This window comes from Pseudomonas sp. A (assembly GCF_056270345.1).
The window spans coordinates 1639659-1750101 of sequence record NZ_CM149873.1 but is presented as its reverse complement, the minus strand read 5'-3'; the positions used below and the strand labels follow the sequence as shown (position 1 = coordinate 1750101).

General features: G+C 63.6%; 114 protein-coding genes, 2 tRNA genes and 1 riboswitch (2 of these 117 only partly in view). Of the genes, 72 read left to right on the top strand and 44 right to left on the bottom strand.

Annotated features, from left to right (window positions below; genetic code table 11):
- Positions 1-986, top strand: partial view of a methyltransferase gene (locus tag AC0MAZ_RS08010; protein WP_475860837.1) — the 3' portion only. The gene continues 13 nt to the left of window position 1, outside the view; the window shows 986 of its 999 coding nt (coding positions 14-999); the start codon falls outside the window, past its left edge; its stop codon occupies positions 984-986.
- A gap of 38 nt (positions 987-1024) precedes the next feature.
- A riboswitch (yybP-ykoY riboswitch) is annotated at positions 1025-1146 on the top strand.
- 90 nt (positions 1147-1236) lie between these two features.
- Positions 1237-1821, top strand: coding sequence for a TMEM165/GDT1 family protein (locus AC0MAZ_RS08005; protein ID WP_203652706.1), 585 nt, complete (start codon positions 1237-1239; stop codon positions 1819-1821).
- Between the two features lie 73 nt (positions 1822-1894).
- Here AC0MAZ_RS08005 and AC0MAZ_RS08000 read toward each other — a convergent pair whose 3' ends face one another.
- Positions 1895-2710, bottom strand: a complete 816-nt coding sequence (locus AC0MAZ_RS08000; RefSeq protein ID WP_110735860.1) for a M48 family metallopeptidase — start codon at positions 2708-2710, stop codon at positions 1895-1897.
- 152 nt (positions 2711-2862) lie between these two features.
- Here AC0MAZ_RS08000 and AC0MAZ_RS07995 point away from each other — a divergent pair, with 152 nt between their 5' ends.
- The gene (locus tag AC0MAZ_RS07995) at positions 2863-5004 is read left to right on the top strand and encodes a methyl-accepting chemotaxis protein (protein ID WP_203647977.1); all 2142 of its coding nucleotides are present in this window, start codon (positions 2863-2865) and stop codon (positions 5002-5004) included.
- A gap of 153 nt (positions 5005-5157) precedes the next feature.
- Here the strand turns inward: AC0MAZ_RS07995 and AC0MAZ_RS07990 are convergent, their stop codons facing one another.
- From AC0MAZ_RS07990 to AC0MAZ_RS07980, 3 genes are read right to left on the bottom strand one after another with little or no spacing between them, the layout of a single operon-like run.
- A complete protein-coding gene (locus tag AC0MAZ_RS07990; protein WP_475860836.1) occupies positions 5158-5778 on the bottom strand; it encodes an SOS response-associated peptidase in 621 nt (206 codons plus the stop codon).
- A 15-nt stretch (positions 5779-5793) separates the two neighbouring features.
- Complete coding sequence (locus tag AC0MAZ_RS07985; RefSeq protein ID WP_203647979.1) at positions 5794-6054, bottom strand: putative signal transducing protein; 261 nt, start codon at positions 6052-6054, stop codon at positions 5794-5796.
- Positions 6054-6236, bottom strand: coding sequence for a CPXCG motif-containing cysteine-rich protein (locus AC0MAZ_RS07980; RefSeq protein ID WP_010225771.1), 183 nt, complete (start codon positions 6234-6236; stop codon positions 6054-6056). Before AC0MAZ_RS07980 ends, AC0MAZ_RS07985 begins: the two co-directional genes overlap by 1 nt.
- A gap of 125 nt (positions 6237-6361) precedes the next feature.
- Between AC0MAZ_RS07980 and AC0MAZ_RS07975 the strand changes: the two genes are divergently transcribed.
- Positions 6362-7528: a 1-acyl-sn-glycerol-3-phosphate acyltransferase gene (locus tag AC0MAZ_RS07975; RefSeq protein ID WP_232854720.1), complete on the top strand. Its 1167-nt coding sequence runs from the start codon at positions 6362-6364 to the stop codon at positions 7526-7528.
- 224 nt (positions 7529-7752) lie between these two features.
- Here the strand turns inward: AC0MAZ_RS07975 and AC0MAZ_RS07970 are convergent, their stop codons facing one another.
- Entirely contained in the window at positions 7753-8013 is a 261-nt protein-coding gene (locus AC0MAZ_RS07970) for a hypothetical protein (protein WP_475860835.1), read from the bottom strand.
- A 159-nt stretch (positions 8014-8172) separates the two neighbouring features.
- Between AC0MAZ_RS07970 and AC0MAZ_RS07965 the strand changes: the two genes are divergently transcribed.
- Entirely contained in the window at positions 8173-8379 is a 207-nt protein-coding gene (locus AC0MAZ_RS07965) for a hypothetical protein (RefSeq protein WP_203647981.1), read from the top strand.
- Between the two features lie 134 nt (positions 8380-8513).
- Here AC0MAZ_RS07965 and AC0MAZ_RS07960 read toward each other — a convergent pair whose 3' ends face one another.
- A complete protein-coding gene (locus AC0MAZ_RS07960; RefSeq protein WP_011532230.1) occupies positions 8514-9098 on the bottom strand; it encodes a YajG family lipoprotein in 585 nt (194 codons plus the stop codon).
- A gap of 195 nt (positions 9099-9293) precedes the next feature.
- Between AC0MAZ_RS07960 and AC0MAZ_RS07955 the strand changes: the two genes are divergently transcribed.
- Both AC0MAZ_RS07955 and mqo read left to right on the top strand, forming a co-directional pair.
- Complete coding sequence (locus tag AC0MAZ_RS07955) at positions 9294-9527, top strand: hypothetical protein (protein ID WP_203647982.1); 234 nt, start codon at positions 9294-9296, stop codon at positions 9525-9527.
- Positions 9528-10132: 605 nt separating this feature from the next.
- A complete protein-coding gene (mqo, locus tag AC0MAZ_RS07950; RefSeq protein WP_475860834.1) occupies positions 10133-11638 on the top strand; it encodes a malate dehydrogenase (quinone) in 1506 nt (501 codons plus the stop codon).
- A 220-nt stretch (positions 11639-11858) separates the two neighbouring features.
- Here mqo and AC0MAZ_RS07945 read toward each other — a convergent pair whose 3' ends face one another.
- The 4 genes from AC0MAZ_RS07945 to AC0MAZ_RS07930 form a co-directional block, all read right to left on the bottom strand.
- Positions 11859-12149: a PA4642 family protein gene (locus tag AC0MAZ_RS07945; protein WP_102685300.1), complete on the bottom strand. Its 291-nt coding sequence runs from the start codon at positions 12147-12149 to the stop codon at positions 11859-11861.
- 70 nt (positions 12150-12219) lie between these two features.
- The gene (locus AC0MAZ_RS07940) at positions 12220-12690 is read right to left on the bottom strand and encodes a hypothetical protein (RefSeq protein WP_475860833.1); all 471 of its coding nucleotides are present in this window, start codon (positions 12688-12690) and stop codon (positions 12220-12222) included.
- Positions 12691-12772: 82 nt separating this feature from the next.
- On the bottom strand, positions 12773-13246 hold the full coding sequence (locus AC0MAZ_RS07935) for a WbuC family cupin fold metalloprotein (protein ID WP_475860832.1): 474 nt from the start codon (positions 13244-13246) through the stop codon (positions 12773-12775).
- 2 nt (positions 13247-13248) lie between these two features.
- A complete protein-coding gene (locus AC0MAZ_RS07930) occupies positions 13249-13806 on the bottom strand; it encodes a hypoxanthine-guanine phosphoribosyltransferase (protein WP_110735869.1) in 558 nt (185 codons plus the stop codon).
- 165 nt (positions 13807-13971) lie between these two features.
- On the opposite strand from AC0MAZ_RS07930, the gene upp reads away from it, so the two are divergent.
- A complete protein-coding gene (gene upp, locus AC0MAZ_RS07925; protein ID WP_028691132.1) occupies positions 13972-14610 on the top strand; it encodes a uracil phosphoribosyltransferase in 639 nt (212 codons plus the stop codon).
- A gap of 2 nt (positions 14611-14612) precedes the next feature.
- Complete coding sequence (locus AC0MAZ_RS07920; RefSeq protein ID WP_203647986.1) at positions 14613-15887, top strand: uracil-xanthine permease family protein; 1275 nt, start codon at positions 14613-14615, stop codon at positions 15885-15887.
- 114 nt (positions 15888-16001) lie between these two features.
- Here AC0MAZ_RS07920 and hemH read toward each other — a convergent pair whose 3' ends face one another.
- Both hemH and AC0MAZ_RS07910 read right to left on the bottom strand, forming a co-directional pair.
- Positions 16002-17015: a ferrochelatase gene (gene hemH / locus AC0MAZ_RS07915; protein ID WP_475860831.1), complete on the bottom strand. Its 1014-nt coding sequence runs from the start codon at positions 17013-17015 to the stop codon at positions 16002-16004.
- Between the two features lie 13 nt (positions 17016-17028).
- A complete protein-coding gene (locus AC0MAZ_RS07910; RefSeq protein WP_203647988.1) occupies positions 17029-17934 on the bottom strand; it encodes a TIGR01777 family oxidoreductase in 906 nt (301 codons plus the stop codon).
- Positions 17935-18120: 186 nt separating this feature from the next.
- Between AC0MAZ_RS07910 and AC0MAZ_RS07905 the strand changes: the two genes are divergently transcribed.
- The 5 genes from AC0MAZ_RS07905 (at position 18121) to AC0MAZ_RS07885 (ending at position 23180) form a co-directional block, all read left to right on the top strand.
- Positions 18121-19107 (top strand): NAD(P)/FAD-dependent oxidoreductase, encoded by a 987-nt coding sequence (locus AC0MAZ_RS07905; RefSeq protein ID WP_232854723.1) that lies wholly within the window; start codon positions 18121-18123, stop codon positions 19105-19107.
- Between the two features lie 107 nt (positions 19108-19214).
- Positions 19215-20183, top strand: a complete 969-nt coding sequence (locus AC0MAZ_RS07900) for a DUF523 and DUF1722 domain-containing protein (RefSeq protein WP_475860830.1) — start codon at positions 19215-19217, stop codon at positions 20181-20183.
- Positions 20173-21048 (top strand): MerR family transcriptional regulator, encoded by an 876-nt coding sequence (locus AC0MAZ_RS07895; RefSeq protein WP_232854725.1) that lies wholly within the window; start codon positions 20173-20175, stop codon positions 21046-21048. The genes AC0MAZ_RS07900 and AC0MAZ_RS07895 overlap by 11 nt, the downstream gene beginning before the upstream one ends.
- Before the next feature lie 11 nt (positions 21049-21059).
- The gene (gene phrB / locus AC0MAZ_RS07890; RefSeq protein WP_475860829.1) at positions 21060-22496 is read left to right on the top strand and encodes a deoxyribodipyrimidine photo-lyase; all 1437 of its coding nucleotides are present in this window, start codon (positions 21060-21062) and stop codon (positions 22494-22496) included.
- Positions 22497-22499: 3 nt separating this feature from the next.
- The gene (locus AC0MAZ_RS07885; RefSeq protein ID WP_475860828.1) at positions 22500-23180 is read left to right on the top strand and encodes an SDR family NAD(P)-dependent oxidoreductase; all 681 of its coding nucleotides are present in this window, start codon (positions 22500-22502) and stop codon (positions 23178-23180) included.
- A 9-nt stretch (positions 23181-23189) separates the two neighbouring features.
- Here AC0MAZ_RS07885 and murI read toward each other — a convergent pair whose 3' ends face one another.
- Genes murI through hemA form a run of 5 tightly spaced genes read right to left on the bottom strand, consistent with a single transcriptional unit; the run spans position 23190 to position 27916 of the window.
- Positions 23190-23987, bottom strand: coding sequence for a glutamate racemase (gene murI / locus AC0MAZ_RS07880; protein ID WP_234560443.1), 798 nt, complete (start codon positions 23985-23987; stop codon positions 23190-23192).
- Positions 23980-24735 carry a molybdopterin-synthase adenylyltransferase MoeB gene (locus tag AC0MAZ_RS07875; protein WP_203647992.1) on the bottom strand — a complete coding sequence of 252 codons (756 nt, stop codon included), beginning with the start codon at positions 24733-24735 and terminating at the stop codon, positions 23980-23982. The genes murI and AC0MAZ_RS07875 overlap by 8 nt, the downstream gene beginning before the upstream one ends.
- The gene (prmC, locus tag AC0MAZ_RS07870) at positions 24729-25559 is read right to left on the bottom strand and encodes a peptide chain release factor N(5)-glutamine methyltransferase (RefSeq protein ID WP_475860827.1); all 831 of its coding nucleotides are present in this window, start codon (positions 25557-25559) and stop codon (positions 24729-24731) included. Before prmC ends, AC0MAZ_RS07875 begins: the two co-directional genes overlap by 7 nt.
- Positions 25560-26642, bottom strand: coding sequence for a peptide chain release factor 1 (prfA, locus tag AC0MAZ_RS07865; RefSeq protein WP_203647994.1), 1083 nt, complete (start codon positions 26640-26642; stop codon positions 25560-25562).
- Entirely contained in the window at positions 26639-27916 is a 1278-nt protein-coding gene (gene hemA / locus AC0MAZ_RS07860; RefSeq protein ID WP_203647995.1) for a glutamyl-tRNA reductase, read from the bottom strand. Before hemA ends, prfA begins: the two co-directional genes overlap by 4 nt.
- A 1075-nt stretch (positions 27917-28991) precedes the next feature.
- On the opposite strand from hemA, the gene AC0MAZ_RS07855 reads away from it, so the two are divergent.
- From AC0MAZ_RS07855 to AC0MAZ_RS07735, 25 genes are all read left to right on the top strand, one after another.
- Positions 28992-30713, top strand: coding sequence for a tetratricopeptide repeat protein (locus tag AC0MAZ_RS07855; protein ID WP_475860826.1), 1722 nt, complete (start codon positions 28992-28994; stop codon positions 30711-30713).
- A 3-nt stretch (positions 30714-30716) separates the two neighbouring features.
- Entirely contained in the window at positions 30717-31334 is a 618-nt protein-coding gene (gene lolB / locus AC0MAZ_RS07850) for a lipoprotein insertase outer membrane protein LolB (RefSeq protein ID WP_028691147.1), read from the top strand.
- A gap of 4 nt (positions 31335-31338) precedes the next feature.
- Positions 31339-32199, top strand: coding sequence for a 4-(cytidine 5'-diphospho)-2-C-methyl-D-erythritol kinase (gene ispE, locus AC0MAZ_RS07845; protein ID WP_203647998.1), 861 nt, complete (start codon positions 31339-31341; stop codon positions 32197-32199).
- Positions 32200-32219: 20 nt separating this feature from the next.
- A tRNA-Gln gene (locus tag AC0MAZ_RS07840) sits at positions 32220-32294 on the top strand.
- 45 nt (positions 32295-32339) lie between these two features.
- Positions 32340-33281, top strand: coding sequence for a ribose-phosphate pyrophosphokinase (locus tag AC0MAZ_RS07835; RefSeq protein WP_016391678.1), 942 nt, complete (start codon positions 32340-32342; stop codon positions 33279-33281).
- Between the two features lie 119 nt (positions 33282-33400).
- On the top strand, positions 33401-33997 hold the full coding sequence (locus tag AC0MAZ_RS07830; protein WP_203647999.1) for a 50S ribosomal protein L25/general stress protein Ctc: 597 nt from the start codon (positions 33401-33403) through the stop codon (positions 33995-33997).
- Positions 33998-34076: 79 nt separating this feature from the next.
- Positions 34077-34661 (top strand): aminoacyl-tRNA hydrolase, encoded by a 585-nt coding sequence (gene pth / locus AC0MAZ_RS07825; protein WP_023629555.1) that lies wholly within the window; start codon positions 34077-34079, stop codon positions 34659-34661.
- Between the two features lie 23 nt (positions 34662-34684).
- Positions 34685-35785 carry a redox-regulated ATPase YchF gene (gene ychF, locus AC0MAZ_RS07820; protein ID WP_203648000.1) on the top strand — a complete coding sequence of 367 codons (1101 nt, stop codon included), beginning with the start codon at positions 34685-34687 and terminating at the stop codon, positions 35783-35785.
- Between the two features lie 664 nt (positions 35786-36449).
- Positions 36450-36914 (top strand): phage tail protein, encoded by a 465-nt coding sequence (locus AC0MAZ_RS07815; RefSeq protein ID WP_475860825.1) that lies wholly within the window; start codon positions 36450-36452, stop codon positions 36912-36914.
- Between the two features lie 92 nt (positions 36915-37006).
- Complete coding sequence (locus AC0MAZ_RS07810; RefSeq protein WP_475860824.1) at positions 37007-38122, top strand: DUF2586 domain-containing protein; 1116 nt, start codon at positions 37007-37009, stop codon at positions 38120-38122.
- A gap of 3 nt (positions 38123-38125) precedes the next feature.
- The gene (locus AC0MAZ_RS07805) at positions 38126-38575 is read left to right on the top strand and encodes a phage protein (protein ID WP_475860823.1); all 450 of its coding nucleotides are present in this window, start codon (positions 38126-38128) and stop codon (positions 38573-38575) included.
- On the top strand, positions 38575-38781 hold the full coding sequence (locus AC0MAZ_RS07800) for a TraR/DksA family transcriptional regulator (RefSeq protein ID WP_475860822.1): 207 nt from the start codon (positions 38575-38577) through the stop codon (positions 38779-38781). Before AC0MAZ_RS07805 ends, AC0MAZ_RS07800 begins: the two co-directional genes overlap by 1 nt.
- Before the next feature lie 55 nt (positions 38782-38836).
- Positions 38837-39124 (top strand): putative phage tail assembly chaperone, encoded by a 288-nt coding sequence (locus tag AC0MAZ_RS07795; RefSeq protein ID WP_050703720.1) that lies wholly within the window; start codon positions 38837-38839, stop codon positions 39122-39124.
- Between the two features lie 20 nt (positions 39125-39144).
- On the top strand, positions 39145-39291 hold the full coding sequence (locus AC0MAZ_RS07790; protein WP_408005667.1) for a DUF6890 family protein: 147 nt from the start codon (positions 39145-39147) through the stop codon (positions 39289-39291).
- 6 nt (positions 39292-39297) lie between these two features.
- Positions 39298-41412: a phage tail tape measure protein gene (locus tag AC0MAZ_RS07785; protein WP_475860821.1), complete on the top strand. Its 2115-nt coding sequence runs from the start codon at positions 39298-39300 to the stop codon at positions 41410-41412.
- Positions 41412-41729 (top strand): DUF2590 family protein, encoded by a 318-nt coding sequence (locus tag AC0MAZ_RS07780; RefSeq protein WP_232854736.1) that lies wholly within the window; start codon positions 41412-41414, stop codon positions 41727-41729. The genes AC0MAZ_RS07785 and AC0MAZ_RS07780 overlap by 1 nt, the downstream gene beginning before the upstream one ends.
- Complete coding sequence (locus AC0MAZ_RS07775; protein ID WP_475860820.1) at positions 41726-42898, top strand: baseplate J/gp47 family protein; 1173 nt, start codon at positions 41726-41728, stop codon at positions 42896-42898. Before AC0MAZ_RS07780 ends, AC0MAZ_RS07775 begins: the two co-directional genes overlap by 4 nt.
- Positions 42895-43419: a phage tail protein gene (locus AC0MAZ_RS07770; protein WP_475860819.1), complete on the top strand. Its 525-nt coding sequence runs from the start codon at positions 42895-42897 to the stop codon at positions 43417-43419. The genes AC0MAZ_RS07775 and AC0MAZ_RS07770 overlap by 4 nt, the downstream gene beginning before the upstream one ends.
- Positions 43420-43428: 9 nt before the next feature.
- Positions 43429-45477 carry a phage tail-collar fiber domain-containing protein gene (locus AC0MAZ_RS07765; RefSeq protein ID WP_475860818.1) on the top strand — a complete coding sequence of 683 codons (2049 nt, stop codon included), beginning with the start codon at positions 43429-43431 and terminating at the stop codon, positions 45475-45477.
- A gap of 8 nt (positions 45478-45485) precedes the next feature.
- On the top strand, positions 45486-46196 hold the full coding sequence (locus AC0MAZ_RS07760; RefSeq protein ID WP_475860817.1) for a DUF4376 domain-containing protein: 711 nt from the start codon (positions 45486-45488) through the stop codon (positions 46194-46196).
- On the top strand, positions 46193-47116 hold the full coding sequence (locus AC0MAZ_RS07755) for a hypothetical protein (protein WP_475860816.1): 924 nt from the start codon (positions 46193-46195) through the stop codon (positions 47114-47116). Before AC0MAZ_RS07760 ends, AC0MAZ_RS07755 begins: the two co-directional genes overlap by 4 nt.
- Positions 47113-47652, top strand: coding sequence for a baseplate complex protein (locus tag AC0MAZ_RS07750; RefSeq protein ID WP_232854742.1), 540 nt, complete (start codon positions 47113-47115; stop codon positions 47650-47652). Before AC0MAZ_RS07755 ends, AC0MAZ_RS07750 begins: the two co-directional genes overlap by 4 nt.
- Positions 47649-48353, top strand: a complete 705-nt coding sequence (locus tag AC0MAZ_RS07745; protein WP_475860815.1) for a hypothetical protein — start codon at positions 47649-47651, stop codon at positions 48351-48353. The genes AC0MAZ_RS07750 and AC0MAZ_RS07745 overlap by 4 nt, the downstream gene beginning before the upstream one ends.
- Positions 48326-49297: a hypothetical protein gene (locus tag AC0MAZ_RS07740; RefSeq protein ID WP_475860814.1), complete on the top strand. Its 972-nt coding sequence runs from the start codon at positions 48326-48328 to the stop codon at positions 49295-49297. Before AC0MAZ_RS07745 ends, AC0MAZ_RS07740 begins: the two co-directional genes overlap by 28 nt.
- Before the next feature lie 474 nt (positions 49298-49771).
- Positions 49772-50941: an MFS transporter gene (locus tag AC0MAZ_RS07735; protein ID WP_203648001.1), complete on the top strand. Its 1170-nt coding sequence runs from the start codon at positions 49772-49774 to the stop codon at positions 50939-50941.
- Here the strand turns inward: AC0MAZ_RS07735 and AC0MAZ_RS07730 are convergent.
- The 7 genes from AC0MAZ_RS07730 to AC0MAZ_RS07700 all read right to left on the bottom strand — a co-directional run bounded on the left by AC0MAZ_RS07730 (position 50919) and on the right by AC0MAZ_RS07700 (position 57847).
- Entirely contained in the window at positions 50919-51845 is a 927-nt protein-coding gene (locus tag AC0MAZ_RS07730; protein ID WP_267813901.1) for a LysR substrate-binding domain-containing protein, read from the bottom strand. The genes AC0MAZ_RS07735 and AC0MAZ_RS07730 overlap by 23 nt on opposite strands.
- A 38-nt stretch (positions 51846-51883) precedes the next feature.
- Positions 51884-52828 carry an HlyD family secretion protein gene (locus tag AC0MAZ_RS07725; protein WP_254464411.1) on the bottom strand — a complete coding sequence of 315 codons (945 nt, stop codon included), beginning with the start codon at positions 52826-52828 and terminating at the stop codon, positions 51884-51886.
- A 9-nt stretch (positions 52829-52837) separates the two neighbouring features.
- The gene (locus AC0MAZ_RS07720; protein ID WP_110735900.1) at positions 52838-53044 is read right to left on the bottom strand and encodes a DUF1656 domain-containing protein; all 207 of its coding nucleotides are present in this window, start codon (positions 53042-53044) and stop codon (positions 52838-52840) included.
- Entirely contained in the window at positions 53034-55190 is a 2157-nt protein-coding gene (locus AC0MAZ_RS07715) for an FUSC family protein (protein ID WP_475860813.1), read from the bottom strand. Before AC0MAZ_RS07715 ends, AC0MAZ_RS07720 begins: the two co-directional genes overlap by 11 nt.
- 60 nt (positions 55191-55250) lie before the next feature.
- Positions 55251-55871 carry an isochorismate family cysteine hydrolase YcaC gene (ycaC, locus tag AC0MAZ_RS07710; RefSeq protein ID WP_475860812.1) on the bottom strand — a complete coding sequence of 207 codons (621 nt, stop codon included), beginning with the start codon at positions 55869-55871 and terminating at the stop codon, positions 55251-55253.
- 36 nt (positions 55872-55907) lie between these two features.
- Positions 55908-56597, bottom strand: a complete 690-nt coding sequence (locus tag AC0MAZ_RS07705) for a hydrolase (RefSeq protein ID WP_110735903.1) — start codon at positions 56595-56597, stop codon at positions 55908-55910.
- 260 nt (positions 56598-56857) lie between these two features.
- Positions 56858-57847 (bottom strand): Fic family protein, encoded by a 990-nt coding sequence (locus AC0MAZ_RS07700; protein ID WP_110735904.1) that lies wholly within the window; start codon positions 57845-57847, stop codon positions 56858-56860.
- A 220-nt stretch (positions 57848-58067) separates the two neighbouring features.
- Between AC0MAZ_RS07700 and AC0MAZ_RS07695 the strand changes: the two genes are divergently transcribed.
- The 5 genes from AC0MAZ_RS07695 to AC0MAZ_RS07675 all read left to right on the top strand — a co-directional run bounded on the left by AC0MAZ_RS07695 (position 58068) and on the right by AC0MAZ_RS07675 (position 63969).
- A complete protein-coding gene (locus AC0MAZ_RS07695; RefSeq protein WP_203648005.1) occupies positions 58068-58457 on the top strand; it encodes a YybH family protein in 390 nt (129 codons plus the stop codon).
- Positions 58458-58542: 85 nt separating this feature from the next.
- A complete protein-coding gene (locus AC0MAZ_RS07690) occupies positions 58543-60042 on the top strand; it encodes a purine-cytosine permease family protein (protein WP_110735906.1) in 1500 nt (499 codons plus the stop codon).
- Positions 60043-60055: 13 nt separating this feature from the next.
- Entirely contained in the window at positions 60056-61486 is a 1431-nt protein-coding gene (locus AC0MAZ_RS07685) for an aldehyde dehydrogenase family protein (RefSeq protein WP_475860811.1), read from the top strand.
- A 737-nt stretch (positions 61487-62223) separates the two neighbouring features.
- On the top strand, positions 62224-62481 hold the full coding sequence (locus AC0MAZ_RS07680; RefSeq protein WP_084943163.1) for a hypothetical protein: 258 nt from the start codon (positions 62224-62226) through the stop codon (positions 62479-62481).
- A gap of 270 nt (positions 62482-62751) precedes the next feature.
- A complete protein-coding gene (locus AC0MAZ_RS07675) occupies positions 62752-63969 on the top strand; it encodes a DUF3422 domain-containing protein (RefSeq protein ID WP_254464376.1) in 1218 nt (405 codons plus the stop codon).
- A 175-nt stretch (positions 63970-64144) separates the two neighbouring features.
- On the opposite strand, the gene AC0MAZ_RS07670 is transcribed toward AC0MAZ_RS07675, so the two are convergent.
- The 3 genes from AC0MAZ_RS07670 to AC0MAZ_RS07660 all read right to left on the bottom strand — a co-directional run bounded on the left by AC0MAZ_RS07670 (position 64145) and on the right by AC0MAZ_RS07660 (position 68400).
- Positions 64145-66547 carry a DUF3772 domain-containing protein gene (locus AC0MAZ_RS07670; protein WP_475860810.1) on the bottom strand — a complete coding sequence of 801 codons (2403 nt, stop codon included), beginning with the start codon at positions 66545-66547 and terminating at the stop codon, positions 64145-64147.
- A 54-nt stretch (positions 66548-66601) separates the two neighbouring features.
- The gene (ada, locus tag AC0MAZ_RS07665; protein ID WP_475860809.1) at positions 66602-67660 is read right to left on the bottom strand and encodes a bifunctional DNA-binding transcriptional regulator/O6-methylguanine-DNA methyltransferase Ada; all 1059 of its coding nucleotides are present in this window, start codon (positions 67658-67660) and stop codon (positions 66602-66604) included.
- Positions 67661-67773: 113 nt separating this feature from the next.
- Positions 67774-68400 carry a DNA-3-methyladenine glycosylase family protein gene (locus AC0MAZ_RS07660; RefSeq protein WP_475860808.1) on the bottom strand — a complete coding sequence of 209 codons (627 nt, stop codon included), beginning with the start codon at positions 68398-68400 and terminating at the stop codon, positions 67774-67776.
- A gap of 168 nt (positions 68401-68568) precedes the next feature.
- Between AC0MAZ_RS07660 and AC0MAZ_RS07655 the strand changes: the two genes are divergently transcribed.
- The 3 genes from AC0MAZ_RS07655 to AC0MAZ_RS07645 all read left to right on the top strand — a co-directional run bounded on the left by AC0MAZ_RS07655 (position 68569) and on the right by AC0MAZ_RS07645 (position 72597).
- On the top strand, positions 68569-69084 hold the full coding sequence (locus AC0MAZ_RS07655; protein ID WP_475860807.1) for a sigma-70 family RNA polymerase sigma factor: 516 nt from the start codon (positions 68569-68571) through the stop codon (positions 69082-69084).
- Entirely contained in the window at positions 69077-70027 is a 951-nt protein-coding gene (locus AC0MAZ_RS07650) for a FecR domain-containing protein (protein WP_232854753.1), read from the top strand. The genes AC0MAZ_RS07655 and AC0MAZ_RS07650 overlap by 8 nt, the downstream gene beginning before the upstream one ends.
- Before the next feature lie 95 nt (positions 70028-70122).
- The gene (locus tag AC0MAZ_RS07645; protein WP_475860806.1) at positions 70123-72597 is read left to right on the top strand and encodes a TonB-dependent siderophore receptor; all 2475 of its coding nucleotides are present in this window, start codon (positions 70123-70125) and stop codon (positions 72595-72597) included.
- 37 nt (positions 72598-72634) lie between these two features.
- Here the strand turns inward: AC0MAZ_RS07645 and metE are convergent, their stop codons facing one another.
- On the bottom strand, positions 72635-74923 hold the full coding sequence (gene metE / locus AC0MAZ_RS07640; RefSeq protein WP_475860805.1) for a 5-methyltetrahydropteroyltriglutamate--homocysteine S-methyltransferase: 2289 nt from the start codon (positions 74921-74923) through the stop codon (positions 72635-72637).
- A 351-nt stretch (positions 74924-75274) separates the two neighbouring features.
- Between metE and AC0MAZ_RS07635 the strand changes: the two genes are divergently transcribed.
- From AC0MAZ_RS07635 to AC0MAZ_RS07625, 3 genes are all read left to right on the top strand, one after another.
- The gene (locus AC0MAZ_RS07635; protein ID WP_475860804.1) at positions 75275-76762 is read left to right on the top strand and encodes a methylenetetrahydrofolate reductase C-terminal domain-containing protein; all 1488 of its coding nucleotides are present in this window, start codon (positions 75275-75277) and stop codon (positions 76760-76762) included.
- 82 nt (positions 76763-76844) lie between these two features.
- On the top strand, positions 76845-77276 hold the full coding sequence (locus tag AC0MAZ_RS07630; RefSeq protein ID WP_475860803.1) for a DUF2846 domain-containing protein: 432 nt from the start codon (positions 76845-76847) through the stop codon (positions 77274-77276).
- 101 nt (positions 77277-77377) lie between these two features.
- The gene (locus tag AC0MAZ_RS07625) at positions 77378-77617 is read left to right on the top strand and encodes a type II toxin-antitoxin system RelB/DinJ family antitoxin (RefSeq protein ID WP_475860802.1); all 240 of its coding nucleotides are present in this window, start codon (positions 77378-77380) and stop codon (positions 77615-77617) included.
- Here AC0MAZ_RS07625 and AC0MAZ_RS07620 read toward each other — a convergent pair.
- A complete protein-coding gene (locus tag AC0MAZ_RS07620; protein ID WP_475860801.1) occupies positions 77612-78388 on the bottom strand; it encodes a carbon-nitrogen hydrolase family protein in 777 nt (258 codons plus the stop codon). The genes AC0MAZ_RS07625 and AC0MAZ_RS07620 overlap by 6 nt on opposite strands.
- Before the next feature lie 200 nt (positions 78389-78588).
- On the opposite strand from AC0MAZ_RS07620, the gene AC0MAZ_RS07615 reads away from it, so the two are divergent.
- From AC0MAZ_RS07615 to AC0MAZ_RS07600, 4 genes are all read left to right on the top strand, one after another.
- Positions 78589-79629: a DMT family transporter gene (locus tag AC0MAZ_RS07615; protein ID WP_475860800.1), complete on the top strand. Its 1041-nt coding sequence runs from the start codon at positions 78589-78591 to the stop codon at positions 79627-79629.
- 159 nt (positions 79630-79788) lie between these two features.
- Positions 79789-80808, top strand: coding sequence for a hypothetical protein (locus AC0MAZ_RS07610; protein ID WP_475860799.1), 1020 nt, complete (start codon positions 79789-79791; stop codon positions 80806-80808).
- A gap of 333 nt (positions 80809-81141) precedes the next feature.
- Positions 81142-81924, top strand: a complete 783-nt coding sequence (locus AC0MAZ_RS07605) for a hypothetical protein (RefSeq protein WP_475860798.1) — start codon at positions 81142-81144, stop codon at positions 81922-81924.
- 183 nt (positions 81925-82107) lie between these two features.
- Entirely contained in the window at positions 82108-82704 is a 597-nt protein-coding gene (locus AC0MAZ_RS07600; RefSeq protein WP_011535688.1) for a transglycosylase SLT domain-containing protein, read from the top strand.
- An 852-nt stretch (positions 82705-83556) separates the two neighbouring features.
- Here the strand turns inward: AC0MAZ_RS07600 and AC0MAZ_RS07595 are convergent.
- The 4 genes from AC0MAZ_RS07595 to AC0MAZ_RS07580 all read right to left on the bottom strand — a co-directional run bounded on the left by AC0MAZ_RS07595 (position 83557) and on the right by AC0MAZ_RS07580 (position 86412).
- Positions 83557-84570: an alpha/beta hydrolase gene (locus AC0MAZ_RS07595; protein WP_475860797.1), complete on the bottom strand. Its 1014-nt coding sequence runs from the start codon at positions 84568-84570 to the stop codon at positions 83557-83559.
- A 32-nt stretch (positions 84571-84602) separates the two neighbouring features.
- Entirely contained in the window at positions 84603-85022 is a 420-nt protein-coding gene (locus tag AC0MAZ_RS07590; protein WP_475860796.1) for an organic hydroperoxide resistance protein, read from the bottom strand.
- Between the two features lie 159 nt (positions 85023-85181).
- Positions 85182-85565, bottom strand: a complete 384-nt coding sequence (locus tag AC0MAZ_RS07585; RefSeq protein WP_475860795.1) for a helix-turn-helix domain-containing protein — start codon at positions 85563-85565, stop codon at positions 85182-85184.
- A gap of 163 nt (positions 85566-85728) precedes the next feature.
- Positions 85729-86412, bottom strand: coding sequence for a hydrolase (locus AC0MAZ_RS07580; protein ID WP_186714192.1), 684 nt, complete (start codon positions 86410-86412; stop codon positions 85729-85731).
- A gap of 259 nt (positions 86413-86671) precedes the next feature.
- Here AC0MAZ_RS07580 and AC0MAZ_RS07575 point away from each other — a divergent pair, with 259 nt between their 5' ends.
- Positions 86672-87133: a Rid family hydrolase gene (locus tag AC0MAZ_RS07575; protein ID WP_110736956.1), complete on the top strand. Its 462-nt coding sequence runs from the start codon at positions 86672-86674 to the stop codon at positions 87131-87133.
- 19 nt (positions 87134-87152) lie between these two features.
- On the opposite strand, the gene AC0MAZ_RS07570 is transcribed toward AC0MAZ_RS07575, so the two are convergent.
- Together AC0MAZ_RS07570 and AC0MAZ_RS07565 are read right to left on the bottom strand one after the other, a co-directional pair.
- Positions 87153-88121, bottom strand: a complete 969-nt coding sequence (locus AC0MAZ_RS07570) for a LysR family transcriptional regulator (RefSeq protein WP_475860794.1) — start codon at positions 88119-88121, stop codon at positions 87153-87155.
- A 161-nt stretch (positions 88122-88282) separates the two neighbouring features.
- Positions 88283-88513, bottom strand: a complete 231-nt coding sequence (locus AC0MAZ_RS07565; RefSeq protein WP_331832131.1) for a hypothetical protein — start codon at positions 88511-88513, stop codon at positions 88283-88285.
- Between the two features lie 1341 nt (positions 88514-89854).
- On the opposite strand from AC0MAZ_RS07565, the gene AC0MAZ_RS07560 reads away from it, so the two are divergent.
- Positions 89855-90397: a helix-turn-helix domain-containing protein gene (locus AC0MAZ_RS07560; protein ID WP_475860793.1), complete on the top strand. Its 543-nt coding sequence runs from the start codon at positions 89855-89857 to the stop codon at positions 90395-90397.
- A gap of 269 nt (positions 90398-90666) precedes the next feature.
- On the opposite strand, the gene AC0MAZ_RS07555 is transcribed toward AC0MAZ_RS07560, so the two are convergent.
- Entirely contained in the window at positions 90667-90897 is a 231-nt protein-coding gene (locus AC0MAZ_RS07555) for a hypothetical protein (protein WP_182322032.1), read from the bottom strand.
- A gap of 711 nt (positions 90898-91608) precedes the next feature.
- On the opposite strand from AC0MAZ_RS07555, the gene tnpB (AC0MAZ_RS07550) reads away from it, so the two are divergent.
- The 5 genes from tnpB (AC0MAZ_RS07550) (at position 91609) to AC0MAZ_RS07530 (ending at position 94908) form a co-directional block, all read left to right on the top strand.
- Positions 91609-91968 carry an IS66 family insertion sequence element accessory protein TnpB gene (gene tnpB, locus AC0MAZ_RS07550; RefSeq protein WP_252090641.1) on the top strand — a complete coding sequence of 120 codons (360 nt, stop codon included), beginning with the start codon at positions 91609-91611 and terminating at the stop codon, positions 91966-91968.
- An 18-nt stretch (positions 91969-91986) separates the two neighbouring features.
- Positions 91987-93519, top strand: a complete 1533-nt coding sequence (gene tnpC / locus AC0MAZ_RS07545) for an IS66 family transposase (RefSeq protein WP_475860792.1) — start codon at positions 91987-91989, stop codon at positions 93517-93519.
- 334 nt (positions 93520-93853) lie between these two features.
- Positions 93854-94030 carry a YHYH domain-containing protein gene (locus AC0MAZ_RS07540; RefSeq protein WP_475860791.1) on the top strand — a complete coding sequence of 59 codons (177 nt, stop codon included), beginning with the start codon at positions 93854-93856 and terminating at the stop codon, positions 94028-94030.
- Positions 94031-94249: 219 nt separating this feature from the next.
- Entirely contained in the window at positions 94250-94537 is a 288-nt protein-coding gene (locus AC0MAZ_RS07535) for a hypothetical protein (RefSeq protein WP_475860790.1), read from the top strand.
- A gap of 59 nt (positions 94538-94596) precedes the next feature.
- Positions 94597-94908 (top strand): hypothetical protein, encoded by a 312-nt coding sequence (locus AC0MAZ_RS07530; protein WP_475860789.1) that lies wholly within the window; start codon positions 94597-94599, stop codon positions 94906-94908.
- A 265-nt stretch (positions 94909-95173) separates the two neighbouring features.
- On the opposite strand, the gene AC0MAZ_RS07525 is transcribed toward AC0MAZ_RS07530, so the two are convergent.
- From AC0MAZ_RS07525 to AC0MAZ_RS07515, 3 genes are all read right to left on the bottom strand, one after another.
- Positions 95174-95980, bottom strand: a complete 807-nt coding sequence (locus AC0MAZ_RS07525; protein ID WP_475860788.1) for a hypothetical protein — start codon at positions 95978-95980, stop codon at positions 95174-95176.
- A 97-nt stretch (positions 95981-96077) separates the two neighbouring features.
- On the bottom strand, positions 96078-96560 hold the full coding sequence (locus AC0MAZ_RS07520; protein WP_475860787.1) for a hypothetical protein: 483 nt from the start codon (positions 96558-96560) through the stop codon (positions 96078-96080).
- Between the two features lie 245 nt (positions 96561-96805).
- The gene (locus AC0MAZ_RS07515; protein WP_475860786.1) at positions 96806-97036 is read right to left on the bottom strand and encodes a hypothetical protein; all 231 of its coding nucleotides are present in this window, start codon (positions 97034-97036) and stop codon (positions 96806-96808) included.
- 132 nt (positions 97037-97168) lie between these two features.
- Between AC0MAZ_RS07515 and tnpB (AC0MAZ_RS07510) the strand changes: the two genes are divergently transcribed.
- Together tnpB (AC0MAZ_RS07510) and tnpC (AC0MAZ_RS07505) are read left to right on the top strand one after the other, a co-directional pair.
- On the top strand, positions 97169-97528 hold the full coding sequence (tnpB, locus tag AC0MAZ_RS07510) for an IS66 family insertion sequence element accessory protein TnpB (protein WP_009687920.1): 360 nt from the start codon (positions 97169-97171) through the stop codon (positions 97526-97528).
- A gap of 18 nt (positions 97529-97546) precedes the next feature.
- Positions 97547-99079 (top strand): IS66 family transposase, encoded by a 1533-nt coding sequence (tnpC, locus tag AC0MAZ_RS07505; protein ID WP_475858570.1) that lies wholly within the window; start codon positions 97547-97549, stop codon positions 99077-99079.
- A gap of 575 nt (positions 99080-99654) precedes the next feature.
- On the opposite strand, the gene AC0MAZ_RS07500 is transcribed toward tnpC (AC0MAZ_RS07505), so the two are convergent.
- The 3 genes from AC0MAZ_RS07500 to AC0MAZ_RS07490 form a co-directional block, all read right to left on the bottom strand.
- Positions 99655-101340 carry a class I SAM-dependent methyltransferase gene (locus AC0MAZ_RS07500; RefSeq protein ID WP_475860785.1) on the bottom strand — a complete coding sequence of 562 codons (1686 nt, stop codon included), beginning with the start codon at positions 101338-101340 and terminating at the stop codon, positions 99655-99657.
- 763 nt (positions 101341-102103) lie between these two features.
- A tRNA-Thr gene (locus AC0MAZ_RS07495) sits at positions 102104-102179 on the bottom strand.
- 58 nt (positions 102180-102237) lie between these two features.
- Positions 102238-102648, bottom strand: a complete 411-nt coding sequence (locus tag AC0MAZ_RS07490; protein ID WP_062575174.1) for a pilin — start codon at positions 102646-102648, stop codon at positions 102238-102240.
- A 227-nt stretch (positions 102649-102875) separates the two neighbouring features.
- On the opposite strand from AC0MAZ_RS07490, the gene AC0MAZ_RS07485 reads away from it, so the two are divergent.
- The 5 genes from AC0MAZ_RS07485 to AC0MAZ_RS07465 all read left to right on the top strand — a co-directional run bounded on the left by AC0MAZ_RS07485 (position 102876) and on the right by AC0MAZ_RS07465 (position 106233).
- Positions 102876-104084, top strand: coding sequence for a type II secretion system F family protein (locus tag AC0MAZ_RS07485; RefSeq protein ID WP_475860784.1), 1209 nt, complete (start codon positions 102876-102878; stop codon positions 104082-104084).
- A 2-nt stretch (positions 104085-104086) separates the two neighbouring features.
- Entirely contained in the window at positions 104087-104953 is an 867-nt protein-coding gene (locus tag AC0MAZ_RS07480) for a prepilin peptidase (RefSeq protein ID WP_475860783.1), read from the top strand.
- Positions 104953-105576, top strand: a complete 624-nt coding sequence (gene coaE / locus AC0MAZ_RS07475; RefSeq protein ID WP_011535704.1) for a dephospho-CoA kinase — start codon at positions 104953-104955, stop codon at positions 105574-105576. Before AC0MAZ_RS07480 ends, coaE begins: the two co-directional genes overlap by 1 nt.
- On the top strand, positions 105573-105773 hold the full coding sequence (gene yacG, locus AC0MAZ_RS07470; protein WP_011535705.1) for a DNA gyrase inhibitor YacG: 201 nt from the start codon (positions 105573-105575) through the stop codon (positions 105771-105773). Before coaE ends, yacG begins: the two co-directional genes overlap by 4 nt.
- A gap of 211 nt (positions 105774-105984) precedes the next feature.
- Entirely contained in the window at positions 105985-106233 is a 249-nt protein-coding gene (locus AC0MAZ_RS07465; RefSeq protein WP_050703676.1) for a hypothetical protein, read from the top strand.
- A gap of 249 nt (positions 106234-106482) precedes the next feature.
- On the opposite strand, the gene AC0MAZ_RS07460 is transcribed toward AC0MAZ_RS07465, so the two are convergent.
- Entirely contained in the window at positions 106483-107190 is a 708-nt protein-coding gene (locus AC0MAZ_RS07460) for an energy-coupling factor ABC transporter permease (RefSeq protein WP_247284005.1), read from the bottom strand.
- An 86-nt stretch (positions 107191-107276) separates the two neighbouring features.
- Here AC0MAZ_RS07460 and AC0MAZ_RS07455 point away from each other — a divergent pair, with 86 nt between their 5' ends.
- The 4 genes from AC0MAZ_RS07455 (at position 107277) to AC0MAZ_RS07440 (ending at position 110079) form a co-directional block, all read left to right on the top strand.
- Positions 107277-107708, top strand: a complete 432-nt coding sequence (locus AC0MAZ_RS07455) for a hypothetical protein (protein ID WP_203648037.1) — start codon at positions 107277-107279, stop codon at positions 107706-107708.
- A gap of 55 nt (positions 107709-107763) precedes the next feature.
- Positions 107764-108393 carry a DUF1780 domain-containing protein gene (locus AC0MAZ_RS07450; protein WP_110739751.1) on the top strand — a complete coding sequence of 210 codons (630 nt, stop codon included), beginning with the start codon at positions 107764-107766 and terminating at the stop codon, positions 108391-108393.
- Between the two features lie 132 nt (positions 108394-108525).
- A complete protein-coding gene (locus AC0MAZ_RS07445) occupies positions 108526-108699 on the top strand; it encodes a DUF3094 family protein (RefSeq protein WP_050703672.1) in 174 nt (57 codons plus the stop codon).
- An 84-nt stretch (positions 108700-108783) separates the two neighbouring features.
- Entirely contained in the window at positions 108784-110079 is a 1296-nt protein-coding gene (locus AC0MAZ_RS07440; RefSeq protein ID WP_110739752.1) for an NAD(P)/FAD-dependent oxidoreductase, read from the top strand.
- Positions 110080-110203: 124 nt separating this feature from the next.
- Here the strand turns inward: AC0MAZ_RS07440 and AC0MAZ_RS07435 are convergent, their stop codons facing one another.
- Positions 110204-110443, bottom strand: partial view of a dihydrofolate reductase family protein gene (locus tag AC0MAZ_RS07435; RefSeq protein WP_203648038.1) — the final stretch only. Its footprint extends 297 nt past the window's final position; 240 of the gene's 537 nt are visible here — the last part of the coding sequence; its start codon lies beyond the right edge, outside the window — the gene reads right to left on this strand; its stop codon occupies positions 110204-110206.

Here is a 110443-nt window from a genome sequence, read left to right as displayed (position 1 = left end):
GTGAAGTGTTGCTCCGCCAGGCAGAGCTGTTCCAAGGCCCGCTGCTGATCGCCGGCGCCCAGGCCGATGGCCTGCTCGGCCAGCTGCCCGGCGCCCATGGCTGGACCTGGCATGCCGGCGACCAGGCGCTGCTCGAGAGCCGTTTCGCCGGGCGCAGCCACTACGGCGTCGAGGTGCCCGAGGTGGCCTTCGACGCCGCCGTGCTGTTCCTGCCCAAGTCCCGCGAGCTGGCCGCCTACCTGCTCAACGCCCTGGCCTCGCACCTGGGCGGTCGCGAGCTGTACCTGGTGGGGGAAAAGCGCGGCGGCATCGAAGGCGCGGCCAAGCTTCTGCAGGCGTTCGGCAAACCACGCAAGCTCGACAGCGCCAGGCACTGCCAGCTGTGGCAAGTAACCGTGGACAGCGCCCCTGAGGCCAAGCCGCTGGAAAGCCTGGCCGAACGCTTCGAACTGCCGCTGGAAGATGGTCCGCTGCAAGTCATCAGCCTGCCCGGGGTGTTCAGCCATGGGCGCCTGGACAAGGGCACCGCGCTACTGCTGGAGCACCTTGACGGCCTGCCCGGCGGCCATGTCCTGGACTTCGGCTGCGGCGCCGGCGTGCTCGGCGCCACGATCAAGCGCCGTTATCCGCAGAGCCGGGTCACCTTGCTCGATGTCGATGCCTTCGCGGTCGCGGCCAGCCGCCTGACCCTGGCGGCCAACGGTCTGGAAGGCCAGGTGATCAGCGGCGACGGCATCGATGCCGCGCCGGCCGATCTTGACCTGATCCTGAGCAATCCGCCATTCCACACCGGCGTGCACACCGACTACCAGGCATCGGAAAACCTGCTGAAAAAATCAGGCGAACATCTGCGAAAAGGCGGCGAAATGCGGCTGGTCGCCAACAGCTTCCTGCGCTACCAGCCGTTGATCGAAGGCGCCCTGGGCAACTGTGAAATCCGTGCCGAGGCACAAGGCTTTCGCATCTACCGAGCGACCCGCGGCTAAAAACAGGGCTTGCCGAAAGCGTTTCGCCTAGGCAGAATCCGCTCCGTCCTAGGGGAGTAGTCTCCCGCGAGCGCCCTGCTCGCCCGGCACGCGTCAACACACTTGGCCCACAGGCCATGGCGCGTGCGACCCACGATCTGCGCAGACAGGTCCAGGGTTTGACAAGACCTATGACACGCACACCTTACCCGGGGCGGGAAGGCTGTACGTGTCATAGCCGTGTCGACCCGCCCCCGTAGGAATCCTGATGCTGGAATCGTTGCTCGTCCCCACCGCCATCGTTGCCCTCGCCGAAATCGGCGACAAGACGCAATTGCTTGCGCTCATCCTCGCCGCACGCTTTCGCAAGCCTTGGCCGATCATTGCCGGGATCATCGCCGCGACCCTGGCCAACCATGCCGCCGCAGGTGCCGTGGGCGCCTGGGTCAGCGGTTTCTTCAGCGAGTCGGTGCTGCACTGGATTCTTGCCGCGAGCTTCACCGCCACCGCGCTGTGGACCCTGGTACCGGACAAGATGGACGATGACGAAACCAGCAACGCGCGCCGCTTCGGGCCGTTCGTCACCACGCTGATCGCGTTCTTCCTCGCCGAGATCGGCGACAAGACCCAGGTGGCCACGGTGATGCTGGCCGCCCAGTATCCGCACCTGATCATGGTCATCATCGGCACCACCTTGGGCATGCTGATCGCCAACGTGCCGGTGGTCCTGGCGGGCAACTTCGCGGCGGAGAAACTGCCGCTGACGCTGATCCGTCGCCTGGCGGCGACCGCGTTCATCGTGCTGGCCATCGTCGCGGTGTATTCGGCGATGAAGACCAGCGGCTGGATAGGGTGAAGCAGCGACAAGTGGCAAGCTACAAGCGGCAAGAAAGAGCAGATGCGTCCTTACTTGCCGCTTGAAGCTGCTTTTACTTCTTGGCCGCTTGATACAACGGCATCACCTTCGGAATCGCTGCCTGCAGCGAGGCGATCCGGCTGCTCGACGCCGGGTGGGTGCTCATGAACTCAGGCGGCGCGCCTTCGGACGCCTTGCTCATCTTGTTCCACAAGGTGATCGCGGCGTTCGGGTCGTAGCCGGCGCGGGCCGACAGCTCGAGGCCGATCAGGTCGGCTTCGTTCTCGTTGGCCCGGCTGTTGGGCAGGGTCATGGCGTAGTTCACCACGGTGTCGGCCATAGCCATGCTGTCCTGGCCCAGGCCGAAGATCGCGCCGGCACCCTGGCGGGCCATTTCCACGCCATAGGCCTTGGACATCGCTTCACGGCTGTGCTCGCGCAGGGCGTGGGCGATCTCGTGGCCCACCACCGCGGCGATCTCGGCGTCGGTCAGCTTGAGCTGATCGATCAGGCCGGTGTAGACGATGATCTTGCCGCCCGGACCGCAGTTGGCGTTGAGCTCGTCGCTCTTGATCACGTTGACTTCCCAATTCCACTGCGCGGCATCCGGCCGGAACTGTGGTGCCTGGGCAATCAGGCGCTTGGCGATGGCCTGTACGCGCTTGGCATCATTGCTGCTCTTGTCCAGCACGCCCTTGCTCGACGCCTCGCCGAGGGTCTGCTGGTAGGACTGGGCGTACATCTGGTTGACCTCATCGGTCGAGAGCATGCTGAACATGTACTGCTGGCGCTGGACGCCCACGGCACCGCCACTGGTGGTATTGACCGCCTGGCAGCCGCCGAGCAGGACGCTGGCCGTCAGCATGCTGACAACGAATGACTTACGCATGAAAACACTCCCTATTTACGTGCCGCGTATCCTAGGCCCTGACGCCCGTGCCTGCCAGAGCCACAGGTAAGATTTCTGGCAAGCCCCTCATGCTTTGGTATTAGCCCGCCGATAACCCTCGGTAACGACCTCCTTGCGCGCGGAGCTTTGCCATGAAGTTCAAGTCGATCCAGTTTTCCGTGGCCGCCCTGGCCGGTGCCATCGTGCTGAGCATTGTCGCGGCCCTGGTGCTGTACGCCGTGTATTCCGGGCAGCGGACCCAAACACTGGTGCAACAGCGCACGCAACAGCAGTTCGAGACCGTCATCGAACAGCGTCTCTCGGCCCTGGCCCGCACCCAGGTCAGCGAGATCCAGCGCGGCCTGGAAGCGCCCCTGGCGATCGCCCGCGGCCTGGCCACCGGCAACGCCATGCTCGGCATGCAGGGCGCCGATGGCCAGCCGCTGATGCGCATTGATCGTGAACACCTGATCAACCAGCTCAAGCGCACCGTGGAGGTCAACCCGAGCGTGCTGGGCGCTTACCTGGGCTGGGAGCCGAACGCCCTCGACCATGCCGATGGCCGTTACGTCGGCAGCCACCTGGTGGGCATCGACAGCGCCAGCGGGCGCTTCCTGCCCTGGTGGTTCCGCAATGGCGACGGCAGCCTCGGCCAGGACAAGCTGGCCGATGTCGACGACCGCACGGTGCTCGCCACCGGCGTGCGCGCCAGCGAGTACTACCTGTGCCCCAAGGAGTCGAAGAAGGCCTGCGTGATCGATCCCGCGCCTTATAAGGTGGGCGACAAGATGGTCATGCTCGCCTCGTTCGTCGAACCGATCATGATCGACGGCCAGTTCCAGGGCATGGCCGGCGCCGACCTGTCGGTGAACTTCATCCAGGACTTGCTCAATGCCGCCGACCGCCAGCTCTACGACGGCGCCGGCGAACTGGCGCTGGTCTCCAGCAACGGCCGCCTGGTGGCCTACACCCGCGATCCGGCCAAGTTCGGCGAAAAGGCCGGCGACGTGCTGGACAGCGACGAAGCCAACACCCTCAAGAACCTGAGCGGCGAGGCGCTGCACTATGAAGTGGACGCCGCCAAGGACCGCATCGAGCTGTACCTGCCGTTCAAGATCGCCGGCACCGACGCACGCTGGACCCTGCTGCTGGAGCTGCCGCTGAGCACGGTCATGGCCGACGTCAACCGCCTGCAGCAGGACCTGGCCGAACAGCGCCGCACCGATATCGCCGGCATGACCGTGGTCGGCCTGGGCATCGCCGCTCTCGGCCTGCTGGTGATCTGGTTGCTGGCCCTGGGCATCGCCCGCCCGCTCAAGCAGATGGTGAGCATGCTCGACGACATCGCCCAGGGCGAAGGCGACCTGACCCGGCGCCTGCAGAGCGACCGGGCCGACGAACTGGGCGCCATCGCCAAGGGCTTCAACACCTTCCTGGCCAAGTTGCAGGCGATGATCAGCCAGGTGGTCAGCTCGGTGCAGAAAGTCAGCGACTCCTCGGAACACACCGCCGACATCGCCATCCGCACCAACCAGGGCGTGCACAAGCAGATGGCCGAGATCGACCAGGTGGCCACCGCCGTGCACGAAATGACCGCCACCGCCCAGGATGTGGCGCGCAACGCCACGCAAGCGGCCCAGGCCGCCAGTGAAGCCGACCGCGCCGCCAACCAGGGCCTGGACATCGTCCGCGATACGTCGCACTCGATCAGCGAGCTGGCCGCCGAGATCGGTCGCGCCGTGACCGTGGTCCAGGACCTGGCCCGCGACAGCGAGAACATCAACGCCATCCTGGTGACCATCCGCGCCATTGCCGAACAGACCAACCTGCTGGCGCTCAACGCCGCCATCGAGGCGGCCCGGGCCGGCGAACAGGGCCGCGGTTTCGCGGTGGTCGCCGACGAGGTGCGCAACCTGGCGCAGAAGACCCAGCAGGCCACCCAGGAAATCCAGCAGATGATCCAGCAACTGCAGCTGGGCACCCGCGAGGTGGTCAAGGTGATGGAAGACAGCCAGGGCAAGACCGACATCAGCGTGCAGCAGGCCAGCCGCGCGGCCGAGTCGCTGGCGAGCATCACCCAGGCGGTGTCGGTGATCAACGACATGAACACGCAGATCGCCAGCGCCGCCGAGGAGCAGAGCGCCGTGGCCGAGGACATCAACCGCAACGTGATCAACATCGGCCAGGTAGCCGGCGAGGTGGCCGGCGGCGCCGACGAGTCGAGCCAGGCCAGCGCCGAGCTGACCAAGCTGGCCGAGCAGCAGCGGCGGTTGATCAATCAGTTCAGGGTGTAGGCCTGCACGCGCGCCCTTGTAGGAGCGGCCTTGTGCCGCGAAAGGGCCGCGAAGCGGCCCCAGGGCTTCAGCGTTGACGCAAAGATCGCCGGGGCTGCTTTGCAGCCCTTTCGCGGCACAAGGCCGCTCCTACAGGGAGTTAGCGCACGCCACCTAGGCGGGAGTCAGGCACTCCGGCCCATTGAGCTTCGGATCGTTGACGAAATTCGCCAACGCCCGCTCACGCAGTGCCGTCGGCGGTTTGGCCAACAACTCGTGCAATCTGGCCATCGGTGTTTCAGGATCCAGCCACAGCGCCTGCTCGGCCTCGTCCAGGATCAGCGGCCGACGCTGGTTCATCGCCGCTTGCGTCACTACCGCGCAACTCAGCCATGCCTGCTCCTGCACCGGGTAGACCTCCCACAGCGCGGCGAAGAACAGCGACGCGCCCTCCCCCGGCGTCACCCAGTACGGGCGCTTGCGCGCCGTGCCTCGCCATTCGTAGAAACCGTTGGCCGGCATCAGGCAGCGCCGCTGGCGCAAGGGTTCGCGAAACATCGGCTGCTCGGCGAGGGTCTCGGCACGGGCCTGGGCCGGGGTGCGGGACAGGTCGGTGAGCCAGGCCGGGGTCAGCCCCCAGCGCGCACCGGCCAGCTGCAGCTGGCCGTCGAGCTGGCGTTGGATCAGCACCGAGGCACCGGGCGAGATGTTCCATAGGGCCTGCTGGCCCGCGGGGAAGCCCGGCAGGCCGGCGAAGCTCTGGGACCAGCGAAACAGGGCGTAGCGTCCACACATGGGCGAAATCAAAACCTAGCAGATCAGGGTTCCGGGATAACTCTCCGGTTCGTCGCCGGCAAGCGGCTGGGCGGCATTGTACGCATCGATCAACTGCCGTGCGTAGCCTGCCTGCTCATCCGGCACCGCCAGCCCCAGCAGTCCGTGCATCGGTAACTCGCCTGCGGCGCCCATCAGGTCGCGCCCGACCAGGTGCACCTCGATGCCCTCGCTGGCCAGCATGCCCACCAGCACCTGCGCCTCCAGCAGGCTTTCCGGCTCATAGATCCGTTGCATCAGTCGTTCTCGCCGTAGACATCGAGCATCCACTCCTCGCCATGCACCTGCAGCACGAAGCGGATCGGCTTGCAGCACACCTGGCAATCCTCGATGTACTCCTGGTCGCCGCCGGACAGGTCCACCGTGGTTTCGACTTCTTCGCCACAATAAGGGCAATCATAGATCGCAGTTTCCAGCATCGCGGCCTCCGAAGTGACTTGTGCGTATAATTGCCGGTCTGTTTACAGGGCCTGTGTGCGTCCGAGCCGTTTTTCGGAGCCCGCCCCTACCTAATTACCCTAGCCGTTTCCAACAAGAGAGCATGATGGGCGAATTCGATGCCATCCGACCGTACGACGACGCTGAGGTCCCTGCCGTTCTGGCACGCCTGCTCAGCGACCCGGCATTCCTCGATATCCTCACCCACTTCCGCTTCCCGCGCGCGGCCGGCGCCTTCGGCTGGCTGCTCAAACCGCTGATCGCCCGGCGCCTGCGCAAGGAATTCGCCGGCGTGAGCTGCGTCTCCACGCTGCAGGACAAGGTCGAGTACTACGTCGACCGCACCATCGACCGCGCCACCGACGGCGTCACCTATACCGGCGTCGAACAGCTCAAGTCGGGGACCGCCTACCTGTTCCTGGCCAACCACCGCGATATCGTGATGGACCCGGCCTTCGTCAACTACGCGGTGTACCACGCCGGCCTGCCGACGCCGCGCATCGCCATCGGCGACAACCTGCTGCAAAAACCGTTCGTCAGCGACATGATGCGCCTGAACAAGAGCTTCATCGTGCACCGCTCGATCAGCGGCCGCCGCGAGAAGCTGGCCGCCTACCAGTTGCTCTCGGCCTACATCAACCACTCGATCCGCAACGATTGCGTGTCGATCTGGATCGCCCAGGCCGAAGGCCGCGCCAAGGACGGTGACGACCGTACCGATTCGGCGATCCTCAAGATGTTCCACATGAGCCGCAAGGACGAGCCGTTCGGCGCGGTGGTCCAGAGCCTGAACCTGACCCCGGTGTCGATCAGCTACGAGTACGACCCCTGCGACCAGGCCAAGGCCCGCGAGCTGTACATCCGCGCCACCACCGGCAGCTACACCAAGGCGCCGGGCGAGGACGACAACAGCATCGCCCAGGGCATCACCGGCTACAAAGGGCGGGTGCACATCAACTTCGCCCCACCGGTGACCGATTACCACGAGGACACCAAACAACTGGCGCAGGCCATCGACCGGCAGATCCTCGGCGGCTACCGGCTATTCCCGGTGCACTACCTGGCCTATGCGATGTGGGCGGAGAAGGACGCGACGCTCGAGGTGCCGAGCGCGGAGAAACTGTTCCCGGCCGACGAGTTGGCCAAGGCGAAGGAAGAATGGCAGCGCCGGCTGGACGCCTGCCCGGTCGAGCATCAGCCGTACCTGGTGCAGCAGTATGCGACGCCGGTGCGTAATCAGTATCAGGTGAAGCGTCAGCCGGCGTCGGCCTGACAACGCTTTAATGGAACTGAACATAACTCATTGACTGAGCAGGACCCTGTGGGAGCGGCTTTAGCCGCGAAGAATCCAACACGGTACCTGGCACCGGCTCCGCCGGTGTTCGCGGGTAAACCCGCTCCCACAGGGCGCGCGGGCTACCCGCGAACTCAGTTCCCTGCGCTACAGCGCAGCCCAAAGGGCTGGGTAATCACCTACACAGAGCAGGAATCAGCGATTCAGACCCAGGTACTGAACCAGGACAGCAGCAAGGCCATCGCCAGGCAGCAGAAGCCCAGGATGTAGTAATAGCGCGGTATCCGCTGCTCCAGCGCATCCACCACGCCTTCATCCACCGCCAGGCTTTCCCGGCTCAGCGCCTCGCGACGCCGGGCGCTGTGCAGCAGCAGCCCGCCAGGGCAGGTAATGAGCAGGGCCAGCAGGTTGATCAGCTTGGCCGGATGGGCGGCCAGGAAGCCCCAGAACACTTGCAACGACATTGCGCGACCTCGGTATCACGTGCGGCAAAGCCCGGCATTCTACCCAAGCCCAGGTTCACTGCCGCCACTTTGCGACCAGCTGTCATTTAATTTCATCTGTCACACGCTCGTCATCAAGGCAGGCCACCCTGTCGGCCTTCAACCGAACCGGAGCTTGTCATGCTGCACGCCGAAAACCAGGACCGCCTCTACCTTGTCGCCCAGAGCGACGAGCAGCAGGCGCTGATCGATGGCTTCGCGATCAATGTCCAGGACCGCCAGTGGCTGGTTTACTGCGCGCTGGGTGGGCATGCCCACCAGGACCTGCCTGAGGTCGACCCGTACACCGGGATCAGCCTGCTGGACTTCAATGTGCTGGCTGCCTGAACCGCGCTGCCTGCTCTCCCACTGAAGCCCCACAGCACGCGTGGGAGCGGGCTTGCCCCGCGACAGGCCAGTACAGACAACAAAAAAACCCGCAGCCTGATCACAGGCTGCGGGTTTTCTTCACTGCAAAAACCTTACTCGCCCAGAACCTGACCGACGGTCGGGTCCTTGAACAGACGGGTCAGGGCATCGCTGAGCACATCACTCACCAGCTTGGTGTTGGTTTCCTGGTTCGGCGCCATGCCGAAGCGCTGGTCCAGCGAAGCACCGTAACGGCCGCTGTAGCGGCGGTTGGCGTTGGACACGTCGGCACGGAAGGTGGCGCCGATGGTCGCCTCGGTCACGTACATCTTGTCCTTGGGCGACTGGTACTTGAGCTCGGCCAGGGTCACGGTCAGCTGCGGCGCGTTGTAGGCGTTTGGCGTCGGGGTAAAACCAAGCAGGCGCACCGCCGCCTCGGCCTGGGCCTGCAGCTTGGGCACGACATCGTTGCCATTGACGGTGATGGTGCTGGTCTCGGGGTACATGCCACCACGGGTGCCGAGCGATTGCGAGGCGCGCCCGTCGACGACCTTGACCACCACCGGCTGGCCATGGCCGACCGGGGCCAGTTGCTGGGTAAGCTTGGGTTGCGGGCTGAGTTGCTGCGGGCTGTGGGCACAACCGGCCAGGCTCAGGCTGGCCACCGCGAACAAACCGACCAACAGACGTTGCAACATGCGCGTTTCTCCAGAAAAAGCGGCAAAGGCCCACAGTATACCTAGCGGCAAGCTTCCAGCGGCAAGCTGCAAGCAAAAGCACCTACGCTTTTCCTTGCAGCTTGCCGCTGGAAGCTTGCAACTGCCCTTCTGTCACAATCGTTTCATGCCCCCCGGTTACTCTGGCGCCAGCCCTCACACACAGGACTGACCACCATGGCCTCGCTCTGGACCCTGCTCTTGCACCGCCCGCGCCACGCCACCTACGCCCGTCTCGACAGCGACGGCATCTGCCTCGGTTTCAAGCACTGCGCCACGCCACCGGGCAACGGCGCCTGGGTGCAGGTGAACGAGGCGCAACTGGCCTGGCTCGGCCGCCCGCTGCCGGCCAGCGCCCGGATTTGCGCCCGTGCAACGCAGCGTTGGCAGCAACGCACCCTGTCGGCCTGACAAACGCTGCAATAAAAACCCAACAAGTACGCCCTTTCCGCCCGCGACATCGTTATAATCTCCCCCCGATTATAAGGACGTCTCCTGATCGGGCCCCGCATTCGCCGCTTGACCCCGGCACCCTCGACGCTTCGCCCACAGAGAGCCTTCCACTCAGGTCTTGCATTGGCTGTCGTGCCTGCTGTTTCCGGCCTTCTGCTTCGCATGAACCTGCGGGTTGCCATCGCGCAGTCCACTTTTGAGGTTCACGACTCCAAAAGAGCGTGAAAAAACGGTTTTTCACAACTTCACGAGAGTGTGGCGAGCAAATGAACAGTCTGGCATGTGCAAGAGCGGCAGATGTGTCCCGAACAGCCCTGAACAGACGGCAAAAGCGCTCATCCCCGATGAGCCTCTGAGGCCGGTCCATAACGCACGACGGAGCACTTGACCATAAGTCGAATTGCCGCACCCGTGGCAATGGGCGTTCAATAGCCGAACACCCAAGACTGATTGGCGGTATCCGCGGAAGTTGCAAGAACTGCGAAGAGTCGGACATGGCGATCCTGGCCACCCCACGGATCCTATGCTGTCAATTAGGTGCTGTAGATTGTGGAGACGCGTTAATGGCGCAGAACGAATCGGTTGATGTGGTACTGGTAGGCGCGGGCATCATGAGTGCCACCCTGGCCGTACTGCTCAAGGAGCTCGACCCGACCCTGAAGCTTGAGGTCGTCGAGGCGATGGACTCCGGGGCCGCGGAGAGCTCCAACCCCTGGAACAACGCCGGTACCGGCCATGCCGGCCTGTGCGAGCTCAATTACACCCCGCAGGCCGCCGATGGCAGCATCGACATCAAGAAGGCCGTGCACATCAACACCCAGTTCGAGGTCTCGCGCCAGTTCTGGGCCTACCTGAGCCGCAAGAGCGGCTTCGGCTCGCCGCGCGCCTTCATCAACCCGGTACCGCACCTGAGCTACGTCGAGGGTGACAAGGGTATTGCCTTCCTCAAGAAGCGTTTCGAGCTGCTCAAGCAGCACCACGCCTTCGCCGAGATGGAATACACCGAAGACCAGGCGGTGATGAAGGAGTGGATGCCACTGATGATGCCAGGCCGTCCGGCCGACCAGCGCATCGCCGCCACCCGCGTGATGAAGGGCACCGACGTCAACTTCGGCGCCCTGACCAACAAGTTGCTCAAGCAGCTGGGCAACAGCCCGGACGCCCAGGTCAAGTACAGCAAGAAGGTCGTCGGCCTGCGCCGCAACGGCAGCGGCTGGACCGTGAGCATCAAGGACGTCAACAGCGGCGGCAGCCGTGAAGTCGACGCCCGCTTCGTCTTCCTCGGCGCCGGCGGCGCGGCCCTGCCGTTGCTGCAGATGTCCGGCATTCCGGAGAGCAAGGGCTTCGGCGGCTTCCCGGTCAGCGGCCAGTGGCTGCGCTGCGACAACCCGGAAATCGTCAAGCAGCACCAGGCCAAGGTCTACAGCCAGGCCGCGGTCGGCGCCCCGCCGATGTCGGTACCGCACCTGGACACCCGCGTGGTCGATGGCAAGACGTCGCTGCTGTTCGGCCCCTACGCCGGCTTCACCACCAAGTTCCTCAAGCACGGCTCGCTCCTGGACCTGCCGCTGTCGGTGCGCGCAGGCAACCTCGGCCCGATGCTGGCCGTGGCCCGCGACAACATGGACCTGACCAAGTACCTGGTCAGCGAAGTGATGCAGTCGATGGAACAGCGCCTGGAATCGCTGCGCCGCTTCTACCCCGAGGCGAAAGCCGAGGACTGGCGCCTGGAAGTGGCCGGTCAGCGCGTGCAGATCATCAAGAAGGACCCGAAGAAAGGCGGCATCCTGCAGTTCGGCACCGAGCTGGTCTCGGCCCAGGACGGCAGCCTGGCCGCGCTGCTCGGCGCCTCGCCGGGCGCCTCGGTGACCGTGTCGATCATGCTCGAGCTGATCGAGCGCTGCTTCCCCGAGCAGGCCAAGGGCGCCTGGGCCGCCAAGCTCAAGGAGATCTTCCCGGCCCGCGAAAAGGTCCTGGCCACCGATGCCGCGCTGTACCACAAGATCAGCGCCGACAACGACGAGGCACTGGAACTGGCGGAAAGCAGCCCGGCCAAGCACTACGCCTGATCCGGCTGAAACGAAAAAACGCCCCTCGGGGCGTTTTTTTGTGCCTGCCTCACTGCCCCCACCTCTCCTCTGTAGGAGCGGCCTTGGGCCGCGAAAGGGCCGCAAAGCGGCCCCGGCGATATTGAGGTATGGCATAAATCTGGGGCTGCTTCGCAGCCCTTTCCGGCCGGTCCGACGCCTCGGCAAGGCCGCTCCTACAGGGGAAGCCGAACGCGCGAAATCAGCCCCGGGCGTTATCGATGATCTCGATGTACTCCGGCGCATTGCGCTGGTCGGCGATCGCCTCGACGAAGGTCTTGCCGTGCTCATCCTTGCCATCGAGGTCGTAACCGGCGGCGACGAAGAAGCCCACATAACGCTCGAAATCATCGACGCGCAGGCCGCGGTAGCCCTTGATCAGCTTGTGATGAGACGGCGAGGTCAGGCCATCGGCCGGCTCGAACTGCAGGAACGTCTTGATGTACTCGTCGCTGATCTCGTCACCAATCACTTGTTTCTTGTCTTTACGCATCGCCGACTCCAACTGGGCCATCACGGACATTTTCGAAGGCCGGCAGTTTACCCCCCGAAACCTGCGGCCCTCAACGCGTACGTACGGTACCGGTGTGCAGGTCGGCCCAGATGTGGCCATTGGCGTAGGTAAGGAACTGCACGTACAGGGTTTCGTTGCGCAGCAAGTCCATGATCACCCGGTAGTCGGCCATCGGGTAGTTGAGGGTCAGGGTCCGGCTCTTGTCGTCATAGGCCGGCTTTTTCAGGCTCTTGCCACCCTCACCGTCGAAGTTGAGCAGCACCTGCGTGATGGTCGAGCCCTTGCTCAACGGCTTGCCCTTCAGGCGCATCTGCAGGGACGAGGTGATCGGAATCGGTTGCTGGTCGGACTGGCGCTGGGTGCCCACCACTACGCTGTAGTCGGTGACCTGCAGCAGTTGCTGGCTGGCCGGAGCCTCCTGCCGCAGGGAGAGGTCGTCGGGCGGGAGGAACTGGCTATGCAGCGGGGCTGCCGAGAGAGGCAGGCTTACCGCCAACAGGAGGGGGATGAACGCACGCATGTGAGGCTCCTTGGCAAGAGCAGGCACTCTACGCACGGGCCCTGTCGCGGGGCAAGCCCGCTCCCACGATGAAGGAGCAGGCTTAATCGAACTGCGCGCGCATCCAGGCATGATATTCGGCAACGCCCGCCTCACCTTCACGCGGCGCCCAGTGAGCGTGTTCTCCCTCGCCTACCGGCCGGTAAGGTCCGGCCTTGCACTCGAACATCACGCTGTCCGCCTCAAGCACCACCAGGCCGTGGTAAGTGCCGGGCGCCAGGTCGACACCCAGGCACTCGCCGCCCGCCAGCAGGACACGCTTGTCGATCACCTCACCCTGATCGTCGAAAATCAACAACCCCAGGCGCCCCTTGAGCACGATCAAGACCTCGGCCTTGTCATCACTCAGGTGCCGGTGCGGCGGAATGTAGGTGTGTGGCTGCAACCCCACCGCCATGCGGTGGCAGGGCTCTTCCATCTGGTGGAAGTTGTGGTGCTGGCGTCCACGCGGGCTCTCGCTGGCCTTGTGTGCCAGCCCGGCGAACAACGACTGATCCAGGAACGCAGGCTGGCGCATGATTACAGCCCCTTGACCGCGAAGATGCCGTTGGCGTTGCGCCAGTAGCCCTTGTAGTCCATGCCGTAGCCGAAGATGTAGCGGTCGATGCATGGCAGGCCGGTGTAGGTGGCCTTCAGGTCCGGGCTGGCCTTGCGGTCGTGGTCCTTGTCGATCAGCACCGCGGTGTGCACCGCGCGGGCGCCGGCGTGCTTGCAGAACTCGATGATCGCGCTGAGGGTGTGGCCCTCGTCGAGGATGTCGTCGACGATCAGCACGTCGCGGTCGATGAACGACACTTCCGGCTTGGCCTTCCAGAACAGCTCGCCGCCGCTGGTGGTGTTGCGGTAGCGGGTGGCATGCAGGTACGAGGCTTCCAGCGGGAACTGCAGGTGGGTGAGCAGCTTGCCGGAGAAGATCAGGCCGCCGTTCATCACGCAGAAGACCACCGGGTTCTTGTCGTGCAGGTCCTTGCAGATCTGTTTGCCGACCTCGGCGATGGCGGCCTCGACCTCGGCTTCGTTGTACAGGCAATCAGCCTCGTGCATCACTTGACGGATATGCTCGAGATCGGCGGACATGGCGCTCTCCAGGGGGTGCGTTTTGGAAAAGCGGGCAAAGGTACGCATCCGCTCGTCCCAGATCAAGCCTTTATGGACTAACGTGCACAATGACTGCACGACATCAAGGACTGAATAGATTAATCTAGCGCGGTTTTTTTGCCCGCCTCCCGGAGCCCTCCCCCTATGCCTACTCGTGAGATCCGCCATCCGCTGATCCGCCACAAGCTCGGCCTGATGCGCCGTGCCGATATCAGCACCAAGAATTTTCGCGAACTCGCCCAGGAAGTCGGTGCACTGCTGACCTATGAAGCCACCCAGGACCTGCCGCTCGAAACCTACGAGATCGACGGCTGGTGCGGCAAGGTGCAAGTCGAGAAGATCGCCGGCAAGAAGATCACCGTCGTGCCGATCCTGCGCGCCGGCATCGGCATGCTCGACGGCGTGCTCAGCCTGGTCCCCGGGGCCAAGGTGAGTGCCGTGGGCGTTGCCCGCAACGAGGAAACCCTCGAGGCCCACACCTACCTCGAGAAACTCGCGCCGGACATCAACCAGCGCCTGGCCCTGATCATCGACCCGATGCTGGCCACTGGCGGCTCGATGGTCGCCACCATCGACCTGCTGAAAAAGGCCGGCTGCAAGGAAATTCGCGCCATGGTCCTGGTAGCAGCACCCGAAGGCATCGCCGTGGTGGAGAAAGCCCACCCCGACGTGCAGATCTACACCGCCTCGATTGACCAGCGCCTGAACGAGCACGGTTACATCGTCCCAGGCCTGGGTGATGCCGGCGACAAGATCTTCGGCACCAAGCAGAAGGACGCCTGACCATGCAGGACGGCTTCAACGACCCGCTCTGGCGCCAGGTCGTCTCGGGCGCGCAGATGCTCTTCGTGGCATTCGGCGCGCTGGTGCTGATGCCGCTGATAACCGGCCTCGATCCGAACGTGGCGCTGTTCACCGCCGGCATAGGCACCCTGCTGTTCCAGCTGGTCACGGGCCGTCAGGTCCCGGTATTCCTGGCCTCGAGCTTCGCCTTCATCACCCCGATCATCCTCGCCAAGGGCCAGTTCGGCCTGGCCGAGACCATGGGCGGCGTGATGGCCGCAGGCTTCGTGTACACCTTCATGGGCCTGATGGTGAAGATCAAGGGCACCGGTTTCATCGACCGCATGCTGCCGCCGGTGGTGATCGGCCCGGTGATCATTTCCATCGGCCTGGCCATGGCACCGATCGCCGCCAACATGGCCATGGGCAAGGGTGGTGATGGCGCTGCGCTGATGCCGTACAAGACCGCCATGCTGATCTCCATGCCGGCACTGCTGACCACGCTGGTCGTCGCCGTGTTCGGCAAGGGCATCTTCCGCCTGGTGCCGATCATTTCCGGCGTGCTGGTGGGCTTCGCCTTGTCGTTTGCCTTCGGCGTGGTCGACACCGCCAAGATCGCTGCGGCCCCTTGGCTGGAACTGCCCAATTTCACCGCGCCGGCCTTCAACTGGCAGGCCATCCTGTTCATCGTGCCCGTGGCCCTGGCCCCGGCGATCGAACACATCGGCGGGGTGATTGCGGTGGGCAGCGTGACCGGCCGCGACTACCTGAAAAAGCCCGGCCTGCACCGCACACTGCTGGGTGACGGCCTGGCCACCACCGCCGCCGGCCTGTTCGGCGGCCCGCCCAACACCACCTACGCCGAAGTGACCGGCGCGGTGATGCTGACCAAGAACTACAACCCGAAGATCATGACCTGGGCGGCGGTATTCGCCATCACCCTGGCCTTCATCGGCAAGTTCGGCGCGCTGCTGCAGAGCATTCCGGTACCGGTGATGGGCGGCATTCTCTGCCTGCTGTTCGGTTCGATCGCGGCGGTGGGCATGAACACCATGATCCGCCACAAGATCGACCTGGCCGAGGCGCGCAACCTGGTGATCGTTTCGGTGACCCTGGTGTTCGGTATCGGCGGCGTGCTGATCGGCAGCGGCGACGGCCCGGACGACTGGGGCCTGAAGGGCATCGCCCTGTGCGCCGTGGTGGCGATTGCCCTGAACCTGATCCTGCCGGGCAACGATGGCTGGAAGAACAAGAAGCTGGATGATCAGTTGCCTTGATCCGGCGCTAGACTGACCTGGCCTCTTCGCGGGTAAACCCGCTCCCACAGGACTCTCACCGAACCTGCGGGAGCGGGTTTACCCGCGAAGAGGCCGGCCTGGTCAACCCAGGCCTCAAGCCTTCTCGCACATCCCCGCCAACACCCTCACCCACTCCGGGTGATCATTCAGGCACGGCACCAGCACCAGCTCCTTCCCGCCCGCCTCGATGAACTGCTCCTTGCCCCGATCGCCGATCTCCTCCAGCGTCTCGATGCAATCGGCGACGAACGCCGGGCACATCACCAGCAGCTTCTTCACCCCCGCCTTGCCCAGCTCGTCCAGGCGCGTCTCGGTGTAGGGTTCGATCCATTTGGCCCGGCCCAGGCGCGACTGGAACGACACCGACCACTTGCCGTCCGGGATGCCCATCTTCTCGGCGAATGCCCTGGCCGTGGCCAGGCACTGGCCGCGATAGCACACCGCACGCATCTCGGCGCTGGCGTCCTTGCAGCAGTCGGCGGCCTGGAAGTCATGCTGGCCGGTGGGGTCGAGCTTTTTCAGGTGCCGCTCGGGCAAACCATGGAAGCTCAGCAGCAGGTGATCGTAATCCTGTTCCAGGTACGGGCGGGCGCTGGCCACCAGGGCATCGATGTACTCAGGGTGGTCGTAGAACGGCTGCAGAATGCGGGTCTGCAAGGGCAGCTTGCGCTCGGCAATGGTCTGCTTCGCCAACTCCACGACCGTGGTCACGGTGCTGTCGGCGAATTGTGGATAAAGCGGCGCCAGCGTTACCTTGCGCACACCTTGCGCGGCCAGGCGCTCCAGGACCTCCGGCAGCGCCGGTTGTCCGTAACGCATGGCGATCTCCACCGGCCCATGGGGCCAATGGGCGGTTATCGCCTGCTGCAGACGGCGGGTCAGCACCACCAGCGGCGAGCCCTCGTCCCACCAGATCGAGGCGTAGGCATGGGCCGACTGCTCGGGGCGCTTGATCAGGATCAGCGACACCAGCAACCGCCGCACCGGCCAGGGCAGATCAATCACGTACGGGTCCATGAGGAACTGGTTGAGGTAACGGCGCACGTCGGCCACCGAGGTGGAGGCCGGCGAACCCAGGTTGACCAGCAGCAGGGCGTGATCGGTCATGCAGCGTCCTATGTCAGAGGCGGCTGGACAGGTTGTCCAGGGCCGATTGCAGATCGTTGAAACGGAACGTGTAGCCCGCCGCCAGCAGGCGCACCGGGCGCGCGCGCTGGCCACCGAGCAGCAGCGTCGACAACTCGCCGAGCCCGGCCTTGAGCAACAGCGCCGGCATCGGCATGAACGCCGGACGATGCAGGATGCGGCCCAGGCGCTTGGCGAACTCGCGGTTGCGCACCGGCTCCGGCGCGCAGGCATTATAGGGACCGCTGGCTTCGTTGTGCTGCAAGAGAAAATCAATCAGGCCGATTTGGTCGTCGATATGCACCCAGGGCATCCACTGCCGACCATCGCCCAACGGCCCGCCCAGGCCCAGCTTGTACGGCAGGCGCAGGCGCGACAAAAAGCCGCCATCGGCAGCCAGCACCAGGCCAGTGCGCACCAGCACCACGCGGATCCCCAGGACCTGGGCGCGCTGGGCGGTTTCCTCCCAGGCGATGCACAACTGGCTGGCGAAGTCCTCCTTCACCGGCGGCGAAGCCTCGGTGAGTTCTCGCTCGCCGCCATCGCCGTACCAACCCACCGCCGAGCCGGAAATCAACACCTGCGGGCGGCGCTCGCGGCGCTCCAGCCAGGCCAGCAACTGCTCGGTGAGGGTCACCCGGCTGGCCCAGAGCAGGTTGCGTCGCGCCGCGGTCCAGGGCCGGTCGGCGATCGGTGCGCCGGCCAGGTTGACCACCGCATCCACGTCGTCGTCATCGGCAATGTCTTCCAGCCGGGCCACACCGCGAACGCCGCTGCCGCAGATTTTCGCCACCTGTTCGGGGCGCCGGCTCCAGACCGTCAGGCGATGCCCTTGCTGGCGCCACAACTGGCACAGGTGTTGGCCAATCAAACCGGTACCGCCGGTCAGCAATATATGCATGGTTGTGTCCTCGCACTTGGCGGCCGTGGTCTATTTTTAAGATCAAGGCACTTTTTTGACCGAACGCTCTCGGATAAACATAGGCCAACCTGCCTATCGAGCGGAATAACCTTATACAAACATTGTGCATTGTACAGGTTTGCCTGGCAGCGTAGGCTGCGTATAGCTAGGTTCGAAGAGGCCATCATGACAGTACCTATTGCCATCATCGGTGCCGGAATCGCCGGCCTGTCCGCCGCCCAGGCCCTGCAGAAAGCCGGGCAGACCGTCCACCTGTTCGACAAGGGCCACGGCAGCGGTGGCCGCATGGCCAGCAAGCGCAGCGACGCCGGCGCCCTGGACCTCGGTGCCCAGTACTTCACCGCCCGCGACCGGCGCTTCGTCGAGCAGGTCCAGCACTGGGTGGCGAACGGCTGGGCGCAGCAGTGGAAGCCGCAGCTGTACAACTACCGCGATGGTGAACTGACCCCCTCCCCTGATGAACAGATCCGCTGGGTCGGCGTACCACGCATGAGCGCCATCACCCGCGGCCTGCTCAAGGATGTCACGGTGAACTTCGGCTGCCGCATCGCCGAGGTGTTTCGCGGCAAACAGTACTGGCACCTGCAGGACACCGAGGGCTGCAGCCACGGACCGTTCAGCCAGGTGGTGATCGCCGTGCCGGCGCCTCAGGCCACCGCGCTGTTGACGGCCGCCCCCAAACTCGCGGCGGTCGCCGCCGGGGTGCAGATGGAACCGACCTGGGCCATCGCCCTGGGCTTCCAGACACCGCTCGACACCCCCATGCAGGGCTGCTTCGTGCAGGACAATCCGCTCGACTGGCTGGCCCGCAATCGGAGCAAACCAGGCCGCGACGAGCATCTCGACACCTGGGTGCTGCATGCCACCTCAAGCTGGAGCAAGCAGCATATCGACCTGCCCAAGGAGCAAGTGATCGAGCAGCTGTGGGGTGAGTTTGCCGAGCTGGTCGGCTGCATAGTCCCCGCGCCGACCTTCGCCCTGGCCCACCGCTGGCTTTACGCCCGTCCTGCAGTCAATCATGAATGGGGCACGCTGGCCGATGCCGACCTGGGCCTGTACGCCTGTGGCGACTGGTGCCTGTCCGGCCGGGTCGAAGGGGCCTGGCTCAGTGGCCAGGAAGCCGCCCGACGGCTGCTGGAGCATCTGGAATAATCGACGGAAAAACTTATACAAAAAATTCTACTTGTATAAGTTTTTATCTGTGCTGGAATAGACTTGTACAAACCGTGCAGCCTGTACAAGTCATTCCGGAGACCGCGATGAACGCTTCACCGCCCAGCGGCAAGCCACGCCTGGCCATCAGCGCCTGCCTGACCGGCCTCAACGTGCGCTACAACGCCGGCCACAAAGCTTCCAGCCTCTGTCTGGAACTGCTCGAAAAGCATTTCGACTGGGTACCGCTGTGCCCCGAGGTCGCCATCGGCCTGGGCACGCCCCGTGAACCCATCCGCCTGGTGGGGGACCCGGACCACCCCGCCGTCACCGGCACGCGCAACAGCGCCACTGATTTTGCCGGCCCGCTGCGTGCCTACGGCGAACAGATGGCCGACGAACTCGACGATATCTGCGGCTACATCTTCATGCAGAAGTCACCGTCCTGCGGCCTTGAACGGGTCAAGGTCTACCAGGAAGACGGCCGCCCGGCCCACCAGGGTGGCCGGGGCGCCTACGCCGCGGCATTCTGCGAGCGGCGCCCGGACCTGCCGGTCGAGGAGGAAGGCCGCCTGCACGACCCGGTGCTGCGGGAAAACTTCATCACCCGCGTCTACGCCTACGCCGACTGGCGGCAACTGCTGCGCCAGGGCCTGAGCCGCGGCGCGCTGATCCGCTTCCATGCCCGCTACAAGTACCTGCTGATGGCGCACAATCCCCAGGCGTACCGCAGCCTTGGCCGCCTGCTCGGCAACATGAGCCGCGACGACGACCCGGCGCAGCTCGGCCCGCGCTACTTCAGCCAGTTGATGCAGGCACTGCGCCGCTGCGCCAGTCGCGGCACCCATGGCAACGTACTGCAGCACCTGAGCGGCTATCTGCGCAACGACCTGGGCCAGGCGGACAAGGCCGAGCTGCAGCAGGTCATCGGCCAATACCAGCAAGGCGTGGTGCCCCTGGTCGTACCCTTGACCCTGCTCAAGCACCACCTGCGCCACCATCCCGATCCCTATCTGCTGCAACAGGCCTACCTGCAACCCCATCCGGAAGACCTCGGACTGCGCAATGCCATCTGACCCATTGCTGCCCATCGGCGAAGTGGCCCGCCTGACCGGCGTCAATCCGGTCACCCTGCGCGCCTGGGAGCGCCGGTACGGCCTGATCAAGCCACAGCGCACGCCCAAGGGCCATCGCCTTTATCCACAGGACCAGGTGCAGCGGGTCCAGGCCGTGCTGCGCTGGCTGGAGCGTGGCGCCGCGGTGAGCCAGGTGCGCGAGCTGCTGGACAATGCCGCGCATGCCACGGCGCCGATCCAGGGCGAATGGGGCGCACGGATCGAGCAGTTGATCGCGGCCATCGCCCGCCTTGCCCAGCGTCCGCTGGACCAGTTGATCAACCAGGTCATGGCCCTCTACCCCGCCGTAACCGTGTGCGAACGCCTGCTGCTGCCGCTGCTCGAAGCCCTCGAACAACGCTGGCAAACGCATTTCGACGCGCGACTGGAACAGGTGTTCCTTCAGGGCTGGCTGCGCAGCAAGCTGGGGGCGCGGGTTTATCACGACAGCCACTCGCTTGGCGGCCCCTGCGTGCTGCTCGCCCGCTCCGATGATTCCCCCTTCGATGCCGAGTTCTGGCTTTGCGCGTGGCTGCTGAGCAGCAACGGCTACCCACTGGAGATCCTCGAGTGGTCGGTCGAGCCCCGTCAACTGCGCCTGGCCGTGGAGCACCTGCAACCACGAGCGCTGCTGCTGCACCTCGGCCGTCGCCCCGACCTCGCCGCGCTGGGCCGCGCATTGAAGGACGTCAACACACTGAAACTGCTGGGTGGTAGCACCGTCAGCCTGCATGAGACGGAACTGCATGCACTGTCGCTGCCTGACCTGCACTTGTTCGACAGCCCGCTTACAGCCTTGCGCTGCCTTCAACAACCTCGACCTTGAGCCTGCAACCCATGCAATTGATCTGGCTGCGCAGCGACCTGCGCATCGATGACAACACCGCCCTCGCGGCCGCCTGCCAGCGTGGCCCGACCGTGGCCCTCTGGATCGCCAGCCCCGGCCAGTGGCAGGCCCACGACGATGCGCCGTGCAAGGTCGATTTCTGGCTGCGCAACCTGCGATTGCTGCAACAGTCGCTGGCGGCGCTGAACATTCCGTTGCTGGTTCGCACGACAGACAGCTGGGCGGGTGTCCCGGAGAGCGTGCTCGAGGTCTGTCGCCAGCACGGCATCGAGGCCGTGCACTGGAACGACGAATACGGCATCAACGAGGCCCGGCGGGACCAGGCAACCCATGACGCATTGCAGCAAGCCGGAATCACCGCCACCGGCCACCTCGACCAGCTGCTGTTCAGGCCCGGCAGCGTGCTGACCCGCACCGGCCAGTACTTCCAGGTGTTCGGCCAGTTCAAGCGGGTCTGCCTGGAGCACCTGCACCGCAGCCTGCCCCCCCTTGCCCATTCGGTGAAACGCCAGCAAGCCCTCGGGATCCGCAGCGACGCCATCCCCCTGCAGATCGAAGGCTTCGAGCCCCCTGGCGAAGCCCTACGCCAGCATTGGCCGGCAGGCGAGGATGAAGGCAGGCGGCGGTTACAGCGCTTCGTCGACGAAACCATCGATGACTACGCACAACTGCGCGACCTGCCTGCCAGGGCCGGCACCAGCCAGTTGTCCCCCTACCTCGCCGCTGGCGTGGTCTCGCCGCGCCAGTGCCTGCACGCGGCACTGGCCAGCAACCGGGGCGAGTTCGACAGTGGCAGCGTCGGCGTGCAGACCTGGGTCAACGAGCTGCTGTGGCGCGAGTTCTACAAGCACACCCTGGTGGGCTACCCCCGGGTCTCCCGGCACCGCGCCTTCCGCCTGCATACAGAAGCACTGCCCTGGCGCGACGCGCCCGCCGACCTGCAGGCCTGGAAGGACGGCCGCACCGGCTTCCCCATCATCGATGCCGCCATGCGCCAGTTGCTGCACACCGGCTGGATGCACAACCGCCTGCGCATGATCGTCGCCATGTTCCTCAGCAAGAACCTGCTGATCGACTGGCGGCACGGCGAACGGCATTTCATGCGTCACCTGATAGACGGTGATCTGGCCGCCAACAACGGTGGCTGGCAATGGAGCGCCTCGACCGGCACCGACGCCGTGCCCTATTTTCGGATCTTCAACCCCATCACACAGTCGCAGCGCTTCGATCCGAACGGATTGTTCATCCGCCGGTGGTTGCCTGAACTGGAAGGAAAGGACGATAAATCAATTCACTACCCCGTGAAATCCGCCGACCTATTTGCTACTAATAATTACTCGGGCCCGATAGTCGATCTCGATAGTAGTCGCCAACGCGCATTAGAAGCCTTCAAAAGCTTGACCAGCTGGCAGGATCAGGGGGCATAGAGCATGACACGTCGTTTCTGGATTACAGGAGCCAGCCACGGACTCGGCCTGGCCTTGGTGGAACAGTTGCTCGCACAAGGGCACACGGTGGCCGCCAGTGGCAGGGATAGCCAGGAACACGACACCTTGGGGGAGCGTCACGGCACACGCTTGCTGCGGCTTTTCGGCCCCTTGCAGGATGCCGGCCAGCGGCTTAAGGCCACTTGGGGCGCGCTGGATTGTCTGCTGGTAAATGCCGGGAGCTGCGACTATCTGCCGGACAATATGGCGCATGCAGACCTGTTCGAGCAGATCGTCAGCAGCAACCTGCAGGCCACGCACCAGTGCCTGAACGCCGCGCTGCCGTTGTTGGCCAAGGGCCAGAGGCCGCAGGTCATGGCCATTCTCAGTCGCTACTCGGCATTGCAGCTGTTCGAACCGAACCAGCCGCTCAATGGCGGCAACAGCCTGCCGACATGGCTGAGCGAACAACGCAACACCCTGAGCACACTAGGCATCGACCTGACCGTGGTGGCGCCTCAGTCGCTGAAGACCCCGGTGACCTCGGTACAGGCCATTCCGGAGGCCTGGACGGCGCAAAGCGCAGCGCAGGAGTTGCTGGCGCGCCTGGATGAGCGCCAACCCGAGCTGGTACTGGAGGTGCTCAACCCAGGCGAACTGTGGCCGCTGCCGAAAAGCAGTTGAACCTGCGTTTCATGGCAGGAAGCGCTGCACGCTGCCGGACTGGTTCCACAATAGCGGCAGGACATTCTGCAAGTTGTCCGGCTCGCCGCTGCTCCAGAACGCAGTCGTCCGCGCCGGTCCGTCACTGAGCAGCCCGCGAGCGCCCAGCAGGCGTTGCAGTTGGCGCGCCACGGCAGCGCCGGTGTCGATGATCGCCACATCCGCCGGCACCATCTCGGCCAGCATGGGCCGCAGGAACGGGTAGTGGGTGCAGCCCAGGATCAGGGTGTCGCAACCGGCCGCCAGCAAAGGTTTTACATAGCCCGACAGCAACTGGCGCAGTTGCTCGCTGACCAGATCCCCTGCCTCGATACGCTCCACCAGCCCAGGGCACGGCTGAGTAATCACCCGCACATCGTTGGCGAAGCGGTCAAGCAAGGCAGCGAACTTGGCGCTCTGCAGGGTACCGGTGGTGGCCAGCACACCGACCACGCCGGAGCGGGTTGCCGCGGCCGCCGGCTTGACCGCAGGCTCCATGCCCACCAGCGGCCAGTCCGGATAGAGCTCGCGCAGGTCGGCCACCGCCGCCACCGTGGCCGTGTTACAGGCCAGGACCAAGGCCTTGGCGCCCTGCTCATGGTAGAACCTGGCGATCAGCCGCAGACGCTGGCGAATGTAGTCCGGGGACTTCTCGCCATAGGGCACGTGGCCACTGTCGGCCAGGTAGAGCAGCGACTCGTTGGGCAGCAGGCGCTGGATCTCGGCCAGCACCGACAACCCGCCGACCCCGGAATCCATCACGCCCACCGGCGCCGAGCGCTCAGCCATGGCGAGTCGCGCACACCGCGCAGGCGGGGTCGCGCTTGACCCGCAGCTCGCGCATGCGGGTACTCAGGGCGTCGATCAGCAGCAGGCGGCCGACCAGCGGCTCGCCGAAACCGACCAGCAACTTCAGCGCTTCCAGTGCCTGCAGGCTGCCGACCAGCCCCACCAGCGGACCGATCACACCGGCCTCGCTGCAGGTCAGCTCGGCCTCGCTGCCATGGCCATACAGGCAGTGGTAGCAGGGGCTGGTATCGCGGCGGGTGTCGAACACCGACAACTGGCCCTCGAGGCGGATCGCCGCACCGCTGACCAACGGCTTGCCCGCAGCCACACAGGCGGCATTGACCGCCTCGCGGGTGCCGAAGTTGTCGGAGCAGTCGAGCACTACATCGACCGCCGCCACCGCGGCGGCCAGCGAATCCTCATCCAGCGCCCGGCGATGGGCGACCAGGCTGATTTCCGGGTTGATCGCCCGCAGACGCTTGATGGCCGAATCGACCTTGCTCATGCCGACGCTGTCGCTGTCGTGGATCACCTGGCGTTGCAGGTTGGTCAGGTCGACGGTGTCGAAATCGGCCAGGTGCAGCTCACCGACACCCGCCGCGGCGAGGTACAGCGCCACCGGCGAGCCCAGCCCGCCCAGGCCTATCACCAGGGCCTTGCCGTGTTTCAGGCGCAACTGGCCGTCGATATCCACCTGCGACAGGAGGATCTGCCGGCTGTAGCGCAACAGCTCCTGGTCGCTCAGCATGGCAGGCGCCCCAGGCTGATGCGTTCGTGGCCGCCCAGGTCGACGCGGCTGGCGACGTCGATGAAGCCGGCCGCCGCCAGCAGGTCGCGTACGGCGGGCGCCTGGTCATAGCCGTGCTCGAGCAGCAGCCAACCTCCGGGCAGCAGGTGCGCCGGGGCCTGGGCGACGATCACCCGCAGGTCGTCCAGCCCGTCTTCGCCGGCCACCAGGGCACTGCTGGGTTCGAAGCGCACGTCACCGGCCACCAGGTGCGGATCAGCGGCGCGAATATAGGGCGGGTTGCTGAGGATCAGGTCAAATCGGTCACCCGAGAGAGCGTCGAACCAATGGCTGGCGCGCACCTGGACATTGCCCAGGCCCAGGCGCTGGCGGTTGTGCTCGGCCAAGGCCACGGCCTCGTCGATACGGTCCACCGCCGTGACCTGCCACCCCGGACGCTCACTGGCCAGGGCCAGGGCGATAGCCCCGGTGCCGGTGCCCAGATCGAGTACTCGGGCAGGCATGGGTGGCACGAGCTCAAGGGCGGTTTCCACCAGCAGCTCGGTGTCCGGACGCGGAATCAGCGTGTGTGGCGCAACTTCCAGGTCCAGCTTCCAGAACCCCTGTTGGCCGAGGATATAGGCCACCGGCTCACCGGCGCGACGCCGTTCGAGGTAGCTGGCGAACACCTGCGCCGCCTCGCTGCTGACGATGCGCTCGGGCCAGGTGTGCAGGAAGCTGCGCGACTTGCCCAGGGCCGCGGCCAGGAGCAGCTCGGCGTCCAGCCGTTCGGTCGGCGAGTCCGGCAACTGCGCGTTGCGCAGCAGGCTGGCGATGATGGTCATTCAATCCCCCAGGGCGGCCAGCTGATCGGCCTGGTATTCGGCCAGCAACGGCTCGATCACCGCGTCCACACCGCCGGCGAGGATATCGTCGAGGGAGTAGAGGGTGAGGTTGATACGGTGGTCGGTGACCCGGCCCTGTGGATAGTTGTAGGTGCGGATGCGCTCGGAGCGATCGCCTGAACCCACCAGCAGTTTGCGCTCGCTGGCGATGGCGTTCTGCGCGGCGCTGGTCTGCATGTCGTTGAGCTTGGCCGACAGCCAGGACATGGCGCGGGCACGGTTCTTGTGCTGCGAGCGCTCTTCCTGGCACTCGACCACGATGCCGGTGGGCAAGTGGGTGATGCGGATCGCCGAGTCGGTCTTGTTGACATGCTGGCCGCCGGCGCCGGAGGCGCGGTAGGTGTCCACGCGCAGGTCGGCCGGGTTGATCTCGATCGCCACCTGCTCGTCGGGCTCGGGCAATACCGCCACGGTGCAGGCCGAGGTGTGGATACGGCCTTGCGATTCGGTTTCCGGGACCCGCTGCACACGGTGCGCGCCGGACTCGAACTTCAGCTTGCCGTACACGCTGTCGCCTTCGACCCGGGCGATGATTTCCTTGTAGCCGCCGTGCTCGCCTTCGTTCTCGGAGAGGATCTCCAGGCGCCAGCCGCGTTTCTCGGCGTAGCGCGAGTACATGCGGAACAGGTCGCCGGAGAAGATCGCCGCCTCGTCACCGCCGGTGCCGGCGCGGATTTCCAGGAACACGTTGCGCCCGTCGTTGGGATCCTTGGGCAACAGCATGCGCTGCAGCTGCGACTCCAGGCCCACCAACTGCTCCTTGGCCTCGCGCACCTCCTCCACAGCCATCTCGCGCAGGTCGGGGTCGGCATCCTTGAGCAGCGCCTGGGCGCCCTCGAGATCGTCCTGGACCTTGCGCCAGTCTTTATAGGCGCCGATCACCGGCTCGACTTCGGCGTACTCGCGGGAGTAGGCGCGAAAGCGCGTCTGGTCGGAAATGACTTCGGCGTCACCAAGCAGCGCGGTGAGTTCCTCGAAGCGATCCTGGAGCGTGTCCAGTTTGTTCAGCAGCGACGCTTTCATTGCGGGGATTTGTCCGTCGAGCCCTCGTGGAGGGCGAAGAGTTCCTGGGCCATGGCCAGCGCATCGAGGCGGCCTTCGGCGGAGAGCTTTTTCAGCTGCACGCTGGGCGCGTGCAAGAGTTTGTTGGTCAGGCCCCGGGCCAGCTGCATGAGCACATCCTCGGGGTTGCCGCCGTTGCCGAGCAGGCGCAGAGCCTTTTGCAGTTCTTCGTCGCGCAGGCGCTCGCTCTGCTGGCGGTAGGCCTTGAGCACATCCACCGCCGCCAGTTCGCGCAGGCGCACCATGAAGTCGTCGGCGCCGGCCGAGACCAGCTCTTCGGCGGCCTGGGCCGCGCCCTGGCGGCTCTTGAGGTTTTCCGCGACCACGTCATGCAGGTCGTCGACGGTATAGAGGTAGACGTCGTCCAGCTCGCCCACCTGCGGCTCGATGTCACGCGGCACGGCGATGTCGACCATGAAGATCGGCTTGTGCCGGCGCTGCTTCAGCGCGCTTTCCACCGCGCCCTTGCCGAGGATCGGCAGTTGACTGGCGGTGGAGCTGATGACGATGTCGCTGTTGGCCAGTTCCTGCGGGATGTCCGAGAGCAGCACGGCATGCGCGCCGAACTGCTCGGCGAGGATGCTGGCACGCTCGAGGGTGCGGTTGGCCACGACGATGCGGCGCACGCCCTGCTCGTGCAGGTGGCGGGCGACCAGGGTGATGGTCTCGCCGGCGCCGATCAGCAGTGCCTGGCTGCGGCCCAGGTCGGAGAAGATCTGCCTGGCCAGGCTGACCGCGGCGAACGCCACCGACACCGGGTTCTCGCCGATGGCGGTGTCGGTGCGCACCTGCTTGGCGGCGCTGAAGGTGGCCTGGAACAGGCGCCCGAGCAGCGGCCCGACGGTGCCGGCCTCACGGGCCACGGCATAAGCTGACTTCATCTGGCCGAGGATCTGCGGCTCGCCGAGCACCAGCGAGTCGAGGCCGGAGGCCACGCGCATCATGTGCCGGACCGCGTCATGTTCCTCGTGGACATAGGCGCTGGCGCGCAGTTCGTCGAGGCTCAGCTGGTGGTAGTCGGCCAGCCATTGCAGCACGGCGTCGGCGGCAAGGTGGTCCTGCTCTATATAAAGCTCGCTGCGGTTGCAGGTGGACAGGATCGCCGCCTCGCGGCTGGCGGTCAGTCGGCAGAGCTGCTGCAGGGCATCGACCAGCTGCTCGGGCGTAAACGCCACGCGCTCGCGTACGTCTACCGAGGCAGTCTTATGGTTGATACCAAGTGCAAGAAAGGCCATGCAAGGTCGCTGGTTGGGACGTGAAGCCGATAATTGTCCTACTTCGCAGGTTTTAGAACAACCACCGTTCGCTATTGTGGCGATGGTGCGTGCCTATCGCCCCGCACCATCACCCTTCCCTGCCGTTGCCGTTGCCGTTGCCGATCGAGAGTCTAGCGCCATACCCAGCTAGCGACAGCTGCGCCAGCCCAGGCGCCGCCCGTACCTTCGCGACTTCAGGAGGCCGAACGCAGGTCTTGCGAAGGGAGGTGACGGGCATGGATGCCCGTCAAGCGCTGGGGCCCAGGATGGGCCCTGCAGCGCGGTCCTCCCGGGAGCAAGGCCGGAGTGAGGGGACCCGGAGCGCAGCGGAGGGCCGGATGAATGGAGCGCAGCGTTTTTTGGTTACTTTTTGTCGCGTTTGACAAAAAGTGACTCGCCGTAAGGGCGAAAAGGTGACTATGCGTCGACATCGTAAATGAATGCGCTTGCACTTGTAGAAACCCGCGCCGACCGATTTTGACTTTGACTTTGACTTTCAGAGCGTGGGTTTTGAAAGTTATACGCTCATTCATTGGCGATGGCGACGCATAGTCACCTTTCCGCCCTTACGGCGGCCTACTTTTGTCTTGGCAAAAGTAGGCAAAACCGCCCCGCTCCGTTCATCCGGCCCCTACGCTTCGCTCCGGGGTCCCCTCACTCCGGTCTTGCTCCCGGGAGGACCGCGCTGAACGCCCCATCCTGGGGCGCAGCGCTTGACGGGCATCCATGCCCGTCACCTCCCTCCGCAAGACCTGCGTTCGGCCTCCTGAAGTCGCAATTGGTGTTGCCTGAACTACCGCGCGCTTAGAAGCAAAAGCAAAAACAACGGCAACGGCAAGGGCAAGGGCAAGGGCAAGGGCAAGGGCAAGGGCAAGGGCAAGGGCAAGGGCAAGGGCAAGGGCAGGATGCCGTGAGTGGTTGCGAACCACCGCCCCGGCTCATTGTCCCTATACTCCGAAGCACCGCTTCACACCACGACCTTCGCAGGTGGGTTTGCCCTCACGCTTGTGTCATCATGCTCCGACCGCCGGTTTAGCCTCTTTAATAAGCCTCTATGAACAAATCCTACGCATTGCTGCTTGCCCTCGCCCTGCTTCAAGGCTGCCAGAGCCTGGCCCCGAAGACGGACGCCCAGTCGCCCGCCGTCGACGCCGGCAAGAGCGCGGAAAAGCCCGTGGTGTACGGATCGTTCAAGCAGGAGACCCTGTACAGCCTGCTGGTGGCTGAGCTGGCCGGCCAGCGCAACCGCTTCGACATCGCCCTGGCCAACTACGTCGACCAGGCCGAAAAGACCCAGGATCCGGCCGTCTCCGAGCGTGCCTATCGCATCGCCGAATACCTCGGCGCCGACGAGCCAGCCCTGGACACCGCCCTGATCTGGGCCCGCAACGATCCGCAGAACCTCGACGCCCAGCGCGCCGCGGCCATCCAGCTGGCCCGCGCCGGACGCTACGACGATTCCATGACCTATATGGAAAAGGTGCTGCAAGGCCAGGGCGACACCCACTTCGATTTCCTCGCCCTGGCGGCCGCCGAGACCGACCAGAGCACCCGTGACGGCCTGATGCAGAGCTTCGACCGCCTGCTGGTGAAATACCCCGACAACGGCCAGCTGGTATTCGGCAAGGCCCTGCTGCTGAACCAGGACGACAAGCCGCAACAGGCCCTCGACCTGCTCGAGGCCCATCCGCCGAAGAACGGCGAAATCGCCCCGGTGCTACTGCGCGCCCGTCTGCTGCAAGCCATGGACCGTGGCCCCGAGGCCCTGCCGCTGCTGCGTGGAGCAATCCGCGACAACCCCGAGGACAAGCGCCTGCGCCTGACCTACGCCCGCACCCTGGTCGAGCAGGACCGCATCGACGACGCCAAGGCCGAATTCGAAAGCCTGCTGCAGCAGTACCCCGAAGACGACGAAATCCGCTACTCGCTGGCCCTGGTGTGCCTGGAAACCAAACACTGGGACGAAGCCGAAGGCTACCTGCAAGAGCTGGTCGAGCGTGACGCCAACGTCGACGCCGCCCACCTCAACCTGGGCCGCATCCGCGAAGAGCGCAGCCAGCCGGCCGCCGCCCTGCGCGAATACGCCCTGGTCGGCCCCGGCCCGGACTACCTGCCGGCGCAACTGCGCCAGGCCGACATCCTCATCGCCAACGGCCGCAGCGCCGAGGCCTCGCGGATACTCGCCGAAGCCCGCGAGGCGCAGCCGGACTACGCCATCCAGCTGTACCTGATCGAAGCCGAAAGCCTGGGCAACAACGGCAAGGAGGCGCAGGCCGGTCAAGTGCTGGCGCAGGCGATAAAGCGCTACCCGGACGACCTCAACCTGCTCTATACCCGCGCCATGCTCGCCGAGAAGCGCAACGACCTGGCGCAGATGGAGAAAGACCTGCGCGCGATCCTTGCCCGCGAGCCGGAAAACGCCATGGCCCTCAACGCCCTGGGCTACACCCTGGCCGACCGCACCACCCGCTACAGCGAAGCCAAGACGTTGATCGACAAGGCCCACCAGCTCACCCCCGACGACCCGGCGGTGCTCGACAGCCTGGGCTGGGTGGCCTATCGCATGGGCAACCTCGAGGAAGCCGAACGCCAGCTGCGCCTGGCCTTCGAACGCTTCCCCGACCATGAAGTCGCCGCCCACCTGGGCGAAGTCCTCTGGGCCAACGGCAAGCGCCGCGAAGCCCGCCAAGTCTGGGCCAAGGGCTTCGAAGCCCAGGCCGACAGCCCCATCCTGCGCAAGACCCTGCTGCGCCTGACCGGATCCGAGAGCCTGTAAACCATGTTCCTGCGTCATTGCATCACCTTCACCCTCATCGCCCTGCTCGCCGGCTGCGCCGGCTTCGGCAGCAAGGAAGCCGTACAAGGCCAAGGCAACCCGCAGCTGTGGCGCGAGCACAAACAGCAGCTGGGCAGCCTCGACGGCTGGCAGATCAACGGCAAGGTCGGCATCCGCGCCCCGCGCGACTCCGGCAGCGGCACCCTGTTCTGGCTGCAACGCCAGGACTACTACGACATCCGCCTGGCCGGCCCCCTGGGTCGTGGCGCGGCGCGCCTGACCGGACGCCCCGGCGGCGTGGTGCTGGAAGTGGCCAACCAGGGCCGCTACGAGGCCGCCAACCCCGAGGCACTGCTGGAAGAACAACTGGGCTGGCGCCTGCCGGTGTCGCACCTGGTCTGGTGGGTGCGCGGCCTGCCCGCCCCGGACAGCAAGAGCCAGCTGACCCTCGACGGCGACAGCCGCCTGGCCAGCCTTCACCAGGATGGCTGGCAGGTCGAGTACCTGAGCTACGTGGAGCAGAACGGCTACTGGCTGCCCGAGCGCCTCAAGCTGCACGGCGAGAACATCGACGTGACCCTGGTGGTCAAGGACTGGCAGCCACGCCAGCTGGGGCACTGAGACAATGCACAAGCTGACCCTGCCCGCCCCGGCCAAGCTCAACCTCTGGCTGCACATCACCGGCCGCCGCGCCGACGGCTACCACGAGCTGGAAACCGTGTTCCAGTTCCTCGAGCACGGCGACGAACTGAGCTTCGCCCTGCGCGAGGACGGCCAGATCCGCCTGCAGACCGAAATTGAAGGCGTGCCCCACGACAGCAACCTGATCGTCCGCGCCGCGCGCCTGCTGCAGGCACAATCCGCCACCCCGCTCGGCGCCGACATCTGGCTGCACAAGGTGCTGCCCATGGGCGGCGGCATCGGCGGCGGCAGCTCGGACGCGGCCACCACCCTGCTGGCGCTCGCTCACCTGTGGCAGCTGGACTGGGACCAAGACCGCCTGGCAAGCCTGGGCCTGTCGCTCGGCGCCGATGTGCCGGTGTTCGTCCGCGGCCACGCGGCCTTCGCCCAGGGTGTCGGCGAGCAGCTGACCCCGGTCGACCCCGAGGAACCCTGGTATGTCGTGCTGGTGCCGCAAGTGTCTGTCAGCACAGCGGAAATTTTTTCGCATCCGGAGTTGACACGTGATTCCCTCCCCCTTAAGATGCGCCCCGTTCCCGAGGGAAACAGTCGAAATGACTGCCAACCGGTAGTAGAGCAACGGTATCCTGAAGTTCGCAATGCGCTGATTTCACTGGGTAAATTCACCGAAGCCCGAATGACCGGAACTGGAAGTTGTGTGTTTGGGGCCTTCCCAAGCAAAGCCGAAGCTGATAGAGTTCTGGCCCTTCTTTCAGAGACCCAAACAGGGTTTGTGGCGAAAGGAAGCAATGTTTCGATGTTGCATCGCAAGCTGCAAGTTCTGATCAAGAAGTCGAGTTCATAAGAATTCGCAGCAACAGATACAGGGGCGTCGCCAAGCGGTAAGGCAGCAGGTTTTGATCCTGCCATGCGTTGGTTCGAATCCAGCCGCCCCTGCCATTTCTTATACTCATCCAGGTTACCCTCAGCCTTCAGGTACTGCGCGTGTCCAAGATGATGGTCTTCACGGGGAATGCCAACCCCGATCTGGCTCGGCGTGTCGTACGTCAGCTGCATATTCCACTGGGTGATGTTTCTGTCGGTAAATTCTCCGACGGCGAAATCAGTGCTGAAATCAATGAAAATGTCCGCGGTAAGGACGTCTTCATCATTCAGCCCACCTGTGCTCCAACCAACGACAATCTGATGGAACTGGTCGTGATGGCAGATGCCTTCCGCCGCTCCTCAGCGTCGCGAATCACCGCCGTGATTCCCTACTTCGGATACGCCCGCCAGGACCGCCGTCCGCGTTCGGCACGTGTAGCCATCAGCGCCAAAGTCGTCGCTGACATGCTCACTGTCGTGGGTATCGACCGTGTACTCACCGTCGACCTGCACGCTGACCAGATCCAGGGTTTCTTCGATATCCCCGTCGACAACATCTACGGCTCGCCCGTACTGGTCGACGACATCGAAGACCAGCGTTTCGAGAACCTGATGATCGTTTCCCCGGACATCGGTGGTGTGGTGCGTGCTCGCGCCGTTGCCAAGTCCCTGGGCGTCGATCTCGGGATCATCGACAAGCGCCGCGAAAAGGCTAACCACTCCGAGGTTATGCACATCATCGGCGACGTCGAAGGACGCACCTGCATCCTGGTAGACGACATGGTCGACACCGCCGGCACCCTGTGCCACGCGGCCAAGGCCCTGAAAGAACACGGTGCCGCCAAGGTCTACGCCTATTGCACGCACCCTGTGTTGTCGGGCCGTGCGATCGAGAACATCGAGAAGTCGGTACTGGACGAGTTGGTGGTGACCAACACCGTTCCGCTGTCCGCCGCTGCTCAGGCCTGTGACCGTATCCGCCAGCTGGATATCGCACCGGTTGTCGCTGAAGCGGTACGCCGCATCAGCAACGAAGAATCGATCAGCGCGATGTTCCGCTAAGCGGAACATGTGTTGATATGAAGCGCCCCGCCCCAGCATGTGTTGGGGCGGGGCTTTTTTGCCATCCCCGTCTGGCGCTGGTCGCAAACGCCCTCGGGGGGCTATTTTGGAGAAACAAAATGACTGATTTCATTCTGAACGCCCAAGCGCGTACTGACCTGGGGAAAGGTGCGAGCCGCCGCCTGCGTCACTCGCTGAACATCCCTGCCGTTGTCTACGGTGGCGATAAAGAAGCCCAATCCCTGACCATCGTGGCCAAGGAAATCGCCAAGCTGTTCGAAAACGAAGCTGCCTTCAGCCACGTGATCGAACTGAACGTCGACGGCGCCAAGCAGAACGTCGTGGTCAAGGCCATGCAGCGTCACCCGGCCAAAGGCTTCATCATGCACGCCGACTTCGTTCGCGTCGTTGCTGGCCAGAAGCTGACCGCCAAGGTTCCAGTTCACTTCGTCGGCGAAGAAGCCCCGATCAAGAAAGGCGGCGAGATCTCGCACGTCGTTTCCGAGATCGAAGTGTCCTGCGAAGCCAAGGACCTGCCTGAGTTCATCGAAGTCGACCTGGCCAAGGCCGAAGTCGGCACCATCATCCACCTGTCGGACCTGAAAGCTCCGAAAGGCGTAGAGTTCGTCGCTCTGGCCCACGGTGATGACAAAGCTGTTGCCAACGTCCACGCCCCGCGCGTTGCCGCTGAAGCTGCTGAAGGCGCTGCCGAGTAATCCACTCGCACGCCGGCGTTGATCGGGTTACAGTGCCGCGCGCACTGTAACCCACCAACTCCAAGGAAGAGCCCCTGACGTGACCGCCATCCAGTTGATCGTCGGCCTGGGTAACCCCGGCCCCGAATACGAACAGACCCGGCATAACGCAGGGGCTCTTTTCGTTGAACGCCTCGCCAGCGCCCAGCGCGTTTCGCTGTCCGCTGACAAAAAGTATTTCGGCCTGACGGCTAAATTCAGCCATCAGGGCAACGATGTTCGCCTGTTGATCCCCACCACCTACATGAACCGTAGCGGCCAGTCCGTGGCGGCTCTGGCCAATTTCTTCCGCATCAAGCCGGAAGCGATCCTGGTGGCCCACGACGAACTCGACCTGCCTCCCGGCGTCGCCAAGCTCAAGAGAGGCGGCGGCCACGGTGGGCACAACGGCCTGCGCGACATCATCGCGCAGCTCGGCAACCAGAACGACTTCCACCGCCTGCGGCTCGGCATCGGCCACCCGGGCGACGCCAAACTGGTCTCCAACTTCGTCCTGGGCCGGGCGCCACGCGCCGAGCAGGAGAAGCTCGACGCCAGCATCGATTTTGCCCTCGGCGTGATGCCCGACGTGCTGGCCGGCGACTTCGCCAAGGCCATGCGCGAACTGCACAGCCAGAAGGCCTGACACTTTACGAAAGGGGAATACCCATGGGTTTCAATTGCGGCATCGTCGGCCTGCCCAACGTCGGCAAGTCCACCCTGTTCAACGCCCTGACCAAGTCCGGCATCGCGGCGGAGAACTTCCCCTTCTGCACCATCGAGCCGAACAGCGGCATCGTGCCGATGCCCGATGCGCGCCTGGCGGCACTGGCCGAGATCGTCAAGCCGAACCGCATCCTGCCGACCACCATGGAATTCGTCGACATCGCCGGCCTGGTCGCCGGTGCTTCCAAGGGTGAAGGCCTGGGCAACAAGTTCCTCGCCAACATCCGCGAGACCGACGCCATCGCCCACGTGGTGCGCTGCTTCGAAGACGAGAACGTGATCCACGTTTCCAACAGCGTCGACCCCAAGCGCGACATCGAGATCATCGACCTCGAACTGATCTTCGCCGACCTCGACAGCTGTGAGAAGCAACTGCAGAAGGTCGCCCGCAACGCCAAGGGCGGTGACAAGGACGCCCTGGCACAGAAGGCCATCCTGGAAAAGCTGATCCCGCACTTCACCGAAGGCAAGCCGGCGCGCAGCCTGATGAAAAACATGGCTGACGACGAGAAGGCCGTGATTCGCGGCTTCCACCTGCTGACCAGCAAGCCGGTGATGTACATCGCCAACGTCGCCGAAGACGGCTTCGACAACAACCCGCACCTGGACGTGGTCAAGGCCATCGCCGAGGAAGAAGGCGCGGTGGTGGTACCGGTGTGCAACAAGATCGAAGCCGAGATCGCCGAGCTGGACGACGGCGAGGAGAAGGACATGTTCCTCGAGGCCCTGGGCCTGGAAGAGCCTGGCCTGAACCGCGTGATCCGTGCCGGTTACGAGCTGCTCAACCTGCAGACCTACTTCACCGCCGGCGTGCAGGAAGTGCGTGCCTGGACCGTGCGCGTGGGCGCCACCGCACCGCAAGCGGCCGGCGTGATCCACACCGACTTCGAGAAAGGCTTCATCCGCGCCGAAGTGGTGGCCTACGACGACTTCATCCAGTTCAAGGGTGAGGGCGGTGCCAAGGAAGCCGGTAAATGGCGCCTGGAAGGCAAGGACTACATCGTCAAGGACGGTGACGTGATGCACTTCCGCTTCAACGTCTGATGCCCCGCTCCTGAAAAAACCCGCTCCGGCGGGTTTTTTTTCGCCTGCAGAAAAGCCCTACAACCCGCGCCCGTAAAGACCGACATGCATATCGGCAAATTTGCATGCCCAAATATTTCCAGAAATGCATTGACTGCATATGCACGCATGCATAATCTGTGTCTCGAGCCGGACAGCAACCGGTTGTGACACAGGCAGCGATGAACAGGCCTCGACTGTTCAGAGGGTTGGCAACTGGCCCGGGTGTGCAGCGTAAAGCACCACGATCAGTTTTCCGGCGGGCAGACGGCCGCGGTCGGAGTCACCAATTCGAAGTGCAACCGCATGGCGTCACCAGTCGTGGCCAGCGGTTCGACAACGCATTACTGAAAAGCCTGCACTGCGGGCTTTTTGGAATGCCGAGCATGGCTTCGGCAATTAAGAGAGGCTCGAAGCCCCCACTGATCTGGCGCGACCACTGTGGGAGCGGGTTTACCCGCGAAGAGCCCAACGCGGAGCCTGGCACCGGCTACGCCGGTGTTCGCGGGTAAACCCGCTCCCACAGAGTGCGCGTACTCCCTGCGAACTCGGTTCCCTGCGCGACAGCGCAGCCCTGGGGGTAGCCCCTTAGCGAGCACTCAACGATGAATTTTTCAGCCACCCCGCCCTGTCCGGAGGCCTCCCCATGAACCAGTTGAAAGCACTCACCACCTACCTGCTCGAACGCAAGCTGGTGCCTGCCGGGCAACTGCACGCCTGGGCCCAGCAGCTGGACCTGCAACTGGCCTGGACGCAAACCGAACTGGGCCTGCACATGGGCAACCTGCGCTACCGCGCCCTGTTCGACTTCGACGACTTCAGCGGTCATCCCGGGCGCCTGATGGCGCTCGCCGGCAGCTGGCTGGAAACCAACGACCCCGGGCGGCACCTGTTCGCCCTGCCGGCACCGACCCTCGCCGTCAAGCAGAAGGTCCCGGGCAGCGACTTGCTGGATGTGTCGCTGGTCCTGGAGTTCGTCGAGCCGCTTTACCTGACCGAGGACACGGCCGGCGAGATCGAGGTCTTCGGCAAGACCTGGTCATTCCAACCCTACGACCTGTGGGTCGCCGAGCAAGGCGATATCGCCCTGCCGGGCAGCCCCCTGCCCTGACCCATTACCCGGGCTGTAACGCCCGCCCCGCCAGCAACCTGATCGGCAGGTCCTGGCACACCCCTTCAATCACCCCGCTAACGAGGCAACCTATGGCACTCGGTAAAATCAGCGTGAACAATCTCAACCTCGGCCAGGGTGCCGTGACCGAGATCGAGCGCTACTTCCTCTTCATCGGCCCCGCCGCCAAGAACGTCGGCAAGCTGTTGACCCTGAACACGGACAGCGACCTGGACAACGAGCTGGGCGTGGCCGCCAGCGACCTGAAGACCCAACTGATCGCCGCCCGGGCCAACGGCGGCGACCGCTGGGCCTGCCTGGCCGCGCCGATCGGCGCCGAAGGCGACTGGGCGAGCGCCCTGGAATACGCCCAGCAACATGGCTACTCGGTCGAAGGCATCGTCATCATCAAGCCGGCGACCGCCGGCGCGGAACTGCTGGCCATGCACACCGCCGCCGAACAGCTGAACGCCCGCTATGGCCGGCGCTCGTTCGTCCTGGCCGCGTCCGCCGGCATCCTGCCGACCGTGACCTGGTCGGATTACCTGCTCGAGCAGAAGGCGCTCACCGACGGTATCGCCGCGCCACGCGTCGTGGTGGTGCCGCAGTTGCACGGCAACGACCTGGGCGTGCTCGCCGGGCGCCTGGCCAACGCCGCCTGGAGCATCGCCGATACCCCGATGCGCGTCGCCAGCGGCCCTGTCCTGGGCCTGGGCGCGGTGCCCGCGGACAAGGACGGCGTGCCACTGCCATCGGCGGTGCGCAGCGAGCTGGACAAGGCACGCTACTCCGTTTCGCAGACCTACCCGGACTACGAGGGCGTGTACTGGGGCGATGCCAACATGCTCGACACCGCCGCCAGCGACTTCCAGGTCCTGGAGTACCTGCGCCTGGCCGACAAGGCCGCCCGCCAGGTCCGCCCGCTGCTGATCCGCCGCATCGGCGACCGCCGCCTGAACAACAGCCCCGCCAGCATGGCCGCCAACACCAGCGCGCTGATGGCGCCGCTACGACGGATGGCCAAAGCGGTGAAATTCGCCGGCGAAGTGTTCCCCGGCGAAATCCAGCCGCCGCGCGACGGCGACCTGGTCATCGTCTGGAAAAGCCACACCCAGGTGGAAGTGTTCATTCGCATCCGCCCGCACAACTGCCCCAAGGACATCACCGCGAACATCGCGCTGGACCTTTCCCAGGACAACCAGGAGTAACCCATGGCCAAGATCAGTGGCTTGAACTTCGACATCAACGTGGGCGACCTGAAGATCCACGTTGAGAGCGCAACCCTCGACATCACCGACAACAGCGCCGTGGCGCACACCAAGGGCGTGCCTGACGGCTGGGTCGCCGGCAACGTGACCGCCAGCGGCGAGCTGGAGGTGGACACCAGCAACTTCAACCTGATCATCGAAGCCGCCGCCAAGGCCGGCAGCTTCCGTCAGCTGGGGACCTTCGACCAGTTGTTCTACGCCAAGACCCCCAGCGACGAGATCCGCGTCGAGGCCTTCGGCTGCCGCCTCAAGATCTCCAATCTGCTCAACATCGACGCCAAGGGCGGCGAGAAGACCAAGCACAAGCTGCCGTACGACGTCACCAGCCCGGACTTCATCCACATCAACGGCGTGCCGTACCTGTCCTTCGCCGAGGTCGAGGGCCTGAGCTGATGGTGTGCCCATTCGATCGCGCCCAGGCCCTGGAACAGCTCAGGCGTGATCTGGCGATCGCCGCCGTCCGTGGCCGACGCGTGACGACTGGGCCCAGCCTCACCCACTGCACGGACTGCGGCGACGAGATCGCCGAGGCGCGCCGCGCCCTGGGCGGCATGCGCCGCTGCGTTCCCTGCCAACAGTTTCACGAGCGCGGCCGCTGAACACAGCGCCCGCCACGTTCTTTTCGATTCCCGTATTCCAATGGAGTAGTACCCCATGACCCAACGCACCGAAATCACCCTGGAAGTCGGCGACCTGTCCCTGGACTTCGCCATCGATCCGGCGCTGATGACCAAGTACATCAACGCCCTGACCCCCTCCAACAAGGTCGCTCCGGCCAACAACCTGCTGGTCACCGCCGTGAAGCCCGAGCACAAGGACCAGCTCAAGCCGCTGCTGGCCAACCCGATGACCGTGATCCAGCTGGCCGGCGCCCTGGTCGAGGAGTACGCCCCGACCGTGGAAGTCACCGTAAAAAAGCGCTCGGCCACGCAGAGCGACTGACCGAGGACGGCCTGGGCCAGCTGCTGGCCCTGGCCGAACGCTGGCTGCCCGGTGCCCCGACCACGCCCGAGACCCTGGGCACGGCCAAATGGCTGGAGGACGAGCACTGGCGGCGAATGGAAATCGCCATCGCCAACGGCATCGCCCGTGCATTCAATGGAGGCTGACATCCCATGAGCGCGAACAACGCAATCAGCCGGCTGGATTTCATCCTGTCGCTGACCGATAAAGTCACCGCCCCGCTGGCGAGGATGACCCAAGGGTTCAACAATCTGAGCGAAAAAAGCCAGGCCGCCATCAAGCAGATCAGCGATGGCACGCAGAAGCTGCAAAGCGCTGCCGGCAGCTTCGGCACCTTCCTTGAGCCCGCCCTGGAAATGAACCGTGCCCTTGGGGATGTGCGCTCGCTCGGCGTGGCCGAGGACGCCCTGGAGGCCTTGAACAAGAAAGCCCTGATGTTCTCCATCGCCTATGGCGAGAACGCCCGGGACTTCGTTGCCTCGGCGTACAAGATCGAGGGCGCGATCAAGGGACTGTCCGGCTCCCAGCTGGCCACGTTCACCTATGCCAGCAGCGTGCTGGCCAAGGCCACCAAGTCCGACCAGGGCGTGATGGCCGACTATGTCGGCACGATGTACAACCTGCAGAAGCAGCAGGCCGACGCCATGGGCAAGGGCCAGTGGGTCAAGATCCTGGGCGGGCAGACCGCCCTGGCGGTCCAGCTGTTCCGCACCAGCGGCGAACAGATGAAGGATGGCTTCAAGGAGGCCGGCGCCCAGGCCTCCGCCGCCGGCATCGACCTGGCCGAGCAGATGGCCGTGATCGGCAGCCTGTCCGGCAGCATGGACGGCAGCGCGGCCGGCGGGCTTTACAAAGCCTTCTTCGAGAACATCGAGGACGCCTCGGACAAGCTCGGCATGAAGTTCACCGACACCAATGGCAAGGTCCTGCCGATGCTCGACATCCTGGCCAAGCTGCAGGGCAAGTTCGGCGACCTGCGCGGCGCGGCGGCCAACGCCAAGATCACCGAGGCCTTCGGCGGTGAGGCGGCCCAGCTCATCGGCGCCCTGGCCCAGGACACCGACCGCCTGAAGAACGGCATCGACAAACTCGGCCAGGTACGCGGCCTGGAACAGGCCGAACAGATGGCCAAGGCCATGGTCGACCCCTGGCAGCAGTTCGGGGCTGCGGTAAAAGGACTGCGCATCGCCTTCGGCCAGGCGCTGATACCCATCCTGCAGCCGCTGATGACACGCCTGGTCGAGATCGCCCAGACCCTGGTCCGCTGGATCAAGCTGTTTCCCAACATCACCCGGGTGATCGCCATCGCCACCCTGGCGATCCTTGGCACCAGCGCCGCGCTGACCGCGCTTGCAGTTCTGAGCGGACTGGCCCGGATAGCCATGCTGGGGGCACAGGCCGCCTGGGCCCTGCTCAACATGACCGGTTTGAAGAGTATCTTCATGTTCCTCCGGCACGCCTTGGTGCTGTCGATCTTCCTGACAAGCCTGATCGCCATGTACGCCTGGATGGGGATCGTGAGGCTCGCCACCCTTGCCTGGCAAGGCGCACTCTGGCTGGTGAACGCCGCACTCCTGGCCAATCCGATCATCCTCATCATCGCGGGCATCGTCGCGCTGGTCGCTGCCGTGGTCCTGGTCATCGCCTACTGGGACGAGCTCAAGGCCGCGTTCCTGGACAGTGCTGCCTTCCAGTGGGTCAGCGCACAGCTGGACGCACTAAGCAAATGGTTCACCGACATGGGCGGCTGGACCGGCATGGCCAAGGCCGCCTGGGACGGCATCGTCAAGGTCTTCCGGAGTTCGCTCGACCTGGTGATCGAGTGGTTGAACAAGATCCCGGGCGTCAACATCGAGACCTCATTCGCCGATCTGCCAGAAGCACCCAAGGTGCCAGGACTTGCCAGCCAGGTCGCGCCGATCGGCGTACTGCCCATGAGCAACACGCAGCCACTGCTCAAGACCCTGATGCAGGTGCCATCAGCGGCCCCGCACATGGCTTCGATGGCACCCGCCGCCGTCGCCCCCAGCATGGCCAGCGCGCCGGTCGAGCAACTCGAGCAGCAGCGCCAGCGCATGACCCAGACCGCACTCAACCTCTCGCCGGCCAGCCCGACGAGCGTTCCCCAGGGAGGCCTGATGAACCAGATCCAGAACACCACCCAGACGCAGGACCGGCGCATGCATGTCGAGAAGGTGGAGATCAATACCAGCAAGGCCATGAACCCGCTGGAACTGGAACAGATGATGGCAATGGCGGTGGGCTGATGAGCGAGTACATCGACCTGCTGATCCACAACAACGACCTGGTCCTGGACCCTTCCCATCAACCGCTGCTGATCGAGGACCGGGCCAGCATCGCCCAGGACATCGCCCACATGATCCGCGACAGCGGCCTGCTGGTGACCCTGGTGGCCGAGCGCAGCCGCCAGCGCCAGGCCGACTGCATCCTGCAACTGGAGCTGCTGGTGGAGGACGACGAGCGCCTGCTGCCGGGTACTGCCCGCGTCCTGGAAGAGCATCCGGGCCGCTACCTGGTCACGGCGAAAACCCTGAAATTCGGTGACATCGAGGTATACCTGTGAGCGACTTGGACTTTCGCAAGGTGCTGGCCGACGCCGGCATTCCCACCACTGAGGCGGCCCTACACCAGGCCTGGGAGGCCGAAGTGGCCGCCCAGGGCAGCAAGCTCAGCAACACCAGCGCCTACTCGCCGTTCTGGCGCGTGGTGACGGCGCTGGTGACCAAGCCGGTGCTGTGGCTGGTCGGCTTTATCAGCGACACCGTGCTGCCCAACTTCTTCGTCAAGACGGCCAGTGGCGCCTGGCTGGACAGCCTGGCCTGGGCGGTGAACGTCGAACGCAAAGGCGCGACCAAGGCCCAGGGCAAGTTGTTGTTCACCCGCGAGAACAGCGCTGGCGAGCTGCTGATGCGCGCCGGCGTGGTGGTGCAATCCGCCGCGATCAACGGCCACGTCTACCAGCTGGTGACGGTCGAGGATGCTGTGTTCCCCGACGGCCGCCTGCAACAGTCGGTCAAGGTCCAGGCGCAGCAGGTCGGCAGCGGCTACAACCTGGCGCCCGGCTACTACGCCATCCTGCCCGAGCCGGTGCCGGGGATCGTCCAGGTGGTCAACGACGACGGCTGGATGACCTCGCCCGGAGCCGACCCCGAACCCGACGACCAACTGCGCCTGCGCACCCGCAACCAGTTCAGCGCGGTCAACCAGTGGCACACCGACGCAGTCTACCGCGCCATGATCGCCGCCTTCCCAGGGGTGCGCCCCGATGGCGTGTACTTCCTCCACGACGCTCCGCGTGGTCCGGGCAGCGCCAACGCCTACGTGCTGTTCGACGCCGACGTGCCGGCGCAGGCGTACCTGGAGCAGATCAACGCCCACGTGCGCGACCAAGGCAACCACGGTCACGGCGACGACCTGCTGGTGATGGTCATGCCCGAGACCCGCCACGACATCGCGCTGACGGTCTGGCCGCGGGCGAACCTGACGGCGAAACGGCGCGAAGAGTTGCAGCAGGGCATCACCCAGTTCATCCGCGCGGCGTTTCGCGAAAGCACGGCCAGCGACTATAACCCGACACTGACCAACCCACAGTCGCGGTTCTCCTTCAGCCGCCTGGCCGAGGAACTGCACCAGGTCTTCGCCGACATCGAGTCGCTGCATTTCGCCAGCGAGGACATCGTCTCGCAACTGAGCATCGCGCGCATCGCCAACCTGCGGGTGGACCTGGTATGAGCCCGCTGAAACTGCCGTTCTGGCTCGCCGGCCCCGAACTGACCAAGCTCAAGGACGCCGCCCAGGCCTGGTGGGCCACGGTGACCGAGTGGCTGCGCTGGCCGCTGCTGCAGATGGACGCCGATACCTGCCACCTCACCGTGCTGGACCTGCTCGCCTGGCAGCGGGACATCACCCGCTTCAAGGACGAACCGGAACGCCTGTATCGGCTGCGGGTGAAGTACGCCTTCATCAACGCGGTCGATGCCGGCAGCACCGCGGGGCTCAAACGCATCCTGCGCCGGCTCGGCGTGGGCTATGTCGAGATCGACGAACGCCTGGCCGGCCGCGACTGGGATGTGGTCCTGCTGCGCCTTTCCGACTCGCAGCTGTCGGAGAACCCCGAGCTGCTGCGGGTACTGATCCAGCAGTACGGCCGGACCTGTCGCCGCTACGACTTCGTCAGCATCACCCCCGTGACCCTGCGCATTGGCGCAGCTCAATTCAACGACGACCAGCAGACGCTGGTCGCCACGCTTTAGGAGTCCGCCGTGGCCATAATCACTTTCGCGGGCGAAAGCCTGATCGCCCAGAAGCAGGGGGCCAAAGAAGTCCTGCAGATCACCCGCTTCATCTACGCCAATGTGCCCGGGCTCGACCCGAACACGCCAATCGACCGCGCCGCGACCAAACCGCCGGCCAGCCAGATCGTGCACAGCTACGACATCCCGGCGGGCAACAGCGGCTACGTGAACCCCAACCAGGTCGTCTACAGCTCGATGCTGGGCAGCGACATCGGCGACTTCGACTGGAACTGGATGGGACTGGAAAGCGTCGAGGGCGTACTGTTCGCCGTGGCCTACCTGCCGCTGCAGCAGAAGCGGCGCAACATCCCGCCGCTGCAGATCGGCAACAACGTCACCCGCAACATCCTCGTGGAGTACAGCGGCGCCCAGGAGCTTACCGGCATCACCATCGATGCCAGCACCTGGCAGCACGATTTCACCGTGCGCCTGAAAGGCATCGACGAGCGCGAGCGCCTGAGCAACCGCGACGTGTATGGGCGAGCGTGCTTCTTCGGCGACGGTTTGCAGTTCCAGAAGGTGGGTGACAACTACCAGCTGGCAGCCGGCATCGCCTACCTGGAAGGCATGCGCCTGGAACTGCCCAAGGCCGTGCCGCTGAGCCCGCCGCAAGGCGCGACCCAGGTATGGATGCACATCACCTGGCGCCGCGAGCAGAACGATGTGATCCCCAGCTGGAAGGTGGTGTATATGCCCGACCAGCAGGATTCCGTCACGCCTGACGGCTGGGTCTACTGCATCCAGCTGGCAGACATCACCAGCGCCGGAGTCATCGCCGACAAGCGTAAGTCCGCCCCCATCGCCGGCCCGCTGGTGGACCACTTCGCCAGCCGCAAGTCGGTTGCGGACCTCGAGAACGGTGTCACCTCCGCCGGCAAGGCGCGCCAGCTGGCCGAAGCGCGTCAGATCGCGTTGCAGGGCGATGTCGTCGGGCGCGTGGACTTCGACGGTTCCAGGAACGTGGCGATCCAGGCCACGCTTGCGGACATCGGCGTGGTGCCCGGGACTTACTCCAAAGTCACAATCAACGGCAAAGGCCAGGTCATCGGCAGCGAGGCACTGCTGCAGATCGATATCCCCAATCTGGACTGGAGCAAGATCACCAGCGGCAAACCGACCACCCTGCAAGGGTTCGGCATCACCGATGCCATCAAACGCGGCGACTATGGGTTGGCGTCCAACTTCGCCTCCGTCAGCCCGGTCGACACGATCGGATTGGCCGGCGGCTTTCACACAATAGCCGACGGCGCGACCTCGCTGGCGAACTATTGCAGCGTGCTCAACATGCCGTACTACTCCGAGAAGTTCTCGGCTCAGATCGCGATGAGCCAGGGAGGCCCTGGAGTGCGCATGTTTGCCCGCGCCACGACCAACCAGGGGCAATGGACCCCAACCGTCGAGGTGTTCCATACCGGAAACCTGACGCCCGGTGCCATCGTTCCGCCAGGGACGCTCGTCCAGACTTTCAGCCATGCGGCACCGACAGGCACGCTTCGCTGCAATGGCGCGGCCGTCAGCCGGGCGACCTTCGCAGCGTTGTTCGCGGCAATCGGCACCTCTTTCGGAGCAGGCGACGGGGCGACTACGTTCAACCTGCCAGATACCCGTGGCCTGTTCATCCGTGATGTCGATGACGGCAAAGGCCTGGATCTTGGACGAACACCAGGCACGGTCCAGCAAAACCAGAACCAGTACCACGCCCACTCAGCATCCACGGCCAATGCCGGCTGGCACGCCCATGGCGGAAGCACCACGTCGGTCGCGGGTAGCCATACCCATGCCTTCAACTACGTCAATACACCGACCACCCAGGATATCCCCGGGATCGGCGCGGCCATGCACCAGGCAGGCGTGAATTGGGCCGCCACCAACCGTATCCAAGCCGCCGGCGATCACAGCCATACCCTGAACATCGTTGGCGACGGCGTTCACGCTCACCCGGTCACGGTAGATCCCTCCGGCGGTAGCGAAGCACGCCCCGTGAACATGGCCCTGTACTACTACATCAAATACTGAGGTGCCCGATGGCAAAGACGAAAACGGTCTACCAGACATCCCCACTGGGCTTGTTCACTGGCACCGCTGAAGCGGACGAGTCGCCGCTGGAGCCCGGCGTGTTCCTGATCCCCGGCGGCTGCGTGGAAACAGCCCCGCCGTCGATCCCCGAGCACAAGGCCGCCCACTGGAACGGCCAGGCCTGGTCCCTGGTGGACTACTACGACGGCCTGGTGGTCTACAGCATCACCACCGCCGAGGCCCTGACCATCACCGGCATGGGGCCGGTCCCCTCGGGTTACACGGTGAAAAAGCCCGGCCCGGACCAGGTGTGGAAGAACGGCGAATGGGAGGACGACACCACCGCCGTGCTGGCCAAGGTCCACCAGCAGAAGCTGGGCGAGATCAACACCGGCTGCGCGCAGTACATCGAGGCCGGCTTCGATTCGTCGGCCCTGGGCGAGGCGCACCGCTACAGCAGCTCGCTGGAAGACCAGGTCAACCTGACCGGCCTGGTGTTCAGCGCCCTGGACAGCGCCTACCCCTGCGCCGGCAGCGATGGCGTGCGTCAGTTCCTGCCCCACACTCGCGACCAGCTGCTGCAGGTGAACAAAGACCTGGTCCTGTTCAAGCAGGCGGCCCTGCAGCACGCCGACCAGCTCAAGCGTGATGCGGCGAAGGCACTGCAGGACAAGAAACTCAGCACGCTGCGCGCCATCCAGTGGACGGTGCCGGCATGAGCTGGTCCCTCATCACCCTGCGCTGGCCCACCGAGGCAACTCGCTGGATGGGCCAGCTCGACGCCGCCAAGGCCCTGGCCGGTAGCGAGCTGGCCAATACCGCACAGCGCCTGAGCGGCCTGCAGGGACTGGCCAGCACCAACCCCGGCCCGGTCGGCGCCGCGGCCAAGGGCGCGATCGAAGCCGGGCGCCAGGCGCTGGCAGAGCAGCTGGGCGAAGTGCCCAGGTGCCTGGTGGTGACGCCGTTCCAGAGCGGTATCGGCCAGGGGCGTGGCTACCAGCGCTTCCTGTCCGCGCCGAACCTGCTGCAGCAACTGGCCAACAAGCTGACCGACGCCACCGACAACGGCAGCCCCCAGGGTGAGCAGCACGCGCTGTGCCTGCTGTTCCTGGGTACCCGCCACGATCAGCTGGCCGCCGGCCTGGCCCGCTTCAACGCCCTGATGCCGATCCCCGAGCTGGTGCGCGCGCAACGCCGCGCCGAACACCTGGCCCGGCTCGAAACCGAGAAATGGCAGATTCCCCAGGCCACCACCCTGCCGCGCTGGGAGGCCTTGCCGCTGGAGCGCTGCACGGTGTTGAAGGCGGCGCAGCAATCGCTGGCCGGGCAGATCGCGGTGCTGGAAAGCTACGCCGCCGACAGCTCGCCCATGAGCGACCTGGCCGGGCTGGCGGCGCGCAAAGCCAGCCAGCAGCAGGTCCGCGACCAGCGCCTGGCCGACCTGCGCCAGCTGCTGGAAGGCGGCCAGGCCGACAGCTCGGTACGCACCCGCCTGCTGGGTCCGGGCAACAACACACAACTGCGCCGCATGCTGCTCGAAGGCGATGCCCCGGGGCATGAATGGGTGATGAGCGCTGGCGTGATCCTGGTCGGCTCGGCCAAGGGCCTGAGCTTCGTTCGTGAAATGGTGGGTTTATGACACTGCTACTGTTGGACGGCCAGCCCGTCGAAGGCAAGACCCTGAAAGTCACCGGCAACCTGCGCATCGAAGCCGAGGACCTGTCCGGCCAGACCAGCAACACCGACTCCGCGCACAAGGGCTTCAAGCCCAAGACCCTCACGGTCACCCTGACCATCCCCTACGTCAACGGCACCTGGCTGCGCAGCCTGATGCGCCTGGCCGAAGCCACCGAGAGCGGCGGACAGCTCAAGACCTACCGCATCGTCAACGACACCGCCGAGGCCTTCGGCATCCGCCAGGTGCGCTTCGCCGACAGCGTCAGCGCCCGGGAAGACGACTCGCTGGCCTGCTGGCGGGTGCAGTTTGGCCTGGCCGAAAAGACCTCCAACCCGGAAAAGGTCGAGAAGCGCCGCGCCAAAAAACGCGTCAAGGCCCAGGCCGCTCCAGGGGCGGCGGTGGGCGCGAAAGAGGAGGAAGAGGAGAAGGACCCGGAGCTGACCAGCTTCGAGCGCCTGCTGAAAAAAGTGGATGACTGGCTGGGAGAGAAGTCATGAAGCTGCATCAGGTACTCAATGTCGGCGGCGAGCGTTACGACCTGGTCAGGGCGGACGTGCGCCTGGAACTGCGCAACCCGGGGCGGGCGACCTTCATCGTCCGGGCCGAGGCGCCCCTCAAGGGCCTGGTCACCCTCGACATCGGCTACAACGACAGTCCCCTGCAACGGCATTTCATCGGCTACGTCGAGCGCTGCACCAGCGCCAACGCCAGGCAGCAGTTGCTGTTCTGCCGGGAGCTGGCGGCGATCCTGGCCAGGCCGTTGCCGATGAACCTGCGCCACGTCGACCTGCGCGGCGTGCTCGACCAGGTCGGCCAGCAGACCGGCCTGCGCTTTCGCGTGCCCGAGCGGCCCTACGCGTCGGTGCGTGCGCCGTTCTTCTACAGCCTGGCCGCCGGCTTCCAGGCCATGGAAAGCCTGGCCCAGGTCTTCGACATCCCCGACTTCATCTGGCAGCAGCAGGGCAACGGCGAGGTATACGTGGGCAGCTGGGCCGACAGCTACTTCGGCGCGCGCCCCGCGCTGCAACTGCCCATGGAGCTGTTCGACAACTACCAGGGCAACCAGAGCGCCAGCATTGCGGCCCTGCCGGGGCTGCGTCCGGGCGCACCGATCAACCACGGCGAGCGCGTGACCCACGTCGCGCTGGCCGACAGCCAGATGGCCATACGATGGAAGACGCAATCCGCCGCGCCGTAGCGCGCCAGTTCCCCGAAATCACCGGCGGCTATCACCTGCCGCGCTTCGGCCGCGTGGTCGCGGTGCCCGATGCGCCGACGGCGCCCGGGCTGTGCGACGATTTCCGCCCGCGCTTCGGCGTCGATGTCCAGGTGCTGCTGCCGGACGGCGAGCCCGACCCGGCGTTGCCGGTGTTCACCAGCCTGCCGCTGCCGGCACCCATGGGCGGCCAGGAGCGCGGCATGTTCGGTTTCCCCGAGGAAGGCACCACCGTGGTGCTGTCGTTCGCCTACGGGCTGCCGCACAAGCCGTTCATCCAGCAGATCCTGCCCCACGGGCTGAGCCTGCCCAAGGTGCCGAAGGGCGACCTGGTGTGGCAGCACAGCGAGGCCTGCCAGCAACGCGCCGACGCCGACGGCAACTGGCTGCGACAGACGGACGGCCGGATCCGCGACAAGGCGATCGAGCGCGAGGTCGAGGCGCTGGCCAACACCGAGCAGTTCCAGAGCCATGCCCGGAACGTGGACGACCACTCGACCGAGACCGTCGGCGGGGTGAAGAAGATCGAGGCCCTCGGCGCGCTCAAGCTGCTGTCCGGCGGCTCCGCCAGCCTGGCCGCCCTCGACGACCTGCACCAGGCCACCGGGCGCGACCTGAACCTGGCGGTGGGGCAGAAGCTCAACGCGGCGATCGGCGGCGACGTCCAGGAGCGGATCGAGGGCCTGCGCCACAGCGTGGTGAAAATTAGCCAGCGCCTGCAGGCGCCGAAGACCTGGCTGGGTTCCGAGGCGGTGAACGTGCTGCAGGTGCTCTGCGACCTACTCGACCTGGTCCAGGAGATGAACACCGAGCTGGCCGGGCATGTGCACGGTCCCACGCCACCACCTGGCAATGCGGCAGCCTTCAGCGGCGCAGCGGTGCGGGCCAAGGCCATGGGACTCAAGTTGAAGCCGATCACGCTGTGATCTTCAAGGCATTTCGTATTCGCGGGGCCAGCCCGCTCCCACAGGTTCAGCCTTGAGCCTGTGGGAGCGGGCTGGCCCCGCGTTGCGTTTGGGGCGGAAAAAGTTGAGTGTTCACACGACTGACTGCCAGCAGACTTGGATTTAATCCATCGGGAACAGCTTTGCAGCATCACCAGCGTGGGAGCGGGCTTGCCCCGCGATCACCGGCGAAGCCGGTGCCATGCAGATAATCGCGGGGCAAGCCCGCTCCCACGCTGGTGATGATGCCCTGCGCGACCTCCCAGCCCATAGAGTCCTGTTCAGCCTGAAAGAATCCAAGGCTTCATCGCCTGCGCACAACCGTCTACAATCCCTCCTGCTTGAACCGGGATAACCGAAGCACTGCCTCGAAACCCGATGGACCTGACCACTGCCGGTCAACCGTCGGGACAAATGGGTCCGGACCTTGGCCGGCCCGTTTATCGGAGGCAACATATGAGCCCGCGTATCTGGCTGCTGGCCCTGGCGACATTCGCCACGGGCATGGCGGAAAACATCACGGTCGGCATCCTGCCGGCCCTGGCCGATGGCCTGCAGGTCCCGCTGGGGATCGCCGGACAACTGACCACGGTCTTCTCCCTGAGCTTCGCCCTCGCCGCACCCTTCTCTCCCCTGCTGACCACCCGTTTCCCGTTGCGGCGACTGCTCTGCATCACCCTGGCCCTGTTCGCCATGTGCAACCTCGCCGCGGCCCTGGCGCCGGGCTACACCGCGCTGCTGCTTGCCCGCATCGGCATGGCCACGACCAGCGCCCTCACCTGCCTGACCTGCACCCTGATGGCCACGCGCCTGGTACCCGAGGCCCTGCGTGGCCGTGCCATCGGGGTGATCTTCATGGGCATTTGCAGCTCGCTGGTACTCGGCGTACCCGCCGGGATGCTGCTGTGCGATGTGCTGGGCTGGCGCGGGGTGTTCACCGGCCTGAGCCTGCTGGCGATCGCAGTGCTGCTGATGGCCTGGCGCGGACTGCCGCAACTGCAGAGCAGCGAACGCATCGCCCTGGGCAGCTACCTGCGGCATCTGCGTGACAGCCGCCTGGTGGCCGCCCAGGGCGTATCGCTGTTGATGATCGCCGGGCACTTCACGGTGTTCGCTTACCTCGCACCCTATGCCCGACAGGTCGCCGACATACCGGTGCAATGGCTGGCGGCCCTGTTCGCCGTCTTCGGTATCGCCGGCGTCTCGGGTGGCTATGTCGGCGGCTGGATGGCGGACCGGCTCGGTGCAGGTCGCTCCATCGCCCTGGCGCCACTGCTCTATCTCGCCAGTTTGCTGGTACTGCCCCTGAGCGTCGGCACGCCCTGGCTGTTCCTGCCGGCGATGATGCTCTGGGGCGGGCTGAGCTGGACCACCTCGCCGGTGGTGCAGAGCTACCTGGCGACCCGTGGCGCGGACACCTTCCCGGCCGGCATGAGCCTGAACATGTCGGCCATGCACCTGGGCGTCGGGCTCGGCTCGGCCATCGGCGGCGCGGTGATAACCGGGGCGACGCTGGCGGCCACCCCCTGGGCCGGCGCCGCGCTGACCGCGTTGGCGGCGGGCCTGGCGTTCTGGTCGGCGCGTCCACCTGCCGTGCCTGGCTTCAGCGAGCGCGAACCGGCGTAGCGGCCTGCTGCTCCTGCTCGAAGGCATCGGCCAGGTAGTCGATCAGCTTGCGCACCGCGGGCATCAACCCGCGACGGGAAGGGAACAGCGCCACCACCTCCCCTTCCCGGGGCGCCCAGTCGTCGAGGACATGCGCCAGCCGCCCGCTAGCCAGATCGTCGCGCACTGCCTCCTCGGGCAGCAGCACCACGCCCACGCTGGCCAGGGCGGCCTCGCGCAGCACCGCGAGGTCGTCCGACACCACACGGGGGCGATGGCGCACGGCAACCTCGGCGCCTGCGGGCCCGACCAGCATCCAGCTGGCGTCCTGCACATTGGCGCCCCAGTTCAGGCTCGGCAGGGCCTGAAGCCCTTCCGGCGACATGGGCCGCCCGTGTTCGGCCAACAGGCCCGGCGCGGCTACCAGGCACTGCCGGCTCGGGGCCAGGCGACGCATGATCAGCTCGCTGCTTTCCAGTGGCTGGTGCTGCACGCTCAGCACCAGGTCAAAACCCTCGCCGATCACATCCACCCGCCGGTTGTAGCTCTTGACCAGCAGCTCGACCACCGGGCATTGCGCCATGAAGCTCGCCAGCATCGGCGCCAGGCGCGAATCGAGCAGCGCGGTGCTGCTGGCCAGGCGCACGATGCCGCGAGGCTCGGCGCGGTTGCGCTCGACCGCATCCTCGGCGGCAACGGCCTGCTCGAGCATGCCCAGGCAATGGCGGTAATACTCCAGGCCCACCTCGGTCACCTGGAACTGCCGCGTGGAACGCTGGATCAGGCGCACACCCAGGCGCTCCTCGAGCTTGGCCACGCGCCGGCTGAGGCGTGACTTGGGCAGGCCAAGGATACGCCCGGCGGGCGCGAAGCCGCCGTGCTCCACCACCTTGGCGTAGAGATAAAGGTCGTTCAGGTCGAACATCGGCAACACTCGTCCACGGCTCACTGCTGCATCATCCGTCATTCTTCGAGGATCGTCACAGTGGCGGTGGTCCCGGCCCGCAAAGGAGGCGCCTCGGCAGCCTGGGGCTCCAGGCGCAGGCGTACCGGCACGCGCTGGGCCAGCTTGACCCAGGTGTAGTTCGGGTTGACGTTGGCCAGCAGGCGGTTGCCCGGCTGGTTCTCACGGTCGGTGATGGCGTAGGCGATGCTCTCCACCGTGCCCTGCAACGTCTGGCCATTCATCAGCACGATGCGCGCCCGGCTGCCGACGGCGATGCGCGGCAGCTTGGTCTCCTCGAAGTAACCACTGACATGGAACGAATCGCTGTCCACCAGCGCCAGCAACGCGGCCCCCGGTTGCGCGAAGTCGCCCTGACGGGTCAGCAGGTTGGTGACATGACCATTGACCGGCGCCAGCACCTCGGTGCGCTGCAGGTCGAGCTGTGCCTGTTCCAGCGTGGCTTCGGCCAGTTGCACATTGGCTTGCGCCAGGCCGAGGCTGGACTGCTCGCGCAGCAGGTCGGCCTGGGCCACAGCCACATCAGTCTTGGACTTTTCCCACTCCTCGGCGGAAATGGCCGACAGTGACTGCAGCTTGCCGCGGCGCTGTTCCTCGCTACGCCGCTGCTTGAGCAACGCCTGGTTGGCAACGATGTTCGCCTGCGACTGCCCCAAGGCTGCCCGTGCCACCTCGACCGCGCGCCGGGCATGCAGCACGGCCAGTTCATAGCGCGCCGGGTCGATGCGCAACAGCAGGTCGCCCTTGTGCACGAACTGATTGTCCCGCACCGGCAGGGCGACGATCCGGCCGCTGACCTCCGCCGCCAGGGTGACCACATCGGCCCGCACCCGTGCGTCGCGGGTCCAGGGCGCCTGGGTATAGTGCGTCCAGGCCAGCCAGCCCAGCACGATGGCAACGGCCAGCATGACCAGGGTCAGGCTGCGCGACAACAGTGGCTTGATCGACGACATCTACCTGCTCACTCCCATCCACAACAACAAGGCCGCGCAAATCGCGGTGTACAAGGCACCCTGGAACAGCGCCGGATGCCAGACGAATGCCAGCACGCCCACCCGGCGCAACAAGGCATCGACCAGCACAAACAACGGCAGCGCCAGCAGCAGCGCCTGGGCGATGGGCGGCAGGTAGACCCCGCCCACCTCGAAATCAATGGGCATTGGCCACCTCCGGCAACAGCCGCGATCGTTCAGCTTCCAGCACCTGGCGATAACGCGCCAGCAACTGCCCGGCCACCGCCAGTGCCACCCGCAGGATGAACAGTCGGCGCAAGGCGTCACGCCCCATCTGCCCTGACGCGCCATGCAGGGCATCGAGCAACTGCGCCTGATCGTCCAGTTCCCGCAACAGCGGATCAAGCGCCACCGCGCCCTGGCCACCGACGAAGTCGGCGACGCCCTGCAGGCTTTCCCGCAAGCGTGTGCGGGTCGCCGCCGGCAACGCCAGGTCACTGTTGCACAAGGCACGCGCCTGGCCCAGGGCGATGGCCAGCGCCGGGCATACCAGCGCGCACTCGACACGCTCGCGCGAGGTCATGTCCGCAGCGGCCGGCAACAGACCAATCAGCGCCGACAGGCGATCAAGCAGCAGGCTCTCGAAGGCGAACTGCCCGGCCAGCGAACCGCTCCCGAGCACCTGGCGGCGCACATCCTCACGGGTCTGGCGAAACAATCGGGCGATGCGTTTCTGCGCATTGAACGGAAAGACCAGCGCGAACACGGCCATCGCCAGCACCCCGGCCACCAGGTAGCCACCGGCGAACTCGAACCACTGGATATCGCTGTTGTGATAGGCCCCGATATTCTGCGGCCCGATCATCAACAGGCTGATCAGACCGATGCCCATGCCGATCCCCGCGGTCATCGGGTTGGCCAGGCCGACCGCCGCCAGGTACAGCAACGGTGCCAGGCACAGGGCAAGCATCTCGAAGTCGGTGAACAGCGGCAGCAGGGCGAACTGATAAAGCGCGGACAAGCCCATGCCCACCAACAGCCCGCGGTTGTAGTTCTGGCTGGCCAGCAGCGGTCGAGGCAAGGTCGCCATCAGCGAACACATCACGCCCATCAGGATCACCGCCGAACGCGCGCCATCCCAGGCGCTCTCGATCCACAACCCGCCAATCAGCAACAGGGCCAGGCAGGCGCGCACGGCGTTCATCGCCGCCAGCGGCCAGTCCAGGTGCAAGGCGCTGGCGCGCCCCAGCTGCTGGGGACAACTGGCCAGACGGCCCTGCTGGATCGCCTCGTTCAGCTCGATCAGCTCGTCCAGTTGCTGCAGCAGGCGCGCCTGCTCCCAGCGCAAGGCCCAGGCCAGGGCGCGCAGGTGCGGGGGCAGTGGCTCATTGAGAAACTCCGCACGGTCGGCGGCGTCATCGAAGCCCTTGTGCAGGGTGCGCAGGGCCTCGCGGTCCGCTGCCGAGAGCGCCATACCGTCACGTGCCAGCGCATCCAGGCTCGCCAGTTCGGCGTCGCGCAGCAGCTGGATATCCGCGGGCAGCGGCCCCTGCCAGTGCGCCTTGATCAGCTCACGCTGCTGACGCAGCACCAGCAGTCGCGAAACCAGCAGCACCAGCTGGTTGGCGAACAGTTGCACCAGGCCATCGCCGCTGCGCAGGTGCGGGGCATCGAAGTACAGGTGCCGACGCAACCCCTCCAGCGCGCTGACCTCGGCGATCAACCGGGCCTGACGCTGACCGAATGCGGCCTCGTCCTCTTCGGTGCGGATCACCTCGGCGGCATGCTGGGCGATCAGTTTCAGCAGGCTGTCGACTTTGGCGAAATAGCTGTTGGCCACCGCCTGCGGGCGGGCCGTCAGCAGGCTGACCACGGCCACGCAGGCCACCGCCAGCAAGGTCTCGGTAACCCGTGTAACGGCCAGCATGAAGGTGCCCTCGGGCTCGGGTACGGCCAGCATGGCCACCACCACCGCGGTAAAGCCGCTGAGCACGAAGGCATGGGAATCGGTATAGCGCAGCAAGGTGCCACCGGCGGTGCACAGCCCCAGCCACAGCGCCAGGCTGACCAGCAGGGTGTACGGCATCTGCGCGAACAACGCCATCAGCAGCACGGCCACCGCCGCGCCGACCACGGTGCCGAGCACCTGCGCGAGGCTGCGCTTGAGGGTCATGCCGGCCAGCGGCAGGCTGATGATGATCACTGTCATCAGCGCCCATTTCGGTTGTTCCAGGTCGAACAGGAACGCCAGGTAGAGACACAGCAGGCCCGCCACCACCGTGCGCAGCGCGAACAGCAGCACATCGCGTCCGGGGCGCAGGGCAAGCCTGAAATAGGCAATCAGTGGAGCCATCCATTACCTCGTAACCGACAAGGCGGATCCGGGCCCCGGCACCGGGGCCCGGACACACCGTCACTTGGCCAGCTTGCTGTAGCTGGTCATCAGGTTACGGTAGTCGGGAATGTGGTTGGAGAACAACGTGCCCAAGCCTTCGATGTCGTTGCGCCAGTCACGGTGCAGCTCGCAGGCCACGCCGAACCAGGTCATCAGCTGGGCGCCGGCGGCCTCCATGCGACGCCAGGCCGAGTCGCGGGTCAGCTCGTTGAAGGTGCCGGAGGCATCGGTCACCACGAACACATCGAAGTCCTCCTCCAGCGCCGACAGCGCCGGGAAAGCCACGCACACCTCGGTGACCACGCCGGCGATGATCAGCTGCTTCTTGCCGGTGGCCTTCACCGCCTTGACGAAGTCCTCGTTGTCCCAGGCGTTGATGTTGCCGGGGCGGGCGATGTAGGGCGCATCGGGGAACTGCTCCTTGAGCTCGGGCACCAGCGGGCCGTTGGGACCGGTCTCGAAGCTGGTGGTGAGGATGGTCGGCAGCTTGAAGTATTTGGCCAGGTCGGCCAGCGCCAGCACGTTGTTCTTGAACCGGTCCGGGTCGATATCGCGCACCAGCGACAGCAAACCGGTCTGGTGATCGACCAGCAGGACTGCGGCGTTGTTCTTGTCCAGACGCTTGTATTGGAATGCCATGGTGGATCTCCTTGCTTGGATAGGGAACAGCCAGGTTCAGTTGCGTTGCGAGTCTAGTTGCTCATGACCGGTGACGACGGCCTGGGCCTTGGTGTAGCTCTCGATCAGCAGTTGGTAGTGCGGGAACACCGCGCTGTAGGCCTCGGCCCACTGGGCGGCGTCCGGACGGTTCCAGGTGCGTTGGACCTCGGAGCAGACGGCGGCGGTGTCCATCGGCACCACGCCGGCCTGGACCACCCGCGCCAGGGTCACTTCCTGGGCCATCTTGGAGTAGGTGCCTGACGCATCGATGACAGCGAACACCTGGTAGCCGGCGGCCACCGCGCTGATGCTGGGGAAGGCCATGCAAACGCTGGTGATGGTACCGGCGATGATCAGCTGCTTGCGCCCGGTGGCCTTCACCGCGGCGACAAACTCGGGATTGTCCCAGGCGTTGATCTCACCCTTGCGGGCCACGTATTGCGCATGTGGCGCGGCCTCGTGGATTTCCGGGATCAACGGGCCGTTGGGGCCCTGGGGTACCGAGGCGGTGGTGATGACCGGGATCTTCGCCAGGCTGGCGACCTTGGCCAGGGTGATGGCATTGGCCCGCAGCTCGGTCATGGGCATGTCCTTGACCGTCTGGAACAGGCCGCTCTGGTGGTCGATCAGCAGCATGGTGGCGTTGTCGGGGTCGATGCGTGGCACCTGGCCTTCGAAGTTGGCGGCTTGCGAGAAATTGCTCATCGTTCTCTCCTTCAGGTGTGGAGAACAGGCCATCCTGGCCGCTGCGGTCTGGCCGCGCCCCACACATCCACAGTGGGGACTATGAGAGTAGGCAACGCAGGCTGAACGAAGCGACCGTCAGTCGGCGGGCCGTGGGAGATGCCCGTGCGGCCTGGGGCCAGACGGGCGACAGGGCTAACGGTAGAGAGGAGAGACGCGGGCCGGTAGGCCCATGGGTGAACCCTCAGAGTTCTACCTGAAGAACAGTGAGGCGGGCGCCGCTATCGTGAGGTACGACGATATTGCTGCATCGGACTGCGCGGGGCTGCCGGATCGGTCATCTCGATCAGACCGGCCGCCAGCGCCGGTTTGAGGTAGTTCGCTCTGAAGGTATGCCGATGAGACAGCTCGAGGCGCTCCATCAGTTCATTGGCGCGCAGCGCGACACCCGGTTTCAGAACCTCCAGTAATCGTGCTACTTGGTCGGTTACTTGGTCGGTTACTTGGTCGGTCTCACTCGCCTCGGCCAATGCCTGCCGCAGTGCCTGGAGCATGAACTCGACAAAGGGCGTGGCCTCGCCAGCCTGATCCGCAGCCGCCAAGGCACCGTAGTACGCCTCCTGCTGGGCACAGATCACCGACTCCACCGGCAGGTAGGCGAGTACCGGGCGCCAGTGGCTCAGTATCAGCGTCTGCCACAGACGCCCCATCCGCCCGTTGCCATCGGCGAAAGGATGGATGAACTCGAATTCGTAATGAAAGACGCAGCTGCTGATCAACGGGTGCCAGTCACTGGCGCCCAGCCAACGCAGCAGGTCATGCATCAGTGGCTGCAAGCGACTGGCAGGCGGTGCCATGTGCAACAGGCGCTGGCCGCGATAGATGCCGACACCTCCTTGGCGAAACTGACCGGCGTCATCGATCAACCCCATCATCAGCAGCTTGTGGGCAGCCAGCAGATCAGCCTGACGCTCGGGCAGCCAGCCGCTCATCGCTTCATAGGTGGCAAAGGCATTGCGCACCTCCTGGATTTCACGCGGCAGGCCGAGTACCCGCTTCCCTTCCAGAACCGCAGTGACCTGTTCGACGCTCAGTGTATTGTTTTCGATCGCCAGCGAGGCCTGGATGGTACGAATGCGGTTGCCCCGGCGCAGTTGCGGGGTAAGCGCCACTTCCCGATTAGCCGTAAGTGCACCCACCTGCTCGCTGATATCGGCAACCAGCGCCAGCATGCGCGGTGTCACGGTCAGTGGCGGCAGATACTGGCTCATGGGGAATGTCCATCGGGTCTGAAAGCGTGGGAATGATCGTGAAGCTTGATGACGTCAAGGCTGTCGACACCTTAGCCAGTGGCAACACCCGGGTAAAGCACAGCACCCCATTGGTTCACGATTTCCTGAACTGATTATTTGCCCACAGCGATTTTTCCCCTCGCCCACCGCCACCAGAATCGCTTCACCAACAATCACAATAAACCGTGAGGCCACTCCCGTGGACCAGACACTCCAGGTACGGCAGGCCGCCGCCGACCTCGTCGCCGCCTTCGCCAGCAACGACAGCGCCCGCTACTTCGCCTGCTTCAGCGAAGACGCCACCTTTCTTTTCCACACCGTGCCGCAACCGCTGCTGTCACGCCGCGCCTATGAAGAACTCTGGGCCAGCTGGCAGGCAGACGGATTCGCCGTGCTCGGCTGTGAGTCCAGCAACGCGCAGGTGAGCCTGCAGGGCGACGTGGCGATCTTCATGCACGATGTAGCCACGCGCCTGCGCGTGGCCGGCGAAACCCTCGACCTGAACGAGCGCGAGACCATCGTCTTCCGCTTGCACGGGGAACGCTGGCTGGCCTGCCACGAGCACCTGTCGGTCATCTCGCCGGCCTGATTCCCTTAAGCGGCCCTGCCGCACTGCCATCGCACCCACAACAAGGCCGCCCGACGGCCGACAACATTCGCGCTGGAGCACCACCATGAGCCACTCGACCGGTATCGAGACCAATGGCGTCGAACAGATCCCCGACGATCAACGCGACGCCGCCCCGCTGGACCTGTTCCGCCTGATCTTCGGCGGCGCCAACACCTTCGCCACCGCCGTGCTGGGCAGCTTCCCGGTGCTGTTCGGGCTGTCATTCCAGGCCGGGGTCTGGGCGATTTTGCTCGGCGTCGGCGTGGGCGCGCTGATCCTCGCGCCGATGGGCCTGTTCGGCGCGCTCAACGGCACCAACAACGCGGTATCGTCCGGCGCACACTTTGGCGTGCACGGGCGTATCGTCGGCTCGTTCCTGTCGTTGCTGACCGCCGTGGCGTTCTTCTCGCTGTCGGTGTGGAGCTCGGGCGATGCCCTGGTCGGCGGCGCCAAGCGCCTGGTCGGCCTGCCGGAAACCGACCTGACCCTGGGCCTGGCCTACGGCCTGTTCGCGGTGCTGGTGCTGGTGGTGTGCATCTTTGGTTTTCGCTTCATGCTGTGGGTCAACAAGATCGCGGTGTGGGCCTCGAGCCTGCTGTTCCTGCTGGGCATCTTCGCCTTCGCCGGGCCCTTTGACGCGGGCTACGCCGGCAGCGTCAACCTCGGCCAGGCCGGTTTCTGGGCGGCGTTCGTCGGCGCGGCGATCCTGGCCATGAGCAACCCGGTGTCTTTCGGCGCGTTCCTCGGCGACTGGTCGCGCTATATCCCTCGCGAAACCGCCAAGTCACGCATCATGCTGGCGGTGATCCTGGCCCAGGCCGCCACGCTGATCCCGTTCCTGTTCGGCCTGTGCACCGCCACCCTGGTGGCCAGCCAGGCGCCGGACTACATCGCCGCCAACAACTACGTCGGCGGCCTGCTGGCGATCTCGCCGGGCTGGTTCTTCCTGCCGGTGTGCCTGATCGCGGTGATCGGCGGCATGTCCACCGGCACCACGGCGCTGTACGGCACCGGCCTGGACATGTCCAGCGTGTTCCCGCGCCTGCTCAGCCGCGCCGCCGCCACCCTGCTGATCGGCGTGCTGGCCATCGGCTTCATCTTCGTCGGCCGCTTCACCTTCAACCTGGTGCAGAGCGTGTCGACTTTCGCCGTGCTGATCATCACCTGCACAAGCCCGTGGATGGTGATCATGATCCTCGGCCTGATCACCCGCCGCGGCTTCTACCACGCCGACGACCTGCAGGTGTTCACCCGTGGCCAGCAGGGCGGTCACTACTGGTTCGACCATGGCTGGAACTGGCGCGGCATGGGCGCGTGGGTCCCCAGCGCGGCCATCGGCCTGTGCTTCGTCAACCTGCCCGGGCAGTTCGTCGGCCCGCTGGGCGAACTGGCCGGCGGTATCGACCTGAGCCTGCCGGTGACCCTCGGCATCGCCGCCGTGCTGTACCTGATCCTGCTCAACCTGTTCCCTGAACCCGCTGGCGTGTACGGCCCTCGTGGCCCGCGCTGGGTGCGCTGCAAAAGTACGCCCGTAAAGCCCGTGACCACCGCCGAAATGGCCTGACTGGAATCCGACCATGACCACACCTCACTACATCGACGGCCGCTGGGTCGAAGGCCAGGGCAGCGACTGCATCGTTGTGCACAACCCGTCCGACGGTCAGCCGTTCGCCGAACTGATGGCCGCCAGCAGCGCCCAGGTCGACCAGGCCGTGGCCGCCGCGCGCCGTGCTCTGGCATCGTGGAAGACGGTCAGCGCCGCCGAGCGCGCCACCTACCTGCGCGGCTTCGCCGAACAGCTGGGTCAGCGCCGCGACGAACTGATCGCCCTGCAGATGCGCAACAACGGCAAGCCGCGCCATGAGGCCGAAATCGACCTGGACGACGCCATCGCCACTTTCGCCTATTACGCAGACCTCGCCGAGCAACTGCCGGCGAAGAACCGCGACGTGCCCCTGGCCGCGCCGGGCTTCACTGCCCGCACCCGTCTGGAACCGGTGGGCGTGGTCGGCCTGATCGTGCCGTGGAACTTCCCGCTGGTGACCAGTGCCTGGAAGCTCGCCCCGGCCCTGGCGGCCGGCTGCACCGTGGTGCTCAAACCTTCCGAGGTCACCCCGCTGATCGAGCAGGCCTACGGCCAGATCGCCGAGGTGCTGGGCCTGCCGGCCGGCGTGCTGAACATCGTGGGCGGCAAGGCCGAGACCGGCGCCGCCCTGAGTGGTCACAATGGCCTGGACAAACTGTCGTTCACCGGCAGCAACGGCGTTGGCAGCCAGGTGATGCGCGCCGCCGCCGCCCAATGCCGCCCAGTGACGCTGGAGCTGGGTGGCAAGTCGGCCATCGTGGTGTTCGACGATTGCGATGTCGACCAGGCGGTGGAGTGGATCGTCGCCGGCATCACCTGGAACGCCGGGCAGATGTGCTCGGCCACCTCGCGCCTGCTGGTGCAGGACGGCATCGCCGACGCCCTGCTGCCGCGCTTGCAGGCGGCGCTGGAAGCATTGCGGGTGGGCAACCCGCTGGCGGAAGAAGTGGACATGGGACCGCTGACCAGCCAGGCGCAGTGGCTCAAGGTCGCCGGCTATTTCGCCACCGCCCGCGAAGAGGGCCTGAAGTGCCTGGCCGGCGGCAAGGCGCTGGACCGTGACGGCTGGTTCGTCAGCCCGACGCTGTACGTGGATGTGCCAGTGAGCAGCCGCCTGTGGAGCGAGGAGATCTTCGGCCCGGTGCTGTGCGCACGGCGCTTCGGCAACGAGGCCGAGGCCATCGCCCAGGCCAACGACAGCCGCTTCGGGCTGGTGGCCACTGTCTGCTCCGCCGACCTGGACCGCGCCGAGCGCGTGGCCGATGCGCTGGAGGTCGGGCATGTGTGGATCAATTCGGTGCAGGCGGTGTTCGTCGAAACCTCGTGGGGCGGGACCAAGGGCAGCGGCATTGGCCGAGAGCTTGGGCCTTGGGGGCTTTCGGGGTATCAGTCGGTGAAGCATGTGACGCGGTGTTTGGGGTGAGTAGCTGAGCCCTTTCACAGGGCGCGTGAGGCTGGCAGGTGTTCGACGGCAGCCTTGCAGCGCCTGCGAGATCGAGCGCCGCCCGCGCGGCGCATCGCGACGCAAGGCCGCTCCTACATTTGTTGCAACGTGCCGAACCTGTCAGGCCATGGTTGCCCGCCTTGGTGCATGCCTTGAGACAGGTGAGGCGCCAGTGGTGCCTACACTGAAACCGCGTCGTACCAACAAGGCGGACCCGGTAATGGCACAGGATTGATTGGCCCGAAACAGATGTAGGAGCGGCCTTGCGTCGCGATGCGCCGCGCGGGCGGCGCTCGATCTCATAAGCGCTGCAAGGCTATCGGCGAACACAAGGTCGCCTTCTCGCGATATCACTTGGAACCCATCGCGGGTCAAGCCCGCTCCCACGACAATCAACACCTCTTCAGCCGTAAGACATTTCCGAACCTGAAACAAAGTGCTTCAAAGCAGAACAGCTTGGGAATTACCCTACGCACGCTGCCGACGCGTCTGAATTGTCGAGGGCCATCAGCAGGACTAACTTCCCCAGGTCGTCGTTCTGACGATCAGGTGTGAGAGCCTGAGATCTGGTTTGCAGCCTTTGCGGCAGCTGTGCGCGGGCAGGATTCGTCCTGGCCGGGTTCCCAGGTTTCCGGTCTCTCACCCTGCGTACAGCTGCCACCCAATCCTGTGAGAGGGATCAGCGTGCAGCTCCTGACTAACCTGGGAGATTCGCGATGAAAAAGATCGTTCCTGATCCACCCCCTGCCAAATCGCTCAACCGCCCCTTCTTCACCATCAACGACGATATGCCCACCACCGAAGCGCTGCTTCACGCCATCCAGCTGATGCGCGGTATCGAAGACACCATCGACGAGTACTGCTGCGCCCTGGCCGGCGAACCCGGGCTGGGGATGCTGGTGAACGCCGCGCACAACGTGCAGATGGGGCGGGCACTGGCGGAGCATGCATTGAACCGCTGCTCTTGCGGCTGACGCCAAGAGACCTGCCCTGCACGATCCCTGTAGGAGCGGCCTTGTGCCGCGAAAGGGGCGCGAAGCGGCCCCAGGCTCTGCGCCACAAGACAGATCGCCGGGGCCGCTTTGCGGCCCTTTCCGGCCGGTCCGACGCCTCGGCAAGGCCGCTCCTACACAGGCAGGTGTAAATCCCGAACACACGGCCCCGGCACCCCGTGACTTTTGCCCTGCCCTGCGAAGTCACACCTCCTGGTAGCCCCACAATCACAACACCAGGCCAGCCCACCCATGCATCCTCTTCGCACCGCCCTGCACAACGAACTGCACGCCCGCCCGTCGCTGTACTTCGACGACCCGGCGCATGTCTTCCACCTTGCCGTGCTCGGCGACGCCAGCGCCTGCCAGGCCCTGTTGCAACGCTGCTGCCCCGAGGCCCCCGATACCCATGCGGCCCAGGGCATCACCCGGCTGTACGGCCACCCGTTCAAGTGGGAACGCCACACCGAATTCTTCACCCTGACCCTGGTGGTGCCCTGCACGACCCACGACAGCGACTGGCAACCCCTGCCCGCCGTGCTCGCCGAGGCCATCGCCCCGCAGGCGGCGCAGGTGATCAACGCCGTGCAGGTACTGGTTCGCGACGAACAGGACCTCGACCTCGGCCGCTATGGCTTCAAGGACCCCTGCGGGTCCAGCGTCGGCGGCGGCGATGCGGTGGTGTGGAGCGATTTCCGCCTGACCGAGGACGGCACCAACCGCTTCCTGTTCATCAACCGCCGGCTCAACGCCTACCGCCAGGGCCGCATGATCCGCCGCCTGCTGGAGATCGAGACCTACCGCATGATGGCCTCGCTGACCCTGGACACGGCCAAGGCCCTGAGCCAGGAGCTGGACGACTTCGACGCCACCCTGGTGAGCCTTTCCGAGCGCGGCGCCAGCAGCGCGGCACACGACTCCAAGGCCCTGCTCGAAGCCATCGCCCACCTGTCGCGCCAGGTGGTCGACCGCACGGTGCAGACCCGCCATCGTTTCGGCGCCAGTCAGGCCTATGCGCAGCTGGTGTTCGAACGCCTGGGCGAACTGCGAGAGAGCCATGTCGCCGACTGCCAGCGCCTGGGGGTGTTCATCGAGCGACGCTTCAAGCCGACCCTGCGCTACTGCGCGGCCACCGAGCAGCGGCTGGAACAGCTGGCGAAGAACGTCGCCAACCTGGGCGACTTGTTGCAAGCCCGGGTACAGGTAGAGATGGAGGAGCAGAACGCCGAGATCCTGCGCAGCCTCAATGCCCGGGCCGACGCCCAGGTGAAGATCCAGCGGGCGGTGGAAGGCTTGTCGATCATTGCCATCACCTACTACCTGCTGAACCTGTTCAAGCTGCTGTATGGCGGGTTGAATGTGCTGGGGGCGGGATTGACGGCGCGGGAGGCGATGCTGGGGATGGCACCGGTGGCGGGGTTGGTGCTGCTGGTCATCCTGCTGCGGATTCGACGAGCCAAGCAGCATTGAAAACATCGCGAGGCCAACCCGCGTCATCAATTCTTGCACGATCCCTGTAGGAGCGGCCTTGCGCCGCGAAAGGGCCGCGTAGCGGCCCCAGATTTCAGTGTTGAGCAAAGATCGTCGGGGCCGCTTTGCGGCCCTTTCGCGGCACAAGGCCGCTCCTACAAGAGCCGAGATGGCCTCACGCCGGCTCGTCGGCCGGTCGCCCATTCTCCTGCACCAACACCATGCTCTGCGGCGACGACAGGGCGATGCCCTCGTCGCGCAAGCGCCCGAGAATGGTAAACAGCAGGTCGCTGCGCGTGCTCGACACCTGTCGCGGCGAGGCCACGTAGCCACTGACCGCAATCACCATGCCACTGCTGGTCAGGTCCTTGAAGGTCACCGACGTGGCCGGCGCGTCGAGGATCGACTCATGCTCCTTGTACGCCGCCAGCAGTAGCTCGCGCACATGGTTGGCATCGGTTTCCAGCGGCAGTGTCAGGGTAACGCTGACCACCCCCAGGGCATTGGCCATGGTCACGTTGCGCACGTTCTGCGAGATGAACTGCGAGTTGGGCACGATCACCGTCGAGCGGTCGGACATCTGGATCTCGGTGGCGCGCACGTTGATCCGGCGAATATCACCCTCGACACCGGCCAGGCTCACCCAGTCGCCCACCTTCACCGGACGCTCGGTGAGCAGGATCAGGCCGGAGATGAAGTTCTGCACGATCTGCTGCAGGCCGAAACCGATACCCACCGACAGCGCACTGACCACCCAGGTCAGGCTGGTCAGGTTGATGTGCAGGGTGGACATCACCAGCATGGCCAGGAACAGGAAGCCCAGGTAGCCGACCAGGGTCACCAGCGAGGCGCGCATGCCGGCGTCCATGTCGGTTTCCGGCAGCAGTCGCTCGCTCAGCCAGCGCTTGACCACGCGAATGGCGAACCAGCCTCCGAGGAAGATCGCCACGGCCAGGAAGATGTCCTGGGGCACGATGTTCAGGTTGCCCAGCACCTTGCCGCCGGTGCCGTCCCAGTCCGCCAGGCTCAGCAGCAGCTCGCCCGGGCTGGTGCCCGAAGGCATGAACACCAGCAACGCGGCGGCGAACAGCAGCAGCGTGCGGCCGATGCCCGCCAGCACGGTGCTGGCCTGGGCCTGGTGGCGTTGCTGCAGGCCAAGCGCCGAGGCCAGCGCCAGGCCACCGGGCTGGCGCGGCGACAGCAAGGTCTCGCACAGGTCGCCGAACACCGTGACCAGCAGGTAGGCACAGACCACCACCACGCTGATCCACAGCAGCTTGGCGGTAAGGAAGTAGGCCAGCGTCAGGTAGCCGGCAAGCAGGGTCAGCAGGATCGCCAGCACCCACACCACGATCACGAACGGGATCAGCCCGGCCAGGCCCTTGGGCCGCTCCAGGTCATGCTGGCGGTGGGCACGGCGATAGCGCAGCAGGGCCACGACGAACAGCAACGACACCACCAGCGCGGTCAGGCCGTTGGTGGCCAGGGTCAGCGCCAGGCTGGTGCCGATCACACTGTTGATGCGCTCCTGGGTCAGCAGCACCATCAGCGCCAGGGCCAGTACCTTGGGGAACCAGCCCAGGGCGCTGGCCACTTCGTCGGCGATCGGCGGCAGGCGCCAGGACGGACGCTGCAACATCAGCATGGCGCGGCCCAGGCCCGAAATGAAGGCACTGAAGATCACCAGGGTGAGGATGTGGTTGGTCAGGCTGGCGAGGTCCGTGCCCAGATCCGCGCTGCTCTCCAGGCCCCAGCGCAGTAACGACACGGAGCCGGAGATGGTGCCCAGGGTCGCCAGGCTGACGCTCAGCGCCAGGGCGCTGCGACGCAGGCGGCCTTCGGGCAGCCAGCGGATCATCGCGTCGGCCAGCAGGCGCTCCAGCACCCGGCGCACCAGGGTCCAGACCAGCACCGCCGCCACCAGCGCGGTGATGAACAGCCATCGGTGCTCGGCGCTGAAGGCGCTGGCCATGGCGTCCGACACCTCGCCACGCAGGTCGCGCAGGCGCGCCACGTCGTCGTCGGTGGGGCGGATCAGGCTCGACCAGAACGCCGGGCTCAGCGGGCTGGCGGCGCGGCTGGTGATCTGCGAGTTGAACAGGCTACGGCGCAGGTTGACGATCTGTGTCGACAGGTCACGGGCCGACTGGGTCAGCGTGGTGGCGTCCTTCTGCTCGGCGACCAGCTTGTTCTTTTCGTCGTTGAGCTGCTTGCGCTGGCGGGTCAGGCTCTCGGCCTCCTCCTCCAGCGGCGGGCCGAGCACGTTGAGCTGGTCGTCCAGGCGCTGCACGTCGGCGGTGCGCTGGGTGACCAGCACATCGGCCTGGCGCTGCACCTGCAAGGCCGACTGGCGCAACTGCGCGAGCAGGTCGTCGTTGGCGTTGCTGGTGACGCCCTGGCGGATCTGGTCGAGCCGTTCGCTCAACTCCTCCAGGCTGGCGTTCTCGTCCAGCACTTGCTGCTCGGCCACGGCCAGGCGCGATACCGGCGTGGCTGGCGCGGCCCAGGCCGGCACGGCCAGGCACAACAGCAGGGCGAAAATCCCCGCATAGAATCGGTCAAGGCTGACACGCCTCATCGAATGTTCCTCTACACAACTCGACAGGGCGTGAATTCTACGCGGTCTGGAGGCTCAGGAGAGTGCCGTCTCTCGGTCCAGCAGTTGGCGCTTGCGTTCGATGCCCCAACGGTAGCCGCTGAGGTCGCCGTCGCGGCGCACCACCCGGTGGCAGGGAATGGCCACGGCGATCGCGTTGGCCGCGCAGGCCTGGGCCACTGCCCGCACGGCCTTGGGCGCGCCGATGCGCTCGGCGATATCGGTGTAGCTGACCGTGGTCCCGGCCGGCACCTCGCGCAGCGCCTGCCAGACCCGCTCCTGGAACGCGGTGCCCTGCACATCCAGGGGCAGCGCCAGGCCCAGGGCCGGGGCCTCGACGAAGCCGACCACCTCGGCCACCAGCCGCTCGAAGGCATCATCGCCGCCGATCAGCTGGGCCTTGGGGAACTTGTCCTGCAGGTCCTTGAGCAAGGGCTCGGGCTCGTCACCGAGCAGGATCGCGCAGATGCCCCGTTCGCTCTGGGCCACCAGGATCGCGCCGAGGGCGCATTGGGCCAGGGCAAAGCGGATGGTCGCGCCCTGGCCGCCGGCACGGTATTCCCTGGGGCGCATGCCCAGACGCTCGCCGGCGCTTTCGTAGAAGCGGCTGTTGGAGTTGTAGCCAGCGTCGAAGATGGCTTCGGTGACGCTGCCGGCGGCGTCCAGGCGCTCGCGCAGACGCTGGGCGCGGAAGGCCGAGGCGTAGGCCTTGGGGGTCAGGCCGGTCTCGGCCTTGAACAGGCGGTGCAGGTGAAACGGGCTGACGTTCAGTTCGCTGCCGAGCTGGTCGAGGTTGGGTGCGGTCTCGCTGGCCTCGATCAGGCGGCAGGCGCGGGCCACAAGCTCAGTGCGCCGGCTGCCCTGCCCGCCCTTGCAGCGCTTGCACGGGCGGTAGCCGGCGGCCTCGGCCTGGGTGGCGTTGCCGAAGAACTCGACGTTCTCGCGCTTGGCCAGGCGTGATTTGCAGGCGGGCTGGCAATACACGCCGGTGGTGCGCACGGCGTAGACGAAATGGCCGGTGGCGGCGGTGTCGCGGGCCTGCACGGCGTGCCAGCGTTCGGCGGCGGTGGTGTAGGTGGTCGGGGCGGGGGTCATGACGCCTCTCCTGCTAAGTGATGCGATGAGCGTGGCTGGGTATCGAGCAGCGAACACTCCGAATCTTGCGTTGTCTTTGCCCGCGAAGAGGCCAGTGCGGCAGCCCACCCTCTTCAAACCCGCCACAGGTACCAGGCCGCCACAGTGCGATACGGGCTCCACGCCCCGCCCAATACCCGCATCTGCGCAGGCGTCGGCGCCTTGTCCAGCCCCTTCATGCGCCGATACCCCTCGCGCACGCCAAAATCATCCACCGGCAGGATATCCGATCGTTCCAGGCTGTAGATCAGCAGCATTTCCACGGTCCAGCGCCCCACCCCGCGCAACGCCACCAGGCGTTCGACCAGTGCGGCATCCGACATGCGCAGCGCCTCGTCCCGGCTGGGCACCACGCCTGCCACACGCGCCTGGGCGATCCCGTGAACCGTGGCGATCTTGCTCGCGGAAAACCCACAGGCGCGCATCGCCTCCGGCGTCACCGCCAGCATCTGTTCGGGCGAGGGAAACGCATCCTCCGGGAACAGCGCCAGCAATCGCCCGAGGATCGCCTCGGCCGCCCGCGCATGCAACTGCTGGTAGGCGATGGCCCGCACCAGCGCCTCGTACGGCTCGCGCCCGGGCGTGGCACGGTGCAGGCAAGGCCCCACGGCGGCAATATGCCGCGCCCAGTCCGGGTCCTGCCCGGCCAGCCAGGCGGCGGCATCGTCAAAGGCCTGCGGGGAAAGGTCTGCAAGGATCATCAAGGGCATTCGCTCACGTCACGATCCTCCAGCCTAGCGCAACCGTTCATCGGTGAAACGCTCAATCTTGCTCATCGAATTACTGGCATACCATTGATCCGCCCGCAACGCCCCGCATAGAATTGAGAACTATTAACAATCACATTATCCGGGCAGGCTCTCCAGACGATGCAGATCGAAGACACGCTGAAACCGGCCCAGGTCGATCTGCTCTATCAGGCGCACCACCGCTGGCTGCGCGGCTGGCTCGGTGCCCGGGTCGGCTGCCGTGAGCACGCCGCGGACCTGGCCCAGGACACCTTCGTGCGCCTGCTCAAGGCGCGCCAGGTCTCGCCGCTCAAGGAGCCACGGGCCTACCTGAGCAGCATCGCCCGCGGCCTGATGATCGACCAGTTCCGCCGCCGCGCCCTGGAAAAAGCCTACCTCGAGAGCCTGGCCTGCCTGCCCGAGCTGGAAGCCCCCAGCGAGGAACAGCGCCTGCTGATCCTCGACACCCTCGAACGCCTCGACCGCGCCCTGCAACGCCTCAAGCCACGAGTACGCCAGGCGTTCCTGCTGGCCCAGCTCGACGGCCTCACCCTCACCCAGGTCGCGCAACGCCTGGACGTCTCCCGGGCCACGGTCGAGCGCGACCTGGCCAAGGCCCTGGGTGTCTGCTACCGGATCCGCTACGCCGATGCCTGACCAGAACCCGACCCAGGCCCAGGTCGACCAGGCCATCGAATGGCTGGTGAAACTGCGCTACGACAGCCCCGGCCCACGCAGCGAACAGCAGTTCCAGCGCTGGCTGGCCAGCCACCCGCAGCATGCCCAGGCCTGGCAGCGGGTCAGCAGCCTCGGTGACGAACTGGCCAGCCTGCCCGCCGAGTTGAGCCGCCAGACCCTGGCCGGCAGCGAACGCCGCCGCATGAGCCGGCGCGACCACCTCAAGCTGCTGTCGCTGCTGGCGCTCGGCGCCAGCGTCGGCTGGGCCGCGCGCGAGCCCCTGGGCCTGCCGGCGCTGATGGCCGACAGCCGCACCGCCACCGGCGAGCGCCGCGAGCTGCTGGGCAGTGACGGCAGCCTGATCCGCCTGAACACCGCCAGCGCCATCGACCTGCGCTACAGCGCCGAGCAGCGCCGGCTGACCCTGCTGCGCGGCGAGGTCAGCCTGGACGGCAACGCCAACGACAACCGCCCGTTCAGCATCGACACCCGCGTCGGCGCCCTGAGCACCCAGGGCGGCCAACTGCTGCTGCGGGAAAATGCCCAGGGCCTGCTGCTGGCCGTGCGCCGGGGCGAGGTGACGCTGTTCCCCGCCTCTGCCGCCGCGCATCGGGTCAAGCCCGGCGAGGTGCTGCAGGTGTTCGCCCAGGGCGACTTCCAGCCCGCCACCCTGCACAACGACCCCTGGGGCTGGACCGACGGCGTGCTCAGCGTGCAGCAGATGCCCCTGGGCGAGTTCATCGACGAACTGTCGCGCTACCGCCCCGGCCTGCTGCGCTGCGCGCCTGAAGTCGCCGGGCTGAAGGTTTCCGGCACCTTCCAGCTGGCCGACACCGACCAGATCCTGCTGCTGGTAGCCCGTAGCCTGCCGGTGCGCGTCGACTACCGCACACGCTTCTGGGTGAGCATCGGCGCCGCCTGAAAACATCGCAAAAATAAATGAGGTGGAATCTCATTCTCGTCCGGCCTGAAGGAAACAAGCCCGAACAGTGGTCTGCCAACCTTCAGGAGCGCTTCATGATCCGCCCGTGTTCCCCCCGCAACGCCCCCCTGCGCCATGCCATCCGCGCCGCCGCCCTGGGCCTGGGCGTGGCCTGCGCCGGCCTGCCGCCGACCCTCGCCCTTGCCGCGCCCGCCAGCCAGAGCCAGCAGCGCGACTGGAATATCCCGGCCGGCCCGCTGGCCGCCGCGCTGGACCAGCTGGCGCGCCAGGGCGGGCTGAACCTGTCGTTCGACGCCACCAGCCTGCGGGGCAAGACCACCCAGGGCGTGCAAGGCCGGCATGACAGTGCCCAGGCCCTGCAGATCCTGCTGCAAGGCAGCGACGTGCAGGTCCAGCAGGAAAGCGACAAGAGCTTCCTGCTGCTCCCGGCCCTGGACGTCGGCGACGCCCTGCAGCTGGGCGCCACCAGCATCTCCAGCAACCGCCTGGGCGAGACCACCGAGCATAGCGGCTCCTACACCACCGGGGCGGTGACCATCGGCAAGACCCCGCAAAGCATCCGCCACACCCCGCAGTCGGTGACCGTGGTTACCCGCCAACGGATCGACGACCAGAACATCACCAACCTCACCAACCTGCTCGAACAGACCCCCGGCGTGGTGGTCAACCTCACCGACAGCGAGCGGGTGCAGTACTACTCGCGCGGCTACCAGATCGACGCCATCCAGTACGACGGCGCCACCGTGGTGCAGAGCAGCGGCGGCGGCTCGTTCATCCAGAGCGACTCAGCGATCCTCGACCGCGCCGAGGTCCTGCGCGGCGCCACCGGCATGCTGCGCGGCGCCGGCAACCCCTCGGGCACCGTCAACCTGGTGCGCAAGCGCCCCACCTACGAGTTCCAGGGCGAAGGCAGCGTCACTCTCGGCACCTGGGACGCCCAGCGCTACGTCGCCGACCTCTCCGGGCCGCTGACCGAGACCGGCAACGTGCGTGGCCGGGTGATCGCGGTGCACGACGAGAAGGACCACTTCCAGCAATCGCGCCAGGAGCGCAAGGACGTGCTGTACGGGGTGATGGCCTTCGACCTCGACGACAGCACCACCCTGACCACCGGCCTGGAATGGACCCAGCTCGACGCCACCGGCGCCTGGGGCAACCTGCCGGCCGACTACGACGGCTCGCCGCTGCCGTTCGGTCGCAGCACCTACCTGGGCGCCGACTGGAACCGCTGGAACCGCAGCAACCTGCAGACCTTCGCCGAGCTCGAGCACCGTTTCGACAACGACTGGACGCTCAAGCTGATGGCCCAGCGCACCCACTTCGAGCTGGACGACAACGGCTTCAAGCAGACCTACTTCAGCCGCGCCACCGGCACCGCCAACCCGACCCGCAACCCTTACCTGATGAGCTACCAGGTGACCGAAGGCGATGGCGGCGAAAGTCTGCAGAACAACCTCAGCGCCACCCTCAACGGCCCGTTCGACCTGCTTGGCCGCACCCACGAGCTGATGCTGGGCGTCGAGCGCATCCGCAACGACTCCTACGCCTCGGCCACCAACAATGTGCAGTCGGGCGTGTTCGACATCCGCACCTGGGACCCGAAGACCAGCCTGGCCAACCCGCACATCGACATCACCGCCCACCCGGTGCGCACCCGCACCACCCAGGAAGGCGCCTATGCCACCTGGCGCATCTCCCTGGCCGACCCGCTGACCGCGATCATCGGCGCCCGCGCCAACTGGTACGACTACGAGCAGGAGAACAACACCAAGGCCAGCGGCAAGTTCAGCGTCGACAACGAGATCGTGCCCTACGCCGCGCTGATCTACGACCTCAACGAGAACTTCAGTACCTACGCCAGCTACACCGAGATCTTCAACCCGCAGACCAACACCGATGCCGCCGGCTCCGTGCTCGAGCCGGTCACCGGCGAAGCCTACGAGACGGGGATAAAGGGTGAGTTCTACGAGGGCCGGCTGAACACCTCGCTGGCGTTCTTCCGCATCTACCAGGTCGGCAACGCGCTGGACGACCTCAGCGGGCCGAACCCGTGCCTGCCCAACTACACCAGCGGCTACTGCAAGGTCGCCGCGGGCAAGAACCGCAGCCAGGGCTTCGAACTGGAGATTTCCGGCGAAGTGCTGCCGGGCTGGAACGTGACCGGTGGCTACACCTACAACACCACCGAGTACCTCAAGGACACCACCGGCAACAACGGCAATCCGATCCGCACCACCGACCCCAAGCGCATGCTGCGCCTGTTCACCAGCTATCGCCTGCCGGGCGAGCTGCAGGCCTGGACCGTGGGCGGCGGCGTGCAGGCGCAGAGCGACATCTACAACCGCAGCGGCAGCGCCGAAGCCTCGCAGTCGGGGTATGCGGTGTACAACGCGATGGTCAACTACCGCTTCAACGACAACTATTCGCTGCAGCTGAACGCCAACAACCTGTTCGACAAAAAGTACTACCGGCAGGTGGCGCCGACGCCGACCGGCTACTACTGGGGCGATCCGCGCAATGTCTCGGTGACCCTGCGCGGCACCTTCTGAAGCGCATTGGCTGCCGCATCGGGAGCCAGCGCGGGTTTCAGACTGCGGCGCGCAACGCCCGCGCCGCCGCCACCATGTTCACCAGCGCCGCTTCGGTCTCCGGCCAGGCGCGGGTCTTCAGGCCGCAGTCCGGATTGACCCACAGGCGCTCGGCCGGAATCCGCCGGGCCGCCTTGCGCAGCAAGTTGACCATCTCGTCCTTGCTCGGCACCCGTGGCGAGTGGATGTCGTACACCCCCGGGCCGATCTCGTTCGGGTAGTCGAAGCGCTCGAAGGCCTCCAGCAGCTCCATGTCCGAGCGCGAGGTCTCGATGGTGATCACATCGGCGTCCATCGCCGCGATCGACTCGATCACGTCGTTGAACTCGCTGTAGCACATGTGGGTGTGGATCTGCGTTTCGTCACGCACGCCCGAGGCGCACAGGCGGAAGGCCTCGGTGGCCCACTCCAGGTAGCGCGGCCAGGCACTGCGGCGCAGCGGCAGGCCTTCGCGGAAGGCGGCCTCGTCGATCTGCACGATCCTGATGCCGGCGGCTTCCAGGTCCACCACCTCGTCGCGGAGCGCCAGCGCCAGCTGGCGGGCCTGTACTTCGCGGCTCACATCCTCGCGCGGGAAGGACCACATCAGCATGGTCACAGGGCCCGTCAGCATGCCCTTCATCACCTTGCGGGTCAGGCCCTGGGCGTACTTGATCCAGTCCACGGTCATGGCTTTCGGGCGGCTCAAGTCACCGAAGATCACCGCCGGTTTCACGCAACGCGAGCCATAGCTCTGCACCCAGCCGAAGCGGGTGAACACATAACCGTCCAGTTGCTCGGCGAAGTACTCGACCATGTCGTTGCGCTCGGCCTCGCCGTGGACCAGCACATCCAGGCCAAGGTTTTCCTGGATCTGCACCGCATGGCGGATCTCGCTGTGCATGGCCTCGACGTAGTCCGCCTCGGTCAGCTTGCCCTGCTTGAACGACTGGCGCGCCAGGCGAATCGCCGAGGTCTGCGGGAACGAACCGATGGTGGTGGTCGGGTAGGCTGGCAGGTTCAGCCCGGCACGCTGCTTGGCAATGCGCTGCTCAAAGGCGGTTGCACGCTGGCTGTCGGCGGGCTTGATCGCGGCGACGCGGGCCTGCACCGCCGGCTTGTGGATACGCGGCGAGGTGGCGCGGGCGTGCTGCACGGCGCGGCTCTGCGCCAGCGCTGCGACGACATCGGCCGCCTCGGGCTGGTTGAGTGCCTTGGCCAGCAGCGCCACTTCCTGGCATTTCTGCACGGCGAAGGCCAGCCAACTCTTCAGCTCGTCATCGAGCTGGTCTTCACGCGCCAGGTCCACCGGGCTGTGCAGCAGCGAGCACGACGGTGCCACCCACAGGCGATCACCGAGGCGTTCGTGGGCATGGCGCAGCACGTCCAGTGCCTTGTCCAGGTCGCAGCGCCAGACGTTGCGGCCGTTGACCACGCCCAGCGACAGCACCTTGTAGGCCGGCAGGCGGTCGAGAATGGTCGGGTACTGGTCCGGGGCGCGCACCAGGTCGATGTGCAGGCCATCGACCGGCAGGTTGGCGGCCAGGCCCAGGTTGTCTTCCAGGCCGCCGAAGTAGGTGGCGATCAGCTTTTTCAGCGGTGCGCGCTGGAGGATGTTGTAGACGCGCTCGTAGGCGTTCTTCCAGTCCTGCGGCAGGTCGAGGGCGAGGATCGGCTCGTCGATCTGCACCCACTCCACGCCCTGCACGGCCAGGCGGTTGAGGATCTGGTCATAGAGTGGCAGCAGGCGGTCGAGCAGCTCCAGCTTGTCGAAGTCGGCGCCCTTGGTCTTGCCCAGCCACAGGTAGGTCAGCGGACCGATCAGCACCGGCTTGACCGCGTGGCCCAGGGCCTTGGCTTCCTCAACCTCTTCGAACAGCTGTTCCCAGCTCAAGGCGAACTGCTGGTCGGCGGTGAATTCGGGGACCAGGTAGTGGTAGTTGGTGTCGAACCACTTGGTCATTTCCTGGGCGTGTGCACCACCACAGCAGTTGTCGCTCACCCCTCGGGCCATGGCGAACAGGGTCTGCAGGGTCGGCTTGGCACCGTCCTTGGCACGGAAGCGCTCGGGGATCACGCCGAAGGTCAGCGAGTGGGTGAGCACCTGGTCGTACCAGGCGAAGTCGCCCACCGGCAGCAACTCGATGCCCGCAGCCTTCTGCACCTGCCAGTGCGCGGCGCGCAGGCCACGGCCCACGGCACGCAGGCCGGCTTCGTCCAGCTCACCCCTCCAGAAGGCCTCCTGGGCTTTCTTCAGCTCGCGGTCGCGGCCAATGCGCGGAAACCCCAGGTTGTGTGCCAGTGCCATGTTGTCGTCCCTCGAGCCTTGAATGTGAATGAGGGGATTCTGGGCGCTGTAACAAGGTGAGACAAACTCATTAAATTTGAGATGAACTCAAGATCTGTTCATGATCGGTGATCTGCCTGTAGGAGCGGCCTTGTGCCGCGAAAGGGCCGCAACGCGGCCCCGGCGATCGTTGCATCAACACTGACATCCTGGGGCTGCTGCGCAGCCCTTTCGCGGCACAAGGCCGCTCCTACAGGGGGCTGGGTCGCCTAGGATGTCTCAATCAACACATTCCCCCGCGCAATCAGACATGCCCCACCCGCCAATCTGCCGCACACTGCCACCCTGCCCCAACCCGGTAGCCCGCACCCCATGAGCCTGCTGAAAACGACCCTGGACGCCAACGCCTTCGCCTGCATCCTGGAATTCGTCCCCAAGCCCGGCGCCGAGCGTTTCGCCACCCTCGAAACCCTCATGGCCCGCACCCGGCTGTGCGGCTGGCCCATGACCGTGGCCATCGGCGACCGCGTCGCCAGCGCCCTGGACATGTCGCCGCTGGAGGCCTTCAGCAGTCTCTCGAACCCCGTCCCCGCCCTGCTGCACTTCTCCGGCAAGGACCGCGAACGCCGCGACCTGCTAGCCCAGTTGCAACGCATGGATGCCGCCGGCCTCGACCAGCTCCTGCTGCTCACCGGCGACCGCCTGCCCGGCCACAACCCGGGCGAACGGCCGGTACGCTACCTGGAATCCGTGGCCGCCTTGCAGATCGTCCGCCAGGCCCGCCCCCACTGGCTGCTGGCCGCCGCGCTCAACCCATTCAAGTACCAGGAGGCCGAAGGCGGCGCGCAGTACTGCAAGGCCGAAAAGAAACTCGCCGCCGGCGCCGACCTGTTCATCCTGCAGCTCGGTTTCGATACCGACAAACACCAGGAAGCCTTCGACTGGATGCAGCGCCAGCCCCGGCCCAAGCCACTGATGGCCTGCATCATGGCGCTGACCGAAGGCCGCGCCGGGATGCTCGATCACGTTGCCGGGGTAACCGTCACGCCGTCGATGCGCGCGCTGCTGGCCGCCGAAACGGCGGTGTCCAAGGCCTACGCCAGGGAACGCGCCAACCATCGCCTGGCCTTGCAGGTGATCGGCCTGAAGTTGATGGGCTATGCCGGTGTGCACCTGTCCGGTATCCACGAGGTGGCTCAGTTCGAGGCGCTGGAGCAGGCCATCGATGCGCTGCAAGCGCAGTTCACCTCACTGCAGGACTGGGCCCCGGCCTGGGAAGCGGCCTGGCAGGCACCTGGGCTGACGCCGGTCACCTTCCACCCACCCGGACATGCCTGGCGCTTCGGGCAACGGCAGTTCACCGCCTCCAACAAGGAAAAGGTTCGCTACCACCTGCTGTCGACGATGCACCATCAGCTGTTCAGCCGCACCACGGCCTTGAGCAAGGCCTTCGGCTGGGCCGTGACCCGGCCGCTGTGGGCCAACCCCACCGCAGCACAGTGGCTGCATCAGCTGGAGCGGCGTATCAAACGCCCGATGGTGGGGTGCGATACCTGCGGCAGCTGCCGGCTGGAGGACACGCTCTACATCTGCCCCGAGACCTGCCCCAAAGGCCTGGCGAACGGCCCCTGCGGAGGGACGAACCTGGACCGTTGCGAGTTTGGTGACCGGGAGTGCGTGCACAGTGCCAAGTATCGGCTGGCGGTGAGCGTGGGCCGGACCGAGGTGTTGCGCGAGCGGTTGATTCCTTGCGTGCAGGTGGAGAACCGGCATCGTAGCTCTTGGCCGGTGTGGTTCGACACCACCATGACCAGCCCTCCAACCACACAGGTCGGCGCGACGGCAGAACTCAACGACTGATACTTTCCCTCTTGTTGGAATGCAGCCGCGCACAGCGTATAACCTTTGGCAACCTGGCACTTTGGGAAGATAAGGAAGTCCGATGAGGAAGATGCTCGCTGCTTCGGCACTGTTGCTGCTCTCTGCTTGTGTCACCGTCCCGCAAGGCGATCCGACAGTGGATGCACGAATGAAGCGCTTTGAAAGCACTCCAGGCATGACACGCATCTACATCTATCGAAATGAAACGATGGGTGCTGCAATAAAGTACAACGTGCTGGTCGACGGCCGCATGATCGGTGCAACGGCGGCCCACACCTACCTGGTGGCAGAAGTACCACCTGGGCCGCACACCATTGCTTCCGATGGCGGCACCTTGAGGATGATCAAAGTCGAGGCTCAGCCGGGCAAGAACCTGTTCATCTGGCAGGAGATGAAAATGGGCTTTGGCGCCGCCGATGCCAAGTTGCACGTGGTTTCCGAGGCCGTGGGCCGCAAAGGCGTGCTGGAGACGAAGTTGGTGGGCGGGCTGTGAGCATTGGTTGACACGCTCGTCGGCAATCGCGTCGCCCTCTTGCTCAACTGCTGGTCCTGCCTCGCCGTACAGACAATTGTCATTACAAAAAGGCTGCAAGCATGGCGTCCATCAATGTGCGTATCGACGACGAACTCAAGATGCGCGCCTACCGTGAGCTGGAAAAACTGGGTGTAACCCCTTCCGAACTGATGCGCCAGGCACTGCAATACGTCGCTGAGCACGGGCAACTGCCGTTCAAACCCGTGCTGCTGACCGAAGAGGACGAAGCATTGCTCGCCACGGTATGCGAACGCCTGGCCGCGCCGCAGAGGGTCAGGGTAACGCTGGATGACCTATAGACTCGAATTCCATGCATCCAGAGACACGAACACTTCACGCCCCTGCCATTCACCCGCTTGCCCGGAAGCGACCAACAGCCGATTCCCTGCCCCTGAAGCAGCCACGACACACCGCCCCTGCTCGTCCCAGAACGCGCTGCGCCCTGCTGCCGCCCAGCCGCCCGTGGTGCCGCCATGGTTGGCCATGAGCACGGCCATGGCATGCCGCTGTGCATAACCCTGCAGCAACGCGCTATCCGCCGGATACCCACCCTCCCCGATCAGCACACCCGTCGCGTACACCTGCGCACCACGCTGCGCCGCCTGGGCAGCATGCTCCGGATGGCTGAAATCGGCGCATACCGACAAGGCCACGGACAGCCCGGCGACGGACAAAAGCTCGCCGCCGCTCCCCGCACTGAAGAACACGTCCTCGCCGGTATGCAGGTGCTGCTTGGTATAGACCGCAATCGAGCCATCCGGGTGGAGGATGCAGGCCGCAATTCGCGGCTTGTCCTGGCCCGGTACCTTGAGCGGCATCCCGACCACGGTGGTCATGCCCGCGTCCTGGGCGAACCGGCGCAGGGGGTCCAGCAGCGGTGTGTCCAGGCCCTGCGCCAGGCCACTGGCCACGGCGGGGGCATAGCCCGTGAGCGAAAGTTCGGGGAAGAGCAACAGTTCCACGCCATGCTCATGGGCTTGGCGCATGAACGCCAGGTGCAAGGCCAGGTTGGCGGGGATGTCGCCATCACCAATGGCGCATTGGGCGGCGGCGAAAACGGCGGATGGCATGGGCGTCTCCTGACAAGGTAAGTGGACTCTGCTCGGCTACCACCCAGAAGACAACTGTTACATCAACGATAGGATCAGCGTGGGAGCGGGCTTGCCCCGCGATGGGTCTCCCACAGAGCACCACAGCTTGGCTCCAGCCCTTGTGCAGAAAGGCTATGATGCTCTCCTGCACGCAATCAGCCTGACAGGGCGGCCCCATCATGAATCTGAGTGTTCTCTACGCGTTGGTTGCAGCGGCATTGTTTGGCGCAAGCACGCCGCTCGCCAAACTGTTGGGTGTCGATACCCCGCCCATCCTGCTGGCCGGGCTGCTCTACCTGGGCAGCGGCATCGGCCTGACTCTCGTCCGCCTTGTGCGCGATCGCGGCTGGCAGCGGCCCGGGCTGCCTGCCGGAGAATGGCCCTGGTTGCTGGGTGCCATCCTCTTCGGTGGCGTGCTTGCACCTGTGGCGCTGATGTTCGGGCTCACTCGCACAGCGGGGGCCACTGCATCGCTGATGCTCAATCTCGAGTCGGTTCTTACGGCAGTGTTGGCGTGGGTGGTGTTCAAGGAAAACGCCGACCGCCGGATCGTCATCGGCATGGTTGCCATCGTCCTGGGCGGTATCGTGCTGTCATGGCCGCAGGAGACCGCGACCGCCCATGACTGGATCGGCCCGTTGGCAGTGGCATTCGCCTGCCTGTGCTGGGCAATCGACAACAACCTGACCCGCAAGGTCTCAGCCTCGGACGCGCTGTTCATCGCCGGCAGCAAAGGCCTGGCGGCGGGCGTGGTCAATGGCGGCCTGGCCTTGGCCATCGGCTCGCAACTGCCGGCCCTGGGCACGTTGGGGTCGATCCTGCTGGTTGGGTTTCTCGGCTATGGCGTCAGCCTGGTGCTGTTCGTCCTGGCCCTTCGCGGGCTGGGAAGCGCGCGTACCGGGGCATACTTTTCCACCGCGCCGTTCCTGGGGGCTGCGGTCGCGATCCTGATGCTGGGTGAGTCGGTGTCCGTGATATTCCTGCTCGCCGCGGCGTTGATGGCCTTGGGTGTGTGGATTCACCTGATGGAAAACCATGTTCATGAGCATCAGCATGAGCCCCTCGATCATAGCCACCGGCATACGCACGACGAGCACCATCAGCATGAGCATGACTTCGAGTGGGACGGCACCGAGCCGCACAGCCACCCGCATGTGCACGCGCCGATTCGACATAGCCATGCGCATTTTCCGGATGTTCATCATCGGCATAGACACTGAACCAGTCAGGGTAAGGGGAGTGGTTTTTCTCATCCGTCAGCGGTAGAGAATTTCGTCCCCTTTACCGTTCGACGAATCACCGCCTGTTAACCATTTTTTTGATTTGTTAACTACTCAGGTTTACAGTGAGAAAATGACTTAACACGGCACACCCTCGACATGGCCAACCCACACAAGGACACCCAGCGCTACCTTGAGTCCGTCCTCGGTGTACCCGCTCACCTGAAACCGGCACCCCTCAGGCTCCCCTACCATCTTCTGGACGCCTATACCTGCTTCGAACTCACCCTCCAGTTCAAGTCGTCGCCGCTGGTGGTGTTGCTGCTCTTCCCCAGCAATCCAACCTACCCAGGCGCAGTAGCCCTTACCAAACACATCGCCCAGATAAGCCAAGCTACCCCCGCCACTCCCGTTTACGTCTGCCCTGCTTTGTCCGCTGCCGACCGCCGCAGCCTGATCAACCATCAGCTCAATTTCATCCAGCCTGGTTATCAGTTGTTCATCCCCGAACTGGCCATGGACCTGCGCGAACGTGTTCGCCAACGCCGCGTGCAGACAGCCATCACCGCACTGCTCCCCGCCGCCCAGGCCATGTTGCTGGCCCGCCTCTATCGAGGAGGGATCATCGACACACCATTCCCGGCCAGCTCACTCCTGGGTGATCTGACCTACAGCCGCGTGACCCTCTCGAAGGTCGTGGAACAACTGCTTCAGATTGGCCTGCTGATCGCCAGCCAGCCCAAAGGCGCGGTGCAGGCCTATGCCTTCAGCACCAGCGCGTCCGAGCTGTTCAATCAGGCTCGGCCTTACCTGCGCTCCCCGGTGAAACGTAAAGTCGCAATTTCCGCCGAACCAGCTCTCGGCAATGGTGTTTTCCTGGCCGGTGAAACGGCCCTGGCCAGTCAAACGCTTCTGGCCGCACCCGCGCAGCCCGTCTACGGCATGACCAAGCGGCGTTTTGATGCACTGCTTGCCGATAGTTCGCTACACCTCAGCCAATCGGTGGACGACACCCAGGCGTGGGTGGAAATCTGGGCCTACGACACCCTCGATACATCCGGCAACCGTGCCGATGCAGCTTCCCTGTTCCTGAGCCTGGACAATGCCCAGGATGAGCGCGTCCGGATGGCGCTCGATGAACTGAGGGAGCGGGTGGAATGGTTGGGGTCAGGGGACTAGCGCTTTTCGGGGAGCACTTCAGCCGCCATCGCGATCAGTACGTGCTGATTGGCGGGGTGGCTTCCTCACTTGTGATGGACGAGGCCGGTGTCTCATTCAGGACCACCAAGGGAAGCCCCGTTCAACTGCCCAGCCCAGACCCACTGATGTCTTCGTGGGAGCGGGCTTGCCCCGCGATGGCCCGCAAAGCGCAATGCTACTCGACGCTCAGCCCTGTAACTTGCCCAGCGCATCCAGCATCCTGCCCCGGCTCGAACCCTGCGTTTCACCCAAGGTATACTCCCGCCCCGTCGCGCCCAGAGTGGCGCGTAGCCTTCATGCGCAGGATGCCCTATGTCAGTTCAGCAACACGTTGCCGCCGCCGATACCACCTTCACTGCCGCGCTCGAGCCGCTCAACCATGCCCTTGAGCAGGTACGCCAGGCCGAAGTCCGGCTGCTGCAGCGCAGACGCCAGGTCACCCTGGCATTCATGTGCGTCCAGGCCGCCTACTGCGGCTACCTGATGCTCAAGTGGATCTGGCAGGGCCATTACATCGGCGGGCCGATCTATGCCGTGTTGCTCTGGTGCCTGTTGTGGCTGCTGTATTACCCGGTGTCGGTGCTGTGGTACCCGCGCCAGCGCGCACTGGACAAGGCCTATCGCGCGCTCGATGCTGCACGGATGGAAGAAGGCAAGGCGTTCCTGGCCAGCAAGGCCTTGGGCGCGTATCGCTGGGTCTGCCGCGGTGGGCGCATGCTGGCGGTGTTCCCCGACAGCCACGTGCTGTATGTGCTGGCCCCGGAGGTCGGCGAGCGCCATGCGCTGATGGACGCGCCACGAGTGGTCAAGCAAGTGCGCGTGGACGAACAGGCCGTCACCCGCAGCACCACCCAGACCACCACCAAGCACGGCTGGCGCAACGTCTACGCGTTCAACAATCAGTTCGGCATGATCGGCGGCGGCAAGTCCCGCTCCACCTCGACCACCACCCACGACACCGTGCGCACCTTCACCCTGCACGTGCAGTTGCAGAGCGCCGGCCAACATCCCTACTGGATTCAACTGCCCTTTGCCGATGACTGGCAGGAAGCTCGCAACTGGCAATTGCTGATCGAGCAGGCAACCGCCCGCTAACGGCCTTGCATCGCCCACCTGTAGGAGCGGCCTTGTGTCGCGAAAGGGCCGCAAAGCGGCCCCGGCGATCCGAGGTTGTGAACCCGCTTTGTGACCCGTAATCACCCAAGCTCACAGCCCAGATAATCACCTGGTGATACACCAGCAACCTGCGCCCCCAACGTCCGCAAAAGGAACCCCGTCATGCTTCGGCTCTTGATGCCAGCCCTGCTCCTGCTGCTTGCCGGCTGCGCCACCAAGCCCCCGGCCAACCCCGACAACCTCTGCGAGATCTTCCGCGAGAAGCCGAAATGGCACGAGGCGGCGCTGAAGATGCAGGCGCGCTGGGGGGCGCCGGTGCAGGTGCCGATGGCGATGATGTACCAGGAGTCCTCGTTCAAGCACGACGCCCTGCCGCCGCGCTACTACTTCCTCGGCTTCATCCCCTGGGGCCGGGTCAGCACCGCCTACGGCTACGCCCAGGCCAAGGACGAGACCTGGGCCGACTACAAGCGCGATGCCGGCGGCTGGGGCGCCGCCCGCGACGACTTCGCCGACGCGATCGACTTCATGGGCTGGTACATGCAGAAGAGCCAGCAGGTCAACGGTGTGTCCAAGTGGGACGCCTATGGCCAGTACCTGAACTACCACGAAGGCTGGGGCGGCTACCGCAACCGCAGCTACGACGCCAAGCCGTGGCTGAAGAACGTTTCGCAGAAGGTGCAGGCGCGGGCTTCGGTGTTCGGGGCGCAGTACCGGAGTTGCGAGCAGGAACTCGCGCGGGGTGGGTGGTTCTGGTAGGGCCGCCTGGCGATACGTTGCCGACCCAAAAGCCCGCTGTCTGGCTAATGCCAGTCAGTTAAACCAATTGGGGTCGCTCCGCGCCCCTTCGCGGGTAAACCCGCTCCCACAGGATCGCGCAAACACTGAATCGAGCGCTGTACTTTTGGGGGATTACCCAGCCCTTCGGGCTGCGCTGTCGCGCAGGGAACTGAGTTCACGGGTAGCCCGCGCGCCCTGTGGGAGCGGGTTTACCCGCGAACACCGGCGGAGCCGGTGCCAGGTACCGCGTTGGATTCTTCGCGGCTAAAGCCGCTCCCACAACATCGCGCAAATACTGAATCGAGCGCTGTACTTGTAGGAGATTACCCAGCCCTTCGGGCTGCGCTGTCGCGCAGGGAACTGAGTTCACGGGTAGCCCGCGCGCCCTGTGGGAGCGGGTTTACCCGCGAACACCGGCGGAGCCGGTGCCAGGCACCGCGTTGGATTCTTCGCGGGTAAAGCCGCTCCCACAACATCGCGCAAACACTGAGTCGAGCGCTGTACTTGTAGGAGATTACCCAGCCCTTCGGGCTGCGCTGTCGCGCAGGGAACTGAGTTCACGGGTAGCCCGCGCGCCCTGTGGGAGCGGGTTTACCCGCGAACACCGGCGGAGCCGGTGCCAGGCACCGCGTTGGATTCTTCGCGGCTAAAGCCGCTCCCACAACATCGCGCAAATACTGAATCGAGCGCTGTACTTGTAGGAGCGGGTTTACCCGCGAAGGGCTGCAAAGCAGCCCCAATAAGTGCAATGAAGCGCTAACTGACTGGCGGTTTTTTCGTTTCCCGCATTGATCGCCCGTTCATGGCATCCACCTGCGGGCTTGGGTGGGCTCACTTCAAATGCACTTTCAGCGCCTCGCCAGCCTGCAGCATTGCAGCGCGCACCGCCGGCACGTGGCTGACGACATTCAGCAAGCCGTAGTCATGGATCATCCCGTTGTAGCGCACCGCAGTGACCGGCACGCCCGCTTGGTCCAGCTTGCGAGCATAGGCTTCCCCTTCATCACGCAGCACATCGGCACTCGCGGTCTGCACCAGCGCTGGCGGCAGGCCTTTCAACTGCTCGGTGGTCGCGCGCAGCGGCGAGGCGTAGATCTCGGCACGTTGCTTGGGGTCGGTGGTGTAGTTGTCCCAGAACCACTTCATCATGTTGCGGGTGAGGAAGTGCCCCTCGGCGTACTGGTTGTACGACGCCGTCTCGAAGTTGGCGTCGGTCACGGGCCACAGCAGCACCTGGTACTTGATGGCCGGGGTGCCTTTGTCCTTGGCCATCAGGCTGACCACCGCTGCCATGTTGCCGCCGACGCTGTTGCCCGCGACCGCCAGGCGCTTGCCGTCGACATTGATGTCCTTGCCATGCTCGGCCACCCATCGGGTTGCCGCGTAGGCCTGGTTGATCGCCGTAGGGTAGTGCGCTTCAGGGGACGGGGTGTAGTTGACGAACACCGCCACCGCCCCAGACCCGACGACCAAGTCGCGCACCAGGCGCTCATGGGTCGGGAAGTCGCCGAGCACCCAGCCGCCGCCGTGGAAGTACATGAACACCGGCAAGGTCCCCTTCACACCCGCCGGGCGCACGATGGTCAAGCGGATGGCCTGGCCATCGACGGTGATGGTCTTCTCGCTGACATCCGCCTTGGGCAGCGTCAGTTTCACCCCGGACTGAGCGCCGGCCAGCACCGCGCGGGCATCCTGCGGCGAAAGCTGCTCGATGGGTTTGCCACCGCCCGCGTTCAAGGTATCGAGGAATGCCTGGGTGTTGTGCTCGACGCCAGCGTCGGCGAATGCGTTACCGATCGACAAGGCAAGCAGCGAGCCCGCGAGGGTCTTGGTCAAAACGTTCATTTCAAATCCCCTGTTTCTGCTGAGGCAGTAGGTCAGACGGTGACGTGCAGACGGACATCGACGTTGCCACGGGTGGCATTGGAGTACGGGCACACCTGGTGGGCCGCCTCCACCAACGCTTGTGCATCAGCGTGCTCCAGGCCTGGCAGGTTGATGTGCAGGTCGATATCCAGGCCAAAGCCGCCAAGGATCTGGCCAATGCCGACCTGCGCAGTGATCGAGGCGTCGGCTGGAATGCTGCGTTTGCGCTGGCCGGCGACGAACTTCAGCGCGCCGATGAAGCAGGCCGAGTAACCCGCGGCGAACAGTTGCTCAGGGTTGGTGGCATCACCACCGGCACCGCCCAGTTCCTTCGGCGTGGCCAGTTTCACATCGAGGTGCTTGTCGCTGGAGATGGCTCGGCCATCGCGACCACCGGTTGCGGTGGCGACTGCGGTGTAGAGAACGTTCATGGCTTTCCTCACTTTTAATGTATTCGGGGGCATGCTGTTGGCGACTTCACTGTTTGTACGCCAACAGTTCGCAATCAGTTGTTGCGCAATAATTTAGTGCGCATTGTTTTTGAAAATAATCTGCCGCTGTAACAAACTGGTTTTCAAGGGAGTTACACCTCAGGCAATGGCTTGTTGCTGCCAAGCCTTTGGTGTCATGCCTTCAGCCTTCACGAAAGTGCGGCAGAAGTGAGATTGATCGCAGAAGCCGCATTCCAGTGCGATCTCTGTGAGCAACATCGTGGAAGTCTTCAATAGCTCCCTGCTCTTCATCACCCGCTGCTCACGCAACCATTGTTGCGGGGACATCCGGGTACTTTGCTTGAACATGCGTGAGAAGTGACTGCGCGACAATGCGCACGCTTCGGCGATTTCAGTCACTGATAGGCAGGTATCCAGCCTGTCCAGCATCAGCTGTGTGGCCGTTCTCAACTGCCAGGATTTGAGCTGCCCTGTCGAAGCCAGTGTCAGCGTCGCCAGCATGGTAGAGTTGTCCTTGTTCATACACACCCATCAATCCAGGTAGCAGGATGCGAGCGCCTGACCCGAGCAGCGCTGGGCGCTGGAGACCCCAGAGGTTCCAGGCCAGGCTCGTTGATTCGGGTCAGCCCACTGCGCACCCTTCGCACGTCAGTGAACAGCCCCCAGGGCAGGGGCTGGCGATGGCTCAGACAGCAGCGACAGGCGCCAAGGTGGGGCCATGCTGAACGCGTTCAGGCGCCTTGTGCACCATGGTGTAGGCGTAGTCGACGCCCATGCCATAGGCACCGGAGTGTTCCTTGACCAGCGCCATCACGGCGTCGTAGGTGTCGCGGTTCTTCCAGTCCCGCTGCCATTCCAGCAGCACCTGCTGCCAGGTCACCGGCACCACGCCGGCCTGGATCATGCGCTGCATGGCGTAATCGTGGGCTTCCTTGGTGGTGCCGCCGGAGGCGTCCGCGACCATGTAGATTTCATAGCCGGCATCGTTCATTGCCGACAGGGCGAAGGTGGCGTTGCAGACCTCGGTCCACAAGCCGGAGACGATGATCTTGTTGCGGCCATTGCGCTTGAGGGCGTCGCGCACCTTCTGGTCATCCCAGGAGTTCATCGAGGTGCGCTCCAGCAGCGGGGCATCCGGGAACACCGCGAGCAGCTCGGGGTAGGTGTGGCCCGAGAAGCTTTGCGTCTCGACCGTGGTGAAGGTGGTGGGGATATTGAAAATCTTCGCGGCCTTGGCCAGGCCAACGGTGTTGTTCTTCAGCGTTTGCCGGTCGATGCTCTGAACGCCGAAGGCCATCTGCGGCTGCTGATCGATGAAGATCAGTTGGCTGTTGAACGGGGTCAGGACTTCAGTCTTAGGATTGCTCATTGTTGTTTCCTTTCAATTTGATGAAGTTCGATCGCACCCGTTTCAGGGCCCGCACGTTGCGGGCATCACCGTAGCCACGAGTGCTCGCCTCAGCGTCGTTGCTTGAGGACGAGCAAAAGATAACGAAACAAAACGCCTGTCGGTGGCGCACTTTTGCGCCTCTACCGGCTCATTTTTGCGCCATTGAATACACGGTCGCGCTGCTAGCATTCGCCGTTCCATTCGGATCAAGCCGGTCCGTCATGTGCAGGAGAATGCAATGGCAGCTTCACAACCGTTCAACAAGCAGACCGCCTACTGGGGCGTTTCCTGGGAGGAGGCGTATGGCTATCCGCAGGCACGGCGGGTAGGCAACGAGATCTACGTATCAGGCCAGTTCAACCATGACGAGGCCGGTAATCTGCTGGCCCCGGCGCCGCTGAACGCCGACGGCAAGCCCAGCGATTTCTCGTCGATGGGCGAGCAGATGCAAGTCGCCTACGACAACATTGCCAAGCTGCTCGCCTTGTATGGCGCGACGCTGCAAGACGTTGTCGAGGAAACGCTTTATGTACTGGACATGGACGCTGCGTTCGCGGTGGTCGGCAAAGTGCGCAAGGCGGCCTATGGCACTGAGCGGCCTCAGTGCGCGAGCAATATCATTGGGGTGTCGAGGCTTGCCCAGCGCCCGCAGTTGATCGAGATCGCCTGCAAGGCCGTGATTGGCGCCCGGGAAATCTAAGCTGCGCTCCCGGTTGCGATCAGGTAGCCGGGAGTACCAACTGCCCCTCGACCAAGGGCTTTTGACTGGCCACGGCAGCGGCGCAGAAAGTCATGAATGCTTTGACGCGCCACGACTTGCGAATGTCCTGGTGCGTCAGCAGCCACAATTCGTCCTGAAGCTCTGGCACCACCGGGCCTGCGCGTACCAACCCCGGGGTGATGTCGCCCAGCATGCAGGGCAGGAATCCATACCCCAGGCCCGCCGCGATGGCGACGCTTGCGGCTGCAACAGAATCGGTGCGGTAGGCAATGCGCTCAGCGGCGACCCTGCTTTCGACATAGCTTGTCGCCCGCAAACCGCAGAGCGCCGCCGAGTAGGACACCCATGCCTGCCCCTCTGCGAACAGGGGCTCGGCGGTCACCTGCTTGGCGCTGCAGTAAGGTGCCCAGGCAATGTTCGCCAGTTTACGGCCCACCAGGCTCTCCGCAGGTTTTCTCGTCGCCCGAATGGCGATATCCGATTCATCCCGGGCGAGGCTGAGGGTTTCATTGCCTACCAGCACCTCGAGGCTGATCCCCTCGTTGAGGGCCTTGAAGTCCGCGATGATGGGGGTGAAGAAGTACAGCAGCAGCGAGTCGCTGGTGGTAATGCGAAGCTTCCCCAGCGGGCCTTGGCCAGAACGTGAAACACGCCGCGTGACGCTGACGATATCCAGCTCCACGCGCTCGGCGAGTGCTCGCAATTCAGCGCCCTCGGCGGTGAGCAGATAGCCTGATTTGCGGTGGTCGAACAGCGCGATGCCGAGCGTTCGCTCGACCTGGGCAACCCGGCGCGAAACGGTGGAGACATTGATGCCAAGCTTCTTGGCCGTCGCCGCACGATTGCCGCAATCACTGAGCGTCTTGATGATGCGCAAGTCGTCCCACGAGAGCTGATTGACAGCCTCGGCGACGTCCCACTTCGGCCCATCAGCGGCAGCTGGCGCTTTTCCAGTTGGCGATTTCACACAGTTCGTTCCAGATGCGAAGGCGCTGATGATACGAGATGGGGGTGGGTGAAGCAGCCATATTGTTCTAGCGATAGGTTGAGAACGGGACGGTGCAAGTGGCGCCCGATCAGGGCATGCCACGCAATAGGGCCGCAACGCGGCCCCGATGATGCGTGGCATCAGTCTCCAGAAACACTCTCGTCTTTCATCGCCTCCAGCTTGCCGAACTGCTCGCTGGCCAACCGGCTGATGATCCGGATCGCCTGGTGAATTCCCGCTGTGTTACGGAAGCTCAGTTGCGGGTTGTGCTCGCACTCCAGCACCTCGTCGTGCTGGACCAGCGCCTCGCCGAGCAGTTCGAGGGTCCAGACGTAGCTTTGGAGGGTAGACAGGCGTTCATGGTCAGGCATGGGGCACCTCCCGGTTGGCGCGGGTGGCGAGGGAGTGGCTGTCGATCGGGTAGAAGGTTGGGGATGGGGTGGCCGCGGGGGTTGGGCGGCGGAGAGCGGATGCGAGGATCCTGTACAGACGTGTGATGGTCATGCATGAGACTCCAAGTTAGGTTGGAACCACCACGCACTGTCGCCAAACAATGGGTGGCAGCTGTACGCAGGTTGGCGAACCGGGAACTTGGAACCCGGCAGACCCGAAGGTCTCCCGCGCACAGCCGCCATGGCACGAGGCTGCGGACGCAAAAAAAGCGCCTGCAATCGTGTGGGGCGCTGCTGCGCCAAGTTTATCCGGGTCGCCAAACCCGGTCGCGGAATTTGCCGCGACTGGTAGGGAATTTATTCCTTGGAGGCTTCTAGTGCAAGGTTCTTGGGGCTAGGAAATGGCAATGGGAAACGTAGGAAATGGCTTGCATGAAGGGGCTGGGTGGCAACAATACGTGGATTGGTCGACCGGGACGAAAGGGACCGGCACACCTGAGGTGTCCCACGTACTGTCGCCATGGTGAAAACGTGCCCAATATGGGCAGCCCTACGTGTGGAGAGGGTGGCAGCTGTACGCAGATTGGCGAACCGAGGAAAAGATACCCTGCAGACCAGATGGTCTCCCGCGTACAGCAGCCATGTCACAGCAGACGGGTGCAGGTTAGCTACATCCAGTCATTGATGAGGCTTGCTGAGATAGCTAGAGACAAAACGCCCGCACGGCAAGGATGGCGGTGACTTCTAGGGGCTGGTGCGGAGACAGGAGTCGAATCAGGCACCTGAAAGCCAGAAAGTACGGGAAAATTCATAGCCACAAGCCACCACGGTATACCTAAACCGAAAAGTACCCCGGCTCCATACCCCTGGCATGTGACCCCTTCCGCCAGCCTGCCAAGGGGTTTCTGTGGCAGCGCCCTTTGCTCAAGCAGATGCCGGAAAGTTTGCCGGTATCTAAAGCCCCATCTGCCTGATGATCCTGAGCGGCTCCATTCCATCGCGTAACGCCCTGCTGGCGTCCTTGGTCATCTGATCGAGAGCCTTGCTCTCCAATGCTTCAGCCATTGACGACGGCCATCCGGTCAGTAGCGCCAGCTCGGGCGGATATCGAACTGACTCCGGCCTGAGTAGTTAGCCACAGTCAATTACGGATTGAGTGGTGTGGCCATCAGTGCTCCAGCCATCCCACCTCAGGCCCACCAGTCGCGAAGTACACATCCATTGATCTAGCGTGACTATTCGCGCTAGCTATTGACCAAGCCTCTACAGGACATTATATTTCCCGCCAGGACATGACATTTCCCAAAAAGAGACAACCCCATGCAAAATCAACGCTCCTCCAGCTTTTCCTCACTGCTCCTTCTGGCGCTCAAAGAAATCCGCCTTGAACGCGGAATCCACCAAGCACACGTCGCTCAAGCTGTAGGTAAAACTCCAAGCGCTTGGGCAAAAATCGAGAGTGGCCAGTCTCCACTCGCCACAGATGCTTTTTTCGGCGCCTGCGCGGCGCTCATGCTCCAGCCCTCCTACGTAATGACCCTCATCGAGCGCTTGGTCCCGATCTTCAACCAAAATGGTTGGTACTTCCAGGCCTCTCACTTGGGCGAAGAGGATGAGCTCCTTCCACTGCTCCACAGCTATTTCACGAGCCCGGGGTACGAGGCTCTCAAGAATCGCCCCTTCAATCGCGTGAGCATCACGTCACTGGGGACGGTATTCAACCCTCTGGGTGACCCGACAATCGTCCAATACTGCTGCAATGAGGTAACCAGAAACTGGATCGACAACGGCGCTCTGCCTATGCCTGAGACGACAACATCCCCAATGCCCGCAATCACTGGCGCGGCAAACTTGGGCTTCTGACCAAGGGGTTTTGACTCACTGGGCCGGTGATCCGGCCCAGTGAAAGAGTTGAATAGTCAGTTCTGACGGTGTCCGCCCCCATAGCCCCACCAGACTTAGCACCAGCCCTTATACAGCAGGGCTCACAACTGATCCTGTTCAAGCGCCAGCAGCCCAATCCATCAAGCAAAAAATGGGGACGGATTTATTTTTCGGCGACGAATCAGGTACTGCCCGAACAGGGCACGCTACACAATGGGGCCGCAAAGCGACCCCGATGATGCGCAGCATCAGCCTTCAGAAACACACTCTTCTTTCATCGCCTCCAGCTTGCCGAACTGCTCACTAGCCAACCGGCTGATGATCCGGATCGCCTGGTGAATCCCCGCCGTGTTGCGGAAGCTCAGCTGCGGGTTGTGCTCGCACTCCAGCACCTCGTCATGCTGGACCAGCGCCTCGCCGAGCAGTTCGAGGGTCCAGACGTAGCTCTGGAGGGTAGACAGGCGTTCATGGTCAGGCATGGGGCACCTCCCGGTTGGCGCGGGTGGCGAGGGAGTGGCTGTCGATCGGGTAGAAGGTTGGGGATGGGGTGGCCGCGGGGGTTGGGCGGCGGAGAGCGGATGCGAGGATCCTCAGTATCTTGGTGGTCATGCATGAGTTCCTTTCGTTGTGGAACTGCCACCGCTCGCGGCCAAGCAAGTTTAGGTGGCAGCAGTACGCGGGTTGGCCGACCGGGACGAAAGGGGCCCGGCACACCCGAAGGTGTCCCGCGCACCACCGCCATGACGCGACATCGCGGGCACAAAAAAAGCGCCTGCGATGAAGACTGGGCGCTGTTGCGCCTTTCGATTCCGACCGGCCAAGGTCGCGTCGCCGATGCTTCGGCGACGGAGGGAATTTATGCCTTGGGGGCTGCTAATGCAAGCTTAGGAAGGCTGGGAAAACGCGATTGGTGCTGCGGGAAACTGCCTACAACTCAAGGACACGTAAATGCCACCCAACGAGCCGGTTCGGCGCAGCTGAAAGGTTTACGAAGAACTGTACGGAGACAGACGGACGGTTGCTGGCCGTGAGGGCCCGGTATTCGCGGGGCTGGAACTTGGTGGATTTTTTGACGTACCTCAAAGGGTATCTATAAAAAATCAGCGTAAGCGCTCCATGAACCCCACATTCAAAGCGCTTACCTGATCCCCGATGCTGTGCTCCCGATTTCTTTCTGGAGCTCGCCGACCATGATGCGACCCGACGCCAAAGTCGAAAAAGTGTACCTCTACCCCAAGCCCGTCGACTTTCGAAAATCCATCGATGGCCTGGCCGCGCTGGTCGAACTCGATATCAAGGTGGCGGTGTTCGACCCGGTGCTTTTCGTCTTCCTCAACAAGCCGCGCAACCGCGTGAAGATCCTGTATTGGGAGCGCAACGGTTTCTGCCTGTGGCTCAAGCGCCTGGACTCCGAACGGTTCAAAACTTCACCCGATCCGACTGACGTCGCCATCGTCCTGACCGTCCAGGAACTGAACTGGCTACTCGATGGCTTCGACCTCTGGCGTAACCGTCCGCATCAGGTTTTGACCCCTCGTTTCGTCGCCTGATTCGGTATAATCCGCGGCATGATTTCCATGCCCGAAACCCTCCCTGCCGATCCTGTTCTGCTCAAGCAACTGCTTGAGCAGATGATCGACGAGCGCGCGTCCGACAAAGGCAAGATCGTTCATCTCGAAGAGGAAGTTGCGCTGTTGCGCCAGCGCTTGTTCGGGCGCAAGACCGAGCAGACGGGCGATGCGGCGGCACCACAATTGCCTCTCTTCAACGAAGCGGAAAGCCTGGCCGAACCCTTGGATGAGGCTGGCGACGAAGAAGTCGTTGCGCCGACCAAACGCCGTGGCAAGCGCAAGCCGCTGCCAGCTGATTTGCCGCGTATCGAAGTTGTCCACGAACTGCCCGAGCATGAACTGACCTGCGCTTGCGGCTGCCGCAAACATGCCATCGGTGAAGAAGTCAGCGAACAGCTTGAAATCGTCCCGATGCAGATTCGCGTCATCAAGCATGTGCGCAAGGTGTACGGCTGCCGCGACTGCGAGTCAGCGCCCATGACGGCGGACAAGCCCGCCCAGGTGATCGAGAAAAGCATGGCCAGCCCGAGTGTGCTGGCTATGCTGCTGACCACCAAATACGTAGACGGCTTGCCGCTTCACCGCTTCGAAAAAGTGCTGGGGCGTCACGGTATCGATATCCCGCGCCAAACCCTGGCACGCTGGGTGATTCAATGCAGCGAGCACTTTCAGCCGCTGCTGAATCTGATGCGCGAAAGCCTGTTGAACAGTCGGATCATCCACTGTGACGAAACCCGCGTGCAGGTGTTGAAAGAGCCGGGTCGTGAGCCCAGCAGCCAATCCTGGATGTGGGTACAAACCGGCGGCCCACCTGATCGCCCGGTGATCCTTTTCGACTACGCCACCAGCCGAGCGCAGGAGGTGCCCATGCGCCTGCTGGATGGCTATCGCGGTTATGTCATGACCGACGATTACGCCGGTTACAACGCACTGGCCACACAGAACGGCGTGGAGCGGTTGGGCTGCTGGGCGCATGCGCGGCGCAAGTTCGTCGAAGCGCAGAAAGTGCAGCCCAAGGGTAAAACCGGGCGTGCAGATATCGCCCTGAATTTGATCAACAAGCTGTATGGCATTGAGCGCGACCATAAGGACAGCAGCGATGAAGATCGCAAGCTGGCCCGCCAAGCGCGCAGCCAACCGGTGCTGACTCAGCTGAAAAACTGGGTAGAGAAAACGCAACCTCAGGTCACGACGCAGAATGCCTTGGGCAAGGCCATCGGTTACTTGGCCAGCAACTGGAGCAAGTTGGAACGCTACGTCGAGCAGGGTGACTTGCCGATCGACAACAACGCCGCCGAGCGTGCGATCCGCCCGTTTGTGATTGGCAGAAAGAACTGGTTGTTCAGTGACACGCCCAAAGGTGCCACTACCAGCGCACAACTTTACAGCTTGGTAGAAACGGCCAAAGCCAACGGCCAAGAACCCTATGCGTGGCTGCGCCACGCACTGGAACGCCTGCCGCAGGCGTGCTCAGTGGAAGACTACGAAGCGCTGCTGCCGTGGAATTGCACGCCTCAAATACATAGCTAAGTACTCTGCCCATCGTTGGCTAGGTGGGGTTCATGGAGCGCTTACGTTTATGGAGCGCTTACATTGCACGCACAGCATCGGGGATCAGGTAAGCGCTTTGAATGTGGGGTTTATGGAGCGCTTACAAATCAGCTAGTTATGGCTTTCAGTGGAATCGAATAGGGACTTGCAGAGGATCCAGTGAGAACTACGCCTACCCGTTTCTATGAATCGCCCCGGGAGTGTCAGATGCTTTCACACAGCCTAGACCCATAGCAGATGGTCATAAGGAAACCGTCCTTCTGCTACGTACAGGAAGAGGCTTTGTCAATCTGTGATTACGGGGTTATGCTTTATGAGGCATTTTGCCATTGCCACAAATAAGCATAGAGTATGCCTGATGAAAATCTTTTCCCTCTTGATCGCTGCAGTCCTTTCTTTCTCCTCAGTAACTACCTTCGCGCACAGCGGTGGCACTGACTCGAAGGGCTGCCACACCAATCACAAAACAGGCGAGCGCCACTGCCACTAAGGTACTCTCCAGGTACTTGAGTAGCGGCGTTCTTGAGTTCTGAGTATCCCGGCCGTAGACCCAGAGCCGGCGGTTACAGCGATTTGCGGACATATGTCGATCTTTCTTGATTAAAAACAAGGAGTTACGCATAAGTATAGATTACTAAAAGACACAGGCAGACAAGTATTAATACCTTGGCGACGCCCACTACTAACTAACCCTATGACGGAGCGCTGCATGAATATGATCTCGTACTGGAAAAATCACAAAGAAATTCATGTCGACAATGGTTTGATTCTCATTATAGGTTGGTACGATCACAAGAACCAAGAAAATGGTGGGAGTAAGGCATTAGGGGTTCACTGGGGAGATTATCCGCACTCCAGGGGGGTATTAAGCCCTTGCGTAATACCAAAAGCCACTCGCAGCGCTATTCTTTCCGGGCTGTTGCACCAAGCCGTTTCCACTGCAAATTTGGAGTTGGTTGAATCGATTACTGAAGCAATTGAGTTCTTTCATGCCTAACCATTCCACCACTATTGATACGACACTAGCTGAGTAAATGTTTGACAAAGGAGGAATCCATGCTATTTCGGGTAATTGAACTCACACAGGGAAATATAAATAACAACCACCTCTACCTTTCCAGCATCATAGATTTATTCCCACCTGAATCCATTGGCGGCCCAAATGAAAGTAAACAAGGCGTTCAACTAGAGATCCATTGCGGTGTTGCAAAGCCAGTCTTCACTGACATTGCAGGAGACAAAAAGATTTTTAGGAAGCGCTCGTGGCTGGGGGAATTTTTCCAGTCCCACACCCTGTCTGCTGGTAGCCGGATTATTATTGAAAGAACTGGGGCTAATCGCTATCACATTTTCCCCGCGCGAGGGTAATGCACAAGTAAACCAGTCGCGGTAACCAGTAGTTCGAGCCGCTGGGTCGACTCGATCAAAGACATCCAAGATGAATTAGGTAGCAAGAATAATCTCACCTAAGGGACTGATAAGCCGGACATGTACCATGACACCTCCATTAGATTCTCAGGACCGACGGTGGCATCCGACGATCGTCTACTATCGATCCCAAGCGGGCTCTAATCTTTGAAATCTGTCCCCGACGGGTCAGAGCAATAGCTCCCGCAGCAAATGGTCAGCTATTTCACCACAGTAACTTATCAATGATTCTCGGTATTCCACTTGTGCCTGGCACCGGGTCAATTGCTAGGAATGCATGCAATCCTGGATTTCCATTTTGTTGCTGCCATATCTCATAGATATGTTGGTTAACAGCCGTTGCGGCCAAAAATCTTGCAGCATCCCAACTGCGTCGGCCAGCACCCCTCGGGCTCGGATTGGGTACGCCCGGCAGCGACGCACCCAACCAGCCAGCCCAGTTTTTTATCCCCATGGGGGGAGTGTATGTACTTTGTAGGATATGAAAGTAGGAAATCCCCGAATGGCGTCCATCAATCATCGGAGCGAGATTTGGAAAAAGACAATGCAAAGTCTTACTTGCTGCAACAAAGCCGCCGCTTAAAGTAACGGCACCGGGAGTCGACAGCGTCGCATAAAGCAAACCAAGCTCCACTGATAAGTTTTGGCCTGTATTAGGATTTATGGTACTGCATGGCGCGGACATCGGTAATTCGATGTGCTCTATCCATTGAATAGACGCTGCCTGAAGATTTTGAAGTGTATTCGCCAGTATACTAGGCGCTACGAGCACTGAACCTTGTTTATCCATACCAAAAGCAGTCAAAAGAGCATGGATGGTGACAGCTGCATTTCCAAAACGAACCCAGCCAAGAACCCCGCCGTGCCCAGCAACACCGCTTTGTCTTGCGTTTATGAACGTGTTGTAGGTGAGGTTGTAATTTGCAGTTCTATTTCCGATATTGTATGCGGAAATCGCCGCAGGAATCATTACTGCCAAAGCAGATAAGGGCGTATTCTGAGCAACTGGCACTGCTACTCTCCATGCTTGCCGAAAGTGCTTAACACCTCAATAATCGACGTAGCCTTTCCGCATCAGGCACCTGCAAGATGCGAAGCTAATAAATTTGCTAGGCATTTAAAACCAGCTGTTCGTAATCACTTTCTTCTAGACTGAGTATTTCAGCAAGAACTCTATTTGCTTCAGCTTTTTCTACCCACCCAGAGAGAGATAGAACCTGAACAGAAACACTAGGAATAGACACCTTATCTCCATTGTAATCTATCATCATGTATTTACTCCCAACCCTTTCATTAACTTGCTGATCTGGATTAATGGAAAAACCCTCACCTATACAGTCAGTATCAAATCTGGCCAACACCCTCCCATAACAACCAAAACAACTCAGTACTTTAGCGGCGTCTTCCAAGGTTGTCATACCGAATAGAAGCTGAACACCTTGACCGGAGTCCACTTTTTCTTTTACTGGCTTATTCCACGTAAAGTCTCTGTCAGTTCCGCACTCATCGGACGTATAGAACTCAATGTCATTATAAATTTCCGATGAGTGAAACTGATCTTCTTTTGTCCTTAAAAAACGATAAAAATACAACTGACAAACTCCTTACGCACTAAATGGTACATTTAAACGCGCTATATGGTGGATTACATGACCAGATGAGATCAGTATACTGCTCTCGAGTGGAGTTTGAGAGGTGGATTCGTGGAAAATGCACCATTCCAGCAGTTTCCTAGAAAAAATGGGGACGGATTAATTTTTCGGCGACGAATCAGATACTGCCCGAACAGGGCACGCTACACAATGGGGCCGCAAAGCGGCCCCGATGATGCGCAGCATCAGCCTTCAGAAACACACTCTTCCTTCATCGCCTCCAGCTTGCCGAACTTCTCACTGGCCAACCGGATGATGATCCGGATCGCCTGGTGAATTCCCGCCGTGTTGCGAAAACTCAGCTGCAGGTTGTGCTCGCACTCCAGCACCTCGTCATGCTGCACCAGCGCCTCACCGAGCAGTTCGAGGGTCCAGACGTAGCTCTGGAGGGTAGACAGGCGTTCATGGTCAGGCATGGGGCACCTCCCGGTTGGCGCGGGTGGCGAGGGACTGGCTGTCGATCGTATCCGCTCCATGAAACCCACATTCCAACTGAATAGCTGACGCCCGATGCTGCGCTCCCGATTTCTTTCTGGAGCCCGCAAGTCATGATGCGCCCCGACAGCAAAGTTGAAAAAGTCTACCTCTATCCCAAACCCGTGGACTTTCGAAAGTCCATCGACGGCCTCACCGCGCTGGTCGAGCTGGATATCAAAGTCGCGGTATTCGACCCCGTACTTTTCGTCTTCCTCAATAAAGCCCGCAACCGCATCAAGGTGTTGTATTGGGAGCGCAACGGCTTCTGCCTTTGGCTCAAGCGCCTCGAAGCCGAGCGTTTCAAAACCTCACCCGACGCCACCGACGAAGCCATCGTTCTGACCGTCCAGGAACTGAATTGGCTCCTCGACGGTTTCGATCTCTGGCGCAACCGTCCGCATCAGGTTTTGACACCCCGTTTCGTCGCCTGACCCGGTATAATCCGGGACATGATTTCAGTACCCGATGACCTTCCTGACGACCCTGACGCGCTCAAACTACTGCTTACGCAGTTGTTGGCCGAGCGCACGGTCGATAAAGGCCAGATCGTCGATCTTAAAGAACAGGTCAAGCTGCTGCGCGATCGACTGTTCAATCGCAAGTCCGAGCAAACCGTCGAGTCCAACACACCCCAACTGGCGTTGTTCAACGAACCCGAAAGCCAGTGGGTACCTGCCGCTGATGATGCCGACGAAGAAGTTGTTGCGCCAACCAAAAAACGCGGCAAACGCAAACCACTGTCGGCCGACCTGCCACGTATTGAAGTCATTCATGACTTGCCTGAGCACGAACTGACTTGCGCCTGTGGTTGCCGCAAGCATGTGATTGGCGAGCAAACCAGCGAACAACTCGACATCGTGCCGATGCAGATCCGTGTGCTCAAACACGTGCGCAAAGTCTATGGCTGCCATGGTTGCGAAGCCGCGCCGGTCACTGCTGACAAGCCGGCCCAGTTGATCGAAAAGAGCATGGCCAGTCCCAGCGTGCTGGCCATGTTGCTGACCACCAAGTACGTTGATGGTCTGCCACTGCACCGCTTCGAGACGGTGCTGAACCGACATGGCATCGAGATCCCTCGGCAAACCCTGGCCCGCTGGGTCATCCAGTGCAGCGAACACTTCCAGCCACTGCTGAACCTGATGCGTGACCGCCTGCTGGAAAGCCCGGTGATTCATTGCGACGAAACACGAGTGCAGGTGCTCAAAGAGCCGGATCGTGATCCGACCACTCAATCCTGGATGTGGGTGCAGGCCAGTGGCCCGCCTGATCGACAAGTTGTGCTGTTCGATTACACCACCAGCCGCGCGCAGGATGTGCCGCTGCGCCTGCTGGAGGGCTATCGCGGCTACGTGATGACCGATGATTACGCCGGTTATAACGCTTTGGGGTTACAGCCAGGCGTTGAACGACTGGCGTGTATGGCGCACGCCCGCCGTAAATTCGTCGAGGCGCAGAAAGTGCAGCCCAAGGGCAAGACCGGTCGCGCCGATGTCGCGCTGGCGATGATCAACAAATTGTATGGCATCGAACGCGACCTCAAGGATGCCAGCGATGAACAGCGATTCATTGGTCGTCAGGAACGAAGCCTGCCGATCCTCGAGCAGTTGAAAAGTTGGCTCGACAAGACACACTCGCAAGTGACACTGCAAAGCGTACTGGGCAAGGCGGTGCATTACCTGGCAAACAACTGGAACCGCCTGGAGCGCTACGTCGAGGCGGGCCACCTGCCGATCGACAACAACCTGGCAGAGCGGGCCATAAAGCCGTTTGTGATCGGGCGCAAGGCTTGGCTGTTCAGTGACACGCCCAAGGGAGCCACGGCCAGCGCTCGGATCTACAGCTTGGTCGAAACCGCCAAAGCCAACGGCCAAGAGCCCTATACATGGCTGCGCCACGTATTTGAGCGACTGCCCCATGCGTCGTCAGTAGCAGACTACGAAGCGCTGCTGCCATGGAACTGTTCGCCAGAGGTGCCACGGTAACCTTGGTTCCCACCTTGCGGTAGGTGGGGTTCATGGATCGGTTACGTTCTGTAGATCTCAAAAAGGCGTTTGACTGGGAAGTCGTGCAGTACGGGCCCCAAGCCTTGCTTGGCGTACCAGCGATGATCTGAGCTTGCTATCACGATGAAGGCAAGGTCATCGCCGCTGGTAATAAGCTGGAAGTGGTATCTGTTTCCTGAGGCTGAATAATCTCAGTTCGCTGAGTGGCGCTGTGGGCTGGTCGTAAGGGAATGGCAGGCTGAGTCGCCCCAGCTTCGGTAGCCACTCGAAGACTACTACTGGCCGCAAGCTGCCCCGACATGAAGGGCTGCTACGGGTCGATAGCAGCCGGTCACGACTGACCGCTATCGGCCAGAAGCGGTCATTGAGTTACTACTGAATTAGCTTGTAATATACATATTTATCTAGTTGGCAATGAAATGCCAGCCAATGGCCAGATTGGCAATTTTCATACTCAGCAACCAGTTAAACCAGAAAAGACTCACACGAACCTCTAATTTAGCCTGCCTGATACTCATTAAACTTCAGGAAGGTATGATGCACGGACTGCTAAATTAGGATGTAAGCTTTTCATTCAAGTCAATACGCTTTTTAAGCGAGCTTTCTTCAATGGAAGAAATTGGCAATGCATGCCCTCCATAAAGATAGTCATCTTGGTAGTTATGATTATTTTTAACCAAAGCATCCAGTGCAAGCCTGAAGGTCAACTGGGTAGACATCACTTCAAGGTCACTAGCAACCAAATGACCGGAAGATAGCCAGTCATAGATATACCTACACTCATCAAAAGGAAGGACATCAAGGAACATCCGGTTCTTTTTACCATCGGCGACATACGTAAACCGTTTAGCCTCTTTAATATTCAAATGCTTCGGATAGGAAAACTGTGCAAATAACGGATAAAAGCCTAAGCCCTCAGTGGGCACATCGCATAGCTGAGGCATTTCTAACCGATAATTGAAGTCCCGAACATCTAGCATCCCCGCCCGCCACAAACCCTTATCCTCTTTGCAAGCATAAAAAGCGAGAATAGTTTCGATGGCTTTCTTTTCGTTTCCACTGGTATCAACTAGTTGCTGCATCCATCGACGAAAAAAGTTCCGTTCGCCATCCGAATATGGAACATTTTGCCCCTCATAAACATCAAGAAAATCAATTGTTCTTAACAGCGAAAAATTGCCTCCTTCATGAACGTAGCCGCACTCATTCCCCAACAGATTTTTTTTGGCCGAGGCAATGACCTCTTCTTTTTTCAAAAACATATTATCCCACAGCTTGCTGTTGATCAGTCTCTCTGTGGGGGCGATAATAGATCCTATATCCATTATCTGCCGCGTTATATAAGAGCCATAATAAAAATCAAAGTTCGACTTTACCTTGTCGAATAGGAGCTCATAACCTGGCTCCTCGTCCTCCACTATAGAAGAATCATCTTCGTGATCCACTGTAGAAGAATCATCTTCATCAAGATCGTGCATAGTCGTCTCGGAAACCCACATCCCATGCTCTTCCGCACTGGCTCCAGCATAGAATCTTTTTCCTGAGGTCGCGTCCAAAGTTCGCTTTGGGTAAAGATATGATGCTATCAAGTGCGAATATTTATGCAGGTCGGATTCTTTATTGGTGTCTGGCGCACTAAAGTTAGTAATAAGTACCCCCAAAGGGTTCAGTGACGAGTTTCGAAAAATTGAAGATACGATTTGTAGAGTTCTTTTATCGCTACTAGGAAATGTCGCACAAGCATCGTAGTATATAATATCAAATCTCCGGGGAGTGGCCGCGAAGTACTCCTCCATTTTCATTTTTATTAATTTGACGCCCCTAATATTACTATCACGAACCTCCTTGAGGGCTCGTTCAAATTCAACATCCAAAATTTCAAAGGCCCAAATATTTTCAGCACTCACCCCTAGATCAATCAATGTTTTTATGTCATTCATGGGCTCAGGCCCCGCGAGATATGCAATGGTTAGATCTCTCGCTTTTAATCGACCAACTACAGAAGCCCGGAAATCTTCCCATGCTGTCACATCACGATCCAAACAGCGATCAGCGGCCAACTGATATTCGCCGTAATCTAGAATACTGCATAATTTTCTCGCTGTGCGCACATAAGTTCTAGAGGCTATAGCCGACTTCTGTCTACGAGTGGTTAAAAGTTTTACAGCATGGGTCAGCGCGTTGGATCGAGCCAAAGTTTTCGTGGGCTGCTTGTATGAAGTTGTATTTTTATCATCCATTCGTAAAAACCTATCCTGGTTAAACCGATTTTAAGAAATTTCTTACTAACAATTCACAGGGTCGCACGCACAATTTTCGGATTTGCCAAAGCTAGCAAGTATGAAAGCGTTCATCTGTGAGAAAACATGGCCTCCAGCTTGACATAATCTGTCAGTCGAGATTTTTTTCCAACTACGAAAACGCCTTAGCCTTCGTCTAATTCTGAACGGCGGCAGCTTGAAACCGCTAACCATGATGGCGGCGCGCACGAGCGCAGAGCCTAATACGGGGTTAGAACCACGCGAGGGAGATCGCGTACTCGGATTCCATTACTCGGTAGTGACCTGGACGCCCCAGCCCACCCCACGAGGAACCAACGTTGGTGAAATCATGATCGATTGGGCAAAAGAAAAGGCGACCCTTGTGGGGTCGCCTTCGGATGTCAATGAGGCTGTAGTCGCAGCGATTCTTTAGTTTCCGGATCTACGATCCTTAAGGTCAGAACCCAGTCAAATCAACGGCCATATGGTGGGGCCTATCGACTGTCCCTACGTCAGTGAGTGCCAGCTTCACTGCTGCCGGATTCGGGGGGCCAATTACTGGCAAGCCATGCCCAAACATGCGCGTTTGCAGTCCTCGGTGCTCATCCTCGAAGATTTGCCTGGATAGGTCAAACCACCGGTACTCGGTAATTTGTTTCAGCGGGCGACTCGCTTGCCCTGGGCCTATCGCCTTTTGCGAGGCGCAAAAAAGGCCTGCATCGCTGCAAGCCTTCTTGATTTCTGGTGCCGGAGACAGGAATCGAACCTGCGACCTTCGCGTTACGAGTGCGCTGCTCTACCGACTGAGCTACACCGGCGTGTTGCGCAACGTACCATTGCCGTGCTCGTTACGCAAACCCCTGTTTCACCTCACTTTCACGGCGCCTTGCAGCCATTCGGCGCGAGGTCTTCCTCCACCGTGGTCACGCAGCTCCACCCTGCCTGGGTGCGGGCCAGGGTCACGGTCTTGCCCAGCACATTGGCCGGTGCGTCGGCCAGGGTGCAGGCGATGCTGGCGGTGCCGTCGGCCGCCGTGCCGCTGGCGGTGATCGCGCAATGGGCGGTGGCGGGCTGGCCGCCGAGGCTGGCGACGTCGGGCACGTCCTTGCCTTCGTTCAGGCGGATGTCCATCGGCGTTTTCAGTGCGGAGATTTCCAGCAGCGCCGCGGCGGCTTTGGCGCGGGCCTGGTGGTTGGTGTACATGGGGATGGCGATGGTCGCCAGGATGCCGATGATCGCGACGACGATCATCAGTTCGATCAGGGTGATACCTCGTTGCCCTTTCATGAACGGTCTTCCTTCGTAATACATGGAGGCGCGGTCGGCGCATTTCATCTTGGGTTGCGCCCCGGCCGGCAGGCGCGCAGTAGGCCTGAACCGACACCTTTTGTCACCCCTGCACGGCAGGGCATCATCTTCGCTGAACTACTCTAGTGAGCGTCATGGAAACGCGCCCGCCCTCGGGCCCGGCAAGCTGTAACGGGGCTTGTCGCCGCACTGCAAAGGACCTTCGCATGCCACCGTCTACCCGCCTCTACGCCTGGGAGGGCATCGATGCCTCCGGCGCTCGTCAACACGGCCAGCAACCGGGGCGCAGCCCGGCGTTCGTGCAGGCCTGGCTGCAACGCCAGGGCATCCGGGCCACGCGGGTGAGGTTGGCGGGTGGGTTGCAGTGGCGTTGGCCGCAGCGGGCGGGCAAGGCGGATGCGCCGGGGTTCAGTCGGCAGCTGGCGACCTTGCTGACGGCGGGGGTACCGTTGCTGCAGGCGTTCGAGGTGATGGCGCTCAGCACGGTGGACAGCGGCATGGCGGCGTTGCTGGCGCGGTTGAAACAGGATGTGGCGGCGGGGCTTGGGCTGGCGGAGGCGTTGCAGCGGCATCCGGCGTGGTTCGATGCGCTGTACTGCAACCTGGTGCGGGTGGGCGAGCAGTCGGGCACGCTGGACCGGCAACTGGAGCAGATGGCGGGGATGTTGGAGAAGCGCCAGGCGCTGCGGCAGAAGGTGCGCAAGGCGATGCTGTATCCGGCGCTGTTGCTGCTGACCGGCCTCGGGGTGGCGGCGTTGTTGCTGTTGGAGGTGGTGCCGCGCTTTCAGGGGCTGTTCGCCAGTTTCGACAAGGCGCTGCCGGCGTTCACCCAGTGGGTGATCGATTTATCCACAGGGCTGGGCAATCACGTGGGGTGGCTGGTGCTGTTGATAACTGTGTTGGGGGTTGGCGGGCGGGAGGCTTATCGGCGGCATCTGCCGGCGCGGCTGTGGATGGTGCGCTGGGGGCTGCGGGTGCCGGTGGTTGGCACCTTGCTCGGGCAGGCGGCGTTGGCGCGGTTTGCGCGCAGCCTGGCGACCTCTTATACAGCGGGCGTGGCGTTGCTGGATGCGCTGGCAACGGTGGCGCCGGTCAGTGGCAACTGCCTGCATGAGCGGGCGATCCTGGCGTTGCGCCAGGGCGTGGCCAATGGGGCCAGCCTGCAACAGGCGATGGAGGCGGACGGGCTGTTTCCGCCGCTGCTGCGCCAGCTGGTGGCGGTCGGTGAGGCCAGCGGCACCCTCGACACCATGCTGGACAAGGCCGCGCTACATTACGAAGAGCAGGTGAGCCAGACGCTGGAGCAGTTGACCACGCTGCTGGAGCCGGCCATCGTGCTGATCCTCGGGCTGCTGGTGGGGGGCCTTGTCGTGGCGATGTACTTGCCGATCTTCCAGTTGGGTAGCCTGATCTGAACATGAATGCCTGGGCCGTCGTCATCGATCATCCGCCGTTCTTTTATGCCCTGGCCGCGGTGCTGGGGTTGCTGGTGGGCAGTTTTCTCAATGTGCTGGCGTATCGGCTGCCGCTGATGCTCGAGCGCCAGTGGCAGCGCGAGGCGCAGGAGGTGCTGGGGCTGCCGCAGGCCGAGCACGAGCGCTTCGACCTGTGTTTGCCGGCGTCGCGTTGCCCCCATTGCCAGCGCCCGATCCGGGCGTGGGAAAACATTCCGGTGCTGAGTTACCTGGCCTTGCGCGGGCGTTGCTCGGGGTGCAAGGCGCGGATCAGTGCGCGTTATCCACTGGTGGAACTGGCCACCGCCCTGCTGTCGCTGCTGGTGGCGTGGCATTTCGGGCCGGGCGTGGAGGCGCTGGCGGTGATGCTGCTGACCTGGGGGCTGATCGTCTTGAGCCTGATCGATGCCGAGCACCAGTTGCTGCCGGATGTGCTGGTGCTGCCGCTGTTGTGGCTGGGGCTGGTGGTCAACGCCTTCGGGCTGCTGGTGCCGCTGGCCGATGCAGTGTGGGGTGCTGTGGCGGGTTATCTGAGCCTGTGGACGGTGTACTGGGTGTTCAAGCTGGTGACCGGCAAGGAGGGCATGGGCTTTGGCGACTTCAAGCTGCTGGCCATGCTCGGGGCCTGGGGTGGTTGGCAGATTTTGCCGCTGACCTTGATGCTGGCCTCCCTGGTTGGGGCGCTGATCGGGCTGGCGCTGGTACGGTTGAAACGTACGCAAATGGGCGCTGCATTGCCTTTCGGGCCTTATCTGGCCATTGCGGGGTGGATCGCATTGCTCTGGGGTGATGAAATAGTCGCTTCTTACCTGCAACTGCTTGGAACCTGATGAGCACAGCGCCTTTCACCCCCTGGATTCTCGGCCTGACCGGCGGCATCGGCAGCGGCAAGAGCGCCGCCGCCGAGCGTTTCGTCGAGCTGGGCGTGCACCTGGTCGATGCCGACCAGGCCGCGCGCTGGGTTGTCGAGCCGGGGCGCCCTGCCCTGGCCCGTATCGTCGAGCGCTTCGGCCCCGGCGTGCTGCTGGAGGACGGCCAGCTCGACCGTGGCGCCCTGCGCCAGCAGATCTTCGCGGATCCTGCGCAACGGCAATGGCTGGAGCAGCTGCTGCACCCGCTGATCGGCCAGGAGATCTTCAGCTACCTGGCCAAGGCCGAGACGCCCTATGCGGTGTATGTGTCGCCGCTGTTGATCGAGTCGGGGCAGTTCAGCAAGACCCAGCGCATATTGGTGATCGATGCGCCGACCGAGTTGCAGGTGCAGCGCACCCTGCAGCGGGACAACACCAGCCCCGAGCAGGTGCAGGCGATTCTCAAGGCCCAGCTGGCCCGGGAAGAGCGCCTGCGCCATGCCGATGACGTGGTGGTCAACGATCGTGACCTGCAATCACTGCACGACGAGATCGACCGCCTGCACCACTTTTACCTGACTTTGCGAGGAGGCCAGCCATGAGCCAGCCGATGACCGTTGATTGCCCAACCTGTGGGGCGCCCGTGGAATGGGGGGAGAAGAGCCCGTTCCGGCCGTTCTGCTCGGACCGCTGCAAGCTGATCGACCTGGGGGCCTGGGCGGCCGAGGAGCACAAGATCGCGGGGGCCGAAGAGTCCGAGGATGAGTTGTATTCGGGGGATCTGGAGCCGCGGCACTAAGCTGGGCTTGGTGGTGTGAGCACCACCGCAATCGCGGGGCAAGCCCGCTCCCACGCCGGTCGTCCATTAACTGGGAGGCCGGCGTTCAAGCCTCAGACATTTCTTACCTGTTAATCAGACCGCGCTGAATAGGCGCTCGCCCTATCCATTGGCATCGTTCGATGCACCAGCCATTCTCCCTTGCTGCTGGTCATCCGAGCAGGACGCCAACATGCCAGAACTGTATTTCATCGCTTACGGATTGGCGGCAGGCGTACTGCTCGACTGGCTGTGCCGCCCTAAAGGGTTGCGAAGGGCTGTGTACATCATCTTCATGGTGGTCGGCATCACCACTTGCTCCCAATTGGGTGAACGGCAAGTGCTGCAGCTCGATGGCGGCCTGTGGGGGATGTTGTTCATGCTGGTCGGCCAGCGCTTGCTGTTCAAACGCTCACGCTATTTTCGTGATGATTCGGATTGAGAAACGACAGGCCGAGGTCACTCAATCGCGGGTGAACCCGCTCCCACAGGGAATTGCGTCACCTCTACATGACCGTGGGATGCCGCGGTCGCGAATGGGCGGCCATGTGGGCCCACCCATCATTCATTGAATTAGCAGGGACCTGTGGGAGCGGGTTTACCCGCGAACACCGGCAAAGCCGGTGCCATGCACCGAGTCGCCTGCTTCGCGGGTGAACCCGCTCCCACAGGACCCGGACATGGATTCATGTCAGCGCTCTTCATCCTTCCAGGGCGCCTGCAAATATCGGCTGCGGTTAAACGTCTCCAGCCACTCGGGGCAGAACACCACCAGGGCACTGATCACGGTGCCATTGATAAACGCCTCGGGGAACATCATCAGCCACAGGTAGCCAACAAAGTCGCTCAGCCACTCCGGCATGGCGAACCGCTCGTCCATCCACAACACCCCCAGCCCGGCCGCCAGGCACACCAGCACGGTCAGCGCGGCAGGGAAGAACCCGCAACAGAAGATATACACGAACAGGTTACGCGGCTGGGCGCGCTCGACCAGGATTGCGCACACCTCGGTGACCAGCACCGGCAAGCCGACGATCAGCAGACCGTTGACGCCAATGGCGGCGAGGTCCTGGCGACCGAGCAGCAACAGGCCGAGCTGGGCCAGGAAGCCACCGAGCACCGCCAGCGGCCAATCCAACAGCAAGGTGACGGCAGTCATGCCGATGAAGTGGTACGACACACCGGTATCGAAATCGCGCCGCACCAGCCACAACACAAACAAGCAGAACACCGTGCCAAACAGCAAGTGCTGGCGGCGGGTATCGGTAAACAGCTCCACCCAGCGCGTGCGGCTGGCGGCCCAGACCAGCAGGGGCACGTAACCGAGCCAGCCAAGGGTGAGGCTGGTGCTGGACAAGACCTGTGCGCTGATCACCTGAACAATATCCCTGTCGGCCATGTGGACAAGCCTGAGTCTACACCCATTCTCCCTTTCGTCCGGTTGCTATAGGCTGACACCTCCTTTCGCTGCAGGACGCATCCCCGATGACCGAAGGCATCAACCTACCCTTGCTGCTGGGCGCGCTGTTCAGCGCCATCGCGGGGGTACTGCACCTGATGGTCATCGCCGTGGGCCCGCGCTGGTACCGTCTGTTCGGCGCAGGCGAGCGCATGGCCCGGGCCGCCGAGCAAGGGCGCGCCTACCCTGCCCTGGTCACCCTGGTGATCGCATCGGTACTGCTGGTCTGGGCCGCCTACGCGCTATCGGCAGCCGGTGTGATCGCGCCCTTGCCATTGCTGATGCCGATCATCTGCCTGATCACCCTGGTGTACCTGGCCCGTGGCCTGCTGGGGCCGCTGTTGCTGGCCGGAACCGGGCGCAGCCGGCGTTTCATTGCGGTCAGTTCGGCGATCTGCGTGGGCGGTGGGCTGCTGCACTTGTTCGGAGTCGTGCAGCAGTGGCTGACGCTGGGCTGATTCCCACGCACAAACAGCATCTTACCGTCATCAATTAGCGACTAAGCTTGTCCCCATGGATGACTCAGACTACCTGCGCCTGCTTACCATCCAGGCCGAACAAGCCAATGCGTTCCTGTCCAATGCCCGCAAATGGGAACGCGAGCGTTGGGTCTGCCAGCGCCTGCTGCAAGGGCTGAACATTCCCTACCGCAGCGAGGACTTCACCCCGGCCGGGCAGGAGCCGCCGGACGTACTGTTCCGCGACGCGGCGTTCGAGGTGTTCTTCGTGCTCGACGAGGGCCGGCGGCTCAACGATGAATGGCGCGAGGAGCTGCAACGGCGGCGCAGCGCGTTTTCCCTGGCCCAGCTGGTGCGCCGCGAGCAGCGGCCCCGGCGGATCAGCGCCCAGGAACTGCTGGCGCGCCTGGCGCCCACCTTGCGCAAGAAATCGCACAACTACCGCGAACGCGGGCTGGACCTGGGCGAGCTGGACATCATCGCCTTCTCCAGCCTCAAGCGCGAAGTGCTCGACCTCAACAGCCATTTCCCGCCGCCCACCGAATATCTGCGCCAGGGCTGGCGGTCGCTGTCGCTGGTGGGGCCGACCTTCGCAAGGGTGCTGTTCGCCCACCCGGACGCGCCGGATTTCCTGCGCGGCAACCTGGGGCGCAGCATCGTGTTCGACGTAGGTATCAGTCTTTGATCCAGTGCCGGGTGTCTTTGCGATCACGTACACTCGGCGCCAGGGATAGAAAGCATTATCATTCGACCTATGCGTTTGCGTGAACGCTGTGGCGTACACGCAGTCACAAACGTCTATCTGACGAGGCCCACCATGACCAGCCGCCTGAATCCCGAAGATCAGCGTCGCGTCGATGAGTATCTGAGCGCGCCCCAGCATCAAGTCGAGCGCAGGCCCTTCCGGCCGTTGCTGCTCCTGTTGTTGGTGGTGGCCGTGACCATCGGTCTGGGCCTGTTGAGCCGCCTGCTGAGTGGACTGGTGCTATGAGCTGCCTTGCGCTCGCCCGCCCCTCATGCCGGACGCGGCCGGACCTTGTGTCCACGAATTCCGTAAAACTTGTGAGATATCCCCATGACTCATCGCATCGTGATTGTCGGCGGCGGCGCCGGCGGCCTGGAACTGGCGACCCGCCTGGGTAAAAGCCTGGGCAAGCGCAAACAGGCCGAGATCACCCTGGTTGATGCCAACCTGACGCACATCTGGAAGCCCCTGCTGCACGAAGTGGCGGCCGGTTCGCTGAACTCCTCGGAAGACGAACTGAACTACGTGGCCCAGGCCAAGTGGAACCACTTCAACTTCCAGATGGGCCGCATGAGCGGCCTGGACCGTGAAAGCAAGCTGATCCAGCTGGCCGCGACCCTCGACGACGAGGGCCGTGAGCTGTTGCCTGCGCGCACCATCGGCTACGACAGCCTGGTGATCGCCGTGGGCAGCAACACCAACGACTTCGGCACCCTGGGCGCGGCGCAGCACTGCCTGTTCCTCGACAGCCGCAAGCAGGCCGAGCGCTTCCACCAGCAGCTGCTCAACCATTACCTGCGTGCCCACGCGGGTGATGTGGCCAGCGAGAAGATCAGCGTGGCCATCGTCGGTGCCGGCGCCACGGGTGTCGAGCTGGCGGCCGAGCTGCACAACGCCGCCCACGAGCTGGCGGCCTATGGCCTGGACAAGATCCAGCCGAAAGACATGCACATCACCCTCATCGAGGCCGGCCCACGGGTGCTGCCGGCGCTGCCGGAGCGCATCAGCGTGCCGGTGCACAAGACCCTGGAAAAACTCGGGGTGACGGTGATGACCAACGCCGCGGTCAGCGAAGTGACCGAGGATGGCCTGAAGACGGCGGCCGGCGAAGTGATCCAGGCCAGCCTGAAGGTATGGGCGGCGGGCATTCGCGCGCCGGGCTTCCTCAAGGACATCGACGGCCTGGAAACCAACCGCATCAACCAGCTGGTGGTGCGCCCGACCCTGCAGACCACCCGCGACGACAATATCTTCGCCTTCGGCGACTGCGCCGCCTGCCCGCAGCCGGGCAGCGACCGCAACGTGCCGCCACGGGCCCAGGCCGCGCACCAGCAGGCTTCGCTGCTGGCCAAGAGCCTGAAGGCGCGCCTGGAGAACAAGGCGCTGCCGACCTACGAGTACAAGGACTACGGCTCGCTGGTATCGCTGTCGCGCTTCTCGGCGGTGGGCAACCTGATGGGTAACCTGATGGGCAGCGTGAAGCTGGAGGGCTGGCTGGCGCGGATGTTCTATGTGTCGCTGTACCGGATGCACCAGATGGCGTTGTATGGGTTCTTCCGCACGGCGATGATGATGCTGGGTAGCAAGATTGGGCGTGGGACTGAGCCGCGACTCAAACTGCACTGAGGCTTTGAGATTTTGGGGCTGCTGCGCAGCCCTTTCGCGGCACAAGGCCGCTCCTACAGGGGGACGCGATCGCCTGTAGGAGCGGCCTTGTGCCGCGAAAGGGCCGCACAGCGGCCCCTGCGATTCACCTGACCACGCGATACGTGCTCTGCACAAACCCACTCTCGTAACTGGTCGTCTTCATGTGCTGCAACAGCACATCCTTCGCCAAATCCCCGAACAACGGAATCCCCTGCCCCAGCAGCACGGGAATGCGGGTGATGGTCATCTCGTCCACCAGCCCCTCGCGCAAGAACCCCTGAATCAGCTTGCCGCCATCCAGGTACAGGCTTTTTGCGCCCGTCGCCTGCAGGTGCTCCAGTAA

Bases quoted from the DNA above. Each gene is read 5' to 3' on its own strand.
- AC0MAZ_RS08000 (WP_110735860.1), bottom strand. From the start codon at position 2,710: ATGCGTAAGTCATTCGTTGTCAGCATGCTGACGGCCAGCGTCCTGCTC.
- AC0MAZ_RS07995 (WP_203647977.1), top strand. From the start codon at position 2,863: ATGAAGTTCAAGTCGATCCAGTTTTCCGTGGCCGCCCTGGCCGGTGCC.
- AC0MAZ_RS07990 (WP_475860836.1), bottom strand. From the start codon at position 5,778: ATGTGTGGACGCTACGCCCTGTTTCGCTGGTCCCAGAGCTTCGCCGGC.
- AC0MAZ_RS07985 (WP_203647979.1), bottom strand. From the start codon at position 6,054: ATGCAACGGATCTATGAGCCGGAAAGCCTGCTGGAGGCGCAGGTGCTG.
- AC0MAZ_RS07980 (WP_010225771.1), bottom strand. From the start codon at position 6,236: ATGCTGGAAACTGCGATCTATGATTGCCCTTATTGTGGCGAAGAAGTC.
- AC0MAZ_RS07975 (WP_232854720.1), top strand. From the start codon at position 6,362: ATGGGCGAATTCGATGCCATCCGACCGTACGACGACGCTGAGGTCCCT.
- AC0MAZ_RS07970 (WP_475860835.1), bottom strand. From the start codon at position 8,013: ATGTCGTTGCAAGTGTTCTGGGGCTTCCTGGCCGCCCATCCGGCCAAG.
- AC0MAZ_RS07965 (WP_203647981.1), top strand. From the start codon at position 8,173: ATGCTGCACGCCGAAAACCAGGACCGCCTCTACCTTGTCGCCCAGAGC.
- AC0MAZ_RS07960 (WP_011532230.1), bottom strand. From the start codon at position 9,098: ATGTTGCAACGTCTGTTGGTCGGTTTGTTCGCGGTGGCCAGCCTGAGC.
- AC0MAZ_RS07955 (WP_203647982.1), top strand. From the start codon at position 9,294: ATGGCCTCGCTCTGGACCCTGCTCTTGCACCGCCCGCGCCACGCCACC.
- mqo (WP_475860834.1), top strand. From the start codon at position 10,133: ATGGCGCAGAACGAATCGGTTGATGTGGTACTGGTAGGCGCGGGCATC.
- AC0MAZ_RS07945 (WP_102685300.1), bottom strand. From the start codon at position 12,149: ATGCGTAAAGACAAGAAACAAGTGATTGGTGACGAGATCAGCGACGAG.
- AC0MAZ_RS07940 (WP_475860833.1), bottom strand. From the start codon at position 12,690: ATGCGTGCGTTCATCCCCCTCCTGTTGGCGGTAAGCCTGCCTCTCTCG.
- AC0MAZ_RS07935 (WP_475860832.1), bottom strand. From the start codon at position 13,246: ATGCGCCAGCCTGCGTTCCTGGATCAGTCGTTGTTCGCCGGGCTGGCA.
- AC0MAZ_RS07930 (WP_110735869.1), bottom strand. From the start codon at position 13,806: ATGTCCGCCGATCTCGAGCATATCCGTCAAGTGATGCACGAGGCTGAT.
- upp (WP_028691132.1), top strand. From the start codon at position 13,972: ATGCCTACTCGTGAGATCCGCCATCCGCTGATCCGCCACAAGCTCGGC.
- AC0MAZ_RS07920 (WP_203647986.1), top strand. From the start codon at position 14,613: ATGCAGGACGGCTTCAACGACCCGCTCTGGCGCCAGGTCGTCTCGGGC.
- hemH (WP_475860831.1), bottom strand. From the start codon at position 17,015: ATGACCGATCACGCCCTGCTGCTGGTCAACCTGGGTTCGCCGGCCTCC.
- AC0MAZ_RS07910 (WP_203647988.1), bottom strand. From the start codon at position 17,934: ATGCATATATTGCTGACCGGCGGTACCGGTTTGATTGGCCAACACCTG.
- AC0MAZ_RS07905 (WP_232854723.1), top strand. From the start codon at position 18,121: ATGACAGTACCTATTGCCATCATCGGTGCCGGAATCGCCGGCCTGTCC.
- AC0MAZ_RS07900 (WP_475860830.1), top strand. From the start codon at position 19,215: ATGAACGCTTCACCGCCCAGCGGCAAGCCACGCCTGGCCATCAGCGCC.
- AC0MAZ_RS07895 (WP_232854725.1), top strand. From the start codon at position 20,173: ATGCCATCTGACCCATTGCTGCCCATCGGCGAAGTGGCCCGCCTGACC.
- phrB (WP_475860829.1), top strand. From the start codon at position 21,060: ATGCAATTGATCTGGCTGCGCAGCGACCTGCGCATCGATGACAACACC.
- AC0MAZ_RS07885 (WP_475860828.1), top strand. From the start codon at position 22,500: ATGACACGTCGTTTCTGGATTACAGGAGCCAGCCACGGACTCGGCCTG.
- murI (WP_234560443.1), bottom strand. From the start codon at position 23,987: ATGGCTGAGCGCTCGGCGCCGGTGGGCGTGATGGATTCCGGGGTCGGC.
- AC0MAZ_RS07875 (WP_203647992.1), bottom strand. From the start codon at position 24,735: ATGCTGAGCGACCAGGAGCTGTTGCGCTACAGCCGGCAGATCCTCCTG.
- prmC (WP_475860827.1), bottom strand. From the start codon at position 25,559: ATGACCATCATCGCCAGCCTGCTGCGCAACGCGCAGTTGCCGGACTCG.
- prfA (WP_203647994.1), bottom strand. From the start codon at position 26,642: ATGAAAGCGTCGCTGCTGAACAAACTGGACACGCTCCAGGATCGCTTC.
- hemA (WP_203647995.1), bottom strand. From the start codon at position 27,916: ATGGCCTTTCTTGCACTTGGTATCAACCATAAGACTGCCTCGGTAGAC.
- AC0MAZ_RS07855 (WP_475860826.1), top strand. From the start codon at position 28,992: ATGAACAAATCCTACGCATTGCTGCTTGCCCTCGCCCTGCTTCAAGGC.
- lolB (WP_028691147.1), top strand. From the start codon at position 30,717: ATGTTCCTGCGTCATTGCATCACCTTCACCCTCATCGCCCTGCTCGCC.
- ispE (WP_203647998.1), top strand. From the start codon at position 31,339: ATGCACAAGCTGACCCTGCCCGCCCCGGCCAAGCTCAACCTCTGGCTG.
- AC0MAZ_RS07830 (WP_203647999.1), top strand. From the start codon at position 33,401: ATGACTGATTTCATTCTGAACGCCCAAGCGCGTACTGACCTGGGGAAA.
- ychF (WP_203648000.1), top strand. From the start codon at position 34,685: ATGGGTTTCAATTGCGGCATCGTCGGCCTGCCCAACGTCGGCAAGTCC.
- AC0MAZ_RS07815 (WP_475860825.1), top strand. From the start codon at position 36,450: ATGAACCAGTTGAAAGCACTCACCACCTACCTGCTCGAACGCAAGCTG.
- AC0MAZ_RS07810 (WP_475860824.1), top strand. From the start codon at position 37,007: ATGGCACTCGGTAAAATCAGCGTGAACAATCTCAACCTCGGCCAGGGT.
- AC0MAZ_RS07805 (WP_475860823.1), top strand. From the start codon at position 38,126: ATGGCCAAGATCAGTGGCTTGAACTTCGACATCAACGTGGGCGACCTG.
- AC0MAZ_RS07800 (WP_475860822.1), top strand. From the start codon at position 38,575: ATGGTGTGCCCATTCGATCGCGCCCAGGCCCTGGAACAGCTCAGGCGT.
- AC0MAZ_RS07795 (WP_050703720.1), top strand. From the start codon at position 38,837: ATGACCCAACGCACCGAAATCACCCTGGAAGTCGGCGACCTGTCCCTG.
- AC0MAZ_RS07785 (WP_475860821.1), top strand. From the start codon at position 39,298: ATGAGCGCGAACAACGCAATCAGCCGGCTGGATTTCATCCTGTCGCTG.
- AC0MAZ_RS07780 (WP_232854736.1), top strand. From the start codon at position 41,412: ATGAGCGAGTACATCGACCTGCTGATCCACAACAACGACCTGGTCCTG.
- AC0MAZ_RS07770 (WP_475860819.1), top strand. From the start codon at position 42,895: ATGAGCCCGCTGAAACTGCCGTTCTGGCTCGCCGGCCCCGAACTGACC.
- AC0MAZ_RS07760 (WP_475860817.1), top strand. From the start codon at position 45,486: ATGGCAAAGACGAAAACGGTCTACCAGACATCCCCACTGGGCTTGTTC.
- AC0MAZ_RS07755 (WP_475860816.1), top strand. From the start codon at position 46,193: ATGAGCTGGTCCCTCATCACCCTGCGCTGGCCCACCGAGGCAACTCGC.
- AC0MAZ_RS07750 (WP_232854742.1), top strand. From the start codon at position 47,113: ATGACACTGCTACTGTTGGACGGCCAGCCCGTCGAAGGCAAGACCCTG.
- AC0MAZ_RS07745 (WP_475860815.1), top strand. From the start codon at position 47,649: ATGAAGCTGCATCAGGTACTCAATGTCGGCGGCGAGCGTTACGACCTG.
- AC0MAZ_RS07740 (WP_475860814.1), top strand. From the start codon at position 48,326: ATGGAAGACGCAATCCGCCGCGCCGTAGCGCGCCAGTTCCCCGAAATC.
- AC0MAZ_RS07735 (WP_203648001.1), top strand. From the start codon at position 49,772: ATGAGCCCGCGTATCTGGCTGCTGGCCCTGGCGACATTCGCCACGGGC.
- AC0MAZ_RS07730 (WP_267813901.1), bottom strand. From the start codon at position 51,845: ATGTTCGACCTGAACGACCTTTATCTCTACGCCAAGGTGGTGGAGCAC.
- AC0MAZ_RS07720 (WP_110735900.1), bottom strand. From the start codon at position 53,044: ATGCCCATTGATTTCGAGGTGGGCGGGGTCTACCTGCCGCCCATCGCC.
- AC0MAZ_RS07715 (WP_475860813.1), bottom strand. From the start codon at position 55,190: ATGGCTCCACTGATTGCCTATTTCAGGCTTGCCCTGCGCCCCGGACGC.
- ycaC (WP_475860812.1), bottom strand. From the start codon at position 55,871: ATGGCATTCCAATACAAGCGTCTGGACAAGAACAACGCCGCAGTCCTG.
- AC0MAZ_RS07705 (WP_110735903.1), bottom strand. From the start codon at position 56,597: ATGAGCAATTTCTCGCAAGCCGCCAACTTCGAAGGCCAGGTGCCACGC.
- AC0MAZ_RS07700 (WP_110735904.1), bottom strand. From the start codon at position 57,847: ATGAGCCAGTATCTGCCGCCACTGACCGTGACACCGCGCATGCTGGCG.
- AC0MAZ_RS07690 (WP_110735906.1), top strand. From the start codon at position 58,543: ATGAGCCACTCGACCGGTATCGAGACCAATGGCGTCGAACAGATCCCC.
- AC0MAZ_RS07685 (WP_475860811.1), top strand. From the start codon at position 60,056: ATGACCACACCTCACTACATCGACGGCCGCTGGGTCGAAGGCCAGGGC.
- AC0MAZ_RS07680 (WP_084943163.1), top strand. From the start codon at position 62,224: ATGAAAAAGATCGTTCCTGATCCACCCCCTGCCAAATCGCTCAACCGC.
- AC0MAZ_RS07675 (WP_254464376.1), top strand. From the start codon at position 62,752: ATGCATCCTCTTCGCACCGCCCTGCACAACGAACTGCACGCCCGCCCG.
- AC0MAZ_RS07670 (WP_475860810.1), bottom strand. From the start codon at position 66,547: ATGAGGCGTGTCAGCCTTGACCGATTCTATGCGGGGATTTTCGCCCTG.
- ada (WP_475860809.1), bottom strand. From the start codon at position 67,660: ATGACCCCCGCCCCGACCACCTACACCACCGCCGCCGAACGCTGGCAC.
- AC0MAZ_RS07660 (WP_475860808.1), bottom strand. From the start codon at position 68,400: ATGATCCTTGCAGACCTTTCCCCGCAGGCCTTTGACGATGCCGCCGCC.
- AC0MAZ_RS07655 (WP_475860807.1), top strand. From the start codon at position 68,569: ATGCAGATCGAAGACACGCTGAAACCGGCCCAGGTCGATCTGCTCTAT.
- AC0MAZ_RS07650 (WP_232854753.1), top strand. From the start codon at position 69,077: ATGCCTGACCAGAACCCGACCCAGGCCCAGGTCGACCAGGCCATCGAA.
- AC0MAZ_RS07645 (WP_475860806.1), top strand. From the start codon at position 70,123: ATGATCCGCCCGTGTTCCCCCCGCAACGCCCCCCTGCGCCATGCCATC.
- metE (WP_475860805.1), bottom strand. From the start codon at position 74,923: ATGGCACTGGCACACAACCTGGGGTTTCCGCGCATTGGCCGCGACCGC.
- AC0MAZ_RS07635 (WP_475860804.1), top strand. From the start codon at position 75,275: ATGAGCCTGCTGAAAACGACCCTGGACGCCAACGCCTTCGCCTGCATC.
- AC0MAZ_RS07630 (WP_475860803.1), top strand. From the start codon at position 76,845: ATGAGGAAGATGCTCGCTGCTTCGGCACTGTTGCTGCTCTCTGCTTGT.
- AC0MAZ_RS07625 (WP_475860802.1), top strand. From the start codon at position 77,378: ATGGCGTCCATCAATGTGCGTATCGACGACGAACTCAAGATGCGCGCC.
- AC0MAZ_RS07620 (WP_475860801.1), bottom strand. From the start codon at position 78,388: ATGCCATCCGCCGTTTTCGCCGCCGCCCAATGCGCCATTGGTGATGGC.
- AC0MAZ_RS07615 (WP_475860800.1), top strand. From the start codon at position 78,589: ATGAATCTGAGTGTTCTCTACGCGTTGGTTGCAGCGGCATTGTTTGGC.
- AC0MAZ_RS07610 (WP_475860799.1), top strand. From the start codon at position 79,789: ATGGCCAACCCACACAAGGACACCCAGCGCTACCTTGAGTCCGTCCTC.
- AC0MAZ_RS07605 (WP_475860798.1), top strand. From the start codon at position 81,142: ATGTCAGTTCAGCAACACGTTGCCGCCGCCGATACCACCTTCACTGCC.
- AC0MAZ_RS07600 (WP_011535688.1), top strand. From the start codon at position 82,108: ATGCTTCGGCTCTTGATGCCAGCCCTGCTCCTGCTGCTTGCCGGCTGC.
- AC0MAZ_RS07595 (WP_475860797.1), bottom strand. From the start codon at position 84,570: ATGAACGTTTTGACCAAGACCCTCGCGGGCTCGCTGCTTGCCTTGTCG.
- AC0MAZ_RS07590 (WP_475860796.1), bottom strand. From the start codon at position 85,022: ATGAACGTTCTCTACACCGCAGTCGCCACCGCAACCGGTGGTCGCGAT.
- AC0MAZ_RS07585 (WP_475860795.1), bottom strand. From the start codon at position 85,565: ATGAACAAGGACAACTCTACCATGCTGGCGACGCTGACACTGGCTTCG.
- AC0MAZ_RS07580 (WP_186714192.1), bottom strand. From the start codon at position 86,412: ATGAGCAATCCTAAGACTGAAGTCCTGACCCCGTTCAACAGCCAACTG.
- AC0MAZ_RS07575 (WP_110736956.1), top strand. From the start codon at position 86,672: ATGGCAGCTTCACAACCGTTCAACAAGCAGACCGCCTACTGGGGCGTT.
- AC0MAZ_RS07565 (WP_331832131.1), bottom strand. From the start codon at position 88,513: ATGCCTGACCATGAACGCCTGTCTACCCTCCAAAGCTACGTCTGGACC.
- AC0MAZ_RS07560 (WP_475860793.1), top strand. From the start codon at position 89,855: ATGCAAAATCAACGCTCCTCCAGCTTTTCCTCACTGCTCCTTCTGGCG.
- AC0MAZ_RS07555 (WP_182322032.1), bottom strand. From the start codon at position 90,897: ATGCCTGACCATGAACGCCTGTCTACCCTCCAGAGCTACGTCTGGACC.
- tnpB (WP_252090641.1), top strand. From the start codon at position 91,609: ATGATGCGACCCGACGCCAAAGTCGAAAAAGTGTACCTCTACCCCAAG.
- tnpC (WP_475860792.1), top strand. From the start codon at position 91,987: ATGATTTCCATGCCCGAAACCCTCCCTGCCGATCCTGTTCTGCTCAAG.
- AC0MAZ_RS07540 (WP_475860791.1), top strand. From the start codon at position 93,854: ATGAGGCATTTTGCCATTGCCACAAATAAGCATAGAGTATGCCTGATG.
- AC0MAZ_RS07535 (WP_475860790.1), top strand. From the start codon at position 94,250: ATGAATATGATCTCGTACTGGAAAAATCACAAAGAAATTCATGTCGAC.
- AC0MAZ_RS07530 (WP_475860789.1), top strand. From the start codon at position 94,597: ATGCTATTTCGGGTAATTGAACTCACACAGGGAAATATAAATAACAAC.
- AC0MAZ_RS07515 (WP_475860786.1), bottom strand. From the start codon at position 97,036: ATGCCTGACCATGAACGCCTGTCTACCCTCCAGAGCTACGTCTGGACC.
- tnpB (WP_009687920.1), top strand. From the start codon at position 97,169: ATGATGCGCCCCGACAGCAAAGTTGAAAAAGTCTACCTCTATCCCAAA.
- tnpC (WP_475858570.1), top strand. From the start codon at position 97,547: ATGATTTCAGTACCCGATGACCTTCCTGACGACCCTGACGCGCTCAAA.
- AC0MAZ_RS07500 (WP_475860785.1), bottom strand. From the start codon at position 101,340: ATGGATGATAAAAATACAACTTCATACAAGCAGCCCACGAAAACTTTG.
- AC0MAZ_RS07490 (WP_062575174.1), bottom strand. From the start codon at position 102,648: ATGAAAGGGCAACGAGGTATCACCCTGATCGAACTGATGATCGTCGTC.
- AC0MAZ_RS07485 (WP_475860784.1), top strand. From the start codon at position 102,876: ATGCCACCGTCTACCCGCCTCTACGCCTGGGAGGGCATCGATGCCTCC.
- AC0MAZ_RS07480 (WP_475860783.1), top strand. From the start codon at position 104,087: ATGAATGCCTGGGCCGTCGTCATCGATCATCCGCCGTTCTTTTATGCC.
- coaE (WP_011535704.1), top strand. From the start codon at position 104,953: ATGAGCACAGCGCCTTTCACCCCCTGGATTCTCGGCCTGACCGGCGGC.
- yacG (WP_011535705.1), top strand. From the start codon at position 105,573: ATGAGCCAGCCGATGACCGTTGATTGCCCAACCTGTGGGGCGCCCGTG.
- AC0MAZ_RS07465 (WP_050703676.1), top strand. From the start codon at position 105,985: ATGCCAGAACTGTATTTCATCGCTTACGGATTGGCGGCAGGCGTACTG.
- AC0MAZ_RS07460 (WP_247284005.1), bottom strand. From the start codon at position 107,190: ATGGCCGACAGGGATATTGTTCAGGTGATCAGCGCACAGGTCTTGTCC.
- AC0MAZ_RS07455 (WP_203648037.1), top strand. From the start codon at position 107,277: ATGACCGAAGGCATCAACCTACCCTTGCTGCTGGGCGCGCTGTTCAGC.
- AC0MAZ_RS07450 (WP_110739751.1), top strand. From the start codon at position 107,764: ATGGATGACTCAGACTACCTGCGCCTGCTTACCATCCAGGCCGAACAA.
- AC0MAZ_RS07445 (WP_050703672.1), top strand. From the start codon at position 108,526: ATGACCAGCCGCCTGAATCCCGAAGATCAGCGTCGCGTCGATGAGTAT.
- AC0MAZ_RS07440 (WP_110739752.1), top strand. From the start codon at position 108,784: ATGACTCATCGCATCGTGATTGTCGGCGGCGGCGCCGGCGGCCTGGAA.